The 112122-nt window shown below is 64.1% G+C and carries 100 protein-coding genes and 1 pseudogene (1 of these 101 only partly in view); 45 read left to right on the top strand and 56 right to left on the bottom strand.

The window, feature by feature from the left end; translation table 11 throughout:
* Positions 1–10 precede the first annotated feature (10 nt).
* The 4 genes from DBR47_RS06955 to DBR47_RS06940 form a co-directional block, all read right to left on the bottom strand.
* The gene (locus DBR47_RS06955; protein WP_124448315.1) at positions 11–1534 is read right to left on the bottom strand and encodes a M48 family metalloprotease; all 1524 of its coding nucleotides are present in this window, start codon (positions 1532–1534) and stop codon (positions 11–13) included.
* Positions 1531–2178 (bottom strand): UPF0149 family protein, encoded by a 648-nt coding sequence (locus DBR47_RS06950; protein ID WP_124448313.1) that lies wholly within the window; start codon positions 2176–2178, stop codon positions 1531–1533. The genes DBR47_RS06955 and DBR47_RS06950 overlap by 4 nt, the downstream gene beginning before the upstream one ends.
* 24 nt (positions 2179–2202) lie before the next feature.
* Positions 2203–2430, bottom strand: coding sequence for a hypothetical protein (locus DBR47_RS06945; RefSeq protein WP_124448311.1), 228 nt, complete (start codon positions 2428–2430; stop codon positions 2203–2205).
* Positions 2431–2491: 61 nt separating this feature from the next.
* Positions 2492–3418, bottom strand: a complete 927-nt coding sequence (locus DBR47_RS06940; RefSeq protein WP_124448309.1) for a DUF808 domain-containing protein — start codon at positions 3416–3418, stop codon at positions 2492–2494.
* A gap of 100 nt (positions 3419–3518) precedes the next feature.
* On the opposite strand from DBR47_RS06940, the gene DBR47_RS06935 reads away from it, so the two are divergent.
* Positions 3519–4049: a co-chaperone YbbN gene (locus tag DBR47_RS06935; protein WP_124448307.1), complete on the top strand. Its 531-nt coding sequence runs from the start codon at positions 3519–3521 to the stop codon at positions 4047–4049.
* A gap of 88 nt (positions 4050–4137) precedes the next feature.
* Complete coding sequence (locus DBR47_RS06930; RefSeq protein WP_124448305.1) at positions 4138–5010, top strand: transposase; 873 nt, start codon at positions 4138–4140, stop codon at positions 5008–5010.
* A gap of 317 nt (positions 5011–5327) precedes the next feature.
* Here DBR47_RS06930 and DBR47_RS06925 read toward each other — a convergent pair whose 3' ends face one another.
* From DBR47_RS06925 to DBR47_RS24925, 6 genes and pseudogenes are all read right to left on the bottom strand, one after another.
* Positions 5328–5798, bottom strand: coding sequence for a hypothetical protein (locus tag DBR47_RS06925; protein WP_124448303.1), 471 nt, complete (start codon positions 5796–5798; stop codon positions 5328–5330).
* A gap of 157 nt (positions 5799–5955) precedes the next feature.
* The gene (gene glmU, locus DBR47_RS06920; protein ID WP_124448301.1) at positions 5956–7344 is read right to left on the bottom strand and encodes a bifunctional UDP-N-acetylglucosamine diphosphorylase/glucosamine-1-phosphate N-acetyltransferase GlmU; all 1389 of its coding nucleotides are present in this window, start codon (positions 7342–7344) and stop codon (positions 5956–5958) included.
* Positions 7345–7443: 99 nt separating this feature from the next.
* Complete coding sequence (locus tag DBR47_RS06915) at positions 7444–8079, bottom strand: DUF4136 domain-containing protein (RefSeq protein WP_124448299.1); 636 nt, start codon at positions 8077–8079, stop codon at positions 7444–7446.
* 102 nt (positions 8080–8181) lie between these two features.
* Positions 8182–9147, bottom strand: coding sequence for a tRNA 2-thiocytidine(32) synthetase TtcA (gene ttcA / locus DBR47_RS06910; RefSeq protein WP_370454880.1), 966 nt, complete (start codon positions 9145–9147; stop codon positions 8182–8184).
* A gap of 112 nt (positions 9148–9259) precedes the next feature.
* Positions 9260–9628: a dihydroneopterin aldolase gene (locus DBR47_RS24930; protein ID WP_231512179.1), complete on the bottom strand. Its 369-nt coding sequence runs from the start codon at positions 9626–9628 to the stop codon at positions 9260–9262.
* A gap of 417 nt (positions 9629–10045) precedes the next feature.
* Positions 10046–10618, bottom strand: a pseudogene (locus tag DBR47_RS24925) (FAD-dependent oxidoreductase); the annotation flags it as partial.
* A 140-nt stretch (positions 10619–10758) separates the two neighbouring features.
* Between DBR47_RS24925 and DBR47_RS06900 the strand changes: the two are divergent.
* Positions 10759–12828 (top strand): prolyl oligopeptidase family serine peptidase, encoded by a 2070-nt coding sequence (locus DBR47_RS06900; RefSeq protein WP_197046909.1) that lies wholly within the window; start codon positions 10759–10761, stop codon positions 12826–12828.
* On the opposite strand, the gene DBR47_RS06895 is transcribed toward DBR47_RS06900, so the two are convergent.
* The 5 genes from DBR47_RS06895 to DBR47_RS06875 all read right to left on the bottom strand — a co-directional run bounded on the left by DBR47_RS06895 (position 12775) and on the right by DBR47_RS06875 (position 18808).
* Entirely contained in the window at positions 12775–13395 is a 621-nt protein-coding gene (locus DBR47_RS06895) for a sulfite oxidase heme-binding subunit YedZ (protein WP_124448293.1), read from the bottom strand. The two genes, DBR47_RS06900 and DBR47_RS06895, sit on opposite strands and share 54 nt — an antisense overlap.
* Positions 13396–13403: 8 nt before the next feature.
* A complete protein-coding gene (msrP, locus tag DBR47_RS06890) occupies positions 13404–14381 on the bottom strand; it encodes a protein-methionine-sulfoxide reductase catalytic subunit MsrP (protein ID WP_124448291.1) in 978 nt (325 codons plus the stop codon).
* Positions 14382–14489: 108 nt separating this feature from the next.
* The gene (gene ccsB / locus DBR47_RS06885; RefSeq protein WP_197046908.1) at positions 14490–15881 is read right to left on the bottom strand and encodes a c-type cytochrome biogenesis protein CcsB; all 1392 of its coding nucleotides are present in this window, start codon (positions 15879–15881) and stop codon (positions 14490–14492) included.
* Positions 15878–18031 carry a cytochrome c biogenesis protein ResB gene (locus DBR47_RS06880; RefSeq protein ID WP_124448289.1) on the bottom strand — a complete coding sequence of 718 codons (2154 nt, stop codon included), beginning with the start codon at positions 18029–18031 and terminating at the stop codon, positions 15878–15880. Before DBR47_RS06880 ends, ccsB begins: the two co-directional genes overlap by 4 nt.
* A 147-nt stretch (positions 18032–18178) precedes the next feature.
* Complete coding sequence (locus tag DBR47_RS06875; protein WP_124448287.1) at positions 18179–18808, bottom strand: cytochrome c; 630 nt, start codon at positions 18806–18808, stop codon at positions 18179–18181.
* 205 nt (positions 18809–19013) lie between these two features.
* Here DBR47_RS06875 and yihA point away from each other — a divergent pair, with 205 nt between their 5' ends.
* Positions 19014–19712 carry a ribosome biogenesis GTP-binding protein YihA/YsxC gene (gene yihA, locus DBR47_RS06870; RefSeq protein ID WP_124448483.1) on the top strand — a complete coding sequence of 233 codons (699 nt, stop codon included), beginning with the start codon at positions 19014–19016 and terminating at the stop codon, positions 19710–19712.
* Positions 19713–19722: 10 nt separating this feature from the next.
* Here the strand turns inward: yihA and DBR47_RS06865 are convergent, their stop codons facing one another.
* Both DBR47_RS06865 and DBR47_RS06860 read right to left on the bottom strand, forming a co-directional pair.
* Positions 19723–22017, bottom strand: coding sequence for a patatin-like phospholipase family protein (locus DBR47_RS06865; protein WP_124448285.1), 2295 nt, complete (start codon positions 22015–22017; stop codon positions 19723–19725).
* Positions 22007–24016, bottom strand: coding sequence for a DUF1631 family protein (locus tag DBR47_RS06860; RefSeq protein ID WP_124448283.1), 2010 nt, complete (start codon positions 24014–24016; stop codon positions 22007–22009). The genes DBR47_RS06865 and DBR47_RS06860 overlap by 11 nt, the downstream gene beginning before the upstream one ends.
* 361 nt (positions 24017–24377) lie before the next feature.
* Between DBR47_RS06860 and DBR47_RS06855 the strand changes: the two genes are divergently transcribed.
* On the top strand, positions 24378–24938 hold the full coding sequence (locus tag DBR47_RS06855) for a PEP-CTERM sorting domain-containing protein (RefSeq protein WP_124448281.1): 561 nt from the start codon (positions 24378–24380) through the stop codon (positions 24936–24938).
* 97 nt (positions 24939–25035) lie between these two features.
* Here the strand turns inward: DBR47_RS06855 and groL are convergent, their stop codons facing one another.
* Positions 25036–26685 (bottom strand): chaperonin GroEL, encoded by a 1650-nt coding sequence (gene groL / locus DBR47_RS06850; protein WP_124448279.1) that lies wholly within the window; start codon positions 26683–26685, stop codon positions 25036–25038.
* A gap of 58 nt (positions 26686–26743) precedes the next feature.
* On the bottom strand, positions 26744–27034 hold the full coding sequence (groES, locus tag DBR47_RS06845; RefSeq protein WP_102768033.1) for a co-chaperone GroES: 291 nt from the start codon (positions 27032–27034) through the stop codon (positions 26744–26746).
* A gap of 551 nt (positions 27035–27585) precedes the next feature.
* On the opposite strand from groES, the gene DBR47_RS06840 reads away from it, so the two are divergent.
* Both DBR47_RS06840 and DBR47_RS06835 read left to right on the top strand, forming a co-directional pair.
* On the top strand, positions 27586–29007 hold the full coding sequence (locus DBR47_RS06840; RefSeq protein WP_124448277.1) for a metabolite/H+ symporter: 1422 nt from the start codon (positions 27586–27588) through the stop codon (positions 29005–29007).
* A 99-nt stretch (positions 29008–29106) separates the two neighbouring features.
* Positions 29107–30282 carry a GGDEF domain-containing protein gene (locus tag DBR47_RS06835; RefSeq protein WP_124448275.1) on the top strand — a complete coding sequence of 392 codons (1176 nt, stop codon included), beginning with the start codon at positions 29107–29109 and terminating at the stop codon, positions 30280–30282.
* Here DBR47_RS06835 and DBR47_RS06830 read toward each other — a convergent pair.
* Complete coding sequence (locus tag DBR47_RS06830; RefSeq protein WP_124448273.1) at positions 30279–31310, bottom strand: LacI family DNA-binding transcriptional regulator; 1032 nt, start codon at positions 31308–31310, stop codon at positions 30279–30281. The two genes, DBR47_RS06835 and DBR47_RS06830, sit on opposite strands and share 4 nt — an antisense overlap.
* 52 nt (positions 31311–31362) lie before the next feature.
* Positions 31363–33375, bottom strand: coding sequence for a glycoside hydrolase family 3 protein (locus DBR47_RS06825; RefSeq protein WP_231512168.1), 2013 nt, complete (start codon positions 33373–33375; stop codon positions 31363–31365).
* 326 nt (positions 33376–33701) lie between these two features.
* Between DBR47_RS06825 and DBR47_RS06820 the strand changes: the two genes are divergently transcribed.
* The 9 genes from DBR47_RS06820 (at position 33702) to DBR47_RS24920 (ending at position 47070) form a co-directional block, all read left to right on the top strand.
* The gene (locus tag DBR47_RS06820) at positions 33702–36533 is read left to right on the top strand and encodes a TonB-dependent receptor (protein ID WP_124448271.1); all 2832 of its coding nucleotides are present in this window, start codon (positions 33702–33704) and stop codon (positions 36531–36533) included.
* A 110-nt stretch (positions 36534–36643) separates the two neighbouring features.
* On the top strand, positions 36644–38005 hold the full coding sequence (locus DBR47_RS06815) for a GH1 family beta-glucosidase (RefSeq protein WP_124448269.1): 1362 nt from the start codon (positions 36644–36646) through the stop codon (positions 38003–38005).
* A gap of 36 nt (positions 38006–38041) precedes the next feature.
* Positions 38042–39334 (top strand): ABC transporter substrate-binding protein, encoded by a 1293-nt coding sequence (locus tag DBR47_RS06810; RefSeq protein WP_370454879.1) that lies wholly within the window; start codon positions 38042–38044, stop codon positions 39332–39334.
* Positions 39335–39433: 99 nt separating this feature from the next.
* A complete protein-coding gene (locus DBR47_RS06805) occupies positions 39434–40273 on the top strand; it encodes a carbohydrate ABC transporter permease (protein ID WP_231512177.1) in 840 nt (279 codons plus the stop codon).
* A complete protein-coding gene (locus DBR47_RS06800) occupies positions 40273–41160 on the top strand; it encodes a carbohydrate ABC transporter permease (protein WP_124448265.1) in 888 nt (295 codons plus the stop codon). The genes DBR47_RS06805 and DBR47_RS06800 overlap by 1 nt, the downstream gene beginning before the upstream one ends.
* Positions 41161–41168: 8 nt before the next feature.
* The gene (locus DBR47_RS06795) at positions 41169–42242 is read left to right on the top strand and encodes an ABC transporter ATP-binding protein (RefSeq protein WP_124448264.1); all 1074 of its coding nucleotides are present in this window, start codon (positions 41169–41171) and stop codon (positions 42240–42242) included.
* A gap of 17 nt (positions 42243–42259) precedes the next feature.
* On the top strand, positions 42260–43801 hold the full coding sequence (locus tag DBR47_RS06790; RefSeq protein ID WP_124448263.1) for a tryptophan halogenase family protein: 1542 nt from the start codon (positions 42260–42262) through the stop codon (positions 43799–43801).
* A 93-nt stretch (positions 43802–43894) separates the two neighbouring features.
* Positions 43895–45343, top strand: coding sequence for a glycoside hydrolase family 30 beta sandwich domain-containing protein (locus DBR47_RS06785; RefSeq protein ID WP_231512167.1), 1449 nt, complete (start codon positions 43895–43897; stop codon positions 45341–45343).
* A complete protein-coding gene (locus DBR47_RS24920) occupies positions 45340–47070 on the top strand; it encodes a family 16 glycosylhydrolase (RefSeq protein ID WP_231512166.1) in 1731 nt (576 codons plus the stop codon). The genes DBR47_RS06785 and DBR47_RS24920 overlap by 4 nt, the downstream gene beginning before the upstream one ends.
* Positions 47071–47203: 133 nt before the next feature.
* On the opposite strand, the gene DBR47_RS06770 is transcribed toward DBR47_RS24920, so the two are convergent.
* The gene (locus tag DBR47_RS06770) at positions 47204–47497 is read right to left on the bottom strand and encodes a hypothetical protein (protein WP_124448261.1); all 294 of its coding nucleotides are present in this window, start codon (positions 47495–47497) and stop codon (positions 47204–47206) included.
* 127 nt (positions 47498–47624) lie between these two features.
* Between DBR47_RS06770 and DBR47_RS06765 the strand changes: the two genes are divergently transcribed.
* Complete coding sequence (locus tag DBR47_RS06765) at positions 47625–48431, top strand: helix-turn-helix transcriptional regulator (RefSeq protein ID WP_124448260.1); 807 nt, start codon at positions 47625–47627, stop codon at positions 48429–48431.
* A gap of 67 nt (positions 48432–48498) precedes the next feature.
* Here DBR47_RS06765 and DBR47_RS06760 read toward each other — a convergent pair whose 3' ends face one another.
* Positions 48499–48945, bottom strand: coding sequence for a hypothetical protein (locus DBR47_RS06760; RefSeq protein ID WP_124448259.1), 447 nt, complete (start codon positions 48943–48945; stop codon positions 48499–48501).
* A gap of 331 nt (positions 48946–49276) precedes the next feature.
* Here DBR47_RS06760 and DBR47_RS06755 point away from each other — a divergent pair, with 331 nt between their 5' ends.
* From DBR47_RS06755 to DBR47_RS06735, 5 genes are read left to right on the top strand one after another with little or no spacing between them, the layout of a single operon-like run.
* Positions 49277–50968: an ExeA family protein gene (locus DBR47_RS06755; RefSeq protein ID WP_124448258.1), complete on the top strand. Its 1692-nt coding sequence runs from the start codon at positions 49277–49279 to the stop codon at positions 50966–50968.
* 13 nt (positions 50969–50981) lie between these two features.
* Entirely contained in the window at positions 50982–51680 is a 699-nt protein-coding gene (locus DBR47_RS06750) for a general secretion pathway protein GspB (protein WP_124448256.1), read from the top strand.
* Positions 51681–51716: 36 nt separating this feature from the next.
* Positions 51717–52343, top strand: coding sequence for a LysE family translocator (locus DBR47_RS06745; protein WP_124448254.1), 627 nt, complete (start codon positions 51717–51719; stop codon positions 52341–52343).
* A 15-nt stretch (positions 52344–52358) separates the two neighbouring features.
* Positions 52359–53105, top strand: coding sequence for a GDSL-type esterase/lipase family protein (locus DBR47_RS06740; protein ID WP_124448252.1), 747 nt, complete (start codon positions 52359–52361; stop codon positions 53103–53105).
* A complete protein-coding gene (locus DBR47_RS06735) occupies positions 53102–54190 on the top strand; it encodes an acyltransferase (protein ID WP_197046907.1) in 1089 nt (362 codons plus the stop codon). The genes DBR47_RS06740 and DBR47_RS06735 overlap by 4 nt, the downstream gene beginning before the upstream one ends.
* Here DBR47_RS06735 and asd read toward each other — a convergent pair.
* Positions 54163–55053 carry an archaetidylserine decarboxylase gene (gene asd, locus DBR47_RS06730; protein WP_124448248.1) on the bottom strand — a complete coding sequence of 297 codons (891 nt, stop codon included), beginning with the start codon at positions 55051–55053 and terminating at the stop codon, positions 54163–54165. The two genes, DBR47_RS06735 and asd, sit on opposite strands and share 28 nt — an antisense overlap.
* A 118-nt stretch (positions 55054–55171) precedes the next feature.
* On the opposite strand from asd, the gene DBR47_RS06725 reads away from it, so the two are divergent.
* Positions 55172–56848, top strand: a complete 1677-nt coding sequence (locus DBR47_RS06725; RefSeq protein ID WP_124448246.1) for an aminotransferase class III-fold pyridoxal phosphate-dependent enzyme — start codon at positions 55172–55174, stop codon at positions 56846–56848.
* Positions 56849–57064: 216 nt separating this feature from the next.
* Here DBR47_RS06725 and DBR47_RS06720 read toward each other — a convergent pair whose 3' ends face one another.
* On the bottom strand, positions 57065–57676 hold the full coding sequence (locus DBR47_RS06720) for a hypothetical protein (RefSeq protein ID WP_124448244.1): 612 nt from the start codon (positions 57674–57676) through the stop codon (positions 57065–57067).
* Positions 57677–57819: 143 nt separating this feature from the next.
* On the opposite strand from DBR47_RS06720, the gene DBR47_RS06715 reads away from it, so the two are divergent.
* Positions 57820–59085: a glycosyltransferase family 1 protein gene (locus tag DBR47_RS06715; protein ID WP_124448242.1), complete on the top strand. Its 1266-nt coding sequence runs from the start codon at positions 57820–57822 to the stop codon at positions 59083–59085.
* Here the strand turns inward: DBR47_RS06715 and lplT are convergent.
* The 7 genes from lplT to DBR47_RS06680 all read right to left on the bottom strand — a co-directional run bounded on the left by lplT (position 59021) and on the right by DBR47_RS06680 (position 67201).
* Complete coding sequence (gene lplT, locus DBR47_RS06710; protein WP_124448240.1) at positions 59021–60307, bottom strand: lysophospholipid transporter LplT; 1287 nt, start codon at positions 60305–60307, stop codon at positions 59021–59023. The two genes, DBR47_RS06715 and lplT, sit on opposite strands and share 65 nt — an antisense overlap.
* 184 nt (positions 60308–60491) lie before the next feature.
* Complete coding sequence (locus tag DBR47_RS06705) at positions 60492–61094, bottom strand: CBS domain-containing protein (protein ID WP_197046906.1); 603 nt, start codon at positions 61092–61094, stop codon at positions 60492–60494.
* 158 nt (positions 61095–61252) lie between these two features.
* Positions 61253–61825 (bottom strand): DUF1415 domain-containing protein, encoded by a 573-nt coding sequence (locus tag DBR47_RS06700; protein ID WP_124448237.1) that lies wholly within the window; start codon positions 61823–61825, stop codon positions 61253–61255.
* Positions 61812–62939 (bottom strand): M14 family metallopeptidase, encoded by a 1128-nt coding sequence (locus tag DBR47_RS06695; RefSeq protein WP_124448235.1) that lies wholly within the window; start codon positions 62937–62939, stop codon positions 61812–61814. The genes DBR47_RS06700 and DBR47_RS06695 overlap by 14 nt, the downstream gene beginning before the upstream one ends.
* Positions 62936–64132: a M20 aminoacylase family protein gene (locus tag DBR47_RS06690; RefSeq protein WP_124448233.1), complete on the bottom strand. Its 1197-nt coding sequence runs from the start codon at positions 64130–64132 to the stop codon at positions 62936–62938. Before DBR47_RS06690 ends, DBR47_RS06695 begins: the two co-directional genes overlap by 4 nt.
* A gap of 179 nt (positions 64133–64311) precedes the next feature.
* Entirely contained in the window at positions 64312–65463 is a 1152-nt protein-coding gene (locus DBR47_RS06685) for an ABC transporter substrate-binding protein (RefSeq protein WP_370454878.1), read from the bottom strand.
* Between the two features lie 196 nt (positions 65464–65659).
* The gene (locus DBR47_RS06680; protein WP_197046905.1) at positions 65660–67201 is read right to left on the bottom strand and encodes a methyl-accepting chemotaxis protein; all 1542 of its coding nucleotides are present in this window, start codon (positions 67199–67201) and stop codon (positions 65660–65662) included.
* Positions 67202–67380: 179 nt separating this feature from the next.
* On the opposite strand from DBR47_RS06680, the gene DBR47_RS06675 reads away from it, so the two are divergent.
* The 3 genes from DBR47_RS06675 to DBR47_RS06665 are packed head-to-tail and all read left to right on the top strand — an operon-like array spanning position 67381 to position 70849.
* The gene (locus DBR47_RS06675) at positions 67381–69453 is read left to right on the top strand and encodes a molybdopterin-dependent oxidoreductase (RefSeq protein ID WP_124448229.1); all 2073 of its coding nucleotides are present in this window, start codon (positions 67381–67383) and stop codon (positions 69451–69453) included.
* Positions 69450–70511, top strand: coding sequence for an aminopeptidase (locus DBR47_RS06670; RefSeq protein ID WP_231512165.1), 1062 nt, complete (start codon positions 69450–69452; stop codon positions 70509–70511). Before DBR47_RS06675 ends, DBR47_RS06670 begins: the two co-directional genes overlap by 4 nt.
* 5 nt (positions 70512–70516) lie before the next feature.
* The gene (locus DBR47_RS06665) at positions 70517–70849 is read left to right on the top strand and encodes a polyhydroxyalkanoic acid system family protein (protein WP_124448227.1); all 333 of its coding nucleotides are present in this window, start codon (positions 70517–70519) and stop codon (positions 70847–70849) included.
* 231 nt (positions 70850–71080) lie between these two features.
* Here DBR47_RS06665 and DBR47_RS06660 read toward each other — a convergent pair whose 3' ends face one another.
* A complete protein-coding gene (locus tag DBR47_RS06660) occupies positions 71081–71332 on the bottom strand; it encodes an acyl-CoA-binding protein (RefSeq protein WP_124448225.1) in 252 nt (83 codons plus the stop codon).
* 174 nt (positions 71333–71506) lie between these two features.
* On the opposite strand from DBR47_RS06660, the gene DBR47_RS06655 reads away from it, so the two are divergent.
* Positions 71507–72937: a wax ester/triacylglycerol synthase family O-acyltransferase gene (locus tag DBR47_RS06655; protein WP_370454877.1), complete on the top strand. Its 1431-nt coding sequence runs from the start codon at positions 71507–71509 to the stop codon at positions 72935–72937.
* On the opposite strand, the gene DBR47_RS06650 is transcribed toward DBR47_RS06655, so the two are convergent.
* The 13 genes from DBR47_RS06650 to DBR47_RS06590 all read right to left on the bottom strand — a co-directional run bounded on the left by DBR47_RS06650 (position 72934) and on the right by DBR47_RS06590 (position 87914).
* Positions 72934–73689: an ABC transporter ATP-binding protein gene (locus DBR47_RS06650; RefSeq protein ID WP_124448223.1), complete on the bottom strand. Its 756-nt coding sequence runs from the start codon at positions 73687–73689 to the stop codon at positions 72934–72936. The genes DBR47_RS06655 and DBR47_RS06650 overlap by 4 nt on opposite strands.
* The gene (locus tag DBR47_RS06645) at positions 73683–74771 is read right to left on the bottom strand and encodes an iron ABC transporter permease (protein ID WP_124448221.1); all 1089 of its coding nucleotides are present in this window, start codon (positions 74769–74771) and stop codon (positions 73683–73685) included. Before DBR47_RS06645 ends, DBR47_RS06650 begins: the two co-directional genes overlap by 7 nt.
* Positions 74768–75958 carry an ABC transporter substrate-binding protein gene (locus tag DBR47_RS06640; RefSeq protein ID WP_124448219.1) on the bottom strand — a complete coding sequence of 397 codons (1191 nt, stop codon included), beginning with the start codon at positions 75956–75958 and terminating at the stop codon, positions 74768–74770. The genes DBR47_RS06645 and DBR47_RS06640 overlap by 4 nt, the downstream gene beginning before the upstream one ends.
* Before the next feature lie 11 nt (positions 75959–75969).
* Positions 75970–77199 (bottom strand): MFS transporter, encoded by a 1230-nt coding sequence (locus DBR47_RS06635; RefSeq protein ID WP_124448217.1) that lies wholly within the window; start codon positions 77197–77199, stop codon positions 75970–75972.
* On the bottom strand, positions 77196–79088 hold the full coding sequence (locus DBR47_RS06630; protein ID WP_124448215.1) for an IucA/IucC family siderophore biosynthesis protein: 1893 nt from the start codon (positions 79086–79088) through the stop codon (positions 77196–77198). The genes DBR47_RS06635 and DBR47_RS06630 overlap by 4 nt, the downstream gene beginning before the upstream one ends.
* Positions 79088–80242, bottom strand: coding sequence for an NAD/NADP octopine/nopaline dehydrogenase family protein (locus DBR47_RS06625; protein WP_124448212.1), 1155 nt, complete (start codon positions 80240–80242; stop codon positions 79088–79090). Before DBR47_RS06625 ends, DBR47_RS06630 begins: the two co-directional genes overlap by 1 nt.
* 8 nt (positions 80243–80250) lie before the next feature.
* Positions 80251–81243, bottom strand: a complete 993-nt coding sequence (locus tag DBR47_RS06620) for a PLP-dependent cysteine synthase family protein (protein WP_124448210.1) — start codon at positions 81241–81243, stop codon at positions 80251–80253.
* 17 nt (positions 81244–81260) lie between these two features.
* Positions 81261–82667, bottom strand: coding sequence for a Y4yA family PLP-dependent enzyme (locus DBR47_RS06615; RefSeq protein WP_231512164.1), 1407 nt, complete (start codon positions 82665–82667; stop codon positions 81261–81263).
* A gap of 77 nt (positions 82668–82744) precedes the next feature.
* Entirely contained in the window at positions 82745–84994 is a 2250-nt protein-coding gene (locus DBR47_RS06610) for a TonB-dependent siderophore receptor (protein ID WP_197046903.1), read from the bottom strand.
* A 60-nt stretch (positions 84995–85054) separates the two neighbouring features.
* The gene (locus DBR47_RS06605) at positions 85055–85528 is read right to left on the bottom strand and encodes a ParB N-terminal domain-containing protein (RefSeq protein ID WP_231512163.1); all 474 of its coding nucleotides are present in this window, start codon (positions 85526–85528) and stop codon (positions 85055–85057) included.
* A 379-nt stretch (positions 85529–85907) separates the two neighbouring features.
* Positions 85908–86258 carry a hypothetical protein gene (locus tag DBR47_RS06600; RefSeq protein WP_124448208.1) on the bottom strand — a complete coding sequence of 117 codons (351 nt, stop codon included), beginning with the start codon at positions 86256–86258 and terminating at the stop codon, positions 85908–85910.
* Between the two features lie 205 nt (positions 86259–86463).
* The gene (locus DBR47_RS06595) at positions 86464–87237 is read right to left on the bottom strand and encodes a hypothetical protein (RefSeq protein ID WP_124448206.1); all 774 of its coding nucleotides are present in this window, start codon (positions 87235–87237) and stop codon (positions 86464–86466) included.
* Between the two features lie 14 nt (positions 87238–87251).
* Entirely contained in the window at positions 87252–87914 is a 663-nt protein-coding gene (locus tag DBR47_RS06590; RefSeq protein ID WP_124448204.1) for a TetR/AcrR family transcriptional regulator, read from the bottom strand.
* Between the two features lie 238 nt (positions 87915–88152).
* Between DBR47_RS06590 and DBR47_RS06585 the strand changes: the two genes are divergently transcribed.
* Together DBR47_RS06585 and DBR47_RS06580 are read left to right on the top strand one after the other, a co-directional pair.
* Complete coding sequence (locus DBR47_RS06585; protein ID WP_124448462.1) at positions 88153–89085, top strand: ABC transporter ATP-binding protein; 933 nt, start codon at positions 88153–88155, stop codon at positions 89083–89085.
* Positions 89082–89852, top strand: a complete 771-nt coding sequence (locus DBR47_RS06580) for an ABC transporter permease (protein WP_124448202.1) — start codon at positions 89082–89084, stop codon at positions 89850–89852. Before DBR47_RS06585 ends, DBR47_RS06580 begins: the two co-directional genes overlap by 4 nt.
* 20 nt (positions 89853–89872) lie before the next feature.
* On the opposite strand, the gene DBR47_RS06575 is transcribed toward DBR47_RS06580, so the two are convergent.
* The 6 genes from DBR47_RS06575 to DBR47_RS25230 form a co-directional block, all read right to left on the bottom strand.
* A complete protein-coding gene (locus DBR47_RS06575; RefSeq protein WP_124448200.1) occupies positions 89873–91564 on the bottom strand; it encodes a flotillin family protein in 1692 nt (563 codons plus the stop codon).
* 41 nt (positions 91565–91605) lie between these two features.
* A complete protein-coding gene (locus DBR47_RS06570; RefSeq protein WP_124448198.1) occupies positions 91606–92238 on the bottom strand; it encodes a YqiJ family protein in 633 nt (210 codons plus the stop codon).
* Entirely contained in the window at positions 92235–92930 is a 696-nt protein-coding gene (locus DBR47_RS06565; protein WP_124448196.1) for a PspA/IM30 family protein, read from the bottom strand. The genes DBR47_RS06570 and DBR47_RS06565 overlap by 4 nt, the downstream gene beginning before the upstream one ends.
* Position 92931: 1 nt before the next feature.
* The gene (locus DBR47_RS06560) at positions 92932–93453 is read right to left on the bottom strand and encodes a hypothetical protein (protein ID WP_124448194.1); all 522 of its coding nucleotides are present in this window, start codon (positions 93451–93453) and stop codon (positions 92932–92934) included.
* Positions 93454–93517: 64 nt separating this feature from the next.
* Positions 93518–93895 carry a GNAT family N-acetyltransferase gene (locus DBR47_RS06555; protein WP_370454883.1) on the bottom strand — a complete coding sequence of 126 codons (378 nt, stop codon included), beginning with the start codon at positions 93893–93895 and terminating at the stop codon, positions 93518–93520.
* A 301-nt stretch (positions 93896–94196) separates the two neighbouring features.
* Positions 94197–94328, bottom strand: coding sequence for a hypothetical protein (locus DBR47_RS25230; protein ID WP_255420698.1), 132 nt, complete (start codon positions 94326–94328; stop codon positions 94197–94199).
* 119 nt (positions 94329–94447) lie between these two features.
* On the opposite strand from DBR47_RS25230, the gene DBR47_RS06550 reads away from it, so the two are divergent.
* From DBR47_RS06550 to hisD, 5 genes are all read left to right on the top strand, one after another.
* A complete protein-coding gene (locus DBR47_RS06550; protein WP_124448190.1) occupies positions 94448–96535 on the top strand; it encodes a prolyl oligopeptidase family serine peptidase in 2088 nt (695 codons plus the stop codon).
* Positions 96536–96798: 263 nt separating this feature from the next.
* Positions 96799–98364, top strand: coding sequence for a methyl-accepting chemotaxis protein (locus tag DBR47_RS06545; protein WP_148090415.1), 1566 nt, complete (start codon positions 96799–96801; stop codon positions 98362–98364).
* Positions 98365–98423: 59 nt separating this feature from the next.
* Positions 98424–98708 (top strand): BolA family protein, encoded by a 285-nt coding sequence (locus tag DBR47_RS06540; protein WP_124448188.1) that lies wholly within the window; start codon positions 98424–98426, stop codon positions 98706–98708.
* A 72-nt stretch (positions 98709–98780) separates the two neighbouring features.
* Positions 98781–99419, top strand: a complete 639-nt coding sequence (hisG, locus tag DBR47_RS06535; protein WP_124448458.1) for an ATP phosphoribosyltransferase — start codon at positions 98781–98783, stop codon at positions 99417–99419.
* 37 nt (positions 99420–99456) lie between these two features.
* Complete coding sequence (gene hisD, locus DBR47_RS06530) at positions 99457–100770, top strand: histidinol dehydrogenase (protein WP_124448186.1); 1314 nt, start codon at positions 99457–99459, stop codon at positions 100768–100770.
* Here the strand turns inward: hisD and DBR47_RS24680 are convergent.
* The 3 genes from DBR47_RS24680 to DBR47_RS06515 all read right to left on the bottom strand — a co-directional run bounded on the left by DBR47_RS24680 (position 100760) and on the right by DBR47_RS06515 (position 103466).
* Entirely contained in the window at positions 100760–101566 is an 807-nt protein-coding gene (locus DBR47_RS24680) for a PEP-CTERM sorting domain-containing protein (protein WP_197046902.1), read from the bottom strand. The genes hisD and DBR47_RS24680 overlap by 11 nt on opposite strands.
* A gap of 166 nt (positions 101567–101732) precedes the next feature.
* Positions 101733–102806 carry an ABC transporter ATP-binding protein gene (locus DBR47_RS06520; protein WP_124448184.1) on the bottom strand — a complete coding sequence of 358 codons (1074 nt, stop codon included), beginning with the start codon at positions 102804–102806 and terminating at the stop codon, positions 101733–101735.
* 99 nt (positions 102807–102905) lie between these two features.
* Complete coding sequence (locus DBR47_RS06515) at positions 102906–103466, bottom strand: helix-turn-helix domain-containing protein (RefSeq protein WP_124448182.1); 561 nt, start codon at positions 103464–103466, stop codon at positions 102906–102908.
* A 192-nt stretch (positions 103467–103658) separates the two neighbouring features.
* Between DBR47_RS06515 and DBR47_RS24675 the strand changes: the two genes are divergently transcribed.
* The 10 genes from DBR47_RS24675 (at position 103659) to DBR47_RS06470 (ending at position 109826) form a co-directional block, all read left to right on the top strand.
* A complete protein-coding gene (locus DBR47_RS24675; RefSeq protein ID WP_197046901.1) occupies positions 103659–103880 on the top strand; it encodes a CopG family transcriptional regulator in 222 nt (73 codons plus the stop codon).
* On the top strand, positions 103877–104332 hold the full coding sequence (locus DBR47_RS06510) for a PIN domain-containing protein (protein ID WP_197046900.1): 456 nt from the start codon (positions 103877–103879) through the stop codon (positions 104330–104332). Before DBR47_RS24675 ends, DBR47_RS06510 begins: the two co-directional genes overlap by 4 nt.
* Positions 104329–105411 (top strand): histidinol-phosphate transaminase, encoded by a 1083-nt coding sequence (hisC, locus tag DBR47_RS06505; protein ID WP_124448180.1) that lies wholly within the window; start codon positions 104329–104331, stop codon positions 105409–105411. The genes DBR47_RS06510 and hisC overlap by 4 nt, the downstream gene beginning before the upstream one ends.
* A 5-nt stretch (positions 105412–105416) precedes the next feature.
* Positions 105417–106046 (top strand): imidazoleglycerol-phosphate dehydratase HisB, encoded by a 630-nt coding sequence (gene hisB / locus DBR47_RS06500; protein WP_124448456.1) that lies wholly within the window; start codon positions 105417–105419, stop codon positions 106044–106046.
* Positions 106047–106048: 2 nt separating this feature from the next.
* Complete coding sequence (gene hisH / locus DBR47_RS06495) at positions 106049–106696, top strand: imidazole glycerol phosphate synthase subunit HisH (RefSeq protein ID WP_124448178.1); 648 nt, start codon at positions 106049–106051, stop codon at positions 106694–106696.
* Positions 106697–106793: 97 nt separating this feature from the next.
* On the top strand, positions 106794–107537 hold the full coding sequence (hisA, locus tag DBR47_RS06490; protein ID WP_124448176.1) for a 1-(5-phosphoribosyl)-5-[(5-phosphoribosylamino)methylideneamino]imidazole-4-carboxamide isomerase: 744 nt from the start codon (positions 106794–106796) through the stop codon (positions 107535–107537).
* A 78-nt stretch (positions 107538–107615) separates the two neighbouring features.
* Positions 107616–108398 carry an imidazole glycerol phosphate synthase subunit HisF gene (gene hisF, locus DBR47_RS06485; protein WP_124448174.1) on the top strand — a complete coding sequence of 261 codons (783 nt, stop codon included), beginning with the start codon at positions 107616–107618 and terminating at the stop codon, positions 108396–108398.
* Positions 108395–109033 carry a 16S rRNA (guanine(966)-N(2))-methyltransferase RsmD gene (gene rsmD, locus DBR47_RS06480; RefSeq protein ID WP_370454876.1) on the top strand — a complete coding sequence of 213 codons (639 nt, stop codon included), beginning with the start codon at positions 108395–108397 and terminating at the stop codon, positions 109031–109033. Before hisF ends, rsmD begins: the two co-directional genes overlap by 4 nt.
* Positions 109034–109064: 31 nt before the next feature.
* Positions 109065–109562 (top strand): pantetheine-phosphate adenylyltransferase, encoded by a 498-nt coding sequence (gene coaD / locus DBR47_RS06475; protein ID WP_124448172.1) that lies wholly within the window; start codon positions 109065–109067, stop codon positions 109560–109562.
* A 9-nt stretch (positions 109563–109571) separates the two neighbouring features.
* The gene (locus DBR47_RS06470; RefSeq protein ID WP_124448170.1) at positions 109572–109826 is read left to right on the top strand and encodes a YfhL family 4Fe-4S dicluster ferredoxin; all 255 of its coding nucleotides are present in this window, start codon (positions 109572–109574) and stop codon (positions 109824–109826) included.
* Positions 109827–109844: 18 nt separating this feature from the next.
* Here the strand turns inward: DBR47_RS06470 and DBR47_RS06465 are convergent, their stop codons facing one another.
* A protein-coding gene (locus tag DBR47_RS06465) for a response regulator (RefSeq protein WP_124448168.1) crosses the window boundary here: on the bottom strand, positions 109845–112122 show its 3' portion. Its footprint extends 761 nt past the window's final position; 2278 of the gene's 3039 nt are visible here — the last part of the coding sequence; the start codon falls outside the window, past its right edge; the stop codon is at positions 109845–109847.

The following is a 112122-nucleotide window of genomic DNA, read 5'->3' as shown; positions in this document are numbered from 1 at the left end:
AATCGCCAACTTAAGGCTTAGTCACCACCACCTTCACCTTGGTCCCCACCTTGGGCTCGCCATCCAAGGCCCCGTTGAGCAAACGCAGCTGCGCCTCGGCGCGCTCGCCCAGCGGTGAGGCCTTGGCCAGCTGTGCGAAGCCGCCAGCCGGGAAGGCTTGCGTGCGCAGCATCCAGGGTTGGGCGGCTTTGCGGTCGGCGGAGGTGAGGGCGCGGAACGTTGCCTCGGCTTCGCGCATCTGCGGCTTGGCGCGGTAGAGGGCGCCTGCGTCGCGGCCCAGGTATTGCAAGGCGTATTGCTGCTGCTTGGGGCCGTCGACCAAGGTCAGCTCCACCGGCTGCCGCTGGCCTTGGGCATTACGCACGACGCCGGTAAAGCGGCTGGCGGGCAGGCCGTTGAGGTTGAGTTTGTCGACCTGGCCTTGCTCGGGCTTGAGCAGGCGGCGCAGGATGTCCTCATGCGCGCCACCGGCCTTGGTCGGAATAGGGCGCAGCACCAGGGCGGCGTCGCCTTGGGGGCTGACCAGGCTCAGGGCCTCGGCGCTGTTGCTGATCTTCCAGCCCATGGGCGCGCTGATCGCGATGCCCAAACCGGTGTGATAGAAATTTTGGCCGCGGCTTAGGCCTTGTTCGGCGCTCTCACCAAAGGGCATGCCTTCGATGGCCTTGAGGTAACGCTCGGCTCCATCGTCCTGGTAGTTGGCGTCGTCGGCCTTGTACTGGCTGGCGATCTCGCGGATCTGCGCCAGGCGTTGATCATTGCTGGGGTGTGAGGCCAACCAGCTGTTCTGGCTTGGCGCTTGTTTGCCCTCGGCCTTGGCTTGTTCGGCGGCAAAGCGCTCTTGCTGCTTGAGCACGCCGATTACGTCCACCATGTTTTGCGGCCGGTAATGGCTGCGCACCAGGTACTCGGCGCCCAGACCGTCGGCCTGCAATTCTTGTTCGCGGCCATAACTGGCAATATAGCCGGCGGCCGCGTTCTGCGAGGCCTGGCCCAGCAACTCGGTGGCGCCACCCACGCCTTGCGACTCCAGCACCACACCCAACACGCTGGCGGCTAGCACGCCGATGCCAGCGGTCTGCTGGCGGGTGGCGCGCTGTGCGCCGTGGCGAGCGGTGACGTGGCCGATCTCATGGCCGATGACGCCGGCCAGATCGGCCTCGCTGTCCAGATAAGCCATGATGCCGCGCGTCACGTAGACATAACCGCCGGGCAGGGCGAAGGCGTTCACCTCAGGGCTGTCCAGCACGGTGAAATGCCATTCCAGATGCGCGCGATGCGACTGCTTGGCCAAGCGCTGACCAATCTCGTTGACGTAGGCCTGCAGCTTGGGGTCGGCCAGGGCTTGGTATTCCTGCAAGACCTGGGCGTGGGCTTTTTTGCCCTCGGCGATCTCGCTGGCTTCGTCCATGACCGAGCGTTCGGTCTGGCCCGTCACCGGGTTGACCACCATGCTGCCGCAGCCGCTCAAACAAAGAAAAAGGGCGGCAGCCGCAGCTGCCCGCCCTTTGTGCTTCAGGCCTTGCAAGTTCATGCGGCTTTGCGCAGCGCCCAGAGTTGCAGCACATTGTCCAGTACGGCGCGGCTCAGGGTGTCGCGTTGCTTGGGGTCGGCCAACAAGGCGCGATCGGCTTCGCTTTGCTGGCTTTCATCGCCGCCCAGCAGGGCCACGGGGGCCAGCAAGGGGCCGGTGACGGCGTCGTCGAACAAGGGCGTCCAGGCCTCGGGGGCTAAGTCCACGGCGGTCAAGAAACCGACGGCCCATTCCTCGGCGTCGATCAAGTCGTCTTCGCCCTCGTCTTGTTCGGCCACGCTGAAGATGGGTTCCCACAGCTCAGGCTTGGCCGTCCACTGCCAGGCGATGGAGCGCAGATGGCGCAGCACCAGCAGTTGCACGCGCTTGCGCTGCTTGCCGCTGACAAAGGGGTAGTTCTCGGGTTTGCTGGCGGCGTCGAGATCGTCGCCGTCACCGCCCCAAACCACGGGCAGCCAAGCCGCGCCGGGCAGCTCAGGCAGGGCCTGCGGGCTCAAGAGCAGGCCGGCCAGATAGCCGTCCAGCGCCTCGATATTCATCGCCGCATCGCTGGGCAGCCGAGTCAGCATGTCATCCAGGGTGGATAACTCCTCGTCGGAGAGGGGCTGGTGGTCGGAGTTGGGGTCGTACTGAGGATATTCCATGAGCCGATTGTCGCCGACAGTGGCTTAGAAGCGGCTGCGCGCTTTTTTGCCGTCAAATTCCAGCAGCTGGGCCTTGAGCAAGGCCATCAACACGCGGGCATTGGCTTCGGTCAAGGTGATCAGGGTGCTGGGCTCAATGCCTTCCACCGGGGTCTTGGGTGTGACGATGGCGTCGACCTTGAAGATCATCTGGCCGTGCACATTGTTGTTGGCGGCCTTGAACTTCTGGATTTCGATATTGTGAATTTTCATGGCGCAATCCTACCTTTTGTCGCTTGCCCTGGCCCCCTTGCCGGGGCCCAGGAATTAGCGACTATGCCGCTTTGCTGCCGCCAAAGCTACGGCGCAAGCGCTGCACCAGGCTGACGCCGGCCAGCACCAGGCCACCGGCGACGACGCCGATCAAGCCTTCGCTGAGCAAGCCGCCCACCCAGGCCAGCGAGCCCAAGCTGCGCTCCAGCAGGGCGGGCAGATCATGCAAAAACGGCAGGCCATGGGCCAGGATGCCGCCGCCGACCAGGAACATGGCGGCCGTGCCGACGACGGCCAGGCCCTTCATCAGCCAGGGCGCAGCGGCCAGCAGCATGCGGCCAATCGCCTGCGCAGCCTGGCTGGGGCGGCGGCTCAGGTAGAGACCGGCATCGTCCAGCTTGACGATGCCGGCGACCAGACCGTACACCCCCACCGTCATCACGATGGCCACGCCGCTGAGCACCAGGACCTGGGTGGCAAAGGGCGAGTTGGCCACCGTGCCCAGGGTGATGGCGATGATTTCGGCCGAGAGGATGAAGTCGGTGCGCACGGCGCCTTTCACCTTGTCGGCCTCAAAGGCCAAGAGGTCTTGCTGTGGGTCCAGGGCGGCGGCCTTCAGGGCCTCATGCTCCTGGCTCAGCTCCTCTTCGCTGTGCAGGTATTTATGGGCGATCTTCTCAAAACCTTCAAAGCAGAGAAACGCCCCACCCACCATCAAGAGCGGTGTGACGGCCCAGGGCGCCCAGGCGCTGATGGCCAGGGCGGCCGGCACCAGAATGGCCTTGTTCTTGAACGAGCCCTTGGCCACGGCCCAGACCACCGGCAACTCGCGGTCGGCCACCACGCCGCTGACCTGTTGCGCATTCAGGGCCAAATCGTCGCCCAGCACGCCGGCGGTCTTTTTGGCCGCCACCTTGGACAGCAGGGCGACGTCGTCCATGATGGTGGCGATGTCGTCGATCAGAAGCAGAAGGCTGGAGGCCGCCATGGGAATGGGTCTTTCAAGAAAACGGCGATAAAAGATGGCGTCGCCTGACTGCTGGCGCGCGTGGCAAACTGCCGCGCATTCTCACCGAGGAAGAGTCCGCATGAAAAAAACGCTGAACCCTGTTTCGAGCTTGGGCGCGCTGGCCCTGTTTGCCCTGAATTTTGCACCTCTGGCTGCGCTGGCCCAAACGACTGCACCAGCGCTGTCCGCACCGGCCGCTTCGGCCCCGGCGCTCAAGCCGGTCTACAACGAGCAGGCGGATGCGCGTGCCGATCTCAACCTGGCCTTGAACGCTGCCAATGCCCAGCACAAGAATGTGCTGGTGGTGTTCGGCGCTAACTGGTGCGGCGACTGCCGCGCCCTGGACCGCAAGATGGGCGAAGGCCAGCTGGCCGCTCATGTGGCCAAGCGCCTGGTGGTACTCAAGGTCGATGTGGGTCGCTTCAATCGCAACACCGATCTGGCCGCGCAGATGGGCGTGTCGCTGAAGAAGGGCATTCCCGCCGTGGCCGTGCTGAAGAACGATGGCGAGGTGTTGCGCGCCACCAATGGCGGCGAGCTGGCCGATGCCCGCAATATGGGCGACGAAGCGGTCTTGCGCGTGCTTGAAGGCCTGCATAGCAAGCCCTGACCCTCAAAGTCGACGGTAAAACACAGGCAAGCGCTGGCTTTGGGGTCAGATCTTGCCTTTTGACGCGGTGTGGACTACCTTTCGCCTCATGGCACGTCCTCCACGCATTGAATTCCCTGGCGCCGTCTATCACGTCAGCTCCCGGTGCGAACCAGGCACGCTGGCGTTTGCCGACGATCAGGACCGAGCCGCTCTGATTGAGCTGATGGCGCAAAGCATGCAGCGCTTCGACGCGCAGCTGCTGGCCTACAGCATCTTGGGCGATCAATACGAGATCCTCGTCTTCACGCGTCGCGCGAATCTCTCACGCCTGATGCGTCATTTGGGCGGGGTCTATACCCAACATCACAACCGCCGCCATGGCAGCCAGGGCGCTCTGTTTCAAGGGCGCTTCAAGGCCGTGCTGGTGGATAGGGAGCGGCATCTGCTGGATGCATGTCGCTATGTGGACCTGGCCGCTGGCCGCCTGGGCCTAAGCAAATCCCCGGCGCAATGGCCCTGGTCCAGCGGCCCTGCCCACACTGGCCTGGTCGCCACGCCAGCTTGGCTTGAATCCGATGGTTTATGGCGTTATGTGTTGGGCCGCGAACTGCAGGGGGCGGTCGACCGCCGCCGTGCCATGGCCCGCTATGCCCAGCTGCTGGCCGAGGAGCCGGGTTTTGATCTGTGGGCTGGCCGTTTGCGTCAGCAAATTTTCCTGGGCGACGAGGCCTTTGCCCGCGCCGCCTTGGCGCAGGCGGCCCAGGCCCAGCGCGCAGCCAAACCTGCGCGCGCCGGCAAGGCGCAGCGTGCTCCGTCCATGCAGAGCTGGCTGCTCGAGAGCGAATCGCGCGAGCAAGCCCTGTACCGCGCCCATACCGAAGGCGGGCTGGCCATGAGCGCCATGGCTCGCGCCCTGGATCTGTCGGTTTCCCGCGTTAGCCGCATCGTGGCGGCCTATGAGCGCAAACTGAGCGCTTGAGGCTTGGATGCAGGCCTGCCCTGCATAAGCTGTGGACAAGTTTGCTGCCTGTGGACTTGTTTTCGGCTATCCCCGCCCTCTGTGGACAAGTGCGTGGGTAAGCTGGATACAGCGCCAATAAGTCATTGATATGACAGGCACTTCAACGCATTGCCGCAAATTTGGGCAGTGTGGAAGACCCGCAAAAATAGCCGTTGCCAATCGCCCGGAGGGGGCTTTTTTAATGATTTTTGGCTTGGCGAGGGCGCCTCAGTTCATGCGCTTTTCGCGCCTTGGCGGCGCCAGATCCAAATTCCGGCGGGAATTTGACTTGGAACTCAGTGAGTGAGTGCGTGCTTGGGGGCAGCGAGTTCGGCGTCCACCCAGGCTTCTTCGCTCAGCTCGCGCGCGGCGGCGAGTTGTTCACAGAGTTCAAAAACGCCCAGATTGTCTGCACCGACTTGCTCGGGCATGGGGGCGCTGCTGATTTCGGCCGGCAGATCGGCCAGGGCGCCCAGCAGTTGGAAGAGTAATTCCAGCGTGGGTTCGCCGTCGGCTTCCATCTGGCGCGCCTGACCCAGGCTGCGGCAGAGATACCAACAGGCCTGGGCGGCGTTATCGCATTGGGCGTGATAGAGCGCCTGGGTTTCCAGGGCAATGCTGCGGGCGCGTTGTTCTTGTTGAGCGGCTTGCGCGTCCAGATCGGCGAAGGCGGAGGGCAAGGCGCAGACGTCGGCAAAAGCGTCGCCAATGCTGGGCTCTGCTGCCAGAAATGACCCGGAGGTCGCTGTCGTCGGTTTGCTCGCCATGGTTCGCCCCTACTGCTTGCTACTGTCGGCTGATGCCTTGCTAGGTCCTGAAACTGGATGCTAACAAGCCGGGTCTGCGGGGCGCGCCCCTTAGGCGAGGGGGCGCCAGCGTGCTCAGACCAAGCTGCCGTGCAATTATCACGCGGCAGCGCGCTTTTCAGCGCTTCTTCACCGGGCGGGTCCAGCCGGCAATGCCGACTTGTTTGCCGCGCGCCACACTCAATTCGCCAGCAGCAACCGGCTTGGTGATGGTGGAGCCGCCGCCGATCGTGGCGCCAGCGCCTATGCTGATGGGGGCCACCAACACGCAGTTGGAGCCCACATGCACGTCGGCGCCGATCTCGGTGCGGTGCTTGTTGGCACCGTCGTAATTGGCGGTAATGGAGCCGGCACCGTAGTTGACGCGCTCGCCCACCGTGGCGTCGCCCAGATAGGCCAGGTGATTGGCCTTGGCGCCCCTGGCCAGGCTGGAGTTCTTGACCTCGACGAAATTGCCGATGTGCACCTCATCGCCCAAATCAGCGCCGGGACGCAGGCGGGCGAAGGGGCCGATCAGGGCGCCGGCACCGACCTTGACGCCGCCGGCCTTCTCGCCGTCGATATGGCTGAACTCATGGATGCGCGCGCCGGCCGCGATGCTGGCATTGCGGATCACGCAGTTGGCGCCGATGCGCACGCCATCACCCAGGCTGACCTGGCCTTCGAACACGCAGTTGACGTCGATCTCCACATCTTGGCCGCATTGCAGCTGGCCGCGCAGATCAAAACGGGCCGGGTCGGCCAGGCGCACGCCGGCTTCCATCAGTTCATGGGCTTGCTCGCGCTGGAAGCGACGCTCCAGATCGGCCAGCTGCACGGGGCTGTTGACGCCCAGCACCTCGGTCTCGTTCGGCGCGGCAATGCCCAGCACCGGCACGCCTTCGGCCACGGCCATGGCGACGATATCGGTGAGGTAGTACTCGCCCTGCACATTGTTGTTGTTCAGCTGGCCAACCCAGCGCTTGAGCGCGCCGGTGGGGGCGGCCATCATGCCGGTATAGCCTTCGCGTATGGCGCGCTCCTCGGGCGTCGCGTCCTTGTGTTCCTTGATGCCCAGCACATTGCCTTCCGCCTTGCCGTCTTGGCGAATGATGCGGCCGTAGCCGCTGGGGTCACTCAGGTGGATGGTCAGCAGCACCAGGGCACGGCCATCGCAGGCCTCGATCAGGCGCTGGGCGGTGGCTTGCTTGATCAGGGGTACATCGCCGTTGAGGATCAGCGTCGTGCCCTCGCCCTCCAGGGCGGGCACGGCTTGTTGGATGGCGTGGCCGGTGCCCAGCTGGGGCATCTGGCGCACAAAGCTCAGATGGGGCGCGGCGACGGCGGCTTCGACCTCATCGGCCCCATGACCGGTGATCACCACACTGCGCTGGGCCGCCAGGCCTTCAGTCATGTTCAGCACATGCTGTAGCAAGGAACGCCCGGCCAGCTTGTGCAAAACCTTGGGCAGAGCGGACTTCATGCGGGTGCCTTTGCCCGCGGCCATGATGACAATATTCAGCGCCATAAGAAAAATCGCGACTTCTAGGATGAAGTCGCGATTATGGCTGGCTCGCTTGACGGGCTTGTTGCGGCCCCTCAAGAGGGGGAATCCGCGCAGCCCCCCTCAGCGCATGGCTTGCACCGACACGCGGCGCGGCTTGGGATCCACCTTGGGGAAGTCGCTGAGGGCGGCGCTGAACATGGCGCTGACCAGGCTGGCGTCGCCCTGGGTCGCCCCCTCATTGCTGGCACGGGCCTCGTACAGCGGTTCGGCGCTTTGGCGATCGCGGATCAGCACCGCGACCGAGCGGTCAAAGCGGCGGTCCATATAGTCGCCGGGAAAGCCAAAGCCGGCGCGATAGGGCCAGGCGCCGGGCCCATAGCCAAAGCGCCAGGAGTTGTAGCTGCCATGCCAGCGCCACCACAACGGGTCGTCCCAGGGCGAGCGATCCTGGGGCTGGATGCGTGCGCCCAGCGAGATGAGGTAGTCGGCGGATTTGGTGTCGGCGGCTTCGGTGAAGCCGGCCTTTTGAAGGGCGGCGCGGGCGCTGTCCTCCATCTTGGCTTGCAGCTCCGAAGCGCTGCCGTCTTTTTGCTGCGAGGGCAGGCGGTCAAAAGCGAAGCTGCCGGGCTTGCGCGACGCATCCCAGCTGCCGTAGGTGGCCACTTCGCTGCTGACCGTGTAGGGCCCGCTACAAGCGGCCAGGGCTGCGGCGGCGACCAGGCCCAGACCTATGGAAAACAAACGGCGACGGTTCATGGCGATCTCCTCTTGATCTTCTTCACAAGAGGATTGTCAGGCGATTTTGTTGCCTGTTTGTATCTCTTTGCTTAAGCCGACTCTCGTCTGAGCGAACTGTGTTTATTCCAGGTCGCGCTTCAGGGGAATCACGGCGCTAACCGTGCTGCTGCTCGGTGTTCCGCAGGCCTCGTCTTCGTCGAAGGCGATATCGCCTTGCGGGTCGGGCACGCCGGTGGCCTTGAGGGTTTGGAAGGGGAAGAGCTCGCGGTCCATCATGTGCGAGGGCACAACCTTGCTCATCGCCGTGAACATGTTTTCAACCCGGCCGGGGTATTTCTTTTCCCACTCATTGATCATGGCCTTGACCTGCACGCGTTGCAGGTTCTCCTGGCTGCCACAGAGATTGCAGGGAATGATGGGGAATTCACGATGCGCGGCCCACTTCACCAGATCGGGCTCGGCCACATAGGCCAGGGGGCGGATCACCACATGCGAGCCGGTGTCGCTGACCAGCTTGGGCGGCATGCCCTTCATGCGGGCGCCGAAGAACATATTCAGCAGCAGGGTCACGACGATGTCATCGCGGTGATGGCCCAGGGCGATCTTGGTGGCGCCCAACTCGCTGGCCACGCGGTAGAGATTGCCGCGGCGCAGACGCGAGCACAGGCTGCAGGTGGTCTTGCCCTCGGGCACCAGGCGCTTGACGATGGAGTAGGTATCTTGCTCCTCGATGTGGAAGGGCACGCCGCGGGCCTTCAGATACTCGGGCAGCACATGCTCGGGGAAGCCGGGCTGCTTCTGGTCCAGATTGACGGCCACGATCTCGAAATTGATGGGCGCGCGCTGCTGCATATTCAGCAGAATGTCCAGCATGGAATAACTGTCCTTGCCACCGGACAGGCAGACCATGACCTTGTCGCCCTCCTCGATCATGTTGTAGTCGGTGATGGCCTGGCCGACCTGGCGATGCAGGCGCTTGGAGAGCTTGTTGATCTCCACGGAGGTCTTTTTCTCGGCGCTGGCCCCAGCCTTGTTGTCGGTGTGAAGAGTTTCGGTCGTCGTCATGGCGTTGTCTTTGGTGTTCATGAGCGCCCTGGCACAGGGCTGCGATTCATCGAGTGGAGCCCATGGATCCGGCTTTGCCGGTCCATCGGGCTCTGCCCCTTGAGGGGAGCGCGAAGCGCTACGGGGTGGTCCATTACCACTGGCCGCATTCGGCACTGATTGCGACTTGGCAGTCGGGGAAAATTTCGAGCTTGGTCACCTTGATGCGCACGCCCACCACGCCAGCCAACTTCATCAAGCGGGTGCAGAGTTTGCCGAGCAGGGCTTCGAGCAGGTCGGTGTGTTCGGCCGTGCATTCGTCGATGATGATTTGGCGCACGCGGCGGTAGTCCAGCACATGGCCGATGTCGGCATCGCGCGAGACGATTTGCTGTGCGCCGAGATTGACCTCCGCGTCGACCTGGATGGGCTGCGGGCCCTCGCGTTCAAAGTCCAGCACACCCAGCTTGGCGCCAAAGCGCAGGCCGCTGATGTGGATGATCTGGCGGTTGTTGCGGCGCATGGCCAGGCTGGGTTGGCCTTCTTGCAAGGGGCGTAAAAAGGCTTCGACGGCCTTGGCCGCCACCACGCCATCCCCCAGCGCCGTTTGCACGCAGGGGTGTTGGCGTCCGCTGGCATCGCCGGCTACGAAGAGGCCCAGGGGCGCAAAGCGCGGCTCGTCGCGGAAAGGGTGGGAGGGCGCGGTGATGCCGGCGCGCTGCAAGGCGTCGCCCACCAGCAACCAGGCTGAGGGTTCGGCCTCGTAGCCCAAGAGCACGGCCACATGGTCAAAAGTCTCCAGACCATGCTCGCGAGACTCCACCTGCACAAAATCTTCAGCGGCATCGAGGCGGAAGGGCAGGGGGGTGCGGGGGCGCAGGGTGATGTGCTGGCTCAGCGGCGCTAAGCGATCCAGCAAGGCTTGCTGAGCCCGCCAGTCGCTGCGCGACCACAGCGTCACCTGATGGCCTTTGGCCTGCAGAAACAGCGCGTTCTCCACCGCGTTGTCGCCGCCGCCCAGCAGCAGGCAGCGGCCGGGGGCCAAGGTTTCGCGCTGGGCGGTCAGAGCGATGGCATCCATCACGCGCGGATGTGCGGTCTGCGGCGCAAAGAACAGCTCTGGCCGCAGCGGCCGCAGACCCGTGGCAAGCAGCAGGGCGCGGGTCTGCAGCATGCGACCATCGTCCAGGCGCAGGCGCCAGCCTTGACCCATTTGCCAGTCCACATGGCTGAGGCTGCGCTGCAAAAACAGCTGCAATCCATCCAGGCCCTGGGTTTGCGCCGCATAGCGCTGGCCCTGGGCGGCCAAGGTCTCGCCAGGCGCACCCAGCAGCCAATCTTGCGGGAACTGCAGGCCTTGCAAGGACGCGCAGAGCACGCTTTCGCGCTCGATCAAGGCGACCTTGAGCCCCAGCTGGCTGAGCCAGGAAGCGGCACTGCAGCCGGCAGGGCCGCCGCCGATGATGGCAAGGTCGGCTTGGGCTGGGGCTTGGTTTGGGACGTGCTGAGGCATGGTGAGGCTTGAGAAGAATCCATAATTATCCCAGCCATGCAGGGCAGAGGGTTCAGACTGATTGGAGGCCCTGCGGGCTGCCTCATTTTTGAACATAAATTGGGTCCCCATGGGGCCGAGGGTGGGATATGAAAATAACAATGAATTCGGGCGGACTGCGTGCCAGTGCCCTGTCGCTTGGCTTGCTTTTGAGTGGCCTACCGGCCTTGGGCGCAAGCCCCGATGCAGCGGGCAAGGCGAACGAGTTGCTGCCGGTGGCGTCTTATGTTGCCGTGCCCCGCTTTTCACAACCCAGCTTGTCGCCCGATGGCCAGCGCCTGGCGGTGCTGGCGCCCTTGAAGGGCAAGCGCAATCTGATGGTGATCGACCTCAAGACCCGGGCCGGCACGGCGTTGACCGGCATGAGTGACTTTGATGTGGTGAGCTTCCAATGGGTGGGCTCGGAGCGCCTGGTCTTCAGCCTCGGGCGTTTGAACGCACCCACGGGCCCAGAGTCAGGTGACGGCGGTGGGCTGTTCACCGTCAAGCGCGATGGCACGGGTTTCCGCAAGCTGCACCCGACCTTTCGTGAACAGTATGGGCGGGGGAATTTTCAATTCCGCTACATGAACTTTTTGGCTACGGCGCCGGGCAGCGAGGACGAGGTCTTGGTGGCCAGCAATTTCCGCACGAGCAAGGCCAATGACATCTACCGCGTCAATCTGGAAAGCGGGCAGAAAAAGCTGCTGACCTTTGATCAGCCAGGCATCGTTGAGCAATGGATATTGGATCAGCAAGGCCTGCCGCGGGTGGCTGTGCTGGCCGACAAAGAGGATGACCCGCAGCAATTCCCAGGGGCCCGCGTGATGATCCGCGCCGGCATGGATGCGCCTTGGAAGCAGGTGGCGCGCTTCGAGCCGGGCAGCCCGGAGCGTTGGTCGGTGCTGGCCTTTGCCGAGAACAATGAAGACTTGATCGTCTCGACGAGGCGCGGCCGTGACACTGTCGGCATGTATCGTTACTTGGTGGCTGAAGGCAGGTTTGGCGAGACCATCGCCGAGCACCCGCGATATGACCTCAAAAGCGGTCTTCGCTATGACCCCAAGACGCGCAAGGTGGTGGGCCTGTCCTTTGCTGACGAGCAGCATCAGGTGGCCTACTTCGATGAGAACTATGCCCGCCTGCAAGCCGGCTTCGAGGCCTTGTTCCCCGGCAAGGCGGTGTCGTTCCAGACCACGGAAGGTACGCGCAATCTGGTGACGGTGTGGAGTGATCGCGCTGTGCCCACCTTCTATATCCACGACGCGGAGAAGAAGACTTTGGAGGAGGCGCTGCGCTCGCGCGAAGACGTGGAGGAGAAGCATCTGGTGCAGATGCGGCCTTTTTTGCTGAAGACGCGGGATGGCTTGGAGATCCCGTCCTACTACTTCCTGCCCGCCAATTACCAGCCGGGTCAGCGCCTGCCGACGGTGCTGCATGTGCATGGCGGCCCCATGATGAGAGCTGACAAATGGGGTGCCTTGAACAGTTTTGGTGTCACCGAGGCACAGTTGCTTGCCTCGCGCGGCTATGCCGTGATCCTGCCTAACTTCCGCGTCACGCCGGAGCTGGGTGAAAAGATCTACAAGGCGGGTTATGGTGAGCTGGGCCGCAAGATGTCGGACGACCACGAGGACGCCGTGCGCTGGGCCGTGGCTCAGGGCTTTGCGGACCAGCAGCGGGTGTGCATCAGTGGCGCCAGTTATGGCGGTTATGCCAGCTTGTGGGCGACGATTCGCTCGGCAGATTTGTTCAAGTGTGCGGTCGCAGGAGCCGTGGTGAGTGATTTGAAGTTGCAGCTGACCTCGAACGCCACAGACTTCTCGGGCAGCAAGTCCGGTGTGGCCTATTGGAAGCGCCTGATTGGCGTGAAGGATGACAACTGGCAGGTCGCGCAAGAGGTTTCACCGGCCTTGCACGCCGCCCGCTCCAAAGTGCCTCTGATGATCTACGCCGGTGCTGACGACAGGCGCACCCCGCTGGAGCAGACCAAGGCCATGGTCAATGCCCTGACCGAGGCCGGCCGCCCACCCGAGATCGTGATGATCAAGCCCGAGGAAGGCCACGGTTACGGCAAGCAGGAGAACTGGGTGGACCTCTATACCACCATGCTCAAATTCCTGGACAAGCACATCGGCTCAGGCCCCACGGCTGCCGCTGCGCCAGCGCCGCAGCAAGCGCCAGCCCAGTAAGACCGCCAACACGGCGCCATAGATCGCGGGTTCGGCGAAATTGTTTTTGCCGGCCCGCATCCAGATGAAGTGCACCAGGCCCAGCAGGCTGATGGGGTAGACCAGCTTGTGCAGTAGCTGCCAGCGCTTGGCCCCCAGGGCCTTGATGGCGCGGTTGAAGGAGGTGGCGGCCAGGGGCAGCAGCAAGACCCAGGCGGTAAAACCCATCAGGATGAAGGGGCGCTTGGCGATGTCGTGAGCGATGTCGCCCAAGTCCAGCCCCATATCCAGCCAGCCGTAGGCCAGCAGGTGCAGGCTGACGTAGAAGAATGCGAACAAACCCAGCATGCGCCTGAAGCGCGCCAGCGCGGGCACGTTCGCCACTGTGCGCAAAGGCGTGATGGCCAGGGTCAGGCAGAGGGCGCGCAAGCTCCAGTCGCCCAGCGAGCGGATCAAGGCCTCGGCCGGATTGGCGCCCAGCTGATCCATGGCCGCAGCCCAGACCAGCCAGGCCAGGGGCAGGCAGCAGATCAGGAAAAGCAAGGGCTTGGCTGCAGGGTGCAGCCAGAGGGAACGCTTCTTTTGCATGGTCTGTTTTAGAAGTTTTTCTTCAGATCCATGCCAGCGTAGAGCTGGCCCACCTGGGCCTCATAGCCGTTGAACATCAGGGTTGGGCGTTTTTTGGCGAACAGCCCGCCCTCACCGATGCGGCGCTCGGTCGCTTGGCTCCAGCGTGGGTGGTCGACCTGCGGATTGACGTTGGAGTAGAAGCCGTACTCTTGCTGGGCCGCCTTGGTCCAGCTGCTGACCGGCTGCTTTTCAACAAAGCGGATCTTGACGATGGACTTGGCCGATTTGAAGCCGTACTTCCAGGGCACGACCAGGCGCAGCGGGGCGCCATTCTGATTCGGCAAGACCTCGCCATACATGCCAAAGCTCAGCAAGGTCAGGGGGTGCATGGCCTCGTCGATGCGCAAGCCCTCGACATAGGGCCAGTCCAGCACGCCGGAGCGCACGCCGGGCATCTGCGTTTTGTCGGCCAGGCTGGTGAACTCGACGAACTTGGCCTTGGACGTGGGCTCGACCTTTTTGATCAACTCGGCCAAGGAATAGCCCACCCAGGGGATCACCATGGACCAGCCTTCCACACAGCGCAGGCGGTAGATGCGCTCCTCCATGGGGCTGAGCTTGAGCAGGCTGTCCAGATCGAATGTGCCAGGCTTGCCGACCTCGCCTTCCACCGTCACCGTCCAGGGCCGGGACCGCAGGGTGCCGGCGTTGCGGGCGGGGTCGGCTTTGTCGGTGCCGAACTCGTAGAAATTGTTGTAAGTGCTGGCGTCCTGGTAGGTCGTTAGCTTGTCCAGCGTCATGGCGCCCGGCACGGTACTGCGCGCGCCGGGCAGCTTGGCCAGTTTGCCGGGGCTTTGTGCAAGGGCCTCACGTCCCGCCCAGCCGGCCATGGCCACGCCCGCGGCGCCGCTGGCCATCAGGCGCAGCCAATCGCGGCGGGCTTCAAACACGGCTTGGGGGGTGATTTCCGAGGCGGGAATCAGATCGAGAGAGGGGTGCTTCATGACAGCCTTTGCGGAGGGTGATTGGCATCTGTCGTGCCAGGCCGCAAAAGCTTACGTCATGAAGGAAATTCTTGCCGCAGGGGCGTTTGATGCCCCTGGGTTTTCAGCTCAAAGCGTGCCGTAGGAGTGCAGGCCCGAGAGGAACATATTCACGCCCAGGAAGGCGAAGGTGGTGACCAGCAAGCCGCCCAAGGACCACCAGGCCGAGACGACACCGCGCAAGCCCTTCATCAAGCGCATATGCAGCCAGGCCGCATAGTTGAGCCAGACGATCAGCGCCCAGGTCTCTTTCGGGTCCCAGCTCCAATAGCCGCCCCAGGCCTCGGCCGCCCAGAAAGCGCCCAGAATGGTGGCGATGGTGAAGAAGGCAAAGCCCAACGCGATGGCCTTGTACATCAGGTCGTCCAGGGTCACCAGCTCGGGCAGGCGGGCCGTCAGCGGCTTGCGCAGGGCGATGCACAGGCCAAAGAAGAGCAGCAGGCCGCCCAGTTTCTTCGTCCAGCTGTCCAGGCCCTCGATCACATCGGGTGTGAGGCCGGCGCCAAGTCGGGCGGCCAGAATCGCCAGGATGATGGCGGCGGGCAGGCCGATCAGGCCGATCAGCAAGGAGCGTTGGGTGGCTGTCTTGAGCAGATAGGCCAGGCCCACCATGGCGGCCAGGGCGAAGGTGCCGTAACCGACGAAGTTGGCGGGCACATGGATCTTCATCCACCAGCTTTGCAGGGCCGGCACCAGGGGTTGGATTTCGTGCGCGTCACGCGCCACCGTGTACCAGAGCAAGAAGGACACGGCCGCGCTGATCACCAGCAAGACGTAGGCGCCCAGGGCGCGGGTCTTGAAGCGGGCTTCGTAGTAGAGGTAGAACAGCGCCGTCATCCAGCAGAACAGCACAAACACTTCGTAGAGGTTGCTGACCGGGATATGGCCGATGTCCGGCGCGATCTGATGGCTTTCAAACCAGCGCACCATGGTGCCGAGCAGGGCCATGAAGACAGCGCCCCAGGTCAGGCGGGAGCCAATCGCTTCGGCCGCGCTGTCAGAGCCTTTTTTGGTGAAGAAGCCGCCCCAGTAGAACAAGGTGCTCATATAGAACAGCACGCTCATCCACAGAATGGCGCTTTGGCTGGACAGCATGTACTTGAGCCAGAACACCTGGTCGGCGGCGGCCAGATCGGCGCCAAAGCTGTCGGTGTGTTGGCCGTACAAATGGATGGCCAGCAAGCTGGTAGCGCCCACGGCCAAGATCAGCAGGCGCAGCGGCCGCCAAAACCAGCCCAGGGCGATCACGCTGGGCAGGGTGAAGAGCAGGATGCCCTCTTCATAGCCGTCCATCGAGCCGCCGTAGCGCGAGAAGGCGAACAGCCCACCCAGCAGCACCAGGGCGGCAAAGCCCCAGTCCAGCAGATTGCGGCCGCTGAAGTAGCCGCGCTTGGCCATCATCGCGCTCTGGGCCAGGCCGACCGTCATGCCCGATTCCAGGGTGGTGTTGGGAGTATTCATACGCCTTCCTTCAACAGATCCAGCTTGAGCTGATCGAATTCAATTGCGGTGTCGGGGGACTCGCGGGTGCAGGACAGGGCCATGCGCACACGGGTCAGCTCCGGTTGGCCGGGGGCTGACTCCAGCCAGACCCACAGCCTGCGCTCCTTGATATAGAGCATGGCGAAGACGCCGATGATGAGCAGCACAGCGCCCAAGTAGACCAGCTTCTGGCCCGGCGCGCGGGTGACCTGGAATACGCTGGCCTGCACCTGCTTGAAATCATCCAGCTGCAGCAGCACAGGGGCGGGGTAGAACATGCTGTCCGACAAGGCCAGCACGGCCTGGGTCAAAAAACCCTGGGTCTGTGCGTCGGCCTTGGGGTCGCCCAGGCCGGCTTGGTCGCGACTCAGCTTGTAGAGCTCGAACAAGCTGCCGTTGAGAATGCGCAGCAGCACCTCGCTGACCTTTTGTCGCTCACCCTCGGGCACCTCGGTCTCGATGAAATTGGACAGGGCGGGCAGGCCGCCCAGCGGCATGGCTTTCTTTGCCTCGCTCTTGCCCGGTTCGGCGCCTGCAAACAAGCTCAGGGCGCGTTTGGCCGTGGCCTGCAACTGCGGCAGCATCTGGGGCTTGTCGCTGGGGGTGGCGGCTTCGGCATATCGGCGCGCGGCGCGGTCGCGCAGCTGGGGGTTGAGCAGGGCGGTGCGCAGGCGCAGCCACTCCGTCATGCTGCCTTGCTCGTCGACGGGGATGCGCAGATAGCGGAAGCTCTCGTTCAGGTTCTCGCGCACACCGGCCAGAAAGACGCGCTGACCGTCCAGCTCGACCGGCACCATATAGTTGTTGAACTCACGCCGCTGGCCGGCGGCGTCCACCAGCTTGTAGCTGAAGGAGGGGCCGATATTGCGCAGGTCCTTCTCGGTCTTGGTACGAGCGCCGCTACCCAGATGCTTGTTCAGCGAGCCCACCAGGTCCACCCGGCGCACATCCGTCCCCTCACCACCGGCGGGTGCATTGCTCATATTCTCGACATTGATGACCCGCAGACCGGTGAATTCCAGGGTTAGTTTTTCTGCTTCCCCCTTCTCGTCAGTGCCGCCCTTGAGCGTGGTGTTGCCGCCGACCCGGCCTTCCAGCGTAAAAGGCTTGCCGCCCTGCATGGCCTGGGCCGTCAGCTTCAGCTCCGAGCCGCCGTCCTCAAAACTGCTTTGATAGAGGGCGATGCCGCGGTGGATCAGGGGCTCGTTGACCTTGATCTTGGCCTCGCTGGTCTTGCCGGTGTCGTGGTCGCGGATCACGACTTCGCTGGCGAACAGCTTGGGCATGCCGGTTTCGTAGTATTCGACGATGAACTTTTTCAGCTCCACATCGAAGGGCAGGTCCTGCAGCACCACGCCATTCGGCATGGACAGTACGGCGGTGGCGGCGCGTGCGCCCTCAGGCACCATCAGATTGCCACGGAAGCTGGGGTTGCCCGGTGGCAGGCGGTGCTCGGGAGCGACGGCGCTGATCAGGCCGCCGCCCTCGTACACCGTCTTGCCCTGGGCCCACATCAGGCCGCGCACCAGCAGGTCGCCGTCCAGCAAGCCGCCCAGGCAGACCAGCACGATGGCCGAGTGGGCGGCGATATAGCCGATCTTGTTGGCCGAACCCTTGCGGGCGGCCACCATCACGCCACGGTCGCGCACCTGGATCTTGGCCTTCCAGCCGGATTGGCCCAGATAGTTGGAGACGCGGGCCAGCACCGCCTCAGGCCCGCCCTGCATATGACCCAGGGCCTTGTGGTGGAAGGCCTGCAGCGACTGCTCGCGCACATTCTCTTTGTAGTTGCGCAGGTCTTGCAGGATCTTGGGCGTGTTGCGGGCGATGCACAGGCTGGTGGAGAGCACCAGAAAGGCCAGGATCAGCAAGAACCACCAAGCGCCGTAGACGGTGTAGAGGTCCAGCTTGCCAAACACCTCGGCCCAGAAGGGCCCGAATTGGTTGACGTAGTTGTTCAGCGGCTCGCGCTGCTTGACCACGGTGCCGATGATGGAGGCGATGCAGATCACCGTCAGCAAGGACACCGCAAACCGCATGGAGGCCAGCAGGTCCAGCAACTCACGGCCGGGGCTGTGGCGACGCGAGGGCGCAAGCGCCATCGGCTGGGTCTCAAAAGAATCACTCATGGGCGGATTGTCGCGGGACGTCGGGCCAGGCGAGGGCGAGATAGGTCAAGAAAAAAGGCCGGTGAAACTCACCGGCCTTTGAAGCTTTGCTCGGACCTTGCCGGCCATTTCTGGCCCAGGCAAAGCCCGAAGATTGCGGGTGAGCGCTTAGCGCAGACCGGCAATGTAGTCAGACACGGCCTTGATCTCGCGATCATTCATTTTGGCCGCAACGCCCGTCATCTGGGCGTTGTTGGTGCGAGTACCGGCGCGGAAGGCATTCAGCTGGGCTTCGGTGTAGTCCGCATGCTGACCGGCCAGACGCGGGTACTGCACCGGCAGGCCGGAGCCACTTGGGCCGTGGCAGCTGGCGCAAGCGGGGATGGAACGGTCGGCAATGCCGCCGCGGTAGATCTTTTCGCCCAGATGGACGGTGTCCTTGTTCTTGGCGAAACCGGGCTTGGCGTGCTTGGAGGCGTAGAAGGCGGCGACGTTCTTGATGTCCTCGTCGGACAGCGTGGCGGCCATGCCCTTCATGATGGCGTTGTTGCGCACACCCGATTTGAATTCGGTCAATTGCTTGGCCAGGTACTCGGCATGCTGACCCTGGATGATGGGGTTGGCCGGAGTGCCGCGCGAACCGTCTGCCGTGTGGCAGGCCGCGCAGACTTGGGTGGAGATGGCTTGGCCCTTGAGCAAGTCAGGCTTCGCAGGGGCTTTGGCCTCGTTCGCCACTGCGTTCAACGCGGCAGAAGTCAACAAAAAGCCCGACAACAGGAAAGCAGCAGTCTTCTTCATGAATTTATTGATTCGGTAGGCGCAACCCAGGGATTTTACAATGGCAAACCACAAGGCTTAATAAATCATGACCAACACCTCATCTGCGCCGCAACACACACCGGCTGAAACGCCCGCTTCTACGCGGGGTTACACCCGTCTTGTCTCTCGCCGTGCAGGGAAAACCACGGTCAGCCGTGGTGTTGAGGACTCGGCGGAAGACAAAATGGTGTTGGGTTGGACCCACACTGCGCGTTTCCTGACCACCGCCAGCGAGCTGGTCCACCTGCCCGCCAGCGAATTGCCCGAGATTGCCTTCGTCGGCCGCTCCAATGCGGGCAAGTCCACCGCCATCAATACCCTGGCGCAGCAAAAGCGTCTGGCTTTTGCCTCCAAGACCCCTGGCCGCACCCAGCACATCAATTTGTTTGAGGTGGGCCCCAAGGACGCGGCGAACGCCTGGTTCGCCGATTTGCCGGGTTATGGCTATGCCGCGGTGGCGCGCACCGCCAAGCTGCGTTGGCAAAAGGTGATGGCCGACTATCTGGGCATTCGCCGCAGCCTCTCCGGCGTGGTGCTGATGGTGGATTCGCGCCTGGGCCTGACCGATCTGGACAAGCAGCTGCTGGAGTTCGTCACCCCACGGGTGCGTAACGGCGAGATCAAGCTGCTGGTGCTGCTGACCAAGTCGGACAAGCTCAACCGCAAGGAGGCCGACGCTGCCCTCTATTCCACCCTGGCCCATCTGAACACCATCGCCACTGCCGAGTCGGATGTCTGGGTGACCCTGTTCTCGGCATTGAAGAAGCAAGGCGTGGCCGATGTGGCCGCCATCCTGCACGAGTGGGTGCATACGGTGCCGGCGGCCGCGGCGGAAGCGAGCCCGTCCGCGCCCGCTGCTGATCCCGCGACCCCGGCGGCCTGAGCCGCTGGGCTCAGGGTCGACCGATAAAGAGATAGAGCAGGGTGCCGCCCTTGGGCGCATAGCCCAGGCCCAGGTAGAGTGGCCCTAAGCCGGTGTCGGCGCCGATGAAGGCGCTGGCGGCGGTGCGCAGATCGGCAACCGAGAGCTTGTCGGTGCGCATCCAGGCATTGCCCAACTCCAGCGAGCCGCCGACGAAGAAGCCGCGGGTCAGCACCGGGTTGTCGCGCAGGCGCAGGTAGTAGGTGGCGCGGCCAAAAACCAGGGTGTCACCGATCAACTGGCCGGACTGATAGCCCGAGAGTTGCTGAAAGCCACCCAGGGTGTAAGGCCCTTGGGCCGACTCCTCGGGCTGGCGCGCGATCAGGCCGCGGAAGTTCAGATTGAGGGTGTGTGCCCCCCAGCTCTTGGCCATGGTGGCTTGCAATTCGGCACGCTGGAAGTCGGCGCTTTGCACCGGGCCACCGGATTGCTTGCCGCCGATGGCGTCGAACTGCACGCGGTAGCCGCGCTGCGGGAAGTTGGCAAAGTCCAGCTGATCGACGACGGCCCGCAGGCGCAGTCCAGTCTCCTGCCAGGTCGTGTCCAGACGCGGGTCGACCAGATCGACCGTCAGCAGCTTGGCCACATTGCGCCAGGTCTGGTGCACCACGCCCAGGCGGACCTCGCCCAAGCTGCTCCAGGGCTGGCCGATGTCAAAACCCACGGTGCCGGACTGGCGCTGCAGGCGTGCGGCCGCGATGTCGGAGTTGTTGTTGTAGAGCGTGAAGTTGCGGCGCTCGGCCTCGGCCCAGGCGGACAGGAACCAGTCGTTGGAGTGGCCGATCTTGAAGCTCAGGGGTTGGTAGATCTCGCTGAACACGCGGGGCGTCTGCCCGATGGAGACCTGGTTGCGCCACTCGGTGCCGGTGGGGGTGAGCCAATGGCGGTTGTGGGAGATGCGCAGATTGAAGGCGCTCTCGCCGTCGAAGTCGGTGCTCAGGTCCAGGCCGACGCGGAAGTAGTTGGGCCCCCAGTATTTATCGTCCATGGTGAACAGCAGGGCGTCGCCGCCTGGCCGTTCTTCCACGTGATAGTCCACCCGCTCGTAGTCGCCCGAGGAGGCCAGGAAGCGCGCATCGCGCTCGGCTCTTTCGGTGTCGAACTGCTGGCCCGGTGCCGATTCCAATTGGGCCTGGAAGCGGGCCGGGTGGGTCAGCGTGGTGCCGGCGAACTCGATGCTCTGGATCTTGGGGCTGGGCAGCTTGGCCTGCACCCGGGCCAGATGCCAGGCGGCGTAGTCCTCGGCATTCAGGGCCAGGGCGCGCAGCTGGGGAATCAAGGCCTCGGCCGCGGCCTCGCCGGCGGCGATGAATTCCTTGGTGCGTTCAAAGTCGCCCGAGCCGAGGTTTTGCAGCTGCGGGGTGATCAGCACATCCTCATTCCACAGCGTGGCCAGGCTGCGCTGCACATTCTGCTCGGTCAGGATATTGATCATCTGCCCGGTCAGGCCGACCAGGGAGCTCAGCGAGGCACGGTTGGAAAGCGGCGTGCCCACATTGACGGCGATCAGGCGCTGTGCCCCCATGCTGCGGGCCACGTCCACCGGCAGATTGTTGACCAGGCCGCCATCGCCCAGCAGGCGCTCGTGCACCTCGGTGGGTGAGAACACGGCCGGTACGCTCATGCTGGAGCGCATGGCCAGCGCCAGATCGCCATCGGCCAGCACCACCTGGGCGCCGCTCTCCATATCGGTGGCGACGGCGCGGAAGGGCGTGGGCAGCTGATCGAATTTCTGGATATGCCGCACCGGCATGGTGAAGCGGCGCAAGAGGATCTCCAAGCCGCGGCTGGACAAGGTGCTTTGCGGCAGGCGGATTTCGCCGTCCCGCATGCCCAGTTCGACCGCCGCAGAGAATTCGAAGTCTTCTTCCTTGCGCCTTTGTGACAAGAGCTGGCGGTCCACCCGGCCGGCGAACACATGGCTCCAGACCACCCGGAGCAGCTCGCGCTCCAGGTCCTGGGCCGTCATGCCGCTGGCGTAGAGGCCGCCGATGATGGAGCCCATGGAGGTGCCGGCGATCACATCGACCGGGATGCGCTCCCGCTCCAGCACCTTCAGCACGCCCACATGGGCCAGGCCGCGCGCGCCTCCACCCGAAAGCACCAGGCCGATCTTGGCGCGGCCAGCTGCCGTCGTGGCGCTGACCGGCGGCGCGATCGCGTCGGTCTGGGCCAGGGCGGCGCCGCCCATCAAGCTCAGCGCGCAGCAGGCCAGACAACCCAGCTGGACAAGGCTTTGGCGCAAGCCCCGGCTCTCACGCGCCATGGTTCAAATCCTGCATCAAGGTGTCCACGGCGCGTTGCACCACATTGGTCTCGTCCAGGGCGGTGATCAGGCCATTGGCCAGCAGCTTTTCGATCGCACCCCGCGTCATGGAGTGGCGCTCGTCCGGGTCTTGACCGACGAAGAGGAAGAACTGCCGGCTCTCGCTGACCCAGGCCACCTGGGCCGTCAGCCATTCGCTCTGCACAAACAGGTGGTACCAATTGCCCACCTGCAGGCCCATCATCCATTGATTGATGGCGGCTTGCGACTCCAGCGAAGTCATCTGGTCATAGAGCTGCACCGGCACCGTGGGCAGTTGGCCGCGGTCGATCTTGGTATTGCTCCAGTGGTCCGGCTGACGAGACTCGCGCTCCTCCAGCAAGCGGCTGAGCTGGGCCTCGGGCGAGGGCATGGGCTGCGGCGGTGTGGCCGCGGCAGCGGCCTGCATCTGGGCCTGCAAGGCTTCGGGCAGGGCGCTGAGGCCGCGCAGCAAGCGGCCGTGTTGCTCCATCAGCTCGCGCAACACCGGTTCTCGCTTGGCCTCGGGCAGCTTGATAGCGTCGCAACCGGCGTTGAAGGTGGCGAGCAGCGGCGGCAGTTTTTTGCGCAAGCCCTGGCGAGCGGCTTCGTCGGGCAGCTCGTGCAGGCTATCGATCAGCAGGTCCACCCAGTCGGCGAGTTGGGCGACCTCGGGCGCGTCGCGGCCGTGCCAGACCATGGCTTGCACGATGATCTGCGTCCAGGTGTTGTGCAGGAACTGGCTCATCTTGGGTGCCAGCGGGGCTCCGGCGGTTTGGGCCTTGATTTGCTCGCGCAGCAGCTCCAGCCATTGCGGTCGCAACTCCTTGCGCTCCAAGGTGGCGAGGGCTTGGGCGCTGCCCTGGCTGCGTTCCTGCGCCTGGGCGCTCAAGTGCGCCTCGACCCGGCTGAGCACGTTCTGGAACAGGACGGCGCTGGGCGTGGCGCTGTCGATCAGCAGCGGCAGCTCCCCCTCCATAAAGCGCAGAAACTCTTTCAGGCGCTCGTCCTCGGTGCTGTCGAAGGCCATGCCGTGCGCGGCCACGCGGTTGAGCAAGCGCCAGGTCGGGTGATCTTGGCGATGCAGCAAGCTGGTGTCGTTGCGGGCCAGGCGCAGCACGGCCACCTGCAGCCGACCCAGCAAGCCCTTGATGGGCGGCAGCAGGCGCGGATCCGAGAGGATTTGCTCATACAGACGGTTGAGCATATCGGGGCCGGTGGCCTTGATGAAGACGGGCTCCTGGCCCGCCGCCCCTGCATTCGCGAGGCCTTGCAGGCGCGAATTTCTCTCCTCCACCCGACGGCTCAGGCCATCCAGGGTGGCGGGCTCGTTCAGGCTGCGGCCTTCAAACAGACGCAGATCGGCGCTCTTGTCCTGCAGCTTGGAGGCGTGGCTGGCGACCAAACCGCTCAGTTCGGCGGCACGCAACTCCCCGCACAGGGCCGAGTAGAGACGCAACAGGCCTTGCGACAGCGGCGTGGCCGCCACATGCATCAGGCCGTAGCGGCGCTCGGGCTCGATTTGGACGCCGGAGAAGGCGGTCAGCAAGGCCTGGGCGAACAGGCCTGGCCGCAGCGGGTTTTCGTTCTTGCGTGCGCGCGCCGTGCCGCGCAGCGCGGCGAAAAAGTTGCCCAGCTGGTGCAGCTCTGGCTTGCATTGCTCTTCCACCACATGGATCACATGCGCGATGGCTACGTCTTGCAAGGCCTGGCGCTCGTCGACCAGGCTGAGCGTTTCCAGGCTGCCGCTGCGCTTCTGGATCGGATCCTCGCCGCGTGCGGCCGCTTCGATCAAGGGCAGTACCGCGCACTCGAAGTCGAAGGCGAAGCTGCCGCGCAGGCGGCGCCAGGCGTCTTGCAGCGGGAAATGCTGGGCTTTGGCCTCGAGTTCGTCCTGGATGGCATTCAGCAGGGCGCGGCTCAGGATGGGCAGCTGCTTGCGTGCTTCATCCAACAAGGAGTTCTGGGTCGGAGCGGGCATGAAGTGGATGGATCCAAGGATCGCGCATTATGTAGGCGCACTGGCCTAGATTTTGCTCTCAGACGCCGCCTTCCCCTGGATCGGGTGGGGCCTAGCCCCACGCTTGTGCAGCATCAAGCCCACAGTCCCGCCAAGTCCAGAAAAAAAGGGTGAGAAATCGGCCCGGCGGTGACAGGTCTTGCCCCTCGCAAAACTTCGGCAAATTTTCGCTTTTTTGTCCCCTCGAACACGGGGTGTGGCCCCGGCAGTGGGCAGAGAAAATCGCGGCTCGTGAAACAGATGCCGTGCATGTTCGGCGTTTGGTTTGCGCCCAGCTCGCCCGGTGCGGGCTGACTCGGTTTGTAGACAAGGGAGAAAACTGATGAGAAACACGATGGGCAAGACCATGCTGGGTGCGGCCCTGGCATTGCTGCTGGCTGGGGCCCAGGCGGCGCCGGTGAGTTTGAGCTATAGCGGTGTAGGCGAGCCGGGTTGGTGGGGGACGCCTTCGACGGCGACGGGCACGGGTTTCTTCAGCACCAAGTCGGGCAGCTATAGCGGCACCATAGGCTTGGAGGATTTGGAGAGCTTCAGCTTCACCCTGACCTTCAAGTACAAGACCTATACGGATGTGCTGAACTTCGACCTGGATACGCTGAAAACCTTCAACGCCAGCTTCGGCGCCAATGGCGTGGACGGGCTGGCGCTGGACACCGAAAACGTGCGCTCCAACGTGCTTTGGGGTCAGGCCTTCCATGTGCGCGGCCAGGGGCAGAACCAGGCCTGGAGCGAGAACTTCGATCTGCCGGGTTATTTGTCCCGCGGCCAGATCACGGCCACCATGGACAACAACTCGCAAGTGCCCGAGCCGGCCTCGCTGGCGCTGGTGTTGGCGGCCTTGGGGGGCGCCGGTCTGGCGGCACGCAAGCGTCGCAGCGCCTGAGTTTTGCAGGGGCTTTGAAATGAAAAAAGGGCCGCTGTGAAGCGGCCCTTTTGATCTGGCTGAGCAGGGAAGCGCGAGGCTTCCCGGCGGGCAGCAATTACATGCCCATATCGCCCATGCCGCCCATGCCGCCCATGCCACCAGGCATGCCGCCGCCGGCTGCTTCTTCCTTCGGCGATTCAGCGACCATGCACTCGGTCGTCAGCATCAGCGAAGCGACGGAAGCTGCGTTTTGCAGGGCCGTACGTGTCACCTTGGTCGGGTCCAGAATGCCCATCTCGATCATGTCGCCGTAGCTGTCGTTGGCAGCGTTGAAGCCGTAGTTGCCCGAACCACCCAAGACAGCGTTGATCACCACGCTGGGCTCGCCGCCTGCGTTGTAAACGATTTCGCGCAGGGGGGCTTCGATGGCCTTCAACACCAGCTTGATGCCGGCGTCTTGGTCGGCATTGGCGCCGACGATGGTGCCAGCAGCTTGCTTGGCGCGCAGCAGAGCCACGCCACCACCGGCCACGATGCCTTCTTCCACAGCAGCGCGGGTAGCGTGCAGGGCGTCTTCAACGCGGGCCTTCTTTTCCTTCATCTCGACTTCGGTCGCAGCGCCGACCTTGATCAGTGCAACACCGCCAGCCAGCTTGGCCACGCGCTCTTGCAGCTTTTCACGGTCGTAGTCGCTGGTGGCTTCCTCGATCTGGATGCGCACTTGCTTGACGCGGGCTTCGATGTCGGCGGCAGCACCCAGGCCATCGATGATGGTGGTGTTTTCCTTGCCGATTTCGGCGCGCTTGGCTTGGCCCAGATCGGCCAGGGTGACCTTCTCCAGGGTCAGGCCGACTTCTTCGGCGATGACCTTGCCGCCGGTCAGGATGGCGATGTCTTCCAGCATGGCCTTGCGGCGGTCGCCGAAGCCAGGCGCCTTGACGGCCACAACCTTCAGGATGCCGCGGATGGTGTTGACCACCAGAGTCGCCAGGGCTTCGCCTTCAACGTCTTCAGCAATGATCAGCAGGGGACGGCCCGACTTGGCCACTTGCTCCAGCGTGGGCAGCAGGTCGCGGATGTTGCTGATCTTCTTGTCGTACAGCAGCACGAAGGGGTTGTCCAACAGCGCGGCTTGCTTTTCCGGGTTGTTGATGAAGTAGGGCGACAGGTAGCCGCGGTCGAATTGCATGCCTTCGACGACGTCCAGCTCATTGTCCAGCGACTTGCCGTCTTCGACGGTGATGACGCCTTCCTTGCCGACCTTGTCCATGGCGTCGGCAATGATCTTGCCGATGGACTCATCGCTATTGGCCGAGATCGAGCCAACTTGAGCGATTTCCTTGGAGGTGGTGGTGGCCTTGGAGGCCTTCTTCAGCTCGGCGACCAGGGCAGCAACCGCCTTGTCGATGCCGCGCTTCAGGTCCATGGGGTTCATGCCGGCGGCCACGTACTTCATGCCTTCGCGCACGATGGCTTGAGCCAGCACGGTCGCGGTGGTGGTGCCGTCGCCAGCGTTGTCGCTAGTCTTGGAAGCAACTTCCTTGACCATCTGGGCGCCCATATTCTGCAGCTTGTCCTTCAGCTCGATTTCCTTGGCCACGGACACACCGTCCTTGGTCACGGTGGGAGCGCCGTAGGAGCGCTCGAGCACCACGTTACGGCCCTTGGGGCCCAGGGTCACCTTGACCGCATTGGCCAGGATGTTCACGCCTTCAACCATGCGAGCACGAGCTTCGCCGCCAAAGATCACGTCTTTTGCTGCCATATGTATTTCTCCGAATTCTTAGAAAAGGGTCAGAACTTGTTGCGAGTCGGACGAAGATTTACTTCTCGACGACTGCAAACAGGTCTTCTTCGCGCATCACCAGCAGCTCGTCGCCGTCGACCTTGACGGTCTGGCCCGAGTACTTGCCGAACAGAACGCGGTCACCGACCTTGACGTTCAGAGCAATCAGGTCGCCCTTGTCATTGCGCTTGCCGGCGCCGACGGCCAGCACTTCGCCTTGATCCGGCTTTTCAGCAGCGGCGTCAGGAATGACGATGCCCGAAGCGGTCTTGGTTTCTTGTTCGAGGCGCTTAACGATCACGCGATCGTGCAGAGGACGCAGTTTCATCACATCTCCTAGATATAGGTCGGGACTTGTGAGCGAAGCAGGCAGGTCTTGTCAGAACAAGGCCCGTCGACTCCGCCATGGGGAACGATGGGTGATCCGTAACTCTTGCTAACTGCTTGTTTGGCAAAGGTTTTTGGATCGTTAGCACTCGCGAGGCTTGAGTGCTAGCAAACGAATTATAGGGGTGAGTCGTGACAGTTCAAGACCCCCCGCCCGCAAAAGCCCTGGCTGGCGGCAGCGCATGGCTGCGGCGGCTGGGGCCCAATCAGCGCCGACTGGGGTTGGAGTCGGGCTTGTTTTCATGCCGGACAATGGTGGCCGACGCGAGCTCGCAGCATCACCCCGTTGCGCGCTTGAGCGGCCAGCCTGGGTCACCCCATCTGGCCGTCACTTGTCTTGGATCAAGAGCGAGGCGCTCCCAGCCCGATCGGCGCGCGCCTTGATTGCCTGCTTCTTGCTTGCTCTGCAAGCGTTCATCTCGCGTTCACCTCGCCGGGGTCTTGTCCTGCCTGCGCAAACACAGGCCAGGCCCCGCGCTCCGAAAGGATTCCATGTCTTCTTCTGCGACAACCGTGCCCGGCGCGGCTGCCGATGCGGCCCTTTCTGCTGTTTCTGCTGTTTCTGCGGTTTCTGCCCCTTCCGCGGCCCCAGCCGTCGGTGCGCCGCGCAACTCACCGCGCAAGGTTGCTTTTGCCTCTCTGATTGGCACCGCCATCGAGTTTTACGATTACTACATCTATGCGGCGGCGGCCGTGCTGGTGTTCAGCACCCAGTTCTTTCCCAAGGGCGATAGCTCGGCGGCAACCCTGCTCTCGCTCTCGACCCTGGCCCTGGCCTTTTTGGCTCGGCCCATCGGTTCGGCCCTGTTCGGCCATTTCGGCGACAAGATTGGGCGCAAGCGCACCCTGGTCGCGTCCTTGCTGACCATGGGCGTGTCCACCGTGGCCATCGGTCTGCTGCCCACTTATGAGCAGATCGGCCTGTGGGCTCCCGTCCTGCTGTGCATCTTCCGCATCGGGCAAGGCATAGGCCTGGGCGGCGAATGGGGCGGTGCCGCCCTGGTGGCGACCGAGAACGCGCCCAAGGGCAAGCGTGGCCTGTTCGGCAGCTTCCCGCAGCTGGGCGCGCCCATCGGCTTGTTTGCCGCCAATGGCGTGTTCTTCCTGGTCAGCTACTTCCTGGGCGCCGAGGCCTTGGTGGAATGGGCTTGGCGTATCCCCTTCCTGCTGTCGGTGGTGCTGGTGGGTGTGGGCCTGTATGTGCGGCTCAATCTGCACGAGAGCCAGGTCTTCCAGGACGTGGAGAAGCAGGGCAAGAAGCTGCATGCGCCGGTGTCCGAGGTCTTCCGCAAGCATGGCGGTGCCTTGCTGCGCGGTGTGCTCATCATGACCACCACCTATGTGCTGTTCTATCTGATGACGGCCTTTGTGCAGGTTTACTCCAAGAGCCCGGTGGCGGTGTCGGCGGCGGGCCATCCCACGGGTCTGGGCATTCCCGCCAACACCTTCACCGGCATCTTGCTGATCGGCGCGGTGGTGTTCGGCATCTGCACCAGCATCGGTGGCATCCTGGCCGACCGTTTTGGGCGCCGACGTTGGTTGATAGGCGTGACCCTGGCCATCATGGTGTTCGGTCTGAGCATCTCCAGCTTTTTGCAGGCCGCCACGCCGCTGACCGTGCTGGCTTTCATCATCGTCGGCCTGGCCTTGATGGGCTTCACCTTTGGCCCCATGGCCGCCTTGCTGCCGGAGTTGTTCCCCACCGAGGTGCGTTATTCCGGCGCCTCGCTGGCCTACAACCTGGCCTCCATCGTCGGCGCTTCGGTGCCTACCCTGGTGGCCTTGGAACTCAACAAGGCCTATGGCCTCTGGGGCGTGGGCCTGTATCTGGCGGCCAATGGGCTGCTGACGCTGGGCGCGCTGCTGGCCTCGGGTGAAACGCGCGATGTGGATCTGGCCTCCATCAAGGGCTGATTGGCGCGAAATCTTGTAAGGGCTTGCAAGAGCCTGCGCTCGGGCCATGAGTTAGGCGGGGCCCCGCTTCGCCGATACTCGGGGCCCGGAGGAATTGGAATGAGCGAATCGCCCGAGATCGGCGACCCTGAAGCCCTGATCGACCCCGACGCCCGGCTTTTGCAGTTTCGCGAGGCCTTTGTGGACGATGTCATGCGTGGCATCGTCCTGCTCTCGCTGTGCATTCTGGGGCTCTCTTTTTGGCGCAATTTCATGGGCCCTCAGGCGCTGCGCCTGCCGCTGGCGTTTGCGATGCTCGCGCTGGCCACCAGCCTGCTGACCTACACCTTTGTGCGCCGCAAGCATTTGTCCTTGCGCTTCAAGTCGCGGGTCCTGCTGTTTGTGCTGTTCTTCACCGGCACCGGTGGCTTGATCTCATTTGGGCAGTCGGCGCCGACGGGCAACTATTTCTCGATGGGCTTGTTCATCGCGGCCATGTTGTACCCGCGCTCCCAGGTCTACGCCATGATTGGCGGGGTGGTGGCCTTGATCGCCCTGGTGGCGCTGGCCGTGCTCAGCGGCCGACATGCGATCGGCGTCAATCTCAATGAAGTGTCGCAGCAGCCGGCGGTGTGGATCAATCTGATGATGACCCTGGCCCTGACCTCCGGCGCCATCGCCACGGCGGTGGGCTCCTTCACCCGCGCCGTGCACGGTTTGCTGGGGGACTTGCATCGGCAGCAGATCGAGATCCGGCGTCAGCGGGATCAGATTGCACACCTGGCCATGCATGACAACCTCACCGGCCTGCCCCTGCTGCGCCTGGCCAATGACCGCAGCAGCGTGGCCATGGCCCATGCCAGCCGCACGGGGCACAAGGTGGCTTTTCTTTTCGTTGACCTGGATGGCTTCAAGGCCATCAACGACAACTTTGGCCATGACGCTGGCGATCAGGTGCTCAAGCAGGTGGCCTTGCGTCTGCGAGCCAGCGTGCGCTCCACCGACACCGCGGCCCGCATCGGTGGCGATGAGTTCCTGATCATCCTGAGCGATCTGAACCGCCAGGCCTGCGCCGCCGACATCGCCGACAAGATCTTGCTGGCCCTGGCCGAGCCCATCGCCTACGGTCAGCAGCAGATTGCGGTAAGCGCCAGCATAGGCATCGCGCTTTACCCCGACCATGCGGACGAGCTGCTGGCCTTGAAGAAGGCGGCCGACCTGGCCATGTACGCCGTCAAGGCCACGGGCAAGAACAAATACGTGTTCGCCCAGCCCTTGTCTGCCCTGCCGGCCTAGCGTGGGCCGAGTTTGGTAGCCCGGGGCGCCGGGCCTACCGAGGCGCGCCAAGTCATGCGGATGGGGAAGTCCCGGCTGACCGGCAGATCGGAGTCGTAGCAGCGATTCATCAGCCAGTTCAGGCCGTTGAGCGTGACCTCGCGCATGGGGATGTGGACCGAGCTCAAACGCGGCGCGGTGTACTCGGCGCTTTGGGTGTCGTCGTAGCCCAGCACCGAAATCTCGCCCGGCACCGAGATGCCTTCTTGCTGAAAGTGCGAGAGCACGCCCATGGCGGTCTCGTCATTGGCGCAAAAGATGGCGCTGAACTTCTTCTGGCTGGCCAACAAGGTCTGGGCCGCGGCCCAGCCGCCCTCGGGCGAGAAATCGCTGGCCACGGTGAAAACCTCATGCTGGGGAATGCCGTTGCGGGCCAGCTCCTCCATGAAGCCGCGGATACGCGCAGCGTTATCGGGTGAGTTGGCCGGGCCGGAAATGACGGCGATGCGCTTGTGCTTGTGGGCCAGCAAGGCCTGTGCTGCCACCACCCCGCCTTGCACATGGTCGGCGCTAAAGCATTGCTCCTTGCCACGCTTGAACACGCGGTTGAGCACGACGATATTGCGCTGGGTGTTGCGCAAGGTCTTGACGTCTTCCTCTTCCAGCGCATTGCTCATCACCACCAGGCCGTCGCAGTCGCGCTCGATCAGGAACTGCAGACCTTCCATGGCCTGGCTGCGCTCATCGCCTTCGCCCTGGCCAAAGGCCACCACCATATGCCGGCCCTTGTTGCGCAACTCGGTGTCAATGACCTGCAGGATGGGCGTGTAGTACGTGCCTTTGAGCGCTGGGATGTAGACCCCAATCATCTGGGACGAGCCCGAGAGCAGGGAGCGCGCGGCATGCGAGGGGCGGAAGTTCAGCTCCGCGATCACCTCGCGCACCCGCTGGGCGGTGGCCGGCGCCACCGAGCCCTTGCCGCTGATGACGCGGGAGGCCGTGCCCACACCCACACCCGCGAGACGTGCAACATCTTTGATGGTTGCCATGAATTTCAGCGCTGCTCCAAGAGATGGGCTGGATTATTGCAGCGCTGCGGATCTATTCGAGCGGGCAGTGCTGGATCTCTGGCCATTCGGGCAGTTGCGCCAGGGTCAGGTCTTGCCCTCTTTGGGCCGCCAGTTGCAGGCCATGACCACGCGGCCAGGCCTGGCCTTTGCCGCAGGGCTCTAGCGGCCATTCAAAGGAAAGGCGGGCGCTGAAGTCCTGGGCCGGCTTGGCCCGGCGGGCTTGGACCAGCAGATCCGTCAGCCCGCGCGCTTCGGTGCCCGGCAGCCAGGCAGCGACGAAGGCGTCGGAGAGATTGAGCAGATCATTGACGAATAGCGGCCGGCCCGAGATCAGCAGGCTCAGTACCGGGCGGCCCCGACCACTGACGGCGCGCAAGGCGGCCAGGTCTTCCGGGTGGCGGCTGCTGTGGCGCAGGGTGTCGCCGGGCGGGATGTCGCCCTTGCCCTCGGCATACGGCGTTTCGCCCAGCACGGCGATGACGGCGTCAAAGCGCCGTGGGTCTTGCTGCGTCCCGGCTTCGTCGAAGACCACGGCCCGGGCTCCCAGGGCCTTGCGCAGGGCGGCCAGCACGGTGTCGGCGTGGGGGAAGTCGGCGTTGCTTGTCAGGTCGCCCTGCCAGCTCAGCGACCAGCCGCCGCTTTGATTGGCCAGGCTGTTGGCGCTCTTGCCTACCACCAGCACGCGGCTGCCCGGGCGCAGCGGCAGCAGCTTGCCATTGTTCTTCAGCAGCACGGCGGAGGCTCGCACCGCGCGCCGGGCGAGATCGCGGGCCAGCAAGGCCTGCTGGCTGCCGGCCTCGGCGGCATCGCCCGGCGCATGCGCGAACAGACCGGCGCGCAGCTTGACGCGCAGGATGCGGCTGACCGCATCGTCGATGCGGGCCATGGGGATGCGCCCGTCCTCCACCGCCGCGACGGTGTTGGCGATGAATTCGCGCCAGAGCGTGGGCACCATCACCAGGTCTACCCCGGCGTTGATGGCTTGCGGGCAGTCGGCGTCGCTGCAGCCCGGCACTTGGCCGATGCCGTTCCAGTCCGACACCACCAGGCCGTCAAAGCCCAGGCGCTCCTTCAGCAAGCCGCTGAGCAAGGCCTGGCTGCCATGCATCTTGCCGTAGCGGATGCCGCTGAGCGGGTCGGTCCAGCTGTTGAAAGAGGCCATCACGGTTTGCACGCCGGCTTCCAGCGCGCCGTAATAGCCCTGGCTGTGCAGGGCGATCAGCTTGGAAGCCTCGGTCTGAGTCAGGCCTTGATCGACCCCGTTTTCTGTGCCGCCGTCGCCGATGAAATGCTTGGCCGTGGCCAGCGTTCGGGTGCCGCGCGGGGTCCAGGCTTGCAAGCCCTCGACATAGGCCTTGGCATAGGCGCGCACCCAGGCGGGGTCGGAGGAAAAGCTCTCGTAGCTGCGGCCCCAGCGCAGGTTTTGCGCCACGGCCACGGTGGGCGCAAACACCCAGTCGATGCCGGTGGCGCGCACGGCCTTGGCCGTGGCTTGGGCGATCTCGCGCACCAGATCGGGGTCGTGGGCGGCGCCTAGGCCGATATTGTGTGGAAAGAGGGTGGCACCCATCACATTGCTGTGGCCGTGGATGGCGTCGGTACCCCAGATCAAGGGGATGGGCTGGGCCAGGCCGGTCTGCAGCGAGGCCTGACGGTAGCGCTGGGCCAGCGCGAGCCAGTCGGCGGCGCGGGCGGCCTTGTTCTTGTCGGGCCAGGAGCCGCCGCCGTTCAGCACCGAGCCAATCGCGTAGCGGCGGATCTCATCCGCGGAGATGGACTGAATCTCCGGCTGCGTCATCTGCCCGACTTTCTGCGCCAGGGTCATGGATTGGAGCAGGGTGGCGATGCGCGCTTCCAGCGCCGGGTCGGGCGTGCGTGCCTGCTCGGGTCGGGGCCAGGCCTGCGCCTTGATCGCCATCAATTGCTGGCGCTGCTCGACGCTTGGCAGCGGGGGCTCGGCATCGCTTTGTGTTGCGTGCGCAACGCCGATCAGGCCCCAGATCAGGGGGGTGAGGAACAGGGCGTTCAGAGCTGTGTTCGGCATGGGGCGAGGTCTTTCTTGTGGAGGGCGTCGCGGCCTCGCGGCCGCCATTTCTAGGGGCTTGCGGCGGGTCCTAAGGCAAACGTGGTTGACAAGCCAAGAAGCCAAGCAGTAAATTTCATTCCGAATTGGAAACGATTCCACTTTGACGGGGAATCAGGGTTCTCAGCAAGTCCGGCAAGCACAGGGGGGAGCCAAGCTCCTGCAAACGTCGACCGGATTGAGAGCGCATGAGGCCGTGTTGACTTGGCCAGCGGCGTGGCCGGCTGCTGGTCGAGCATCGGATTCCAATGCCCTCACTCAACAACAAGGCCAACGGAGACAAGCTGATGTACCCATTCAAGAAGCTCCCCCCTGCGTCCCGGTCCGGCAGCCGCCCCCGATTCGACCTTAGGCCCGTGGCGGCGGTGTGTGCCGCCTTGCTGGCCGGGTCTTTGAGCCAGGCACAAGCCCAAACCGAGAAGCCCACCCCCGCGCCAGCCGCCAGCAATAGCAAGAACGTGAGCCAGTTGGACACCGTGGTGGTGACCGGCATCCGTGGCGCCATCGAGAGCGCCATCGCGCTCAAACGCAACTCCGATTCCATCACCGAGGCGCTCAGCGCCGAAGACATCGGCAAGCTGCCCGATATCAGCATCGCCGAGTCCTTGTCCCGCCTGCCCGGTCTGGCTGCGCAGCGGGTCGATGGACGTGCGCAGGTGATCGCCATTCGCGGCATGTCGCCCGACTTTGCCGGCACCTTGCTCAACGGCCGCGAGCAAACCTCCACCGGCACCAATCGAGGGGTGGAGTTCGATCAGTACCCGGCCGAGCTGATGTCCGGCGCGGTGGTCTACAAAACACCGGACGGCACCCTGGTCGGCCAAGGCATCTCGGGCACGGTGGATCTGCACACCATCCGTCCGCTTGCCGAGGGCGGCCGCACCGTGTCGCTGAACCTGCGTGGCGAGCGCAATTCCAATGGCGATCTGAACCATGGCTATGGCGGCAGCTCGGCCAATGGCAGCCGCGTCAGTGCGGCCTACATCGACCAGTTTGCCGACCGCACCATCGGCGTGGCCCTGGGCTTTGCTCATCTGGACGCGCCCGGCCAGGAGCTGCATTACAAGGCCTGGGGCTTTCAAACCGACGCCAACTGCGTGGCTCACCCGGAGTGGGGCTGCAACCCCGTCACCGGCAGCACGCCCGGTGCGGCCACTTATTTGAGCGGCTTCGAGGCCACCACGGTTTCGCGTGCCGACAAACGCGACGGCCTGATGGGCGTGTTCGAGTTCAAGCCGAACAAGAACCTGCACAGCACGGTCGATCTCTACTACTCCAAGTTCAAGCAGACCGAGGTCATGCGCGGCCTGATGGGCAGCATCGGCGATGGCTGGGGTGTGCCCGGCAGCGTGTTCAGCAATATCAAGACCACGCCGGTGGGCGACCAGACTCTGGTCACCTCGGGAAGCACCACGTTCGCGCCGAATCTGGTGGTGCGCAATGACTACAACACCCGCGACGACACCTTGCGCGCCCTGGGCTGGAACACCGAGGCAGTGCTGGGCAAGTGGACGGCGATTGCCGACCTCAGCTACTCCAGCGCCAAGCGGATCGAGAACCTGTTCGAGACCTATGCCGGCACGGCCAGTTCACCCACCATCAGCTTCAATCTGCCCACCACGCCGGGCTTCCCGACCTTTGGGACGACAACCAATTTGGCCGACCCCTCCTTGGTGGCGCTGAGCGATCCGGCCAACTGGGGCCATGCGGGCCGCTTGGCGCGCAACACCCAGTTTGACGAGATGAAGAACATCCGCCTGCATGCCAAGCGCGATCTGGAGGGTTTCTTCAGCCAGATCGATGTCGGCATCAATTTCAACCAGCGCGACAAAACCCGCGAGTACGCGGTGGAGTTCGCCACGCTCAAGAATGGCAGCAAGACCCAGTTGCTGAGTGCCGCCGACGTTTTGCCCAGCAGCTCCCTGGGCTTTGTGGGCCTGCCCGGCGGCCTGGCTTATGACGTGAATGCCGTGGCGTCCAAGTACTACACCATGACGCCAAATCTGAGCGGTGGCCCCACCGGTGATCTGGCCAAGACTTTTGGTGTGCACGAACACATCACCACGGCCTATGCCAAGGCCGATATCGAGAGCCAATGGGGCAATGTGCCCATCCACGGCAATCTGGGCTTGCAGGTGATTCACACCCGGCAGGACTCAAACGCCAATGCCTTTGACAGCAGTGGCAAGGTGATCGGCCAGATTGACCCCGGCACCAGCTACACCGATGTGCTGCCCAGCCTGAATCTGGTGGGCGATATCGGCAGCAACCGCAAGCTGCGTCTGGGTTTGGCGAAGACCTTGGCAAGGCCCCGCATCGACGATATGAATGCCTCGTCTTCGGCCTCGGTCGCGACCACCGGCGCGCCGGTCTGGTCGGGCGAGGGCGGCAATCCCAAGCTCAATCCCTGGCGCGCCTGGTCGGCCGATCTTTCGCTGGAGCAGTACTTCGGCAAGAGCAGCTATGTGGCGGCCGCGTTGTTCTACAAGTATCTGGATAGCTATATCTACAAGCAAAGCATTCCCTTCGACTTCACCGGCTATATCAACGCCTCAGGCACCGCGGCGGCCTCGCCCATCGGCACCTACAACACCCAGGCCAATGGCGAGGGCGGCAATATGCGTGGCCTGGAACTGAGCGCCTCGCTGGACGGCAGCCTGCTGTCCAAGAGCCTGGACGGCTTCGGCCTGGTGGCCACGGCCTCCTTCACCAGCAGCTCCATCAAGGTCAAGGGCCTGGATGGCACGGCCAGCTGGGAGACGCTGCCGGGCTTGTCCAGCACCGTCGCCGGCCTGCAGGTCTTCTACGAGAAGAATGGCTTTGCCCTGCGCGTCAGCGACCGCTATCGCTCGGACTTCCGCGGCGAGTACGCCAGCCTGTTCGGTGCCACTTCCCTGACCCGGACGCTGGCGCAGAACACGGTGGATGTGCAAACCAGCTACGAGTTCCAGAGCGGGCCTGCCAAGGGCTTGCAACTGCTGCTGCAAGTCGTCAACTTGACCGATGCGCCCGACCGCAGCGTGCAGGACGGCGCAGGCTTTGGCGGCGTGACGGCACCCTTGGAATACAACAAGTACGGGCGCCAGTACCTGCTGGGCTTTAACTACAAGTTCCACTAAGCGCGCAGAGGCAGAGCCAGGCGCCCGAGCCGCGCCTGGCTCTGTGTTCGCGCTGCCATCCCGTTTTCCCCTGGTCATTGAACCTTTGAGCTTCCCACGCTTCTTTGCCTATGAATCCAATCCTCCAAGCCTCCTTGCCTGCGCTGCGCCGGGATGAGTTCGCCTCCGACTTTCGTTGGGGCTGCTCCACCTCGTCCTATCAAATCGAAGGCGCAACGGGGGAGGATGGGCGCGGCGAGTCCATCTGGGACCGCTTCTGCGCCCAGCCCGGCCGCATCCGCGATTGCAGCAGCGGCGCGGTGGCCTGCGACCACTACCATCGCTGGCCGCAAGACCTGGATCTGGCTCAAAGCCTGGGCGTCAATGCCTACCGTTTCTCCATCGCCTGGCCGCGTGTGCTGCCCCAGGGGCGGGGTGCCGTCAATGCAGCGGGTTTGGATTTTTACGAGCGCCTGGTCGACGGCATGCTGACCCGCGGTCTGCAGCCCTGGGCCACGCTGTATCACTGGGATCTGCCCCAGGTCTTGCAGGAGCAAGGGGGCTGGAAGTCGCGCGAGACGGTGGCGGCTTTTCTTGAGTTCACCGAGGCCGTCACCCGCCGCCTGGGCGACCGGGTCAAGCACTGGATCACCCATAACGAACCCTGGTGCTCCTGCTTCATGGGTTATTGGGAGGGCGTGCATGCGCCGGGCGAGACCAGTCTGCAGTCGGCCCTGCAGGCCTGCCACCATGTCTTGCTTTCGCACGGCCAGGCCTTGCCCATCATTCGGGCCAACTCGGCTGGGGCCCAGGTCGGCATCACGCTCAGCCTGCACCCCATACTCCCGGCCAGCGATAGCGCGGCCGATGCCGCTGCGGTTCAGCGTCACGACGGTTCTCGCAACCGTTGGTTTTTGGACCCACTCTATGGCCGCGGCTACCCGGCGGATATGCTGGAGATGCTGGGCGAATTGGCGCCTCGCACACAGGCGGGTGATCTGGCGCAGATCGCCAGCCCCATGGATTTTCTCGGTGTGAACTACTACTTCCCCGAAATCGTGGCCGATGCGCCGGGCCTGGGGCCCGTGCAGACCCGTGTGGTGGAACGCCAGGGGGTGGAGCGCACCGCCTTTGGCTGGGAGGTCTCGCCCGAAGGCCTGCGGGATTTGCTGAGCCGTTTGCAGCGCGACTACGCGCCCGAGCAAATCTTCATCACCGAAAACGGCTCGACCTACGAAGACATCTTGCTGCCCGATGGCAGGGTCAATGACGCTCAGCGCCTGAGCTATCTGGCGCGCCATCTGGCCGCCATGCGCGAGGCCATAGCTCTGGGTGTGCCGGTGCGTGGCTACTTTGCCTGGAGTTTGCTGGACAACTTTGAATGGGCCGAAGGCTATGCGCGCCGCTTTGGCCTGGCCTATGTGGACTATGCGACCCAGGCCCGCATCCTCAAGGCCAGCGGCCATTGGTACCGCGAGTTTCTGCAGCGCTGAATGCCTGTTCATCGCTAGCCTACTGGAGACAAAAAAATGAATAAAAACAAATCGACCCCTGAGCGCCGAGGCACGGTCGCCATGGCCGCACTGCTGGCGCTGATGCTGCCTGCGATGGCCTGGGCGCAGGCCAAGCCCGCAGCAGCTGCAACGGCAGGCCCGGCCCCGCGCGCCGAGGTCATCCACTGGTGGACGGCCGGGGGCGAATCCGCCGCCGTCAAGACCCTGGCGGATGCCTACCGCGCCCAGGGCGGCGTGTGGGTGGACACCGCCGTGGCCCTGGGCGAGCAGGCGCGTGCGGTGGCCATCAACCGCATCGTCGGCGGCAACCCGCCGACGGCCGCGCAGTTCAACACCTCCAAGCAGTTCCTCGATGTGGTGGAGCAGGGCTTGCTGAACAATCTGGACGAAGTCGCGGCCCGCGATCACTGGGACCAGTTCCTGCCCGAGACCGTGCTCAACGTCATACGCGTCAAGGGCCATTACTACGCCGCGCCGGTCGACATCCACATGCCCTTGTGGCTTTGGTACTCCAAGGCCGCGTTCAAAAAAGCCGGCATCGCGGCCGAGCCCAAGAACTTTGATGAGCTGTTTGCGGCCCTGGACAAGCTCAAGGCCGCTGGCCTCGTGCCCTTGGCCCATGGGGGCCAATCCTGGCAAGACAATATCGTCTTCACCGCCGTGCTCAGCAATCTGGGTGGGCGCGACTTGTATCTCAAGGTCTTGCGCGACCGCGACCCCAAGGCCATCCAGTCCGAGGCTTTCAAGAACGTCTTGCTGACCTTCAAGCGCCTGCAAGGCTATGTGGACAAGGGCTCGCCCGGCCGCAACTGGAACGACGCCACCGCCCTGCTCATCACCGGCAAGGCGGGCCTGCAGTTCATGGGCGACTGGGCCAAGGGCGAGTTCTCCCTGGCCAAGCAGGAGCCGGGGCGCGAGTACGGCTGCATCGCGGGCTTCGGGCCCAACTCGCCCTATGTGATCCAGGGCGACGTCTTCGTCTTCCCCAAGACCAACAAGCCCGAGGCCCTCAAGGCCCAGCAGCTCCTGGCCAGCGTGATCACCGCGCCCGCCACCCAAGTGGCCTTCAGCATGCGCAAGGGCTCCATCCCCATACGCACCGATGTCGACGCCTCCAAGATGGATGCCTGCGCCCAGCAAGGCCTGGCCATCATGAAAGACAAGTCCCGCCAGCTGGGCAATGGTGAGGTCTATCTGACGCCGGACCAGAACGGCGCCATGTCCGATGTGTTGACGAATTACTGGAACCGCAATGTGCCGGTGGAAAAGGTGCAGAAAGACCTGATCGCCGCCCTGCGCAGCAATTGAGGGCTGGCCATGGCTTCCAGCGCTTCTTCATCCTCTAAGTTCGCCGCGCGCCTGCGGCACTTCACTCGCCGAGTTTCGCCCTGGTCGGCCCTGCTGCCCATGGCCATCACCGTGCTGCTGGGTTATCTGGGTGCGGCCCTGTGGTCGCTGCGCATCTCCTTCACCAGCTCGCGCACCTTTCCGGCGGACGACTATGTTGGTTTGCTGCAGTACGAGCGCTTGTTTGAGAACGAGCGTTGGCTGCTCTCGCTGCAAAACCTTTGCATCTACGGTGTTCTCTTCATCGTGGCCAGCATGGTGATCGGCTTTTTGCTGGCGGTGTTCATCGACCAGAAGGTCAAGGGCGAGGGCTTGCTGCGCACCGCCTTTCTCTACCCCTATGCCATGTCTTTTGTGGCCACCGGCCTGGTCTGGCAATGGGTGCTCAACCCCGAGAGTGGCTTGCAGCACAGCATGCGTCAGCTGGGATGGGCGGGCTTCACTTTTGACTGGATCATCGATCAGGACCTGGTGATCTACACCGTGGTCATCGCCAGCGTCTGGCAGGCCTCGGGCCTGGTGATGGCCTTGCTGCTGGCGGGGCTGCGCGGCATTGATGAAGACATCTGGAAGGCCTCGCGCATCGACGGCGTGCCTGCTTGGCGGGTTTACCTCTCGGTCGTGCTGCCCATGTTGGCGCCGACCTTGGCGACGGTGTTTGTGCTGCTGGCCACCGGCGTGGTCAAGGTCTTCGACGCGGTGGTTTCCATGACCCAGGGCGGCCCCGGCACGGCCAGCGATGTGCCGGCCAAATTCATCATGGACCATCTCTTTGGCCGCGCCAATATCGCCTTGGCCTCGGCCGGCGCCATGGTCTTGCTGCTGACGGTGCTGATCCTGGTCGCCCCGTTCTTGTACGCCCGCAGCCGCAGCCATGCGGCCGGGCAGGGAGGCCATTGATGGCTGCCGCTCTTGCAATATCAGCCCGCCCCCGGCGCGGCATGACGCCCGCGCGCTGGGGCATCTACGGCTTTTTGCTGATCGCGGCGCTGTTCTTCCTGGCCCCGCTCTACATCATGCTCAGCACCTCGCTCAAAAGCATGGACGAGATCCGCCTGGGCAATCTCTTCGCCCTGCCGCTGGCGCCCACGCTGGACGCCTGGCGCGCCGCCTGGAGCGAGGCTTGCACGGGCGTTTCTTGCGAGGGGGTGCGCACCGGTTTTTGGAACTCGGTCGCCATCGTCGTGCCCAGCACCGTCTTGCCGATTCTGATCGGTGCGCTCAATGGCTATTGCCTGAGTTTTTGGCGGCCGCGCGGCGCTAACGTCTTGTTTGGCGTCTTGATGCTGGGTGCCTTCATCCCCGTGCAGGTGATGATTTACCCCTTGGTCAAGCTCCTGGCCGCAGTGGGGCTGTTTAGCAGCCTGCCCGGCATCGTGCTGGTCCACATCGTCTTCAGCATGCCGGTGATGACCCTGCTGTTCCGCAACTACTACCTCGGTATTCCGCAGGAGTTGTTCAAAGCGGCGCGCATCGATGGCGGCGGCTTTTGGCGCATCTTTGTGCAGCTGATGCTGCCCATGTCCACCCCCATGCTCATCGTCGCGGCCATCATGCAGGTGACGGGGGTGTGGAACGACTACATCCTGGGCCTGGTCTTCGCGGGGCGCGAGAACCTGCCCATAACGGTGCAGCTCAATAACGTCATCAACACCACCACCGGCGAGCGGCTCTACAACCTGAATATGGCCGCCACCATCCTGACCTCCATGGTGCCTTTGCTGGTCTATCTGGTCTCGGGTCGTTGGTTTGTGCGCGGCATCGCGGCCGGCGCAGTCAAAGGATAAGAACAAGCATGAGCGGCGTAACTATTCAAAACCTCGGCATCCGCTTCGGCAGCAACGAGGTCATCAAGCAGCTGAATCTGAGGGTCCAGGAGGGTGAGTTCCTGGTGCTGCTAGGCCCCTCGGGCTGCGGCAAGTCCACCTTGCTGCACAGCATCGCCGGGCTGATCGATGTGAGCGAAGGCAGCATAGAGATTGGCGGTAAGGACATGACCTGGGCCGAGCCCAGCGAGCGCGGCATCGGCATGGTGTTCCAGTCCTACGCCCTCTACCCGACCATGAGCGTGGAGGGCAATATGTCTTTCGGCCTGCGGGTCAGCGGTCTGCCCAAGAGCGAGATTGCGGCGCGAGTGACGAAGGCGGCGGAGATGCTGCAGCTCACGCCCTTGCTGCAGCGCAAGCCCGCACAGCTCTCCGGTGGCCAACGCCAGCGCGTGGCGATTGGCCGGGCCCTGGTGCGGGAGGCCGAGGTCTTTTTGTTTGACGAGCCCCTGTCCAATCTGGACGCCAAGCTGCGCGGTGAGCTGCGTCGTGAGCTCAAGCTGCTGCACAAGAATCTGGGCTCCACCATGATTTATGTGACCCACGATCAGGTGGAGGCCATGACTCTGGCCAGCCGCATCGTGGTGATGCGCGGCGGCCTGATCCAGCAGATCGGCACGCCGGCCGAGGTCTATGAGCGACCGCAGAATCTTTTCGTCGCCGGCTTTCTGGGCGCGCCCGGCATGAACTTCTTGCCCGCGCAGCTGAATGTGGAGAGCAGCGGCCGGGTGACTTTGCGCAGTCCCTTCGAGTTGGCGCTGGACGCCTATGAGTTCAAGCAAAAGCCCAGCCAGCATCAGGCCCTGACCCTGGGTCTGCGGCCCGAGCATGTGTTGATCACGCCCCAAGGCGAGTGGGAGGCCCAGGTGCAGCTGGTGGAGCCCATGGGCAATCATCAGGTGCTGTGGCTGCGTTTTGGCGAGCAGCTGATCTCGGCCGTGGTGCATGAGGCCACGCTTTTTGAGCAGGACCAAAGCGTGCGCTTCACGCTGGATGTGGCGCGCATCTCGCTGTTCGACCCCAGCACCGAACAAAGACTCTAGCAAGTAGGAGCACAGCGATGACGCTCAAAGCATTGCGCCGCATCGTGATCGTGGGTGGCGGCACGGCCGGTTGGATGTGTGCGGCCGCCTTGTCCAAGCTGATGCAACCCGAGCAGGGCAATCAGCCCCTGTGGCAGATCCGCGTGCTGGAGTCGGACGAGATCGGCATCATCGGCGTGGGCGAGGCCACCATCCCCGCCATCAAGAGCTTCAACGCGGTGCTGGGCATTGCGGAAGACGACTTCCTGCGCGCCACCCAGGGCACCTTCAAACTGGGCATCGAGTTTGTCAACTGGGGCGGCCTGGGCCAGCGCTATGTGCATGGCTTCGGTGCCATCGGTCAGGCGCTGGATGGCATCGCTTTTCAGCATCACTGGCTGCGCTTGCAAGCCCATGGGCGTGCCGGTGATTTGTTTGATTACTCCATCAACACCGTGGCGCCGCTGCAGGGCAAGTTCATGCGGCCGCGCGCCGATATGGCCGGCTCACCCCTGGCGGAGATCGCCCACGCCTTTCATTTCGACGCCAACCTCTACGCCCGCTTCCTGCGCCAACATGCCGAGCAGCGCCAGGTGCAGCGAACCGAAGGCCGCATCGTCGAGGTCTTGCAGCACGCGGAACAAGGTCAGAGCAGCGGCCTGATCAGCGGCCTGCGCCTGGCCTCGGGTGAGGTGGTGGAGGGCGACTTCTTTATTGACTGCTCCGGCCTGCGTGCCTTGCTGATCGAGCAGACCTTGCACGCGGGTTTTGAGGACTGGTCGCATTGGCTGCCGGCCGACCGAGCCTGGGCCGTGCCCTGCGCGAGCCGCCAGCCTCTGCTGCCTTTCACCCGCTCCACCGCCCACAGCGCGGGCTGGCAATGGCGCATCCCCTTGCAGCATCGCACCGGCAACGGCCATGTCTTCAGCAGCGCCTTTATGGAGGAGGGCGCCGCCGCCGATTTGTTGCTGTCCAAACTGGATGGCGAGGCCCTGGCCGAACCGCGCCTGGTCAAGTTCCGCACCGGCCGGCGCAAGCAGTTCTGGGTGGGCAACTGCGTGGCCTTGGGCCTGGCCAGCGGATTCATGGAGCCGCTGGAGTCCACCAGCATCCATCTGATCCAGACGGCCATCACCCGGCTGATGGACCTCTTTCCCCGCCAGGGCCTGGACGCCGCCGACATCGCCAGCTACAACCGCCAGACCCAGTTTGAGTACGAGCGCATCCGCGACTTCATCATCCTGCACTACAAAGCCACCCGGCGCGATGATTCGCCCTTCTGGAACTACTGCCGCGAGATGGCCGTGCCCGACAGCTTGCTGGAAAAGATGGAGCTGTACCGCAGCAATGGCCGCATCTACCGCGAAGCGAATGAGCTGTTCTGGGAGCCCAGCTGGCTGCAGGTGATGCACGGCCAAGGGCTGCGGCCGCGCGCCTACCACCCCTTGGCCGATGTGCGCCCCCTGGCCCAGGTACAGGACTGGGCCGACAACATCCGCGAGGTGGTGCAGCGCTGCGTGGGCGTGATGCCCATGCAGGGCGACTTCATCGCCGCGAACTGCGCCGCGCCGCCGCTGTAGGACCGGGCCCAAACGCCCTCTCATGACTCATTCCAAACCGACCATTCAATGAGATTCCAGGACAAGAGAACTGCCCGCTCCCCCGTTCTTGCTTTGGCGCTTTGTGCAAGCCTGCTCGCCGCCGCGCCCTGCCAGACCGCTCAGGCGGCGCCCCTGGCCCAAGCCTGGCTGAGCACCGCCGATCAAAAGCATCTGTTGGCGGAGCAAAAGGACAAGGGCTTGCAATTCAAGCGCGAGCAGGTGGCCTTGCCCCTGCATATCGAGGTCGATGCCCGCCAGCGTTTCCAAACCATGGCCGGCTTTGGTGCCGGCCTGACCGATGCCAGCGCCTGGTTGATTCAGCATCAAATGAGCGAGGCGCAAGGCCAGGCCTTGTTGCAGGAGTTGTTTGGGCGTGGGCCTACCGGTGTCGGTTTTGATTTCATCCGGCTGACCATCGGCGCCTCCGATTTCTCGCGTCAGCACTACAGCTACGACGACCAGCCCGCCGGCAAGACCGACCCCCGCCTGAATGACTTCTCGATTGCGCCCCTGCAGGCCGAGGTCTTGCCCGTTCTCAAACAAGCCCTGGCCATCAATCCGCAGCTGCAGGTGATGGCCTCGCCCTGGAGCGCGCCGGCCTGGATGAAGAGCAATGACAGCCTGATCCAGGGCCGGCTCAAGCCCGAGATGTATGGCGTGTTTGCCGAGTACATGCTGCGTTATGTCGAGGCCATGCGGGCCGAGGGTGTGCCCATCTTCGCCCTGACCCTGCAGAACGAGCCCCATTTCGAGCCGCCCGACTACCCCGGCATGCGCCTGGACCCGGCCGCACGTGCGGCGGTGATCGGCGATCACCTCGGCCCTTTGCTGCGCGCCAAGGCGCCGGGCACGGCCATCTTGGAATGGGATCACAACTGGAAGGAGCCCGAGTCACCGCTGGCGGTATTGAACGATGCCAAGGCCCGGCCCTTCATTCAAGGCGTGGCCTGGCATTGCTACGAGGGCGAAGTCAGTGCCCAGGCCCAGGTGCAGGCCGCTTACCCCGACAAAGACGTTTGGCTGACCGAATGCTCCGGCGGCAAATGGAAGCCGCATTGGCCCGAGACCCTGCCCTGGATGATGCATAACCTGATCATCGGTGGCACCCGCAACGGCGCGCGCGGCGTGCTGATGTGGAACCTGGCCCTGGACGAGAACGACGGCCCCCATCTGGGCGGCTGCAAAGACTGCCGCGGCATGGTCACCATCAATTCAAAAACCGGCGCCGTCACCCGCAATATGGAGTACTACGCCTTTGCTCATGCCAGCCGTTTTGTGCGCCAAGGCGCGCAGCGCATCGCCTCCAGCAGCGATCTGGACGGCCTGGACTCGGTGGCCTTTCAAAACCCCGACCAGTCCATCGTGCTCATCGTCAGCAATGGCGCCAAGGCCAAGCGGCGCTTCAGCGTGGGCTTTGGCGGCCAGCGTTTTGCTTATGCTTTGCCACCCAGCGCGGTCGTGACCTTGCGCTGGGCCCCTCCCGCAGCCCCAGCAGCCAAGGCAGTCAAAGGCAAGCCATGAAGAAGAACCTGTGGATAACTTCCAAATTACTCGCCGCGACCGCGCTGGGCTTGCTGCTCGCCGCGCAAGCGCAGGCCGAGCGGATTCTCTTCATCGGCAATAGCTTTACCTATGGCCAAGGCTCGGTCCTGAAGAGCTACCGGCCGGACACGGTGATCGACCTCAACAAGACCGGGGTGGCCGGCGTGCCGGCCCTGTTCAAGGCCTTCAGCGCACAGGCCGGTTTGGCCTATGAGGTCTCGGTCGAGACCCAAGGCGGTGTGGGCCTGGACTGGCATCTGGCCCAGCGCAGCGACTTGCTGGCCTCGCAGTCCTGGGACCGGGTCGTGATGCAGGGGTACAGCACGCTGGACAAAGCCCACCCGGGTCGCCCCGATCTGCTGGTGAAAACCAGCCAAGACATGGCCGCGCTTTTGCGCCGCCGCAATCCCGAGATCGCCATCCATTTGATGGCCACCTGGGCGCGGGCCGACCAGCTTTATCAGCCCGGTGGGGCCTGGTGGGAGCGCGGCGTGGAGGCGATGACGCGAGACCTGCGCAGTGGCTACGAGCAGGCCCAGACCGCCTTGAAGAAGCTGCCAGGCGCCGAGTTTGTTCAGCCCGTCGTGCCGGTTGGACAAGCCTGGCAGCGCGCCATCCAGCAAGGCCTGGCCGCCCGCGACCCTTACCGGCCCCTGGCCGAGGGCCAGCTTGATCTTTGGGCCGCCGACCGCTATCACGCCAGCGTGTACGGCTCTTATCTGGAGAGCTTGGTGCTCTTCGGTGCCATCACCCATCTTGACCCGCGCAGCCTGGGCGCGAGTGAATGCGCGGCCTACGACTTGGGCCTCAGCCGCGATCAGGCGCGGGCCCTGCAGCGAGTGGCGTTTGAGCAGCTGGCCGCCGAACCGGGATCAAAGATCCAGCCCATGCCCACAGCTGAAACGGGCGTCGCCAGGTCCTGCGCCGAGCTGCTGCCCGCTCGCTGGCAAGACGAGCGCCTGACTGTGCCGCCAGGCTACAAGCTGGTCTGGGCCGATGAATTCGAGCGGCCCGGCCTGCCCGACACGCGCAAATGGAATTACGACACCGGCCGCAATGCCACGGGCTGGGACAACCACGAGTTGCAGTACTACGCTCGCGCCCGCCGTGCCAACTCGGAGGTGAAGGGCGGCCAGCTCCTCATCACCGCCCGCAAAGAAGATATGAGCCGCGCCAAAGACAGCATGGGCCAGCGATACAGCTCGGCTCGCCTGCTCACCCTGGGCAAGGCCGAGTGGACCTATGGCTTCTTCGAGATCCGCGCCCAGCTGCCCTGCGGCCAAGGCACTTGGCCGGCGATCTGGATGTTGAACAGCGCCGTGGTCTGGCCAGCCGGGGGCGAGCTGGACATCATGGAACAGGTCGGCAGCCGCCCACAGCGCCTCTTCAGCACGGTACACAGCGCCGCAGGCTCAGGCAGCGAGGGCGTGGGTGCCGCCACCCAGATCGAAGACGCCTGCCTGGCCATGCACAACTATCAGATGCTGTGGACGGCGGATGAGGTGAGCTTCGCCATCGACGGCCGGGTGCATCACCGCTATCGCAAGCAAGATCATGCCGGTGCCGGTTGGCCCTTTGATAAACCCCAGTTTTTGATCCTCAACATCGCCATTGGCGGAGACCTGGGCGGGACTGTGGATGACAGCATCTTCCCGGTGCAGATGCGGGTGGCGCATGTGAGGGTGTATCAGGCGAGCAGGCCCTAGCTTTCGGGCGCAGTCGCCCGTTTTGGCATGCAGGCTCAGGGCGCTCTTGCCGGTCAGCCAGCTGGCGTGCAAGGCCTAGGCGGCCTCCTTGTCTGCGGGGCTGAGCTTTGCCTCCAACTTGGCCAGGCGCTCATCAAGCCTGGCGCACTTGCTTCGCCGTGATGAAGTAGAGCAGCGGGCCAAACGAGCCCAGGGACAGGCAGACCACCGCCCAGGGAAAAAATGGCCGGCCATTGGCTTGCGCGTCGCGTCGGACGAAGACCAGCAGCAAGCCCATGGTGATCAGCAAGTCGGCAAAGATTTGCCAGCTGGCCGGGTCTCTTGTGTAAAAGGCCAGCCAAGCGAACAGGCCGCCGTAGTGCAGCAGGGTGTAGCCGGTGAGGGCGGTAAAAGCGATGAGGACGACGCTGAGCAGGGTTTTGTTCATGGGGCTTCCTTTTCATGAGCTTGACTTCGCCGCGAAGGCGGCTCCGCGCAGTGTGCGCAAGCCTCTGAATGAGCGCAATTACCTGTGAGGTAGTTGCGCGCTTGCAGCGCTGTGATTGAATCGCCCCATGCAAAACGGCAGCAACAACAATCTTCAAGAGACCCTGCAAAGCGCGCGCAAGAGCCTGCGCATCAGCCAGCTGGAGCTGGCCTCGCGCATGGGGGTGAGTCAAAGACATGTGAGCTTTGTGGAAAGCGGGCGCTCCCAGCCCAGCCGTGAGCTGCTGCTGGCCTGGCTGCATGAACTACAAGCACCGCTGGCCTTGCGCAATGTGGCCTTGCAACAGGCTGGATTTGCGCCCGTGTACCGCGGCAGTGAGTTGTCCGATGCGGTGCTGGCCCCTGTGCGTGAGGCACTCGCCCGCCTGCTGCAAGCGCAGGACCCCATGCCCGCCATGGTGCTGGACGCGGGGTGGAATGTCTTGCAAATGAACCGGGGCGCCCGGTGGCTGGCCACCACCCTGATGCCCTGGGTGGCCGAGCTGCCGGAGGGGCAGCCCATCAATATGCTCGATGCCATGCTGCACCCCGAGGGCATGACCCGCCACATCAGCAATCTTGCCGAGGTTGCCCCCGCCTTGCTCGCCCATTTGCGTGACGACGCCAGCGTCGTGCCCGAGATGTTGCCCCGGGTGGAGCAACTGGCTCAGCAATTGCAGCAGCGGCTTGGCTCAAGCGCCATGAAACTCTGGCCACGCCAAATGGCGCCGGTACTCACCACCCGCTTCAACACGGTGCATGGCGAGCTGGCCTTCTTCAGCATGTTCTCCACCTTCGGCACGCCCCAAGACATCACCTTGGCCTCGCTGCGGGTGGAGCATGTGTTTGCGGCGGATGAAGCGACGCGGGCGGTGATTGCGGCGCAGCTTGCATGAAGCGAATGCTGGTGGCTAAGGACGCGTGCGCATGGATGTAGGGAGTTAGTGCCCCCTGGCTATTCAATCAGGGCCGAGTTTCCTCAGGATTGAAGTCCTCACCGAGAGCGAAGTCACCGCGATGGAATGCGGCCACAAGGTCTTTTGCTTCAGCCAGCTGCGTGCTGGGCACTCTGACACTGGCGCCACCTACTGCGAGAGTAAGCAGAGAGTGAGCTTGAACAATGTTTGTGTCACCCGCGTCTGCATGGATGCCGGCCGAGCGAAGGCAGGAAGAAAGCATGTGCGCCTCGGTCGGCGTGAGGCCACGCTCCAGCATGACCATGTCCCCAAGATATGCCTCTTCTTGCTGCTCGATCTGTGACGTGATCGGAGGAAGGGGAGCGCCGCGCCGCCTAAGTTCGGCCGCGGCCAAGGCTTGAGCATCTTGGGTGAGGCCGCCCGAAGAAACTCGTTCTGTGAGCTCCTCGTCTGTGAGTTGCGAGAAGAGTTCGGCGAGGTCTGCGTTGCTCATTTTGCGGCCTGAGGTTGAGGTGGAGGAGTGGTAACCAGCCGACCGGGAGAGGCAAGGATTGGCTGCCGAATGCAGCACGGCTGTTGATACTTGGAAGGCCAAGAGTTGGTCCAAACCATATCGAAAAAATTGGCCCAGCAGAGCCCGGTTGCCCTCGCGGCCAATGATCACCCGCGCGGGGACTGGACCTCCCCATTCGTCTAGTCGTTTAAGTGGTTTTGCGTGGGTATCCCTGAGGCCCGCCCACCCCTGCACCCAGCCCGCCGCCGCACCCAGGTTAGGATGCGCAGCCACATCCCCTGTCCAGTTGCTGGCGTTGCCGCGCCCACCCATGTACGCGAAATTCTTTGGTCTCAAGCAAGAGCCGTTTTCGATAGCGCCCGATCCGCATTACCTCTTCATGAGCGAGCGGCATCGCGAGGCCTTGGCGCATCTGCTCTATGGCTTGCGCGGTGGCGGCGGTTTTGTCTTGCTGACGGGCGAGATCGGGGCGGGCAAGACCACGGTGTGCCGCTGCTTTTTGCAGCAGATTCCCAAGCACTGCAATGTGGCCTACATCTTCAATCCCAAGCTGAGCGTTCCTGAGCTCTTGCAGACGGTGTGTGAGGAGTTCCATATCCCCGTGCCGGCCAACGCTGCCGCCGCGGCTGGCAGCTCGGGCACGCCGTCACTCAAGCCTTTTGTCGACGCCATCAATGAGTTTTTGCTGCGCACCCATGCGGTGGGGCAGAACAATGTTTTGATCATCGACGAGGCGCAGAACCTGTCTGCGGAAGTGCTGGAGCAGCTGCGCCTGCTGACGAATCTGGAAACCTCGGAGCGCAAGCTCTTGCAGATCGTGTTGATCGGCCAGCCCGAGCTGCGCCAGATCCTGGCAGCGCCCGAGCTGGAGCAACTGGCGCAGCGGGTGATCGCACGCTTCCATCTGCAGGCCTTGTCCGAGGCCGAGACTGAGCAATACATCAGCCATCGCCTGGGCGTGGCCGGGCTGGAGCGGGCCCTGCCTTTCGAGCGCGGCGTGCTGCGGCGCATCCATCAAATTTCACGCGGCGTGCCGCGCCGTATCAATCTGCTGTGCGACCGGGCCTTGCTGGGGGCCTATGCCCAGGGCAAAGCTCGGGTGGATCGCAAGACCTTGCAGCTTGCGGCTGCCGAGGTGTTTGAGGGCAGCAATCGTGTGGGCGGCGGCCTGCCGGTCTGGTGGCCTTGGGCCCTGCTTGGCGCTGCTGTCGCTGGCTTGGCCCTTGCCGGCGCGCTGGCCTGGAACGTGGCCAAGAAACCTCTGGCCAGCAAGCCGGTTGCGGCAGCATCAGCAGCAGCCTCGGCGGCCAGCTCGGCGTCGGCCGTGCTGGCATCCAAGCCCGCGAGCAGCCCGGCGCTTCCCGCCGCAGTGCTGCCTGCTTCGGCCCCGAGCCCAAGCCTGATTCAAGCCGGCCTGCGTGAAGAAGCGCAGGCTTGGCGTGAGCTGGCCGCGCTGTGGCAGATGCAGGCCGTGGCCGCGGTGGCCGACCCTTGCCAGGCTCTGGCGCAAACCGCGCAAGTGCTGTGTTACCAAGGCAGCGGCGGCAGCCTGGCGCTTTTGCGTCTGCTGGACCGCCCCACGCTTCTGAGCTTGCAGGACGAGGCCGGCCAGCCCTATCAACTCCTGTTGCTCGGCCTGGGCGCGCAGACCGCGCTGGTGCGCAGCAGCGCTGGCGGGCCGGCGCAAACGGTGAGCCTGCTGGAGCTGGGCCAGCAATGGCGGGGCGACTACGCCACCTTGTGGCGCCAGCCGCCGGGCTACACCGGGCGCATCACCCCGGGGCCCACGCTGGACTGGTTGCGCGCCCAGCTGGCCAAGGCTCGTGGCGAGCCCAAGCCAGCGGCCACGCAAAAATACCTCGATGCCGCGACCCGCGCCAAGGTGGCCGCTTTCCAGCGCAGCCAGGGCCTGGACCGCGACGGTCTGGCCGGCCCCGTCACCCTGATGCAGCTCAACCGGGTGGCCGGTGTGGCCGAGCCGCGTTTGCAATCCTTGCCCTGAAGAGCGAAGGCCTATGTCCTACATTCTTGATGCCTTGCGGCGCGCCGAGTCCGAGCGGGAGCGTGGCAGCCTGCCCACCTTGCATGGCCAGGCGACGGCTGCGCCCCGGCCGGTAGTGGCCGGGGAAGAGGGCGGTGCCCACCCATCCCGCCTGACGCTGTGGTTGGCTTTGTTGGCCCTGTGCTTGGGCCTGCTGGCCCTGGGCCTGTATTTCTGGCCGCGTGGGGGCGAGAAGCCCTTGCCCGCCCCAGCGCTGCTGCCGCCAATGCAGACACAGACACCGATGCCCACAGCGCAGCCCACCGCTCAAGCCCAAGTGCCGACCCTGGCTCCGGCCGCCGTCGTATTGCCTTCAGCGCCGGCCCCAAGACCGGACGAGGCTCTGCCTCCGCCTGCGCTGCCCACACGGGCTCAGCCTCAGGTGATCAGCAAAGCCCCAACAGCTCCGGCTCCAGCCCCAGCTCCAGCGCCCGTGGCCGAGCGCCCCCTGCCCAGCAAGGACGGCCTGCCGGAGGACTTGCGCCGTGAACTGCCGCCCTTGGTGACCGGGGGCGCCATGTACTCCGACACGCCCGCCAACCGCATGCTCATCATCAACTCCCAGGTCTGGCATGAGGGCGACAAGATCGCGCCGAATCTGACGCTGGAGCAGATCCGCCTGCGCAGTGCCGTGCTGGTCTTCAAAGGCCAGCGCTTCACACTCGCCTATTGATTCCCTATCCACCCTCGCTCTCTCTCATTCCCCGCCATGCTGACTCTGCAAACCGCCATCACCTTCTTCGGCCTGGCCTTGCTGCTGGGCTTCACGCCCGGGCCGGACAACGTCTTCGTGCTGATGCAGTCCGCCACTCAAGGCAGGCGCGCGGGCTTTTTCGTTGTGCTGGGCCTGTGTACCGGCCTGCTGGGGCACACGGCGGCGATTGCTCTGGGCCTGGCGGCGGTGTTTGCGGCCTCGGCCCTGGCCTTCACCGTCCTGAAATTTGTGGGCGCGGCCTACCTGGCCTATCTGGCCTGGCAGGTCTTGCGTGCGCCGGTGGGCCCGCTGGCCTTTGAGGCCCAAGGCCGCAGCAGCATGAAGGCCATGGTTGGCCGCGGCGTGGTGATGAACCTCACCAACCCCAAGGTGGTGTTTTTCTTCCTGGCCTTGCTGCCCCAGTTTGTGGACGCCACGCGCGGCCCGGTGGCCTGGCAGATCGTGCAGCTGGGCCTGATCTTCATCCTGAGCACCTTGATCGCCTTCGGCACCATCACCTACTTTGCCGGCGCCGTCAGCGGCATGCTGAAGCGCTCGACGCGCGCGCAGCGAGCCCTCAACTGGCTGGCGGGGACGGTCTTTCTGGGTCTGGCCTTGCGCTTGGGCCTTTCCGAGCGCTGAGCCTTTACCCGTCGCATGAGCCGCTGGCTACGCGCTTTCAGTTTGCTGGCCCTGGGCGCGGCGGCCATGCTGGCTTGGGGCCTGTTGCAGCCCGTCGAATTTCAGGGTTTGCAAGACCGCTTGCGCTGGCGCTTGAACGCCGTTTGGCCGCAGCCCGATCCCGGCCAATTGCGTTACGAGGCGATGTTAACTTCGCTGCAGTTGCGCGGCGAAGCCTCATTACCCGCGGGCTCGGTGCTGCTCTTCGGCGACTCGCATCTGCAATCCTTGCCGGCTCTGCCTTGCCGGGGTGCGGCCTGGGCCAATTTCGCCATCGCGGGTGAACCGGCTCAGCGTCTCGTGCCGCGCCTGGCTCACTACGCCTCCCTCAAGCAAGCGGGGCTCGTGATTCTGCTCAGCGGCACGAACGACCTGGCCCAGGGCGCCTCACCAGAGCAAGCGGCTGCGAGCATGGCTCAGGTGCTGAGCCAGTTTCCTGCCGCCCGCCCGTTACTGCTGTTGGCCTTGCCGCCGCCCGCCCAAGCCAATGCCTTGGCCCAGCGTCAATCGACCTTGAATCAAGGGCTGGCCGAGCTTTGCGCGCAGCGGGCGGCTTGCCAGTTCTTGCCCCTGAGCGAACTGGCCGATGGCCAGGGCCTGCTGCGGCCGCAGTTCACGGCCGGCGATGGTGTGCATTTGTCGGCGGCGGGTTACCAACGCCTAAGCCAGATCATCGCGGCAGCCATGCCGCTGGCCGCACAATGCCAAGCTGCGAGCCCATGAGCACCAAATCCACCCAACGCTTTCACGAGATCGACCTGCTGCGCGGCCTGGCTTGCCTGTCCGTGCTGGGCTTTCACTACCTCTCGCGCTCGCCTCGCGTGGGCTGGATGCCTGAGGCTCTGGTGCCGGCCATCGACGCTGTGATGCGCTTTGGTTACCTTGGCGTGCATCTGTTTTTCGTCATCAGCGGCTTTGTGATCCTGATGTCGGCGCAAGGCGCCACGCCGCGCAATTTTGCGGCCTCGCGAGTGGCGCGGCTTTACCCGGCGCTGTGGGTGGCCGCCAGCATCACGGCGCTCACCGCCTGGGGCCTGGGCGATGCGCGCTTCATGAGCACTTGGCCGCAATACCTGGTCAATCTGAGCATGGTGCCGCAGTGGTTTGGCGTGCCTTACATCGACGCGGCCTATTGGTCGCTGGCGGTGGAGTTGCACTTTTATATCTACATCTGGATCGTTCTGCGCTTCAAGCTCCTGGGCCATATCGAGACCTTGATGCTGGGCTGGCTGGCGATCAGCCTCGCCAACCTGATCCGCCCGGCCTGGCCCTTGCAGTTCTGGCTGGACGCTAAATGGGCGCCGCTGTTTGTGGCGGGGGGCATCTTTTTTCTGGTGCGCACACAGGGCGGTTTCAACCGGCGCCGAGTGCTGACTTTGCTGGCCAGCTTGGCCCTGGCCCTGGTCTATGCCTGGCAGGACGCGGTGGCCGATCTGCACTGGGCCACGCTCTGGCGTGAGTTGGATGCCTGGGTGGTGGCCGGCCTGATCACGGCGGTCTACGCCGTCTTCACTCTGATCGCGCTGGACCGCTGGCGTCTGCCGCCCATGCGCTGGGTTGCAGTGGCGGGCGCGCTGACCTATCCGGTCTACATCCTGCACCAGTACTTCGGTGCCATGGTCTATCAGCAGTTGCTGAAGCTCAGCCACAGCATGCCGCTGTCTCTGCTGCTGACCACGCTACTCGTCGGCACCATGGGCTGGCAGATCCATATTCGTGTCGAGAAAACCCTGGGCCCGCGCCTGCGCCGCTGGATTGAAGGCCCGCCACTTGCCGCCCCTCAGCCCACGGCCCGCAGCAAGGCCTGACCCATACGAATCCGGGCGCCGGATTCAATCCCATCGCATAACTCAAAAACTGCAGGCACAAAGACGAGGATGGTGGAGCCGTGCTGGAACCAGCCCATCTCCTCGCCTTTTTTGAACGAGGCATCGCAGGGCAACTCGTTCGCACCGCGATAGCCCAGGTGCAGGAGCAGATCCAAAAAGTGCAGGCGTAGGCTGGCCACCAGAATCGCCGCCACCGGCACGATGGCGATGGGCTGGCCCATCGCCGGGCCGCTTTGGATGCGGGCCCGCAGCACCGCCCGCTCATTACGACAAAACAGGCGCTCGACCCGCTTGAGTGCAATCGGGTTGACGTTCCAGGTGTCACCGGCGATATGGGTCACATGTTCGACCCGGCAATCCGCCGGGGCGTGGAAGCGGTGGTACATGGCCGAGGTGAGGCGCAGGGTGATGAACGTGCCATTCTGAAACGCGCTGCAATCCTGGCTGGCGCCGAACAGATCTTGCATGGAATAAGGGAAGCCTTTGGCCTGAAACAGCTGCCGCCCTTGGACGCGGCCGCAGGCGCCGACGATGGCGTCGCAAGGGCTGCTGAGGATGTCGGGCGCGTGGTCAATGCGGCGGGCACCCGGCAGCAACTCGCGGGTGAAGCAGTCGTGCAGGCTCTCGAATCGCTGCTTCTTGGCGTCGGACAGATCGAGGTCGGTGAACAGCTTCCACACGGCGATGGAGGCGCGGCAGACCAGCGGGTTGCGGATCTGGCTGAAGCGGCCCATCAACTTTGTCAGCGCGATGCGGGGAATGCGGTTGGTGAGCAAAAAGTTCAGGTCTTCTTGCTGCAGCAGGCGGCGCAGAGGGGAGAGGGAGCTTTCGGATGGTTTCATCACTTTGTCAATTCAGATGGATAGGGTGGCAAGGAAGAAACCTTGCCGGCGCGCACGCTGGCTCGACAAGATTGCTTCTGTTTTTCATGCGACTCTTTGGACAAGGACGCCGGCCTTTATGGATGAAACCTTCGCCCTCTCTGCCCTGGCCCTGGCCGCTGTGCTCTTGGCCTTGCCCAAGGCGCGGCGGCGGCTGCAGCTCTCGCGCGCCAAGCACCGCTCCCTGGCCGGCCACTCGCGCATGGCCAAGCGCTTGGCTGGCCTGATCCCCGGCTATGCCTATGACGAGGCTCAGTTCTTCGCCTCGGACGCCGCGCCCGCAGCCGTGGCAGCGCAGCGCAGCCAAGGCTTTTATCGCCTTTGCGCCGTGCTGGGCGAGCGCCATGCCAAGAGCATTGCCGCGTCGAACGAAGCGCGCGAGGGCATCTCGGACCTGCAGTTCACCGGCAGTTACCGCGTGCCCTTTCAGTACAGCCCGTTTTTGCGCCAGCACCTCAAGACCGGCAGCTTTTTGCAGGCCTCGGACGGGGTGATGGTGGAAGACCTGGACGGCCAACGCTTCTACGACCTGACCGGCTCCTACGGCGTCAATGTGTTTGGCTACGACTTCTACCGCAGCTGTGTGGACGAGGGCATTGCCCTGACCCATCGCCTGGGCCCGGTGCTGGGGGCTTATCACCCCTGCGTGCTGGAGAACGTGGCCAGGCTCAAGCGCATCTCGGGTCAGGACGAGGTGTCCTTCCATATGTCGGGCACCGAGGCCGTCATGCAGGCCGTGCGTTTGGCGCGTTATCACACGCGGCGCCGCCATCTGGTGCGCTTTTGCGGTGCCTATCACGGCTGGTGGGAGGATGTGCAGCCCGGCCCCGGCAACCCCTTGCCGCCGCGCGAGACCTATACCTTGCAAGACATGGCCGAGGGCAGTTTGCGGGTCTTGGCGACGCGGCGCGACATCGCCTGTGTGCTGATCAACCCCCTGCAAGCCCTGCACCCAAACAAGGGCGCGCCGGGCGACTCGTCCTTGCTGGACAGCGGCCGCAGCGCCGGCTTCGACCGCGCGGCCTACACCGCTTGGCTGCAGCGCCTGCGCGAGGTTTGCACCGCGCGCGGCATCGTCTTGATCTTCGACGAGGTCTTCATGGGCTTTCGCCTGGCAGCGGGCGGCGCGCAAGAATACTTTGGCGTGCGCGCCGATATGGTGGTTTACGGCAAGACCTTGGGCGGTGGCCTGCCGGTGGGCGTGGTGTGCGGGCGGGCTGATTTGATGAAGCGCTTTCGCGAGGATAGACCCGCTGATATTTGCTTCGCCCGTGGCACCTTCAATGCCCATCCCTATGTGATGGGCGCGATGAAGGTCTTTCTGGACCGGCTGGAGAGCCCACAGCTGCAGGCCGTGTATGCCGATCTCGACGCGGTCTGGAACGCCCGCGCCCAGCGTCTCAACGCGGCGCTGCAGGCGGCCGGCCTGCCGCTGCGGGTGGCTAACTTGCAATCCATCTGGACGGTGATGTACACGCAGCCCTCGCGCTACAACTGGATGCTGCAGTTCTATTTGCGTGAACAAGGTCTGGCTCTGAGTTGGGTGGGCACGGGGCGTTTCATCTTCAGCCTCAACTACAGCGAGGCCGATTTCGAGGCGGTCTTGCAGCGCTTTGTGGCCGCGGCCCTTGCCATGCAGCGCGAGGGCTGGTGGTGGCAGGACGCGGGCTTGAGCAACAAGAGCATTCGGCGCGGCATCCTGCGTGAGACCCTGGGTGCTAAGTGGCGGGAGCTGCTTGGAGGTAGCGTTAGCTAGGTTTGGCGTTAGCCCAGGGCATGGGCCAATCGCCTCCGCTCATGCCAGGGCCACAGGCCCTGGCCTTTGCTAGGCACAAACAGTCCTCAGGACTGTTTGTGTCCGAGCGCAGTCCCCCCGTCTTGGGCTTCGCCCAAGCCTCCTCCTTTACTTCGCTGCGCCGATTGGCCCATACCCTGGGCAATCGACGTTTTGCTTTTTGGAGGAGGGCTGATTTCAGCCCTGCGTCTTCACATGCTCCATCGGATCAATCAGCTCGCCGCGCAGCAGGTAGAGCGGGGCCTTGTGATACAGATAGATGTCGTGGAAGGGGTCGGTGATGATCTTGGTGGCCCAGGCCAAGCCGGTCATGAAGCTCTGTTGAACCCATAGCTGCAGGACGCGGAACAGCAGGCCCGCCACACCCAGGGCCAGCCAGGCGATGCCTACATCGTGCAAAAAGCCTTGGAAGTCTGCGGCCGGTGCAATCAAGCCGAATAGCGAGGGCTGGAACCACAGCACAGCAGGCAGGGCCACCCAGACGGCCAGCAGCACGATCTTGCGCTGGATGTTGTAGCCGATCTTGATCTCTTCCTTGTGCTCGTCGCTGGCCTGGTTGACGTGGTCATAGCCGCGCGGCTCGAAGAAGAAGTGCCCCGCCTGGCGGCTGGTCATGGACACGCACCAGGCCAGCAGGGCGGCGCGGGCGGGGTCAATGAAAAGCAGGGCGTAGGAGACGAGAAAGCAGATGGCGCTGAGCAGGTGCAGGCTTTGGTTGATGCGGCTGTGGTGGTAGTAGCGGTGATCGTCCCAGCGCTGCACGGCGAGTGTGTTCAGGAGTTCCTTCACGTGGCGGCCTCTTGTTGGATTGAAAGATTGAGCAAGGCGCGGCCCCCGTGGGGCGGCGTGACGCGATGGTGACGGCCCCGCGTGAAATCTGCGTGACAGTGTCTTGTCATCGAACTGTTATGCATTCCCGGCACGATGGGTCTATGAATACCGCACTCATTAGCAGCACCGTCGAGCACTCCGGTGCAGGCATCCTGGTCGACCAACTGCCGGCGGCCCAGCGCTCGCTGCGCATTGCCTTCGTCACCGAGACCTATCCGCCCGAGGTCAATGGTGTGGCCATGACGATTGCGCGCATCGTGGACGGCCTGCACAAGCGCAACCACGATGTGCAGCTGATTCGCCCGCGGCAAGAGCCCGGTGATGCTGCCGAGCGCAGCCCGCGCTTCCACGAAGTCTTGATGCGCGGCCTGCCCATCCCGCGCTACCCCAATCTGCGCATGGGCGTGCCCTCCAAGCGCGCCCTGGTGCAGCTGTGGTCGGTGCAAAGGCCCGATGTAGTTCACATCGCCACCGAGGGCGCGCTGGGTTGGTCGGCCTTGCAGGCGGCACAACATCTGAAGCTGCCGGTGTGCTCGGACTTCCGCACCAACTTCCACGCCTACAGCCGCCACTACGGCATCGGTTGGCTCTACAAGCCCATCATGGCCTATCTGCGCAAATTCCATAACCGCTGCCAATGCACCATGGTGCCCACCGAGGCCTTGCGGCGCGATCTGGAGGCCAGCGGCTTCAAGCAGCTGAGCGTGGTCTCACGCGGGGTGGACATTGCGCAGTTCACACCGCTGCGCCGCAGTGCTGCGCTGCGCGAGCAATGGGGAGCGTTGGAGGACGATCTGGTCTGCATTTATGTGGGCCGCATCGCCCCTGAAAAAAACCTGGCCACGCTGACGAGCGCCTTCGCCGCCGTGCAAGCCAAGAACCCACGCGCCAAGCTGGTGGTGGTGGGCAGTGGCCCGCAGCAGGCGGAGCTGCAGCAGCAACTGCCGCAAGCGATTTTTGTGGGTCAGCGCAAGGGCGAGGATCTGGCAGCGCATTACGCATCAAGCGATCTCTTTCTCTTCCCCAGCCTGACCGAGACCTTTGGCAACGTCACCACCGAGGCCATGGCCAGCGGCCTGGCGGTTGTGGCCTTTGACTATGCGGCCGCGGCCCAGCTGATCCGCACGGGTGATAACGGGGTGCTGGTGGCCATGGACGATAACGCCGCCTTCGCGCGTGCTGCCGCCCTGGCCGCCAGCGATCTGGCGGGTGTGCGTCAGATGGGGGCAAAGGCCTGCGCGACCGCTCGTGAGCTGGACTGGGCCAGCATCGTCGCCCGCTTCGAAGGCGTGTTGGACGCCGTCATGCTGCGCGCTCAGGCGCCTCAGGGCCTGCCCCTGGTGACGACGCGGCGCTCGGTGGTCTGACCCTCTTTCTGCTTCTCTCGCGCGCCATCAATCCCAGCATGGCCGCCGCGATCGCCAGGCCCCAGCCCCACATCATGGCGGTGATGGGCACGTCCATCGCCAGCAAGGCCGCGTAGACGGCCAGCATGGCCAGCACGCTGGCGTTCTCGTTAAAGCCCTGCACGGCGATGGAGCGGCCGGCGCTGAGCAGGCAAAAGCCCCGGTGCTGCAGCAGGGCGTTGAGCGGCACGACCAGCAGGCCGCCCACCACGCCCACCAGCACGAGCAAGGGCAGGGTGAATAACAGCTGTCGGCTCATGCCCACCACAGGGATCAACAAGCCCAGCAGCACGCCGAAGACCAGCATCTGCTTGGCTCGGGCCAAGGGCACCCAGCGCCCCGCGATGCCTGCACCCACGACGACGCCGACGGCGACGGCCGCTTGCAGCAGGGCCGCCCGGTCCAGGGTCAGGCCCAGCACATCGGCGGCCCAGCGCAGCACGGCGAACTGCAAGGTGGCTCCCACACCCCAGAAGATGGTCGTGACGGCCAAGGACAGGCCGCCTTCCCGGTCCCGCCACAGCAGGCGGTTGGTCTGCCAGAAGTCCCGCAGCAGGGCGCGTGGCCGCAAGCTCGCGCAAGCAGGATAGCGAGCGCCGCTGTCCGGGATGCCCAGATTGAGCATGCTGGCCAGCGCGTAAACAAGGCTGAGCGCAAGCAGGGAGCCGCTCAGCTGACTGCCCTGGCTCATGGCCTGAGCCAGCTTGATCCATAGATCAGTTTGCAGCAGCCAGGGGCTGACCAAAACGCCACCCAGCACTACGCCTAACAACGCGGCACCGACCACCGAAACCTCCAGCCAGCTATTGGCACGCACCAGGTCCTTGGCCGCCACCATCTCGGTTACCAGACCGTATTTGGCCGGGGCGTAGGCGGCCGCGCCGAAGCCGATCAAAGTGAAGGCCAGCATGGGGGCCACACCCAAAGCCAAGGCCGCGAGGCCCAGCAGCTTGACCCCATTCATCCAGGCCATCAGCCTTGCCTTGGGGACCGCATCGGCCAGGGGCCCGACGAAGGGCGCCAGCAGCACATAGGCGATGGTGAAGCCAAACTTCAGCAAGGGCGCCCACCAGGCGGGTGAGCCCTGTTCCTGCAAGAGGGCAATGCTGACGATCAACAAGGCGTTGTCCGCCAGCGCCGAGGCGAACTGAGCCGCGATCAGCAGGTGGAAACCAGGGGGCATGGGGGCTCTTCGCGTCTTCTTGGTGAGGCCATGGGTGGCGCTGAAGACGGGAGCCTGACAGGGGGGTGTGAAAAGCTGGTGACAAAGGGCTGAACCCGGCCTGGGTGCGCGAGCGCTCAGGCATGTGTTTGGGTTCAGGCTTGCATGCGGTGAGGGCTTTTGAGTGCCTGAGACGGCAACTCCGTTAGCCTCGCAGCGCCGCCTCTAGCTCCGCAAAATTCTGCGAATGGATGCCCTGCGGGATGCGCAGCCCCAGGGCGGCTTCAAGACGGCGAGCCGAGAACAGGCCGTGCAGGCGAGGGCCTTCGGCATGGGGGTCGATGACGACCAGATAGGGGTGGCTTAGCTTCATCAGCGTTTGCACCACATTGCCCACGCTGGCGCGTTCAACCGTGGCGCGTTCCAGCACCTGCCAGTCGCCGACCGGTGTCATCAAATGCTCGAGGCGCAGATCATCGTGATGCACATGGTCGGCCAGAGCTCGTTGCACCGGCTTCTCGCTGGCCAGGTCGTCACGGGTGACCAGGCCAACGACGGCGCCGTCCACGCCGGTGACAAAGCTCATGTGTACCCGGGCGCGCAACATCATGTGCAGGGTCTGGTCCACCCCGTCGCCTTGATCGGCCATCACGCAGGGCGCGAAGCGAAACGAGGTCATCAGGCTTAGCGCTGGGTCGCTCAGGTGCGCGTTGGCCTCGGGCATGGGCAGGCGCGGCGAGCCCTGGCTGCGGGCCAGGGGCAGGGCGTGGAACTGATACTCGGCAGTGGCGGGAGGGTTGTTGGACATGGACGGGCGCTCCGGTGAGGGGGGTGGAGAAAGGAGGGCCGAGGGGGATGCCCAAGGCATCTTGTTCTTTTACTCCGATAGCCCCGACCCTTGCCAGCGCATGTCCCTGAAGTTGGGGAGCTTTTCCCTTCTTTACTCTCCGCGCCGTCTTCAGGCCTTCAGGCCTTCAAGCCCAGCGCCTTCCAACCTTCCAGGCCCAGCTTCTCCAGCGTGGCCATATTGGCCTCGTAAATCGCATCGGTGTCGGCCATGGTTTCGGTGGCGCGGGCTATGCTGCTCTCGCGCAGCAGATGCAAGGTGGGGTAGGGCGAGCGGTTGCTGTAATTGCTGATGTCGTCCAGCTCGGTGCCGGCGAACTGGTACTGGGGGTGGAAGCTGGCGATTTGCAACTCGCCATCCAGCTCCAGGTCTTCCACCAAGGCATCGGCCGCGCCCAGGAAGTCATTGAAGTCCAGGAAGTCGGTCAAGACTTTGGGGTGGATCAGCAAGCTGGTTTCGATCTCATCCGGGTCGGCGCGGTTCAAGGCCAGCAGCTCGCGGGCCAGCTCCTTCAGCAAGTCCTCAGGCGTGCTGGCCGTGCTGACCACATAGCGCAGCCTTTTGTTGACATGCACGCTCTTGGCGAAAGGGCAGAGGTTGAGGCCGATGACGGCCTTCTCCAGCCAGAGCTGGGTTTCTTGCTGAACCTGTTCGGCGTCGAGGGGGGCGGTGTTGTCGTTACTGCTGTTCATGACTCTTCTCTAAACCATTCAATGCCTGCTGCGCCGCCTCAAAGGCTTGGCGCAACAGGGCTTGTTTCCATTCGGGGGTGTCAATGTAGAAGGCATCGCGAATTTGCTGCTTGATGCGTCGCAGCTGATCCTCCGATGCCTCCGGGTGGGCCTCTAGCCAATGGTCGGCGCGCAAGGCGTCGATCATGGCCTTCAGCGGCACGGTGCCGTATTCCAGGGCGATGCCGGTGTAGCGAGCTTGCGGGCAGCAGCGCTCGATCACGCTCCACATCAGACCCACCAGGGGCGCGGAGCTGGAGCTGCCGTCGCTCAGCGAAGTGACCTCAGGCCCCCACCAGGCACGGGCGCGTGCGAGCTGGTTGGGGTCTTGGGCCGAACCGGCAAAGATGCGCTCGCCGTGGCCGCTAGGGCCCAGGCCTGTGTGCAGATCGATCCAGGCGATGTCGTTGGCACCCGCGCCATGCTCTTGCAAAACATGGCGCAGGGTTTGGTGGCTCCAGGTCGGCGCGCGGCCGCCGTAGAACAGGCCCAACTCATGCTTGTACTGGCCGCCGCTGATGGCTTGCTGCAAAGCGGCCTCACCATGGCGGGCGGCGTAGTCGCTCAGCAGCGCTTCGTCGGCAGCGCTGGGCGGCCAGTGCGCTGGCAGCAAGGCATTGGCGATCTCCTCGTAGCCCGGGTTGGCGGGCAGCTCGGCGTGCTGGGCAAAGTCGTGGAAATTGCGATTCAGATCCACCCCTTCCTGCGTGACCCGGCGCAGCCAGGAGAAGCCGTAGGGGTTGAGGGCGTGGATATAGAGCACGGCCAGATCGGCTTGCGCTCGCACGGCGGCCAGCCAGCCCGCATCGCTGAGCAAGGCGGTCTGAATGCCCGAGCCGCAAAAGCCCTCCACCCCGTGGCAGGCGCTGCTGATGATCAGGAGCTTGCGTGCCTTGGCCGGGCCTTGGCGCACCAGGTCCATGGCCAGGCGCTCACCTTCGCGGCCCAGCAAGGGATGCCAGTGCGGCTCGGCATCCAAGCCCGCTGCCTCGGCGGCGGCCAGGAACTTGGCGCGCGCCTCGGCATAACTTTGTGAGAAAAATTGTGAGGCCTCGGCGGCCTTTGCCGTGTTCATGGCTGGGGCCGATTCAGCCAGGCCTCGGCCAGGCGCACCCACATCGAGCCGCCCAGGGGGATCAGCTCGTCGTTGAAGTCATAGCTGGGGTTGTGCAGCATGCAAGGCCCCAGGCCGTGGCCGCCCTCGCGGTGGCTGCCATCGCCATTGCCGATCAGGAAGTAGCAGCCCGGCGTCTTTTGCAGGAAGAAGCTGAAGTCCTCGGCGCCCATGGTGGGCTCGAACTCTTGCACCTTGTCGGACCCGGCCATCGCGCTGAGCTGCTGGCGCACAAACTCGGTCTCGGCCTCGTGGTTGATGGTAGGCGGGTAGTTGCGCTTGAAGCGGAACTCGCAATCCACCTCAAAGGCCTCGGCAATGCTTTGGGCGATGGCCTGCATGCGGCGCTCGATCAGGTCCAGGGTCTCCAGGGTGAAGGTACGCACCGTGCCCTCGATATGGCAGGAGTCCGGGATCACATTGGTGGCCTCGCCCGCATGGATGGTGGTGACCGAGATCACACCCGCATCGATGGGTCGCTTGTTGCGGGTGATGATGGTCTGGAAGGCCTGCACCATTTGGCAAGCCGCCGGTACCGGGTCAATGCCCAGATGCGGCATGGCCGCATGCGCGCCCTTGCCGCGCAAGGTGATGAAGAACTCATTGCTGGAGGCGAACACCGGCCCGCTCTTGACCGCAAACTCGCCCGCCGCCATGCCCGGCCAGTTGTGCGCGCCGAAGATGGCCTCCATGGGGAATTGCTCGAACAAGCCGTCCTTGATCATCTCGCGCGCGCCGCCGCCGCCTTCTTCGGCGGGCTGGAAGACCAGATACACGGTGCCGTCGAAATTGCGGTGCTGGGACAGATGCTTGGCCGCCGCCAGCAGCATGGCCGTGTGGCCATCATGCCCGCAGGCGTGCATCTTGCCGGGGTAGTTGCTGGCATGCGCGAACTGGTTGTGCTCGGTCATGGGCAGGGCGTCGATATCGGCGCGCAGGCCCACGGCGCGCTTCGATGTGCCGTTCTTGACGATGCCCACCACGCCGGTCTTGCCCAGACCACGGTGTACGGGAATGCCCCAGTCGCTGAGCGCACGCGCGATCAAATCGGCCGTGCGCTCTTCCTGAAAACAGAGCTCGGGATGGGCGTGGATGTCACGTCGCAAGGCTTTGATGCTGGGGGCATCGGCCAGGATGGGGGCGATCAGTTGCATGGCGCTTTTCCTTGACTCATAGGACTTACGCAAAACCGCCACAGCGTCGTTCAAACACCTTGCCGTACCCGGGCACTGTTTACGGCGCTTTGCCTAGCTGCGACGATTTTGCGTAAGTCCTCATTCAAAAGAGTGCGCGCCTGCGAGCCGGAGCTGGCAGGCGCGCCTGGGCCATCAGTTTAATGCTTGACCTTGCCGTCCCCGGTCAGCAGGGACAACTCCACAAAGCCCGAACCCTGGTGGTCTTGCGGGCCGAAGTTGACGCGGAAACCACCGGCGTTGTACTCGCGCATGGATTCGAGGGCGCCCACCAAGGCTTCCCGGCTGGGCCTGGGGCCCATGCGGCGCAAGCCCTCGGTGAAGACCTTGGCGGCCAAGAAACCTTCCATGGCCGTGTAATTGGGGCGGGCATCGCCACCGGCCTTGTGCAGGGCGGCCTGGTACTCGGCCACTACGCCGGTGCCCGTGCCGTAGGGGTAGGGCATGACCTGGCTGACCGCCACGCCGGCGGCGTCACGGCCCAGCTCGTCCGACAAGGCCTGGGTGCCGACGAAGGAGACGTTATAGATCAGGCCGCCGTAGCCGGCCTTGCGGGCCTCGCGGATGAAGGCGGCGCAGCTCTTGTAGGCGCTGACCAGGATGATGGCTTCGGGGTGGCGACCCTGCACCAGGGCCTTGACGGCCTTGGCCACATCGACGGAATTGCGTTCCACCGTGGCCACGCCCGTGGGCGCCAGGCCCAGGGACTTGAGCGCCAGCTGGGCGCCGTTCAGGCCGGCCTGGCCATAGCTGTCGTTCTGGTGGAAGACGGCGATGCGGTTCAGGCCCAGCTGGGTCAGCTGCTTGACGATCAGTGCGGTCTCGTCGTTATACGAAGCACGCAGATGAAACACCCAGCGGCTGAAAGGCTCGCGCAGGGCCTGCGCGCCGGTGAGCGGTGCAAAGAAGGGGATCTTGGCCGCGTTCACCAAGGGCAGGGCGGCCAGCGAGGTGGGTGTGCCCACATAGCCGAACAGGGCGAAGACCTCATCGGCAATCAGCTTCTCGGTATTGCTTTTGCAGCGTTCGGGCTCGTAGCCATCGTCCAGGCTTTTCAAGATGACGGGCATGCCGTTCACGCCGCCGGCCGTGTTCAGGGCGTCGAAGAAGAGCTTGGCGCCGGCCTGCATCTGCAGGCCTAACTGGGCGGCGGGGCCGCTCAAGGCGCAGGACTGGCCCAGCACGATGGCGCGTTTCTCATCGGCCTGCAGCAGGCCGCTTGCACTCAGGGCGGCCAAACCGCCAAGGCCTTGCAGGCCTTGCCTGAGGATTTGTCTTCTTCTTCTTTGCAAGTGGGGCTCCCTCAACGCGATAGATGTGATGTGAGATCGCGCCTCGGGCTCAGAAGAGACCGGGCGCGATTTATGACCGACCCTGCATTTTGATCGCAGGCTTGGCTTCTTTGAGCGGGTGGGCTGGGGCCTGATGCCAGGGCGCGACGCTTGCCTTGCGCTTGCGTCCGCGCCCAGCCACTCGGGCCCGCCGCGATCAGCTCAGGCGGAACTGCGAGACGGTAGCGGCCAGGCGGCCGGCCTGCTCGCGCAGGCTCTCGGCGGCGGCGGCGCTTTGCTCCACCAGGGCGGCGTTTTGCTGGGTCATTTGGTCCAGATGCTGGACGGCCTGGCCGATCTCGCCCAAGGTGCTGGCCTGGCTGCCGGACTGGGCGGCGATGCTGGACACCACCGTGGTCACGTGGCCGACGCTGCTGACCACGTCCTTGATCTTGTGCCCCGCCTCGGTGACCAGGCTGCTGCCGCGCTCCACCTGCTCGACGGTGGCGGAAATCAAGGTCTTGATCTCCTTGGCCGCCTCGGCGCTGCGGCCGGCCAGGCTGCGCACCTCGGAGGCCACGACCGCGAAGCCGCGGCCTTGCTCGCCGGCACGGGCCGCTTCCACGGCGGCATTGAGGGCCAGGATATTGGTTTGGAAGGCGATGCCATCGATCACGCCGATGATGTCACCGATCTTTCCCGAGGCACGCTGGATGTCGGCCATGGTATCCACCACCCGCTGCACCATTTCACCACCGTCCTGAGCCACCGAGGAGGCCTTGAGTGCCAACTGGTCCGCCTGGCGGGAGGACTCGGCATTGTGATTGACCGTCTGGGCCAGGGTCTGCAGGGCGGCGCCGGTCTGCTCCAGGCTGCTGGCCGCCTGCTCGGTGCGGTTGGACAGGTCCAGGCTGCCGGAGGCGATTTCGGAGGAGCTGGTCTGCACCTGCTCGGCCGCGTCACGCACCTCGCCAATGGTGTCGCGCAGCTGGTTTTGCATCGCGTCCAGGGCTTGCTTGAGTTGGGCCAGCTCGTCCTCGCCGACGACCGAGATGCGGCCGGAGAGGTCGCCAGCGGCGATGCGCTGGGCCATCTCGCGCGCCTCATGCACCGGCGCGGTGACCGAACTGGTGATGATCAAGGCGATCACCGTGCCCGAGGCAATCGCCGCCAGCAGCAGGCCCAGGGTCAGGTTGCGAGCCTGGCGGGCCTGGCCGGTGGCCACATCGACCGCCAGCTCCAACTCATCATGCATATTGTCGGCATAGGCGCTCAAGGCGGCCAGATAGGCCTCCATGGCGGGGATCAACTCCTGGCTGATCCGGCTGCGTGTGTCCACGCCTTCCTTTTTCTGCTTGAGCAAGTCCTCGCGCAGATCTTGATAGCGCTTGCGGGTCTCGCCGATCTTGGCATGCAACTCGTCGCTGCGGGCCGATTGGCTGAGCTTGTCCACATCTTCTTGCAGCTTGTTGATGATGGGCGAAACCTCCTTCATCTTGCGGGTGAAGGCCTCGACAAACTCCTTGTCATCGCTGGTCATCTGCACGACCCGGCGTTGGATGTTCGCCTCGGCCAAGCCGGCCCAGCGGCGGGCCAGGTCCAGGGCCTGGACCTCGTTTTGCACCAAGGATTCAATCCGCTCGCTCAGGAGTGAGACGCGCATTAATCCGATGGCAGCGGCCACCAGCATGACGGCCATGATCAGGCCGAAGCCCGCGAGTACACGAGCTTTAAGGCTCAGAGTTGAAAGGAACTTCATTTTTTGGTCTCCCCGAAGATCCTGCGTTTTTAGCAATAAAGCGCCCCTGGCCATGCGGCAAAAAAGACCTTAAACACGCGGCTGAATTGTTGAGCGATAGGCGCCCACTTCGTTTGACCCTGTTGCGGCCCCGCCAGCCTCGTGCCCGGGTGGCCGCGGGCTTGTGCAATAGTAGGAAGATGAGCGCCACAGCCACCCCCATTCACAGCAGCAAGAGCCCCGCCAGCCAGACCCGCATCGTCAAGGGCGCCTGCCCGCACGACTGCCCCGACACCTGCGCATTGAGGATCACCGTCGAGAACGAACGGGTGATCAAGGTGCAGGGCGCGGCCGAACACCGCAGCACCCACGGCGCCCTGTGCACCAAGGTCTCGCGTTACGCGGAGCGCACCTATCACCCCGAGCGTGTGCTGCAGCCCCTCAAGCGCGTCAGCGCCAAGCATGAGGCGCCGCGCTTTGTGCCGGTGAGCTGGGCGGACGCCTTGGCTGATATCGCCGCCCGCCTGAAGGCGATTGCCGCCCGCGAGCCGCAAGCCATCCTGCCGTACAGCTATGCCGGCACCATGGGCTTGGTTCAAGGCGAGGGCATGTCGGCCCGCTTTTTCAATCGCCTGGGCGCCTCGCGCCTGGATCGCACCATCTGCGCCTCTGCCGGGGGCGCGGCCATGACGGCCACCTACGGCCACAAGGTGGGCATGCACCTGCCCTTTTTCGCCGAGAGCCAACTCATCCTGATCTGGGGCAGCAACTCGATTGCCTCCAACTTGCATTTCTGGACCTTCGCCAACCAGGCCAAGCGCGCCGGCGCCAAGCTGATCTGCATAGACCCGCGCAAGACCGAGACGGCCGACAAATGCCACCAGCACATCGCCCTCTTGCCCGGCACCGATGGCGCCCTGGCCCTGGGGCTGATGCATGAGCTGATCCAAAACGATTGGCTGGACCACGACTATCTGAATGCCCATGTCGATGGCTGGGAGGAGCTGAAGGCCAAGGCCTTGCAATGGCCGCCCGAGCGGGTGGCCGAGGTCTGCGGCATCACGGCCGCCGAGCTCAGCCAGCTGGCGCGCGACTACGGCACGACCCAGCCGGCGGCGATACGCCTGAACTACGGCATGCAGCGGGTGCGCGGCGGCGGCAATGCGGTGCGCCTGGTGGCCTTGCTGCCCTGCCTGACCGGCGCCTGGCGCAGCCGCGCCGGTGGCCTGCTCCTGTCCAGCTCGGGCTGGTTCGCGCCCTACAAGAACACGGCCGCGCTGGAGCGGCCCGAGCTGCTGCAAGGCCCCGCACCCCGCAGCATCAATATGAGCACGATTGGTGACGACTTGCTGCGTGAGGCCAGCGCCGATTTCGGCCCCAAGATCGAAGCCTTGATCGTTTACAACAGCAACCCGGTGGCGGTGGCGCCGGAGTCGCCCAAGGTGGTGCGCGGTTTTCAGCGCAGCGATCTCTTCACCGTGGTGCTGGAGCATTTCATGACGGACACCGCCGATCTGGCCGATTACGTCCTGCCCGCCACTACCCAGCTGGAGCATCTGGATGTGCACACCAGCTATGGCCATACCGATGTCCTGATCAACGAGCAGGCCGTAGACCCCATCGGCGAGGCCAAGCCCAATACCCAGATCTTCCGCGAGCTGGCCGCCGCCATGGGCTTCACCGAGCCCTGCTTTGCCGAGACGGACGAGCAGCTGGCGCGCCAGGCCTTCACCGCGGCCATCGATTTCGAAGCCTTGCGCGCCCAGGGCTGGTTCAGCCTGCCTGTGCCCGAGGCGCCTTTCGCGCAAGGCGGCTTCCCCACGGCCAATGGTCGGGTCCATGCGGCAGGGGCGGATTACGTCGCCAATTACGAAAGCCAAGCCTCTAGCCCCGACCTCGCACGGCGCTATCCGCTGGCCATGATCTCGCCGCCGGCGCGCAATTTCCTCAACTCCAGCTTCGTCAATGTGAAGAGCTTGCGCGATATCGAGGGCGAGCCCTTGGTCGAGGTGCATGCTGAGGACGCCGCCGCACGCGGCCTGGTGGACGGCACCATGGTGCGGGTCTTCAACGACCGCGGCAGCTATGTCTGCCGCCTGGCCATTAACGCAAGGGCCCGGCCCGGCGTGGTCAACGGCCTGGGCGTGTGGTGGCGCAAGCTGGGTGCGGCGGGCACCAATGTCAATGAAGTGACTCACCAGGGCCTGACCGATATGGGCCAGGCGCCTAGCTTCTACGATTGTTTGGTGGAACTGGAAGCGCTGGCCGCGTGATCGTGCTGCGCAAGCTGGCGATCGGTTTGACGGCCGGCTTGCTGCTGGCCGCGGTGGCGGGCTGCGCCCAGCTGGGCTATCTGAGCCAATCCGTGGGCGGGCATTTGCGCCTGATGGCCTCGGCCCAGCCGGTGGCGCAGCTTGTGCAAGACCCGCAAACAAGCCCCGAGCTGCGCGAGCGCCTGGTTTTGAGCCAGCGCATGCGGGATTTTTCCGTCCAGCAGCTGCATCTGCCCGACAACGACAGCTACCGCCGCTATGCCGATTTGCAGCGCGAGGCCGTGGTCTGGAATGTGGTGGCCACGCCCGAGCTGAGTTTGATGCTCAAGACCTGGTGTTTCCCGGTGATGGGCTGCGTGGGCTATCGCGGTTACTTCGACAAGGCCGAGGCGCAGGCCTATGCCCAGTCTTTGCAGGCCGAGGACTCTGAGCTGGAGGTCCTGGTCTACCCGGTGCCGGCCTATTCGACCTTAGGCTGGAGCAATTGGATGGGCGGCGACCCCTTGCTCAGCAGCTTCATCCGCTACCCGGAGGGGGAGTTGGCCGGGCTGATTTTTCACGAGCTGGCCCACCAGGTCGCCTATGCCGCAGACGACACGGCCTTCAACGAAGCCTTTGCCACGGCCGTGGAGCGGCGCGGCGCGCAAGCTTGGTTGGCGCAGGCGGGCAGCCCGCAAGCGCGCGAGGCCTATCAAGCCAGGCAGTTGCGGCGCGAGCAGTTTCGTGCGCTCACCGGCCGCTACCGCGCCCAGCTGCAAGCCATTTACAGCGGCCCGCAGACCCCGACCGAGAAGCGCCGCGCCAAGGCCGAGCTGATGCAGGCCTTGCGTGCCGAGCCGGGCTTGGAGGCTTGGGGCGCGCGTGCCAACAATGCCAGCTTTGCCCTGCTCTCGGCCTATACCGAGCTCAGCCCCGCTTTTGAGGCCTTGCTCGACGCCCATGGGTGCGACTGGCCCCGGTTTTATGCCGAGGTGCAGCGCCTGGCGGCACTGCCAAAATCACAGCGCCAGCAGCAATTGCTGCTGCTGGCCACCCCCAAACACCAGCCTGGAGACTAAGCATCATGGCCGACATCCGCATTCACCGAGACCATGATTTGGGCCTCAAGCGCGCCCGCGAAATCGCCTGGGCCTGGGCCGAGCAGGTCGAGGCCAAATTCGATATGGAATGCACCGTGCTCGAAGGCAAGACCAGCGACACGGTGGAGTTCAGCCGCTCCGGCGTCAAGGGCGAACTGGTGGTGGCCGCCAAGCACTTCGACCTGCATGCCAAGCTGGGCCTGCTGCTGGGCGCCTTCAAGTCCACCATCGAGGGCGAGATCCAGAAGGAGTTGGATGCTTTGTTGGCGGCCGATGCAGCCACGGCAAAGAAGGCGGCCAAGAAAAAGCCGACCTGAGTGAACTCAAGGTCGGCTGACGGGCCGAGCGCCGGGCCGCCATGGGCCGGAGGCCAATGGCCCTCCGTAGGCACAAGCAGTCCGCAGGGACTGCTTGTGTCCGACTCCAGCCCGCCAAGCCGGCCCGCGTTGGTGATGCTTGGCGGTCAATCCGCCACGCATCACCGTCCCCTCGGGGGACCGACCAGACTCGCCCGCGTTCAGCGAGGCGAGACTGGGCGAGGGGTAGGTTTACTTCAGAGAATCGATCAGGTCGATGTACTGTTGTTGGGCTTCGTCCTGGCTGGTGCCCTTGAGGCCGGCCCAGGCGTCGAACTTGGCGCGGCCCACCATATCGGTGAAGCCGGGGCGCGAGCCTTCCACATCGCCAGCGCTGCCTTGCTTGTACAGGGCATAGAGCTTGAGCAGGGTCATATTGTCCGGGCGCTCGGGCAGTTGCTTGGATGCTGCAACGGCGGCTTCGAATTGTTCTTTGAGGCTCATTGGAGGATCTCCTTTTGGGGTGTGACGCAGGGTCACTTGGTGACAATCGGTATGGACGGCAGCGATGTTAACCATCATTGTTCGCCGTAATTAGAGAGATAGATTCAAGATCCCCGCAAACCGAACACCCGCGCGGCCGGTTTGCAGGGGGCTGTAGAACAACAGGAGACGACTTTGGCTTCTTTGCATGAACGCATGTCCAAGGTGGACACGGCCTGGCTGCGCATGGACACCGAGTCCAATCTGATGATGATTGTGGGCGTGTGGCGCATCCGCCCCGGCATCACGCTCGCCGCCATGCGCGAGCGCATCGAGGCGCGCCTGCTGCAATACCCCCGCTTCCAGCAAAAAGTGGTCGAAGATCATCTGGGCGCCCAATGGGTGGAGGATGAGGACTTCGACATCCAACGCCACGTCCTGGCCGAGATCTTGCTGCCCTTGCGCGGGCAAACGGCGGAGGCCGCGCTGAAGGAGCGGGTGGGCGAGCTGGCCATGCAGCCCCTGGACCCGGCGCATCCGCTCTGGCAATTCCAGCTGGTCGAGGATATGGGGGACGGCTCCAGCGCCTTGATCGCCCGCATCCATCACTGCATCGGCGACGGCATCGCCTTGATCGCCGTGATGCTGTCCATCACCGATGGCGGCCGCGCGCCCCCCAAGCGCCAGCAGCAGGCCAGGGATGATCAGGACTGGCTCACCGACACCTTGCTGCGCCCCATCTCCGACATGACCATCAAGGCCATACGCCTGGCCGGCAAAGGCATGTCCAAGTCGGTCGATCAGATGATGCATACGCCGCACCCCATCGACAACAGCCTGGAGATGGCGCGCCTGGGCTATCAGGCGGTCAGTGATGTGGCGGCCTTTGCCTTGATGGCGGACGACTCCCACACCCGGCTCAAGGGCAAGCCCGGCACGGCCAAGCGGGTGGCCTGGGGCGAGCCCCTGCCCCTGGATGCCGTCAAGGCGGTGGGCAAGGCCATGAACGCTTCGATCAACGATGTCTTGCTGAGTTGCGTGGCCGGGGCCATCGGCCGCTACCTGCAGGAAAAGGGCGACGATGTCAGCGGCCAGGAGATCCGCGCCATGGTGCCGGTCAATCTGCGCCCGCTGGAGAAGGCCTATCAGCTGGGCAATCGTTTCGGCCTGGTGCCCCTGGTCCTGCCCATTGGCATAGAAAACCCGGTGGAGCGGCTCTACGCGGTGAAAGCGCGGATGCAGGAGCTCAAGGGCAGCTTTCAGCCGGTGCTGGCCTTTGGCCTGCTGTCGGTGGCGGGGCTCTTGATCAAGCCGGTGCAGCAGGCCATGCTGAATCTGTTTGCCAAGAAGGCCACGGCGGTGATGACCAATGTGCCCGGCCCGGCCGAGGCCTTGAAGTTCTGCGGTGCGACGGTGGAGCGGGTGATGTTCTGGGTGCCGCAGTCCGGCGATATCGGCGTGGGCGTCAGCATCCTGACCTATGCCGGCCATGTGCAGTTCGGCCTGATCACCGACAGCGGCCTGTGCCCCGACCCCGAGGGGGTGATCGAGCAATTCACCCCCGAGTTCAACAAGCTGCTGGTGCTGGCGCTGATGCTGCCCTGGGGCGGGGAAGGGAATGATTAAGCCATGCCGTCCACAATTACTTGTAGCGAGCCCTGCGAGCAAGGCTCGACCCTGGCACTGAGTTGATAAATTTCGCGCAGCATGGAGGCGCAGATCACCGCCTTGCTGGGCCCGCAGGCGCAGTGCCGGCCCTGGGCCAAGACCAGGGTCTGGTCGGCAAAGCGCAGGGCCTGATTGAGATCATGAATGGCGATGAAGATCAGCAGGCCACGCTGGCGCGCCAGCTCGCGCAGCAGGGCCAGCACCTGCAACTGCCGGTGCAGGTCCAGGGCGCTGGTGGGCTCGTCCAGCAGCAGCACCTCGGGCTTGCGCACCAAGGTCTGCGCGATGGAGGCCAGTTGCCGCTGGCCGCCGCTGAGTTCGCCCAGTTGACGAAATGCGAGCTCGGCAATGCCTAGCGAGGCCAGCGTCTCATCGATCAAGGCCAGCTCCTCGGCGCTCACCTGCCAGCGCCCACTGCCTTGTTTGCAGGCCAGCAAGATTGATTCATAGACCGTCAACGCCGGGCTGGCCGAGTTGTCCTGCGGCAAGTAGACGATGGCCTGCTGCCCTCGGCGCGAGCCCTCCAGACGTAGCTGACCAGGGCCGGGAAGCAGCCCGGCCATGCGTTTGAAAAGAGTGGATTTGCCGGCGGCATTGGGGCCGATGACGGCCACCAGCTCGCCGCCCTTGAGCGGTGGGCTGCACACGCCGCTCAGGGCTTGTTTCGCGCCGTAGCTGGCGCCCAGATCTTGCATTTGAAGGCTCAGCATGGGCGTTTTCCGCTGCGCACAATCAGGAAGATGAAAAAGGGCAGGCCTATCAAGGAGGTGACGATGCCTATGGGCACGATGGCACCCGGCAGCAGCAGCTTGCTGAGCACCGAGCTGAGCGACAAGATCAGCGCCCCACAGAGCAAAGACGCGGGAATGAAGAAGCGCTGGTCCTCGCCGATCAGCATGCGGGCGATGTGTGGGCCCACCAGACCCACAAAACCTATGGTGCCGACAAAGGCCACCGGAAAGGCCGCCAGCAGGCTGACCAGCAAGAGCACTTGCAGGCGCAGGCGCTGGACCGCGACGCCAAAGCTGGCCGCCTTGTCGTCGCCCAGGCGCAGGGCGGTGAGCGCCCAAGCCTGGCGGGCAAACAGGGGCAGGGCCAGCAGCAGGGCGGCAGATGTGATGGCCAGCTTGGGCCAGCTGGCCTTGTTCAAGCTGCCCATGGTCCAGAACACCACGGCGGCCACGGCTTGCTCGCTGGCGAAAAACTGCACCAGGGCCAGCAAGGCATTGAAGGTGAACACCAGGGCGATGCCGAGCAAGACCAGGGTTTCCGGCCGTGCACCCGGTTGACGGCTCAAACCATAGATCAGGCCCGAGCAGAGCAAGGCCATCACAAAGGCGTTGAGCGGCACGAGATAGTCGCTCAGAAGACCCCAAGCCTGGGGCAGCAGCTGCACACCGAAGGCCAGGCCCAGGGCGGCACCAAAGCTGGCGGCCGCCGACACGCCCAAGGTGAAGGGGCTGGCCAAGGGGTTGTTGAGCACCGTCTGCATCTGGGCGCCGGCCAGCGATAGCGCGGCGCCCACGACCAAGGCCATCAAGGCCACGGGCAGGCGGATCTCCCACATCACGATGCGCGCCTGCGGGCTGGCTTCGTCCGGATGCAACAGGGCTTGCAAGACCTCGCCCAGCTCGTAGCGAATCGGTCCGGAGCCGAGATCCAGCAAGAAGCTGGCGAGCAAAAGCAGGCCAAGCCCAATGAGCAGCAGCTGGCGGCGGCGGATCAAGGCCCGGTAGCTGCCGGCATTGGCTTGGGGCTTGGCGCGGGGCAGTTGCAGGGTCTGTGTGTTCATGGACGGGTCTCCCTCAGGCTGAGGAAGTAGCCGGGCTGGTAGTCGATGGGCAGGAAACGTTGGTGCAGCTCGCGGAAGCTGGCCTCCGGGTCCAGGTCGGCAAACAGCTGGGGATGGAACCACTTGGCCATTTGTTGAACCGCGATGAACTGATAGGGGCTGTTGTAGAACTGGTGCCAGACGGCGTGCAGCTGCCGCTCGCGCAGCGCCTCGCTGCCGGCATAGGCGGGGCGGGCCAGATAGCCCGTCAGCTTGCGCCTGGCCTCGAACGGATCGGCCCCAGGCCCCACGGCCACCCAGCGGCCGCCGGGCGCATAGGCCTGCCAGTTGGCGCTGGTCACCACCACATGGGCCGGGTTGGCGGCCAGTACCTGCTCCGGATTGATCTGGCCAAAGGTGCCGGGCAGCAGATTCTTGGCAATGTTCTCGCCACCGGCCAGCTGGACATAACGGCCAAAATTCTCGTCACCGAAGCTCAGGCAACATTCCTCGCTGAGGCCGCCGGTGCGTTCGATAAAGACCTTGGGGCGCACAGGATTGCTTGCGGCCAGGCGTTCGCTGACCTTGGCAAGCTCTTGTTGCCTGAACGCTATCAAGGCCTGGGCCCTGGCCTCTTGGCCCAGCAATTGGCCGATCAGGCGGATGGTGGCGTCCGTGTTCTGCATAGGCTGGTGACGGAAGTCGATGTAAAGCACCGGGATGCCGGCCGCCGCCAGCTTCTCCACCATGCCGGTATCGCTGCTCGCGCGTTGGGCATCGATATTGAGCAGGACCACATCGGGTTTGAGGCCGATCAGCTGTTCTGCATCCAGCGCAGCGAAGCTGGGGATGTGGCCGATCTCGGGAAAGCGCTGTTGGTACTGGGCATAGGTGTCGGGGTCGGCCTGCATCAGGTCCGAGCGCCAGGCGGCGATGCGCGCCAGCGGCTGCTTCGCATCCAGGGCGGCCCACAGGTAGAGCTGGCGGCCCTCGCCCAGCACCACTTTTTGTACTGGCAGATTGAGCTCGACCTCGCGGCCCAGCAGGTCCTTCACCCGCGTGCCTTGGGCCTGGCTTGGGCGAGGCGCGGTGTCGGCCTGCTTCCAGGGCAAGAGACTGAGGGCCCAGACGATGGCGGCCAGGCCTGCGAGCAGCAGCGCCCGTCTGCGCCAGATCTGGTGTTGTGTGGTTCGATTCGGCTCGTGCATGGTGAATGGGTTCAGCTCAAGGATGATGAGATGCGCCCGCGCAGCAGCAAGATGCTGAGCGCGGCGATGGCGTAGAAAGAAGCGATGAAGGCGAACAGGTGTTGTAGCCCCAGCCATTGGCAAAAGCCCATGCCCAGGGCAATGCCGCCGATGGAAGCGAACTGATTGCAGCTCTGCGCCAGCCCCAGCACCCGGCCTTGACGCTTGGGCCCGGCGGCGCGGGAGATCAGGCTGCTCAAAATCGGTGTGGTGGCGCCCAGCGCGATGCCCCAGGCGAAATGCAGGGCGATGAAGAGGCCGATGTGCTGGGTCATGCCGGCCAAGCCGGTCAGCAGCGCACAGGCCGTGGCCACCAGGGCGATCTGCGGCAGCACCTGGGGCGCTGATTTGCCCTCGAAGTGCGCCGCCCAGCGCGTGGCCGAGCTGACAAAGCCCAGGGCCATCAGCCCGTAGCACAGGCCGGTGAGCCAGTTGCCCACCGCAAACTCGGTCTGCACATACAGGGCGAAAGAGCTTTGGCCCAGCATGCGGGCCAGCAGCAAGAGGGCGCTGATCAGCAGCAGTGCCGCAATCGGCCCCCGCAGCCAAGGCGTCGGAGCCTCGGCCATCGCCCGCGGCAAGGGCGGCGGCGACGGCGGCTTGATGGGCGACCGGGGCAGGCAAAGCCAGGTGGCCAGGAGGCAGAGCGCGCACAGACAGGCGGCCAAGGCATTGACCCAGACAAAGCTGCTTTGATCCAGGATCAAGCCCCCTAGCAAGGCGCCGCCCAGCGAGCCCAGATTGGTGGCGATCTGCAAAAAAGCGAACAGCCGCGCGCGGCCCTGCGCCGGGGCGATGGACACGCCATAGGCCTGGGCCGGCGCGATAAAGCCCGCGCAAGTGCCTTGTAAGAAGCGCAGGGCCAAGATGCTCCAGACCTCGGTGCAAAAGCACAGGGCGAACTGGGTCAGGCCCAGGCCCAGCAGGGCGCGCATCATCATCAGCTTGTGCCCGTGACGGTCGCCGATGCGGCCCCAGAAGGCGCTGCTGAGCATCAGCCCCAGCATGGGCGCGACGTAGACGCCCACGGCGGCCAGACTGAACAGCTGCTCGTTGCTAGTGAGGCTGCGCAGATGGACGGGCCAGAAGGGGCCGCTCATCTCCATCGCCCCCATGGCGATCAGCTGGATGGCAAACAGCAGGCGCAGGGCCGGCAGGCTGCTGGGGCGGGCGGCTTGGAGGGGCGGGCTGGGCGTGCTCATGGCGTCGCCAGCGCCAAGGGGTTGGCGAGCAGGTGTTGCAGGCGGTAGTCGCGATAGCGCTGCAGATGCATGCTCAGCAGCGAACGGCAGGGCCAGGGCTGCTGCAAAAAGTGCTCGCGCTCGTCCTGCCAAAAAGCAGGGTCTGTGACTCTGGCTCGGACGGCGTCAAAGGCGGCGGCGGTCTCCTCGCGCAAGATGTTCCACAGCACCTTGTCGCCGAGGTGGTACTCCTCGCTCAGCAGCAAGGCCAGCTCGTGCAGATGGCAGACAAAGCCAGCATGGATCAGCAGGTTTCGTACCGGCGCGATGGAGTCGCGGAACACGGTGGGCAGAATGCCTTTGTGCACATAAGGTGCCAGGCTCAGGCCGCGCGCCTCCAGCAGGGGGGCAAAGCTGCGGCCATCGCCAAAGTCGCGCATCAGCAGGCGGCAGGGCTGGCCCTCGGCGTCAAACAACACGGTGCTGTTTTGCTGATGTGCTTCCAGGCCGAGGCCGTACAGCAGATAGAGGGCGATGCAGGGCCGGGTGATGACGCGCGCATAGCGGCGGAAGAAAGCCTGCACCGCCGCCGCCGAGGCGCGCGGCCCGCGGCCTTCGATCAGCTCGGTGACGAGGGGGCGCGGGCTCAAGGGGCTCTGGCTGAACAGGGCCGCCACCGGCACGGGCAGCAGGCCGTCCTGTCGGTCCAGGGCTGGGCGGCTTTGGCGGAAGGCCACCGAGAGAAAACGCCCCGGCGCGTCCTCCTGGCTGTGGGCATTGCGGTAATGGAAGGCCACTTCTTCGGCAAAGATTTCCAGCCCGCCGTCGAAGCCGTTCTCGAGTTTCAAGATCCGCTGCAGCAGCTCGCTGATGCGTGGGCCCATATGGATGGACTTGGCCTGCAAGCTGCGTTGCTCACCGGTGAGCCACAGGGCCATGGGCAGTTTGATCATGGGGGCGCCGTCTGGGGCCATGGGCATGAGAGTGCGGAAGGACATGGTGGGCGCGCACAGCAGCTCCGGCCCCTCGGTGATCAGCAGGCCGGCCTCGATTTCTTGCGCAAAGCCCTGGCGTACAAAATTCTCAAGATGCCAGCCGTGGATGGGCAAGGGCAGCCATTGCGAGGGGTCCAGGCCACGGCGGCGCAGGCCTTCGCACCAGGGCTGCCAGAGCGCGGGGAACTCGGTCGCAAAATATTCGGGCAGGCTGCGGACATGCGACATGCGCTCGATATAGGCGTTATCGGCCTGCAGGGCCGCGATGCGTACTTGCACCCGAGCGCCAAATTCCGGCGACAGGGCCGCCACCTGAGCGGGGCTTAGCGCGGGCTTGGACTTCCAGGTCGGGTAGAAGGGATGACCTTCCAGGGCGCCCCACTGATCCAGCAGCAGGGCGGCCCGCAAGGTGGAGCCCTGGCGCAGATAGCCCGGCAGGCTTTCGCAAGCGGCTTGGCTGATCTGGCTCGCCAGCGCCGTCTTCCAGGCCTGGCGATGCAGGCGTGCCTGGGCATCGTTGGTCACGCTATTGGCGACGTCGGTGCGCAGGGCGGCCAGGCCTTCGGCGCTGCTGGCGCTGGGGTCCAGCAAATCAATCAGCTGCTGGGACGAGCGCAAGTCTTGCGGGGCCTGGCCAGGCATGCACCATTGAATGCTTGCTTGGTTGAGATAGGTCCCGGCCGGCGCAGCCCAAAGCCGCTCAAAGCGCAGGTGCTCGCCCCTGGTCCCCAGAGGCAGGGTGGCGCTTTGGGTGTTGGCGTCGAACTTCAACTGAGCGGCGTCCCATAGGCCTTCGGCGAACAGGCAGCGCAGCAGGCGCCGCAGCGCATTGAGTTCGGCCTGCGCCAGGGCGGCGGCCTGCTCGCCGGGCTCGGGTTTGAGCTGCTCGGGGTCGGGGATGGCTTCGAAATTCATCATGGCTTGTTGCGCTTGGGCCAGTCGCTGGGGATGTAGTGGCAGGAGGATTGACGCAGGCCGCCCATATGAGCCGAGGTCCAGGCGAACAGCTCTTCGATATGGGGCAGGGGCAGGGCCAGGCGGCGGCCCATCTCGACCAGGGTGGCGAGGCCGAAAGCCACGTCTTCTTCAAAAGCGCGGCTCTGCGTGTCCACCCAGTAGCCGCCTTGCGCGTCGGCAAGCAGGGGGGCGTAGATATCGGCATAGGCCTGGTTGCTGCGCAGTACCGACAGCATGCTGTGGGTCTCGCGGATCTGCTCGCCATAGGCCTCGATGATTTCCTGGCGCAGCGGTTTGACCGAGCTCAGGTCTATGCCCAGGGCTTGCTCCACCGCCCGGCAAAGGCGCTGGTTTTCCTCGTCGCAGCGTTCCAGAAAATAGGCGCCCAACTCCGGGCATTCGCTCCACCAGCACAGCGGGCCGGGCAAGGCCCTTTGGTGGTATTGCCCGTAAGGCCCGATGAGGCCGTAGATCACCGAGCTGTGCATGATGGGGTTGCCAGGGGTCAGCGTGATTTCGAGGTAGTTCTCCAGCAGCTGGACGGGGGCCTCATAAAGCCTTTGCAGGCAGGCCAGCACTTGCTGGCGCTGGCTTGCTGACTCGCGGGCATGACAGGCCATATGCAGCAGGCTTTTGGCGCCACCCATGCGCACAGAGTGGCCGGCTTGCAGATCAAAGGCGGTGTGGGGCACGTCCTTCATGCCCCAGATCACCGCGTTGGGGCAGTCGGCCAAGGCCTTCTCGGCCAGCCAGTCGAAGCCGCAAAAGCCCGGAATGGCGCCGACAAACACCGGCTTGTGGCGCGGCAATTGGGGGGCGATACGGCGCAGCAGCTCCCAGCGCAGCTGGGCCGGCACGGTGATGATCACCACATCCACATCGTGCAGGGTCAGCGCCGGGTCGTCGCTGACGATGTCGGGGCGAGCGTGCAGAGCGCTGCCATCGGGTAGCCAGACGCGCAGGCCTTGTTCGGCATCGTCCGCATGCGCCGCCAGCAGCCGGGCGTTCTGGCTGAGCAGGGCAACCTGCACCCCCGGCTTTTGCTTGAAGAGCACGGCGTTCAAATGGCCGGTGCGGCCGCCACCGCAGAGGGAGACCTTGAGTGTGGGCATCGCAGGACTCAACTCAGCCACCTGCTCAGATTGGCGGCGATGCGTGGGTCCAGCAGCTCGCGCTCGCGCAACCAATCCTCGTTGTAGACGGTGTGCAGGTACTTCTCGCCACCGTCGGCCACCGGTGTCAAGACCTGACCCCGGAGCCTGCCGCTGTGGATCAGCTCCAGGGCCTTGTAAATCGCCCCGCCGCTCGATCCGCCGACCAGGATGCCTTTGCGCCTGGCCAGGTAGCGGGCGGTCTCGAAGGCCTGGGCATCGCTGACCTGCACGCCCAGGTCTATGCTTGCGTAGTCCACCACCAAGCCCACGGTATCGCCCTTGGGGGTGCCGGTGCCCGACTGGTAGTAGGGGTGGCCGGCCTGGCCGAAGACGATGGAGCCGCAGGGCTCGACCCCGATGGTGGTGATCTCGGCCCGGTGCTGTTTGAGGCCGCGCGCAATCCCGGCCATGGAGCCGCCGGTGCCTACGCAGCCCACAAAGGCGTCGAGCCGGCCCTGGGTCTGCGCCAGGGCTTCGCGCACAAAGCCGGCGTAACCGGCCGGGTTGGCCGGGTTGTCGGACTGATTCATGAACAGGGCGCCAGGGATTTGCTCGGCCAGTTCGGCGGCCAGGCGTTGGCGTTCCACCACCGCGACCTCGTTCTCGGCGTACTCGCCTTGGACATAGCGAATCTCGGCGCCTAGCGCCCGCATCACCGCAATCTTGTCGGGTGCGGCATGGTGGTCGACCACGGCGATGAAGCGCAGGCCGCGGTCAATGGCGGCGATGGCCAGGCCGATGCCGGTATTGCCCGAGGAGGACTCGACCACCACGCCACCCGGTTTGAGCCGGCCGGACTGCAAGGCCGCCTCCACCATGCTGCGGGCCATGCGGTCCTTCATGCTGCCGCCGGGGTTGTTCTTCTCCATCTTCAGCAAGAGCATGGAGTTGTAGCTGGGCAAGGGCAGACCCAGGATGGGGGTGCCGCCGATCAAATCACTGACGTTCTCAAAAATCATGCAATGGCTCCGAGGTGTTAGTTGTCGAGTGCGACGCTGATGCCGCCCTGCGCGGATCGGCCGATGGCGATCCGCTTGGGGTTGGGGTGACGATGGAATTCGTTCTCCAGCAAGTCCATCTGATAGCCCGCCGTATTGGCGTAGACCAGCAGGTCCTGGCCTTGCGGCGGGCGTGCGAATCGCACCAGGCGGTTGCAGAGCACGTCGTCGTCCAGGCAGCTATGGCCTGCGATATAGGCCAAGGTGGGAGGCGAGTCCGGCACCGCTGCGGCGCCGATCAAGATCGGGTCCACCAGGTATTCAGATGCGAACCAGGTTTCGCAGGCGCTGAAGCTGCTCCCTTCGACGAAGACGACCTGCTGCCCCTGGGCCAAGGGCTTGAGGCGGTTGACGCGAAAGACCGAGATCGCGGCCTGATCGACCAGGCTGCGCCCTGGCTCAATGGCCAGGCGCAAGCCCCTTGAGCTGAGCGCTTGGGCCAGCGTGTGCTTGGCGTCCAGCGTCGAGACCAGCAATTGCTCCAGCCAGTCGGCGGCGGCTAGGCCACCTCCGTAGGGGTAGAAATCCTTGGGCCGTCGGCCATGGCGATAGTCGGCGCCGCTATGCGTCTTCAAGTAAGTGGCAAAACGCTGAGAATCGATGTACTCGATCGGCATACCTCCGCCGATGTCGATCAGCTGTGGCCGCAGACCTAGGGCGCGTGCCCGTTCTATCCAGGGCATCAGCTCCTTGATGGCCTGCTGGCGGGTGCCCGCCTCGTAGCCACTGAGGTGGAAGTGAAAGCCCTCAAAGCCTAGGTTGCGGGGCGCCCGGGCCAGCAAATCGAGGCAGCGGGCGAGGTCTTCCTCACCCATGCCGAAGCGGCTCATGCGCGCGGCCTGCGGCCGGTAGCGCAGCAGGCAGCGGGCGGTGGCCTCCGGGCGGGCATGGGCCAGCAGGGCTTGCAAACTCTCCAACTCCCCGACGGAGTCCAGCGAGATCAAGGCGCCTTGGGCCAGCAACTGACGATGGAAGTCTGCGGTCTTGGCCGGTCCGGTGGCGACCAGGCGCCGGGGGTCCAGGCCTGCGCGCAGGGCATCGGCCAATTCATAGGGGCTGGAGACATCGACGCCGATACCGGCCTCGACGGCGGCGCGCACCAGGGCTTGAGACTTGTTGACCTTGGCGCCGTAGAAGATGTCGAGCTCCACCTTCTGGCGGCGAGCGACGGCTTGAAAAGCTTGTGCATTGCGCTTGAGGCGCTCCGGCCAGAGGATGTGCAGCGGGGAGCCAAACTCCTGCACCCATTGCCGCAGCAAGTTCGGATTGCCCCGCAGGATTTGCTCGAACTCATCGTCCAGCAGCGGCGGCAGCTCGGTGGGCATGAAGACGCCCTCGGCCGCGCCCGCATCGAGGGCGGCCGGATGCTCTGTTCTAGAAGTCATGATTGACGGCCTCCCCGCCGTCGCTTGCAGGATCTTGTTGTCCCGCTTTGTCTGTCTTCGTCCGTCTGGATCCGTGCTTAGAAGTCAGCGCTCGCCGAGACTTGCAGACTGCGTGCCGAGGCCTGTGCCATGCCGCCAAAACTGGACACCCCAGCCCAGTAGGAGCGGTTGAACAGATTGCGGACATTGGCGCGCAGGGTCAGCGGTGTGCGCGCCAGGCTGCCTTGCCAGCGGGCGCCGATGTCGGCGCGCCACCAGGCGGGAATCTGGCGCAGATTGCCCGCATCCACATACTGCGTGCCGGCATAAGCCAGTCCACCGTTGAGCGTGAAGCCCTGGGCCTGGGGCAGGCTCCATTCAGCGCTCAGATTGGCCTGTAGCTTGGGGACGCCCAGGGCTTGCTTGCCCGTGTAGGCGGCCACACTGCTGCGCGTTACCTTGGCCTGCAAGAGCGCCAGGCTGCCCATCAGGCGCAGGCCGGGGCTGAGCTCGCCATAGCTCTCCAACTCCAGCCCGCGATTGCGTTGTTCGCCGTCGGCGCTGTAGACCAGGGCCTCGTTGAGCAGGCCGCTGGGCTTGCTGATCTGGAACAGCGCCAAGGTGCTGCTCATGCCCCCAGACTCGTACTTCAAGCCGGCCTCCAACTGCTTGCTGCGGTAAGGCGGCAGGACTTCGCCCGCATTGCTGGCATTGCTGGGCGCGACATCGCCCTTGCTCAGGCCCTCCATCAAATTGGTGTAGACGGAGATCTGCTCACCCCAGGGCTTGAGCACCAAGCCGACAAAAGGCGTGGTCGCCGATTGCTCGTAGCGCTGCAGCAGTTTGCCGGCGGGGTTGAAATTGTCGGAATGGATTTGCTGAACTCGGGCACCCAGGCTTAGCATCAGGCGGCGCTCAAGCAAGGACAGGGTGTCGGCCATGGCCAGACCCGATAAGCGGCTCTCGGACGTCTTGCTCTGCGGCGGCGTCAGCGGGCTTTGCTTGGGGTTCTCGACGGGGGCATAAAGATTGTTGCTGAGCGCGGTGCCGGCTAACTGGCCTCGGCTGAGACGGTCCTCGTAGCGGCTGAATTGCAGTGACAGGGCATGCTCCACGGGCCCGCTGCGCAGCTTGATCCGGGCGCCCAGATTGGCCGTGCCGCGTTCGATGTCCTGGCTGAAACGAGTCGGTGTCCAAGCCACTTTTCCTGCGGCATCGCTCAGCATGGGATTGCCAAAAAAGCGCTCCACCCCGGTGCGTGAGCTGCCGAGATTGGCAAACAGGCTCAGGCCCGAAGCGAATTCATAGTCGGCGCGCAGCAAGGCCGAGCGGTCGGCGACAGAGGACCATTCCCAGCGATTGCTCAGATTGCTATTGCCGCTGGGTGCCGCCGGTACTTGCGGCAATTTGTTTGCTGGCGCGAGGAACACGGGGCGGTTGGGCGCATCGAAGTGTTCGTCTTGCGACAAGAGGTCCAGGCTCGCGCTGAGTCGACTGCCTTGATAGTCCAAGGCCAGGGCGAGGACCTTGGCATGGCGGTCTTGTTTTTCGCTGGCGGTTTGGCCCTTGCGCAGGCTGGTGTTCAGCCGCGCGCCCCATTCTTTCTGCGGGCCGAAACGCCGCGACACATCGAGACGAGCGCCGAGCTGGGCCTGCTCGCTGTACTCCAGGCCGAGCTGGGTGAGGTCGCTGGAGCCCGCGCGTTTAGGCTGCAAGTTCACCGTGCCGCCGATGGCGCCGTTGGGCGCCATGCCATTGAGCAAGGCGGTCGGTCCTTTGACCAGCTCAATCCTTTCCAGATAGTCGGCGAAGACCCGGTAACTCGGCGCCACGCCAAACACGCCGTCGAACGCGAACTCACCTTGATTGCCCTCGTTGACTGGGAAGCCGCGGATGTAGAAGGCGTCCAGCATGCCGCCCGGTGACACCGAGAAGCGCACGGCGGCGTTGTTGCCAATCACCTCGGCTGCGCTGGTCGCTTGCTGATCGGCCACCGTCTGGGCGGTGTAACTCATCACGCTGAAGGGCGTGTCCATGACGTCTACCTCGCCCAAGAGCCCCAGATTGCCGCTGCGAGCCAGCTGTCCTCCGGCATGCTTGCCCTTGCTATTGCGGCCCGTGATCTCAATGGTCGGCAGCTGATTGGCGGCGGCTGACTTCGGTGTGCCTAGGGCCGGCTTGGCGTCTTCCAGGGTTTGCGCATGAAGCGGCAGGCTTGCGCCGCCGGCGGTGAGCGCGAGCAGAGCCAGCAGTCGCTGCGGCAGACGGTGGCTTGCGGGTAAGGCGCTGTTCAAGGCCTTGGGGCCTTTGGTCGGGGTGGTGGCGGGATTCAGATGAAATCGAGTCATGAAGTTGAGTAGCGCGCGGCGGCGCCCTGTTTGGTTTGGGCCTTGAAATCGGGGCTTGCCTCAGCAAAGCAGCTCAAGAGGAATCTCGCTCTGGGGCAAGCAAGGGCTGAAGGAGTGGCGGGTGGTTTTGAAGGGCAGCAGGAGCTCGCGCCGCGCCAGTTCCGACAAGCGTTGGCGTTCGAAGTCCTGGCCCGTCTTCCAGCAGCGCACCTGGACCCTGGGGTCCTCATAGCTCAGGGGAATGCAGGGCAGGCGCCGCAGCCCCAGCAAATGAGCCACCCGCAGGCGGTGATTGCCGTCCATCACAAGGCCGCTGTGGCCATCAATCGGGATGGGTTGCGTCCATTGACCCTCTGTCTGGATCTTTTTGGCCAGCTCCAAGACTTGGTCTTGGTCTACGCATTCGGAGGCCCGCAGCAAGGCGACCGAGCGCAGCGCGACGATGTAAGGCGGCTGCGGCATGGCCATGCCAGCTCTTGGAGGCGCTAAAGCTTGGCGGGCGATGGCGATCGCCCGATTGCGTTCTTCTCTCATGGTTCAAGCCAGGTCATTGCTTTGTTGATTGCAAATGATAATGATTCGCAATTAAAAATACAATAACTTTAACCTTGAGCGGTGTTGTGTGTTGAGTGTTGAGTGCAGAGTGCGCGTGCGGTGCATGGCCCGGCCCAAGGTGTGGGTCATGGTGCGGGCCATGGCCCAGGCCACAAGCGCCTGGCGGCGGTGGCCGATACTTTGCGAGCCTGTACTGGCCCGCGATGGGGCGGCAAGCCGACGCGGAATTCCCGCATTCAAGGCATTGCCTGCTTGGGCCTGCCGGCTTTGCCGGGGCCCCCAAATGAAAAACGGGAGCAGGCCCTGCGGCCAACTCCCGTTTTATCGCCTTGCCCCAACAAGGGGGCGATAGGGCGCTTTACTTCTGTGCCGCGCTCTCAGCCTTGGCGGCGGCCTTCAGGTCGGGCTTGATATTGACCATGGGGCGGCCGGCGGCCGTGGGGTAGGCCGACATCACACGCAGCGGGTCGGCGCTGGCCAGATAGGCGGTGTATTGCTTGTCATTGCAGCCGACGAATTTGCCGCCTTGGTTTTCGCCGCGGTACTCGCCCTTGCGGTAGACGAAGCTGTACTCGTTGGAGTCTTTGGCCGCCGCCGCGGGCATGTGCTTGGCCGCGCACTCAACCCGCAGGGCCGTGGCTTCCGGCGTTTGGGCGGAGGCGAGCAGGGCCATGGGGGCCAGGATCAGAGCAGCAAGAATAGACTTCATATCGTCAGCCTTTATTCGGATGAGAGCAGATTTGGCCTTGGGCCTGCCGCTCGGCAGCCGACCCGATGAGCTTGCAGCTTAGCGAAGTGGGCGCGCCTCTGACAACCGCCGAATGCGGGGGGAGGGTTAGCGCGAACCCGGGGTTAGGCGTGATTTTTGTCACGCCTTGTGGCTTGCGCTCTGCGCCCTTCGGCAAGAGGCCAGCTCAGTCTTCCATTTCCTCGCGGGCCATGGCGATGTCCAGGGCTTCCATCGCGTCCATGGGCTCGCAAGCGGCCGCGTCGGCGTAAAGCGCCTCGGCTTCCTTCATGCGCTTGTCGCCCTCCAGCATGATGAGTCCGTTGGCCCGCTCCACCATGGCGATGGCGCTGGTGGGGTTGAGCTGCAAGGCTTGCACAAACATCTTCAGGCCGGTGGCGGTGTCGGCGCCCTGGGTCTTGCCCAGCAGCTTGCCGACCTTGTCGATCACCTCGGCATGGAAGGCGCCCAGGGCGATATGGGCGTCGGCATGTTTGGGGGCCAGCTCAATCGTCGTTTCCAAGGCGGTCTTGACCTTGCTGCCCAGACCCTGGGCCAAGGCCTTGGCCACGCTGATGCCCTGGCCGTAGCGGCCGATGGCATAGGCCTGCCAGTAATAGGCGTTGGGGTTCTTGGGCTCTTCTTCCTGCTGGGCGGCGGCCCGCTCGGCCACCTCCAGGAACATCTCCAGCTTGACCTTTTCCTTCTTCTCCAGATAGTTGGCGTAGATGGCCTGCGCCTTGTTGGCCACCGTGATGCCGGCGCCGCCCACGGCCAAGCCTGCGTCATGGGCCAGCTGGAACTCGCCGGCGTGGAAATGAATCCAGGCCTGCACCACGGCCGCATCCTTGGGGAAGGGTTCGGCATCACCCGCATGCAGGCGTGCCCAGTTCTTCTTCAGCGTCGCCGGGCTGTACTGAAAGGCGCTGTTGTCATGCGGAAATGCGGTCCATTTGGCCATGGTTCTTGTCTCCTTCAGGATTGTTGGTACTGGTTGGCAAGCGCGAATAAATGGTCCTTGGAGGCGGGCTCCAGATAGGGCAGCAAGAGGCTCAGCACATGGAAGGCGCCGCGCATCAGGGCGGCGCCGGCCTGCTCTGGTTCCAGGGCGTGACGCGGGTCGCGCACATACTCAAAGCTAAGCCAGTAGCTGAGCAGCACCACCATGGCATTGGCGGTGGGCGGGGCTTCGCGGCTGTTGTCCATGCTCAGCACGCCGCCTTTTTGCAGGCCGGCCAGCACCTGGCGCATGGCCAGGCCTTTTTGACTCAGCACGGTCTGGAAATGGGTTTCCAGGCGGCGATTCTTGGACAGCAGATCGTTCAGGTCGCGGTAGAGAAAGCGGTGCTTCCAGATCAGCTCGTAAAGCATGTGGAAGAACAGCCAGGCGTCCTCCACATTGCGCACATTCTCGGCCGCGCCCAGCAAATTGCTGAGCTCTTGTTCGTAGCGGTTGAACAAGGCGTTGATCAGCTCGTCCTTGGCCGGGAAGTGGTAGTAGAGGTTGCCGGGGCTGATGCTCAGCTCGGCCGAGATCAAGGTGGTGGAGACGTTGGGCTCGCCAAAGCGATTGAACAAGTCCAGCGTCACTTCGAGGATTCGTTCGGCGGTGCGGCGAGGCGTCTTTTTTGTGGCCATGAATGGGGAGTCTCCTGCCTAGGATTCTTGCATCAAGCCGGAGCTTGTCTCTAGGGTTTTCGCTCCACTCGCAGAGTTCAGGCACGCTTCTTGTGTGCTGACCTTAGGGCAGCTGGGGAAAGTCCCGGGTCAAGCAGCTTTGGCGCCGCCTTTCTACAATGCCCGCATGCCCGAACAAAACACCCCCAGTTCCACGACGGCCGGCCCCACCTCGCCGGCCGTTTCATTTGCTGGCGCCGTGCCGGCCATCTCCTTCCAGAATGTCAGCAAGACCTACCGCGGCGGCCAGGTGCGAGCGCTGGACGGGGTGTCTTTTGACATCGCCCAAGGTGAGTTCTTTGGCTTGCTAGGCCCCAATGGCGCCGGCAAGACCAGCTTGATCAGCATTCTGGCGGGCTTGGCCCAGGCCAGCGCCGGGCGGGTCTCGGTGTTGGGGGCGGATGTGGTGAAGGATTACGCAGCTGCTCGCCGCAGCCTGGGCATCGTGCCGCAGGAACTGGTGTTCGACCCTTTCTTCAGCGTGCGTGAGTCGCTGAAGATCCAGAGCGGCTATTTCGGCGTGCGCAATAACGATGATTGGATCGACGAGTTGCTGCACAACCTCGGCTTGTCGGACAAGGCCAATGCCAATATGCGTCAGCTCTCGGGTGGCATGAAGCGCCGCGTGCTGGTGGCCCAGGCCCTGGTGCACCGCCCGCCGGTGATCGTGCTGGATGAGCCCACGGCCGGGGTGGATGTGGAGTTGCGCCAGACCCTGTGGCAGTTCATCGCGCGCCTGAACCGTGAGGGTCACACCGTCTTGCTAACGACCCATTATCTGGAAGAGGCCGAGGCCTTGTGCGGCCGCCTGGCCATGTTGAAACAAGGGCGCATCGTCGCCTTGGATAGAACCTCGGACCTGCTCAAGGGCCGCGCCGCCTCCATGCTGCGCTTCAAGACCGATGCGGCGCTGCCTGCAGCCTTGCTGCCCCAGGCCCGCATCACCGGCCGCATCGTGCAGATCAAGGCCCATGACGCGGCCGAGGTCGAGCAGGTGCTGGCCACGCTGCGCGCGGCGGCTTGTCCCGTGGAGGACCTGGAGATCGGCCGTGCCGATCTGGAGGACGTGTTCCTGGAAATCATGCAAGGCGATGCTGCGCCTCAACGACAAGAAGAAGGAGTGGCCGCATGAGCCTGCTAGTTCTGCAAGGGTCCCGCACCCTGTTCTACAAAGAGGTGCTGCGCTTTTGGAAGGTGGCTTTTCAGACCGTGGCCGCGCCGGTGCTGACCTCGGTGCTCTATCTGCTGATCTTTGGCCATGCGCTGGAGAATCATGTCAAGGTCTACGACAGCGTCGGCTACACCAGCTTTCTGATCCCCGGCCTGGTGATGATGAGCGTGCTGCAAAACGCTTTTGCCAATAGCAGCTCCAGCCTGATTCAGAGCAAGGTCACCGGCAATCTGGTGTTCTTGCTGGTGACGCCGCTCTCGCACTGGGCCTGGTTTGTGGCCTATGTGGGTGCGGCCGTGGTGCGCGGTCTGGTCGTGGGCCTGGGCGTGCTCCTGGTGACGGCCTGGTTTGCGCCGCTAGGCCTGGCGAATGCGGCCTGGATTCTGGTCTTCGCCCTGCTGGGCACGGCCATGATGGGCAGCCTGGGTCTGATCGCCGGCCTGTGGGCCGAGAAGTTTGACCAGCTGGCGGCGTTCCAGAACTTCATCATCATGCCCATGACTTTTTTGTCGGGCGTGTTCTATTCCATGCAGTCTCTGCCACCGCTGTGGCTGGCCGTTAGCCATCTGAACCCCTTCTTCTACATCATCGACGGCTTCCGCCACGGCTTCTTCGGCGTCAGCGATGTCTCGCCCTGGCTCAGTCTGGGTGTGGTGGGCGCCAGCTTCGCGGTGGTGGCGGGCATCGCCTTGGAGCTGCTGCGGCGGGGCTACAAGATTCGTAGCTGAGTGCCCGCCGCTGCAGTGATTTAGCCTTGCGCTGACGCCGGCGATTGCAAGATGCCGGCCAAGTTTTGCGCCATGCCGGTGATGCCCTCGTTGCTGAGGCCAGCGTCCTTCATCACCGCGTCGACGATGGGCTTGGCAATCTGGTATTGCAGGGCTGAGTTCATGACCTGCTCGGGGAAGGTGCCGGCGGCTTGTGCGCCCGTGCCTTCGCCGTTCGAGCCCGCCATACTGCCCGGCATGCCATTGACTTGGAAGATGCGAATGGAGTCGATTTTCTCCATGGGGCGCACGGCTTGTTCAATGATTTGCGGCAGCTGCTGCAGCAAGAGGGTGCGCACCTGCAGATCAATTTGCGCCGCTGACAAGGTGTTCAGCGCTTCGTTGATGGCTCGTTTGCCTTCGGCCTCGGCCAGGGCCGCCGCCTGCTTGGCGCGGGCTTCGATGGTGATGGCTTCGGCGCGATCCAGCGCCGCCTCCTTCTCGGCCGAGGCGGAGACCTTGACCGCGATGGCCTGTTGCTCTGCCTCTTTGCTGGCTTCGATCAGCTGAATGTTTTTCTCTCGCTCGGCCACCGCCACCTGACGGGCGGTGTTGACGCCTTCCTCGGCCTTGACCGCATCGGCGCGCGCTTGGTTGGCTTGGGCATCGGCGACCGATTGCTCCTTGCTCTTGTTGGCGATGGCAATCGCCATGTCCTGGCGGGCAATCTCCACCTGCTTGCGCTGTTCGGCGCGCTGCATCTCGGTCTTGCGCTCCAGCTCAATCTCGCGGGTCTGCACCACCAGGTTCTTCTCGATTTCGGCGGCCTTGATCTCGCGCTCGGCCTCGATCTTCTTCTGGCTGACTTGGCGCTCGGCCTCGATCTTGGCAGCCTCGGCCTCGCGGCTGCGCTCGGCTTGCTGGGTGGCGATTTGAGCCGACTGTTCGGCGCGGGCGGTTTCCACCTGGCGCTGCTGGGCCAGGGTCGCGAATTCCTGGTCTTGCTCGATGGTCAGCTTTTGGCGTTGTGCTTCCAGGTTCTTGGTGCGCACCTGCATCTCGGTTTCTTGCTCGACATCGTTGCGCTGTTTGCGACGCGCCTCGGTTTGTTCGGTCAAGCGAGTCAGACCCTCGGCGTCGAAGGCGTTGTTCGGGTTGAAGAACTGCTTGTCGGTCTGGTCCAGGCTGGTCAGCGAGACCGACTCCAGCTCCAGCCCGTTCTTCTCCAGATCTTCGGCCACGGCGTTCTGCACCGCTTGCACGAAGTCGCGGCGTTTGTCCTGCAGCTCCTGGATGGTCATGGTGGCGGCGGTGGCGCGCAGGGCGTCAACGAATTTGTCTTCCACCAGGGACTTCAAGGCCTCCGGCGCCAGGGTGCGCGTGCCCAAGGTCTGGGCTGCGGTGCTGACGGCTTCGGCGGTCTGTTGCACGCGCACGAAGAAGGCAGCCGTCACGTCCACCCGCATGCGGTCCTTGGTAATCAGGCTTTCACGCTCGCGCCGCATGACTTCGAGCTTGAGCGTGTTCATATTGACGAGCACGCGCTCATGGAAGACGGGTAGCACGATGGCGCCGCCGTCCATGATGACTTTTTGCCCTCCCAAGCCGGTGCGCACAAAGGCGGTCTCCTTGGTCGAGCGCTTGTACAAGCGGGCGAACACCAGGCCTATGGCCAGCAAGCCCAGCAGGGCGATGCCGGCAATGCTGGCGACTTCGATCAGATTGTTTTCCATGGCTCTTGTTTTCCTCTTCTCTGCTCAACGATTTTTAATTTTCAGCGCTCCACCAAGCCGGGGTGTGGGTTGCGAATGGCTCGGTAGATAGCCCCCGTCTTGCGCACCAGCAGCAGCTCGCTGCCTTCTTCAAAAACCTCGTCCGCCAAGTCTGGTTCGACCAGCAGATGGTGAACGCGGCCATATTCGTCGCGAACCCGTGCCTGGGCGGCCAAGCCTTGTCGGGCAGCGCCTGCGTAAACCGTGGCGACCCGGCCCAGCAAGGTCTGCGCACTGACGGCCGTGCTTTCGTCGCGCGGGATGATGTGGGCCACCAGCGCGCCGAGGCCACGCACCGTCGTCAGCCCGGCAGGCACGGCCACCAATCCAGCCAGCCAAGCGGGCAGGTAGTGGCCGATCAGGCCGCGGCTGACCATTTGCAAGCTGTAGCCAAACAAGGCATAGCCCATTAGAAACAGCAAGAGCAAGACCAGGGCGGGCACCCTGCCGAGGTGCAGCCAGCCCAGCACGCGGTCCAGGGCGCTGTCGTGGCCGGCCTCGGGCAGCCAGTCGTCCAGCCAGTTGCTGGGGCTGAGCGAGATCATCATGCCCAGGCCCTCCAGCAGGGCGATGCCGACGATCAATGCAAAGGCGATGCCAAAAGGCAGGTTCTCTGGGGTGGTGAACAGGCTCATGCTTTTCCGCTGTCATTGGCTTGCTTGAGCTGTGCCAGACGGGCCTCGATCTGGGTTTGCCTGACCAGCTCTTCCAAGGACTGGAGTTTGCTGCTTTCCTCCAAACGGCCGCTGCGGGCCACGCCGCCAAGACCGGTTTGACGCTCGTAGATGCGGTCAAAAGCGCCGGTCGCCCCCGCCATGCGTTGTTCAATCTGCTCCGCCGTTCTGCCCTGGGTGGCGGGGAAAGTGCCGGAGCTATTAGGCGTCGCTCGACTTTGGCGGAATTGAGTCAGGGCCGTTTCCATCTCGCGCCGCTTGGCCAGCAAGGCGTCCACATAGCCTCGATGCTCGGCCTCTTGCTGAGCCAACTCCGCCAAGCTGGACTCCAGCAATGGCAGTTGGGCCTCAATGTCCAACTGGCGTGCGACGGCGGCGCGCGCCAGATCCTCGCGGCCTTGGCTCAAGGCGGTTTCGATTTGCCCCTTGAGTGTGTCGTGTTGTCGATTCAACTCGGCATGCCTTTGCTGACTGAGGTGGCGGTTGGCGGTGACGGTGCCCAGCTCGTGGCGCACCTCGTCCACCACCTGATCGAGCTCGCGCAAGGCCTGTTCCATCATGGCCTCGGGCGCGCGCTCCTCGATGCGGTCCAGCAGGGCGTGCACACCACCGGCCATCGCACGGGTGACGCGGGATTTCAGGGTCTCGGCCATATCAGTCTCCTTGAAAGCTGGCTTGTTTCAGACGTTGGATGGCTTGCGCCAATTGCAGGGTGGCGCCCAGATGGCGTTGCACCACATCGGGATCGAAGGCGGCGGCCTGTGCCGTGGTGGCTTGGCGCAGCAGGGATTCGGTATGGGCAAAGCTGCGGCGCAGCAATTTGTCTTCCAGCTGGGCCGCTTGGGCCAGGTTGCCAACTTCAGCGCTCATCAAAAGCGCCATGGCGTGGCTGATATGTTCGAGCGCTTGGCTCAGCACCTCGGAGTGTTGGCCTGTGTCGGCCTCCAGCTGAGCCAAGGCGGCCCGCGGCTTGGCGGCCAGATCGCGGCACCAAGCCAGGGCGGTCACGAAGTCAAACGCACCGTCATGCTGGCGCTTGAGTTGACCCAGCAAGACGCGCAGTTTGTCGCTGTTGGTGCTGGCTCCCTCCACCTTCAGCTGCGCCAGCCAAAGATAGAGATCACTGGGGATGCGCGCCGACAGCGGCTCCATCGTTGTGCTCGTCACTTGCGTCATGGACCGACTCCCAGGGGTCAGAGGCGACCCTATGCAACGCAGTGTATTCAATTGAATTCAAATATCAACATTTGAAGTCAGGTGAATATTCAGCAGGCATTCGATGCATCAGCATCTCGTCGGCCGCCGCTTCAAACTGCGGCCAGGCCTCGGCCGAAGTAGGAGCGAAGCCCAGGCGCTCCAGCAAGCGGCGTGAGCGCGCGTTGGTTTGTTTAAGCTGGGCCAGGAAGTGCTCGACGCCGTAGTGCTGGGCGAGCTCGTTCAGCATCAACTCAACCGCAAGCCGGGCCAGGTCACGACCCCAGAACGCACTGTTCAGCTCGTAAGCGATCAGGGCCGCACCATTGGCCGCGAACACGCTGGCTTGCACATAGCCAATGGCCTCGCCGCTGTTCAGGCGTATCACCCAGTTCAGCCATTGCTCGCTTTGATCGGGTGAGATGCGCGCCTCCAGGCGCGCGTAGCGGGCTTGCAGCTAGGGCCTGCTAACGCTATGGCAATGGGCCGCGTTGGGGTCTGCCAAGGGTGCAGGCAAGGCGCAAACCGCAGCCGGGTTGGACACCCGGCGAGGATTTGCAACGCTGCATGCGCCTTGGCAGGCCCCAACCCTTCGGGAAGGCTCGCCCCAGCGGGCCACCCAGCGTTGCAGCACTTGCCCGCACGCGAGTGCGGGCGGCGCGCTGCGCCTTGCTTGGCCCGCTGGGGCGAGCCTTCGCGACCCATTGCCATAGTGTTAACAGGCCCTAGGCCAGGGAGCTGGGCGGGCTGTTCTCGAACTCATAAATCCTGGGGTCGCTCAGGACTGAGAACATCTCTTGGGCGTGGGCCGCAGTTTGAGGCTCCAGCTGTAGCAAGGTGTGGCTGAGGGTGCGCATGGGGCGAGTGTCGCCCGTGTTTCATGGCATTCAAACCGTCATCGGTCGAATCCCGCTACTTGCGGGTTGGAGGGCTGGGCCACAATTTGTGTCCTTCCTTATTCCAAGTGAAAAGCAGCATGTCAAAGCACATCAAAGCCAAGGATGGCTCGCCGGCTCGGCTGGCTTGCGTGAGCCTCGCCCTGGGTCTGTTCTTCTCCGGTACTTTGCTGGCACCCGCCCAGGCCGCCGAAGCCCCCGCCGCCCTGGTGCAGCCCAACACCAATTTATTGGTGCAAGGCATCCCGGCCATCCCGCAAAGCCTGGCCGACGATGTGGCGCGTTACACCGACTTCCGTGGTCACGGCTTTGTGGACTGGCACCCGCACAAGCGCGAGCTGCTGGTCTCGCATCGCAAGGCGGGCGCCAACACGGCCCAGCTGTTCAGCGTCGGTGCGCCCAAGAATGGCAAGCCGGCTGAGTTGCAGGCGCTGACCGATGCGCCCGATCCGGTCAGCCGCGCGGCCTATGAGCCCAAGACCGGCAAGTATCTGGTGTTCGAGCGCGCCAATGGCGGCGACGAGGTGGCGCAGCTCTACCGTCTGGACCTCGGCGCCAAGGCCGACAAGACACCGCAGCTGCTGACGCCGCCGCAAGAACGTCATGCCTTGCTGAGCTGGCTGAACGCCGGTGGCGAGCTGATTTACGCCTCTACCCCGCTGGACCGCACCGCCCAGGGCGGTAGCCGGGCCGAGGTGACGACCACCTTCTGGCAAGTCAATCCGCTGGCGAGCGAGCCTTTGAAGAGCCGCCGCAAGCTGGCCGAGCTGCCCGGTGGCGGCTGGTTCGGTGCCCAGCTGTCCTGGGACGACAAGCAACTGGCCCTGACCCGCTATCTCTCGGCCAATGAGAGCCAGATCTGGCTGCTGGATCTGAAGAGCGGAGCGGTCCGCCAGGTCTTGCCGGCCAAGACGCAAGAAGCCTCCGAAGGAAAAACCAGTTACTTCAGCGCCGGCTTCAGCAAGGATGGCCGGCATCTGTGGTTCACCGGCGATCGCTTTGGTGAGTTCCGCGAGTTGCAGCGCCTGAATCTGGCGAGCGGCGAAGTGCAGCGCGTCAGCGCGCATATTCCCTGGGATGCTGCGGGCGTCAATTTCAGCCCGGACGGTCGCCGCCTGGTGGCCCAGTTCAATGTGGAGGGGCGCAATGAGCTGCACCTCTTCGACACCCAGAGCGCCAAGGAATTGCCCTTGCCCAAGCTGCCCCAGGGCAATGTGCTGGGGGCGCACTTTGATGCGCGGCGTGGGGAGTTGGCGTTCAGCGTCAGCAATGCCCAGGGCCCGAGCCAGATTTACAGCCTGGACGGCCATGGCGCGACGGCCAAGCTGGCGGCTTGGACGCAGGCCTATGCACCGCCGGGTGTGGACACCCAGGCCTTCCCTGAGCAGCAAATCATTCGCTGGAAGAGCTTTGATGGCCAGGCGATTTCCGGCCTGATGACGCTGCCACCGGCGCAGAAGTTCACCGGCAAGCGCCCGGTGCTGATCTCTATCCACGGCGGCCCGGAGAGCCAGGCGAGCGTGGGCTTTCTGAATCGCAACAACTACTTTGTGATGGAGCAAGGCATTGCCTTGATCCAGCCCAATGTGCGCGGCTCCAGCGGCTTTGGCAAAAGCTTCCTGGCCATGGACAACGGCTTCAAGCGCGAGGACTCGGTCAAGGACATCGGTGCCTTGCTGGACTGGATTGCCACCCAGCCCAATTTGGATGCTTCGCGCGTGCTCATCATGGGCGGCAGCTACGGTGGCTATATGACCTTGGCAACGGCCACGCATTACGCCGACCGCATCGCCGGCTCCATCGATGTGGTGGGCATCTCGCACTTCGTCACCTTCTTGAAGAACACCGAGAGCTATCGCCGCGATCTGCGCCGGGTGGAGTATGGCGACGAGCGCGACCCGGCCATGCGCGAGCACCTGGAGAAGATCTCGCCGCTGACGAATGCGCAGCTGATCAAGAAGCCGCTGTTCGTGATTCAAGGCAAGAACGACCCGCGTGTGCCCTACACCGAGGCCGAGCAGATCGTCGCCAAGGTGCGTGAGAACGGCACGCCGGTCTGGTATCTGCGCGCCGACAACGAAGGCCACGGCTTCTCCCGCAAGGAGAACCAGGATTTCCAGTTCTACGCCACCATCCTCTTCTTGCGCGAGACCTTGCTGAAGCCTTGAACGCTCAGCGCTCACAAGCCCTGCTTGGGAAGGCAGGGCTTGTGAGCCCGTGTAAAAACTGCTCGACTGCCTTGCCGCTCGCCTCCTCGTCAGAAGGGCGCGGCTTCTGACAAATGTCTGCCCTGTCAGCGGGCCGGGCTCGGCCGGGCAGGGACATAGGACAGATTTGCGCCCGCCAGTGTTTTTGCGATGCTGGCCCGGCGCATGCCCCGGATCACATGGCCTGCGTTTGTTGTTCCCGCCCTTGCACAAGGAGGTCCACCATGCGTCTGTCCCATCTGACCGTCAGAGCCCGTCTGGCGCTGGCCTTTGGCTTTCTGGCCTTTGTCATGAGCTTGGTCAGCGGCCTATGTCTGTACTCGCTGCGCGAGGCGGACGAGCGCTTTGGCGACTTTGTGAACGGGGTCAATGCGCGTGCCAACACGGCGGCGGCCTTGAGCCTGGCCGTGGACAAGCGCGCCATCGCTGCCCGCAATCTGGTCTTGCTGAGCAAGCCCGAGGACCTCAAGGCCGAGCATGCGGAAGTGAGCCAGGCCCATGCCCAGGTGCAAGCCCATCTGAAGAAGCTGCGCGAGATGGTGGCCGAGGCTCAGCTCAGCGGCAAGACGCGCGATCTGGTGCAGGTCTTGGAGCAGATCGAGCGCGACTACGGCCCGGTCGCCCTGAGCATTGTGGATCTGGCCTTGAGCCAGCAAAACGAGGCCGCCATCGCCAAGATGAATCAGCAATGCCGACCATTGCTGGCCAAGCTGTCGAAAGCGGTGGAGGACTACATCCGCTACACCGAAACCCATGCCCAGGAGCTGGCGGCCGAGTCCACCGCGCATTACAAGCAGCAGCGCTCGGCACTGATCTTGGCCTGCCTGGCGGCATTTCTGGCGGCCGGCCTGCTGGGTTACTTCATCTCGCGTGGTCTGCGCCTATCCCTTGGCGCGGAGCCCGCGGCGCTGGGGGCGGCCGCTCAAAGAGTGGCCTCGGGCGATCTGAGCCGCCTGACGCTGGCCGGCGAGGTGCCGGCCGACAGCGTCCTGGCCTCTTTGCGCAGCATGCAGTCCAGCCTGGCCGAGATGGTGGGCCAGGTGCGCACGGTGTCCGACTCTATCGCCACCGGCTCGGTGGAGATTGCCACGGGCAGCGTGGATCTGAGCCAGCGCACCGAGCAGCAGGCCGGCAGCCTGCAGCAAACGGCGGGCTCGATGGAGCAGATCACCCGCTCGATGCAAAGCTCGGCCGACGCCGCCGCTCAGGCCAGCCGCCTGGCGGCCTCGGCCTCGGACGTGGCCTCGCGCGGCGGCGCCATGGTGGCCCAGGTGGTGCGGACCATGGACGAGATCCACAGCAGCTCGCAGAAAATCTCCGACATCATCGGCACCATCGACGGTATCGCCTTTCAGACCAATATCCTGGCACTGAATGCGGCGGTGGAAGCGGCGCGTGCCGGCGAGCAGGGGCGCGGCTTTGCCGTCGTGGCGGCCGAGGTGCGCAGCCTGGCCCAGCGTAGTGCGGCGGCGGCCAAAGAGATCAAGGGCTTGATCGGCGAGTCGGTCAGCTGCGTGGCGGTGGGCAATAAGCTGGTGGGCGACGCGGGCGCCACGATGAGCGAGATCGTCCGCAGCGTCAGCGTGGTGGCCGGCATCATCGGCGAGATCAGCCTGGCCTCCAGCGAGCAAAGCCAGGGCATTGTGCAGGTCAACCGCGCCGTGGCCGAGTTGGACCGGATGACGCAGGCCAATGCGGCGGTGGCCGAACAGTCCAGCGCCTCGGCCGAGAGCTTGAAGATCCAGGCCAATCAGCTGGCGCAGTTGGTGGGCTCGTTCAGGCTCTCATAGCCAGGGGTCTTGCGGGTGGCGGCGGGTGGTGGCGCGCGAGCCGCCCTACAATTCCGCCCATGGCCGACCCTACACCCGCTGAAGTTCAGCAATACATCGCTGCAGGCATGACCTGCGAGTACCTGCATGTCGAGGGCGATGGCAGGCATTTCTTTGCCACCATCGTGTCCTCCGAGTTCGAGGGCCTGAGCCGCGTGCGCCGCCACCAGCGCGTTTACGCGGTCTTGGGCGATCGCATGAAGGAAGAGATTCATGCCTTGTCCATGAGCAAGACGCTCACGCCCGCCGAATGGGCGCTCAGCCCCGAGGGGCAGGCCGCTGCTGCCTCTTCTGCATCACGTTAAACCTTTTGGAAAAGGGTCGCTTCGCAGCGACCCTTTTCGTTTCGTCCCCGCGCACCCCACTCTCCGCCCATGATGATCACGCTCGCCCTGTCCAAAGGTCGCATCTTCGAAGAAACCTTGCCTCTGCTGAAGGCTGCAGGCATCACGGTGCTGGAAGATCCCGAAACCTCGCGCAAGCTGATCCTCGCGACCAACAGCCCCGAGGTTCGCGTGGTGCTGGTGCGCGCCAGCGATGTGCCCACCTATGTGCAGTACGGCGGTGCCGATCTGGGCGTGGTGGGCCGTGATGTGCTGATCGAGCATGGTGTGGACGGCATGTACCAGCCCCTGGACCTGAACATCGCCCGCTGCCGCATGAGCGTGGCGGTGCGGGACGACTTCGACTACGCCGGGGCCGTCAAGCAGGGCTCGCGCCTGCGGGTGGCGACCAAGTACACCGAGATCGCCCGCCAGCATTTTGCCGACAAGGGCGTGCACGTGGACCTGATCAAGCTTTATGGCTCCATGGAGCTGGCCCCGCTGACCGGCTTGGCCGACGCCATTGTGGACCTGGTCTCCACCGGCAATACCTTGAGGGCCAATCATCTGGTCGAGGTGGAGAAGATCATGGAAATCTCCTCCCGCCTGGTGGTCAACCAGGCCGCGCTCAAGCTCAAGCGCGAGCCTCTGCGCCGCATGATCGAGGCCTTTGCCTCGGCCGTGCCCAAGTAAGTCAGTTTTTCTTTTCTTTCTTCTCTTGCCCAAGATCATGTTGAATCTGCGCCAACTCAGCACCGCTTCCGCCGACTTCGAATCCGAGTTCCAGCGCGTGCTGCATTGGTCGGCCGAGACGGATGCCGGCATCGAGACCCGGGTGGCCGAGATCATTGCCGATGTGAAAGCGCGCGGCAATGCGGCGGTGCTGGACTACACCGCCCGCTTCGATCATCTGGCGGTGGACAGCGTGGCGGCTCTGGAGCTGAGCCGCGAAGAACTCAAGGCCGCGTTTGAAGCCATCAGCCCGGCCCAGCGCAGCGCCTTGCAGGCGGCGGCCGAGCGGGTGCGGCTCTATCACGAGCGGCAAAAACAGCACTCCGGCCTGAGCTGGAGCTATCGCGATGAAGACGGCACGCTGCTGGGCCAAAAAGTCACGCCGCTGGACCGGGTGGGCATTTATGTGCCCGGCGGCAAGGCCGCCTATCCCAGCAGCGTGCTGATGAACGCCATCCCCGCCCACGTGGCTGGCGTGCCAGAAATCATCATGGTCGTGCCCACACCGCGCGGCGAGAAGAACCCCTTGGTGCTGGCTGCGGCCTATGTGGCAGGCGTCAGCCGTGCCTTCACCGTGGGCGGCGCCCAGGCGGTGGCGGCCCTGGCTTACGGCACGGCCACCATCCCCCGGGTGGACAAGATCACCGGGCCCGGCAATGCCTATGTGGCCAGCGCTAAAAAGCATGTGTTCGGCCAGGTCGGCATCGACATGATTGCCGGCCCCAGCGAGATCCTGGTGCTGGCCGACGGCACGACGCCGCCGGACTGGGTGGCCATGGATTTGTTCAGCCAGGCCGAGCATGACGAGCTGGCGCAAAGCATTCTGCTCAGCCCCGACGCGGCTTACATCGCCCGCGTGGCCGAGGCGATCGAACGCCTGTTGCCGACCATGCCGCGTGCGGCGGTGATCCGTGCCTCGCTGGAAGGGCGCGGGGCGCTGATCCACACCCGCTCCATGGACGAGGCTTGTGAGATCAGCAACCGCATCGCACCCGAACATCTGGAAGTGTCCAGCAGCGAACCGCATCGCTGGGAGCCCCAGCTGCGCCATGCCGGAGCCATCTTTCTGGGCGCCTTCACCAGCGAATCTTTGGGCGATTACTGCGCCGGCCCCAACCATGTCTTGCCCACCTCGGGCACGGCGCGCTTCTCCTCGCCGCTGGGTGTTTACGACTTCCAAAAGCGCAGCAGCCTGATCGAGGTTAGCGAGGCGGGTGCCCAGAAGCTGGGCCCCATCGCGGCGGAGTTGGCCTATGGCGAGGGCTTGCAAGCGCATGCCCGCGCGGCCGAGCTGCGCCTCCTCAAGCCTTGAGTCGGCGGCGGATGCCAAGCCCGGCCAGACCCAGCCCTAGCAAGAGATAGCTGGCCGGCTCCGGCACGGCCGTGGCCAGAAAGTCGTGGCCGCTCAAGCCCGTGGTATTGAGCCCAGCCACCGAGGGCGCCAGCTGGTAGTAGGCGGAGTGATAAAAGTCCGCCTCGGCATTGCGCCCTGTGCGGGCGTAGGAGCTCACATCGGCTCCCGCATAGAGCATGCCGTTGATCGTCAGCGTGTGCCCCACCTGGGTGTTCAGGATCAGGGAGTAGACGCCTGTCGCATTCTTTTTGGCGTCCCAACTCAGGGTGGCGATTTGGCCGCTGTCTTTGTCGCGCAATCTCATCTCGGCCAAGCCATCGGCGCTGAGGTAGCCACCGGACTCGAAGGAGGGCGATGAGAGCGTGCCATTGATGGAAAGATCCATGCGGTAACTCACCGGCGTGCCCTCGGCCAGCGTGCTGCTGGTGACCAGCAGGGTGTCAAAAAACGTGGCCTGAGCCGTGCCGTTGCCATAGCCGTACTGCACCTGATGGCCTTGGGCGTCGTATCCATAAGGGTAGTAGGCCGAGGCATAGGTCTTGAGCATGCCTACGCTGGCCAGCACCTTGGCGCTGGCATGGCCGCCACTGACGACCAGGGCGCTGGAATCCAGGCTGTTCAAGGCCAGGGCCTGGGGTTTGTCCAGCCAGTTGAAGTCCTGGTAGTCGGTCTTGTCGTCGTTGTGCATAAAGTCAGCCGCATGGCTGCGCACATAGGCGCTGAGCTGGTAGGACTGGGCTTGTGCCGAGTTCATGCAGGCCAGGAGGAGGACGGCCGAAGCCAGGACTCTGCCAAGGGGGAATCGTTGCTGGTGCTTCATAGGCTTGCTCTGCGGTGATTGGTTTGAAAAAGATCCAAAAAGGATCCATAAATCTATCCACAAACAGGCCAAAGCCTAGCCCCTAGTTGTTGGGGGGCGTTCAACCCCGGTTCTGGCCCCGGTCGGGTGCAGGCCAGAGGCCATGTGGGCGCCACAGCATGGTGATGATCATCGCCAGCGAGATCAGCAAGGGTCGCATGATGCCGGCGTCCAGTCGCCCGTCGGTCAGGGTCTGCAAGGGGCCAACCACATAGCGCAGCAGCTCCGGCAGGGCGCTCAGCAGCGCAGCCCCCAGGATCACGCCCCGAATATGGCCGATGCCGCCGAACACGACCATGGCCACGATGATCACCGACTCCTGCAGGCTGAAGGCCTCGGGCGAGATATGGCCTTGGATGGCGGCAAACATCGAGCCCGCCACGCCGGCGAAGCTGGCACCAATGCCGAAGGCGAGCAGCTTCATATTGCGGATGTCGATGCCCATGGCGGCAGCGGCCATCTCGTCATCGCGTATGGCCATCCAGGCGCGGCCAATGCGTGAGTCCTGCAGGCGGTGGCAGATCAGCAAAGTCAGCAGCAGCAGCGACAAGAGCACGTAGTAGTAAAGGGAGACGGGCTCTAACTCGATGCCGCCGATGGATAGCCGCTGGCCCAAGCTCAGGCCGAAAAAGCTGAAGGGCTCGATAGGGCCTATACCTTGGGCTCCATTGCTGAGATTGACCGGATACCCCAGGTTGTTGACCAAGAGCCGCACGATCTCCCCAAAGCCCAGGGTCACCATCGCCAGGTAATCACCCCGCAGCTTGAGCGTGGGCGCGCCCAAGAGCATGCCGAAGAAGGCGGCCAGCACTGCGGCCAAGGGCAGGGTGATCCACCAGGCGGTGTGCAAGCCCGCAGGGAAGGTGGCGGCGATCCAGGCAAAGTGCTCTGCCAGATGGGGGGAGGTGAGCAGGGCGGTGGAGTAGGCGCCTACGGCATAGAAGGCCACAAAACCCAGGTCCAAAAGACCGGCGCAGCCCACGACGATGTTTAGCCCCAAGGCCAGGATGATGTAGAGCAAGACCATATCGGCCATGCGAACCCAATGCGTGCCCAGGCCTTGCAGCGCGAAGGGCAGGCAGAGCAGGGCGATGAAGGTCAAGCGGCCTGGCCATGTCCGAGATTTCAAGTTCATCAAGCCACCTCTTTCCGAGATGAAAAACAGCGGGGCCGGCGCTCAATGAGTCCCGGAGATGGCGTGCTCCCCGATCGGGGCAGCGGGGGGGGTTCGGCCCTAGACCGAAGTGGCGCGAATGACGACGAGGTAGCGTGCAGCTTCGGGGCCTGGGTTGTAGACCTCATGCGCCCGATGAAGCGCCAGGCGTGCACAGTCGCCCGGCTTGAGCGACAGCGATTCGCTGCCGAAGGACAGCTGCAACTGCCCTTCCAGCAGCAATACCTGCCCTTCGATGCAATGCGCGCTGCTGTCCTCGAACTTGACCCGTGCAGCGGGCGGGAAGTTGATGTCAACAATCTCGGTATCGCCCTTGCGCAGCGCCGGGGAGACGAGGCGGCGGGTATAGCCCGAGGCGGGGTCGGTCCACTCATGCTGCTCAGCAAGCCTTGAGACGGACTGCTGAGTCGGATGGGCTTCGAACATCAGCGCCGATAGGCTGAGCCCCAAGGCGTCGGCCAAGCGCGCCAGCAGCACGGCGGTGGGGGTGCTGACCTGACGTTCGATCTTGGAGATCATTGCGCGGCTCACCTGCGAGCGTGCTGCCAACTCATCCAGGGACCAGCCCTTTTGCTTGCGCTCGGCCTTGATGCGCTGCGCGATTTGTTCTGCCATCTCCATGCAGAAATTCTACTTTAGTAGAAATCTACGCAAGAGCTCTGTAAACCCTTGAATGCCTTGAGTACTCAACCTGACTTTGATTAACTCAAAACAACACGAACTTCGTGTTGCACGAACTTCGTGTTAAATTCCATCCAACCCGCTCAATCAGTCGGTGCCCGAGCTCGCTTCGCTCGGTCCGGCACGCGAAATATGAAGAATGTGACCATCTCCATGGAAGACAGCGTCGCCGAATGGGCCCGTTTGGAGGCCGCGCGACGTAATACCAGCGTTTCTCGCCTGGTGGGCGAGATGCTGGCCGAGAAGATGCGGCATGACGACGCTTACGAGCGCGCCATGCAGGACTGGCTGCACCGCGAGCGTTCCTGGGTCTCGGATGGCCAGACTTATCCACAGCGGAGCGCCAAGCCATGACTGCGGCCAGCGCGGCTCCCCTGTTTGTGGATACCTCGGTGCTGATCTGCAGCGAGGACGGTGCCGATGTGGCGGCCCGCGAGCAGGTCATGGCCTGGCTGCGCCAGCTCTGGCTGCGCCGCCTGGGCCGCGTCTCCACCCAGGTGCTGAACGATTTTTATGCCCAGGTCACCACCCGCATCACGCCGACCATGCCCAATGGCGATGCCCGTGCCGAGGTGCGGCGTTATCAGCGCTGGCAGCCCTGGGCCATCGACCACGCGACGGTGGAAAGTGCCTGGTCCATCGAGAGCCGCTTCGGCCTGGCCTATGTGGACGCCCTCATCGTGGCCGCCGCCAAGGCCCAAGGTTGCACCCGCTTGCTGAGCCTGGAGCTGCCCCATGAGCTGCAGCTGGACAGCGTGCAAATCATCAACCCCTTGTTGTGCCCTGTGGAGAGCAGCCTTCCATGAGCCCGAATCAAGCGCTGAGCCAAGCCCTGGACCAGATTCGCGACGATGTGCGCGCCGCCCACGCCTACCCGGTGGCCAACAGCGCCGGCATGGTCAAGCTGGATGTGATGGAGAACCCCTTTCGCCTCCCGGCCGAGCTGCAAGCCCAGCTGGGCCAGCGCCTCGGTGCCGTGGCCATCAACCGTTATCCGGCCGAGGGCACGCAGCGCTTGGCCGCCGCCTTGGCCGCGCATGCCGGCATGCCCGCAGGCTGCGCCATCACCCTGGGCAATGGCTCGGACGAGCTGATCACCCTGCTCAGCATGGCTGTGAGCAAGCCAGGCGCTGTCGTGCTCTCGCCCGAGCCCAGCTTTGTGATGTACGAGATGTCGGCCCGTTACCAGGGGCTGAAGTATGTCGGCGTGCCGCTGCGTGCGGACTTTGAGTTAGATGTAGAGGCCATGCTGGCCGCGGTCAAGCAGCATCGGCCGGCCCTGATCTATCTGGCCTACCCGAACAACCCCACGGGCAATCTGTGGGATGCCGATGTGATCGAACAAATCATCCAGGCCGCCCCCGGCCTGGTGGTGATGGATGAGGCTTACCAGCCTTTTGCCGAGCGTGATTCCATGGCTTGGCTCTCGCGCTACCCGCAGCTGCTGGTGATGCGCACCATGAGCAAGTTTGGCCTGGCAGGCGTGCGCATCGGCTATCTGATCGGCCAGCAAGCCCTGGTGGCCGAGATCGACAAGCTGCGCCCGCCCTTCAATATCAGCGTGCTGAATGCCGAGGCCGGTCTCTTCGCCCTGGAGCATGCCGAGGTCTATGCCGCCCAGGCGGCCGAGTTGCGCGCCCAGCGCGAAATCTTGTTCGCCGCCCTACAGGCAATGCCCGGTGTCCAGCCTTTTCCCAGCCAGGGCAATATGATTTTGACCCGGGTACCCGATGCGCCAGCGACCTTTGCTGCGCTGAAGGCGCGCGGGGTGCTGGTGAAGAATTCCTCGGCCGCCCACCCCATGCTGCGCAACTGCCTGCGCATCACCGTGGGCACGGCACAAGAGAACCAGGCCTTGCTGGCCGCCATGAAAGAAAGCCTTTGATGAGCATGTCGAATCAAAACCTGCCCCAAGTGATCCAAGCCCCGGCGGAGCGCATTGCCGAAGTCACCCGCAACACCAAGGAAACGCAAATCAGCGTGCGCCTCAATCTGGACGGCACCGGCGAGGCACGTCTGAACACCGGCATCGGCTTCTTCGACCATATGCTGGACCAAATCGCCCGCCATGGCTTGATCGACCTCGACATCCAGGCCAAGGGTGATCTGCATATCGACGGCCACCACACGGTGGAAGACGTGGGCATCACCCTGGGCCTGGCCGTGGCCCAAGCCGTGGGCGATAAAAAAGGTCTGACTCGCTACGGCCACAGCTATGTGCCCCTGGACGAAGCGCTGTCGCGCGTGGTGGTTGATTTCTCCGGCCGCCCCGGCCTGGCCATGGATGTGAAGTTCACCGCCGGCAGCATCGGCGCCTTTGACACCCAGCTCGCCTTTGAGTTCTTCCAAGGCTTTGTCAACCATGCCGGGGTCAGCCTGCATGTGGATAACTTGAAGGGCCATAACGCCCATCACCAGTGTGAAACCATCTTCAAGGCTTTCGGCCGTGCCCTGCGCATGGCTCTGACCCTGGACCCGCGCTCGGCCGGGGTCATTCCTTCTACCAAGGGGACGCTCTGACCATGAGCCGCACTGTTGCAGTCGTCGACTACGGCATGGGCAATCTGCGCTCGGTCTCGCAGGCCGTGCTGCATGTGGCCCAGGACTCGGGCTTGCAGGTGCTGATCACCTCGAAGCCGGACGAGGTCTATGCCGCCGAGCGGGTGGTGCTGCCGGGCCAGGGCGCCATGCGTGACTGCATGCGCGAGCTGGCCGACTCCGGCCTCAAGGAAGCGGTGCTGGACGCCGCCGCCCGCAAGCCCTTGATGGGCGTGTGCGTGGGCATGCAGATGCTGCTGGACCACAGCGAGGAGCAAGACACCCCCGGCCTGGGCCTGATCCCCGGCGTGGTCAAGCGCTTCCAGCTGGAGGGGCGCTTGCAGCCCGATGGCAGCCGCTACAAGGTGCCGCAAATGGGTTGGAACCAGGTGATTCAGTCCGGCGCCCACCCCATCTGGGCCGGCGTGCCCGATGAATCCTGGTTTTATTTCGTTCACAGCTTCTATGCCGCGCCGTTAGATGCGCGCCACAGTGTGGGCGAATGCGATTACGGCGCCCGCTTTACCTGCGCGGTGGCCCGGGATAATATTTTTGCCACCCAATTCCATCCTGAGAAAAGTGCCGCCCTGGGTCTTGCCCTGTATCGCAACTTCCTGCATTGGACGCCCTAGCTCCGCGCCTGGCGCCTCTTGCGGCACCGCAGCTCTCACGATCTGAACCCATTCTTTTTTCTTTCCTCTTCTTCTTCCCACCACCGACCCCTCGGCCATGCTGCTGATTCCTGCCATTGACCTGAAAGACGGTCGCTGCGTTCGCCTGAAACAAGGCGATATGAATGACTCCACCACCTTTGGCGAGGACCCGGCCGCGATGGCCAGGCGCTGGGTGGACGCCGGTGCGAGGCGCTTGCATCTGGTGGACTTGAACGGTGCGTTTGCGGGCAAGCCCGTCAACGAGGCCGCCATCAAGGCCATCATCCGCGAGGTGGGGGACGAGATCCCCGTGCAGCTGGGTGGCGGCATCCGCGACCTGGACACCATCGAGCGCTATCTGGATGGTGGCCTGAGCTACATCATCATCGGCACGGCGGCGGTGAAGAGCCCCGGCTTTTTGAAGGACGCTTGCTCGGCCTTTGGCGGCCACATCATCGTGGGCCTGGATGCCAAGGACGGCAAGGTGGCCACCGACGGTTGGAGCAAGCTGACCGGCCACGAGGTGGTGGATCTGGCGCGCAAGTTTGAGGATTACGGCGTTGAAGGCGTGATCTATACCGATATCGGCCGCGACGGCATGCTCAGCGGAGTCAATATCGAGGCTACGGTCAAGCTGGCCCAGGCGCTCAGCATCCCCGTCATTGCCTCCGGCGGCCTGTCCAATCTGGCCGATATCCGCGCCCTCTGCGAGGTCGAGCATGAGGGTGTTGAGGGCGTGATCTGCGGCCGCGCCATCTATACCGGCGATCTGGACCTGGCCGAGGGCCAGAAGCTGGCCGACGAATGGGTTGAGAGCTGATCCCCGTCCCTTGAATCGCGTTGTCGGGCCGCAAACGCCAAATTTGCGGCCCGCGTTTTTTTGAATCGAGTGTTCCTCATGCTGGCCAAACGCATCATCCCCTGCCTCGACGTGACCGGTGGCCGGGTCGTCAAAGGCATCAACTTCACCGAGCTGCGCGACGCCGGTGACCCGGTGGAGATCGCCGCCCGTTACAACGAGCAGGGCGCGGACGAGCTGACCTTTCTGGACATCACCGCCACCTCGGACGGCCGTGACCTCATCCTGCACATGATCGAGGCCGTGGCCACCCAGGTCTTCATCCCCCTGACCGTGGGCGGCGGCGTGCGCGAGGTGGCTGATGTTCGGCGCCTGCTCAATGCCGGGGCCGACAAGGTCAGCTTCAATTCGGCGGCCGTGGCCAATCCGCAGGTGATACGCGATGCCTCCGAGAAGTACGGCGCCCAATGCATCGTCGTCGCCATCGACGCCAAGCGCCGCCAGGGTGAGGACCTGGCCGCGCGCGGCCCCGGCTGGGACATCTACACCCACGGTGGCCGCAAGAATGTGGGCCTGGACGCCGTGGCCTGGGCGCGCCAGATGGCCGAGTACGGCGCGGGCGAAATTTTGCTCACCAGCATGGACCGCGACGGCACCCGCAGCGGTTTTGACCTGGCCCTGACCCGCGCGGTCAGCGACGCCGTCTCGGTGCCGGTGATCGCTTCCGGCGGTGTCGGTTCGCTGCAAGACCTGGCCGATGGCATCACCCAGGGTGGCGCCGATGCGGTCTTGGCCGCCAGCATCTTTCACTACGGCCAACACACCGTCGGCGAGGCCAAGGCCTTGATGGCGGCGCAGGGCATTCCGGTGCGTCAGGCATGAGCGGCGGTCGTCCTCGTTCCAGCGTCGCGGCCAAGGCGGCAGCCCTCGGTGCCGCCGCGCAAAAGACCGGCGCGCCGCGCATGGCCCCGCGCGAGGTGCGCATCGTCGGCGGCGCGTGGAAGCGCAGCAAGCTGCCGGTCGCCGACAAACCCGGTCTGCGCCCCACGCCCGACCGCGTGCGCGAGACTTTGTTCAACTGGCTGGGCCAGGACCTGGCCGGCTGGCGGGTGCTGGACGCTTTTGCCGGCAGCGGCGCCCTGGGCTTTGAGGCGGCCTCGCGCGGCGCTGCCGAAGTGCTTTTGCTGGAGCGTGATGCCCAGCTGGCGCGCAGCTTGCAAGCCAGCGCGACGCGCTTGAAGGCCGAGAATCTGCGGGTGGAATGTGCCGATGCCCTGAGCTGGATGGGCCGCCATACCGGTGCGCCACGCTTCGAGCTGGCGCTGCTGGATCCGCCTTTCGATTTGGATCTGTTCTTGCCCGCGCTGCGCGCCGCAGCGCCCTTGGTCGTGGTAGGGGGATTTGTCTATCTGGAGGCCGACCAAGCCTTGGCTTTGCCGCCCGAGTGCGGTTTGGAGCCCTGGCGCGAGGGCAAGGCCGGGGCGGTGAAATTCCAACTGCTGCGCCGCATTGGATAATCGGGTTTCACCTAGCCCAGGAGCGCCCGCCTTGACCTCTGTCACCGTTCTCACCGCCGTCTATCCCGGCACCTTCGATCCCATGACCCTGGGCCATGAGGATTTGATGCGCCGTGCCAGCCGATTGTTCGAGCGTTTGATCATTGCCGTGGCGGCCGGTCATCACAAGCGCACCATGTTCACCATCGAGGAGCGCCTGGAGATTGCCACCGAGCTGGCGGCCAAGTACCCCAATGTCGAGGTGATCCCTTTCCGCGGCCTGCTGCGCAACTTCGTCGTCGAGCATGGCGGCAAGGTGGTGGTGCGCGGCCTGCGGGCGGTGAGCGACTTTGAGTACGAGTTCCAGATGGCCGGCATGAACCGCCAGCTGATGCCCGATGTGGAAACGGTGTTCCTGACGCCCTCGGACCAGTACCAGTTCATCTCCGGCACCTTTGTGCGCGAGATTGCCACCTTGGGCGGTGATGTTTCCAAGTTTGTGTCACCCTCGGTGCGCGAGCGCTTGGCTGAGCGCATCAAAGCAGTTTGAGGTTTTGACATGGCGCTGATGATTACCGACGAATGCATTAACTGCGACGTCTGCGAACCCGAATGTCCCAACGAGGCCATCTCCATGGGCGAGGAGTTCTACCAAATCGAGCACAGCAAATGCACAGAGTGCGTGGGCCATTTCGATGAGCCCCAGTGTGTGCAGCTCTGCCCCGTGGCCTGCATTCCGGTCAACCCGGCCCATGTGGAAAGCAAAGAAAGCTTGATGGCCAAGTATCTGCGCCTGACGGCCGTCAAGGCCTGAGGGATTCAGTGCAGGGGATCAAGCGCCCTCGGCGAGGAAGCGCTCCTTGATCAGGCGGGTGGCCAGTTCAAAGTCGTAGGACTCGAGCGCAGCAAGCATGTCTGCAAAGCCTTGTGCGTTCGCCGAGTAAAACAGATCGGCGTGCTGGTTCAGCAGGTCTAGCGCTTCGGAGTCTGCATTCTCGAACAAGCTCAGCAATTGCCGGCCGACAAGCCGCAGGCTTTGGGCGTCAACCGCGATGGCACGCCGGGGAGCGCTGATCGGCAGTGCGGCTCGCACGGCTTGCAGCAAGGCCTCAAGCTCTAGCCTCAGGGCGTCGATCAGCTGCGGCACCTGCTCCAGGTCTAGCCTGGATCGGAAGCGTTCTTCCAAACCGGCGGCCTGATCACACACGGCCTGAGCGCCCAGGCAACTGCTCACGCCTTTGCAACTGTGGGCCAATCGCTCGGCGCTGGCGTAGTCCTCTTGCAGCAAGGCCTCGTTCAAGTTCTGCATCAGATGTTCCTGATTGCGAACAAACAGTCGCAGCATTTCGATGAGTGCCTTGGGTTCCCCGCCTGCTTGCTGGAGGGCAAAGCTCACATCCATACCGGCTATCTCGCTGGGCAGGCCCGCGTTGATGGGGTGATCGGCGGGTGGACTTGCAGAGGGCGCCTGGGGGGCAGCCGCAGCACCGGGCTCGCGAACAGGTATCCATCGCAGCATCGTCGACCACAGGTCCGCGGGAACAATGGGTTTGGTGACCACGTCCAACATACCCGAGGCGAGGCAGGCCTCCTTGTCGTGCTGCATCGCGTTGGCGGTCATTGCGATGATGGGTAGCTGAGCGAACCTTGGCAGCGCGCGGATGGCACGCGTGGCCGCCAGGCCATCCATCACCGGCATCTGCATATCCATCAAGACGGCGTCGTAGTCCTGGGCCTGCACCTTGTCGACGGCCATCTGGCCGTCATTGGCCAGGTCGACCCGAAAGCCGGCCGACTTGAGCAACTCTGCGCCGACAAACTGGTTGAACTCGTTGTCGTCGACCAGCAGGATGCGAGCGCCATAGATTTGGGCCAGCAAACCTGCATTGGCGTCTTGAGTATTGGCGCCTGCCTGAAGGTCTGTGGCCTCTTCCATCAGGGCTTGCTGCAGGGCCGCGCAGAGGCTGGAGGTGTAGACCGGCTTGATCAGCACGGCATCGATCAGCTTGCTGCGCTGGTACTGCAACACCTCGTCGCGGCCAAACGCCGTGGCCATCAAAAGACGCGGGCGGGGCTTGAGTTGCAAGGCGTGAATGGCCTGGGCCGTCTCAATGCCGTTCATCTCCGGCATGCGCCAGTCCAGCACCAGCAGATCGAAAGGCTTTTTCTCCGACTGTGCTTCTTGCACGGCGCTCAGGGCGGCTCGCCCCGAATCGGCGCATGCCACCTCGGCGCCCATGCCCAAGAGTAGCTCGCGCATCAGACTGCGGGCATAGGGGTGGTCGTCCACCACCAGCACCCGGCAAGCTTGCATTCTTTGGCTCAAGAGCTGGAAGCTGGGGGCCTGCTTGAGGGGTTCCGCCGCTAAGACGCTTGCGTCTTGCACGCCCAACTCTGCGCTGAACCAGAAACTGCTGCCTCGGCCGACTTGGCTGCTCACGCCCACCGTGCCGCCCATCAACTCGGCCAGGCGCTTGGAGATGGACAGACCCAGGCCCGTGCCACCGTATCTGCGTGAGGTCGAGGCATCAGCCTGGTGGAAGCTTTGAAACAGGCTGTCGATCTGGGCCGGGCTCAAGCCGATGCCTGAGTCATTGACGGTGAAACGAAGCAGCACCCGCTCCTGGCCTTGCGCATCCGCGGCGCAGTGCTTCTCGACCCGGATGACCAGGGAGATCTCGCCCTTCTCGGTAAATTTGACGGCGTTGTTGGCGAAGTTGACCATCACCTGCGCCAGGCGCAGAGGGTCACCAATCAAATGCTGCGGCACTTCGGCGGCCAAGTCGAACAGCAGCTCCAACTCCTTCTCAATCGCCTTGCCGGCGACCAAGTTGGCGACATTGGCCAATAAGGCGTCCATCTCGAAGGGCACGTTCTCGAGGGAGAGCTTCTCGGCTTCGATCTTGGAGAAGTCAAGAATGTCGTTGATGATGCCCAGCAAATGCTCGCCCGAGAGCCGGACGCGGTCGATGTACTCCCGTGTCTGCGGCCTGAGCTCGGTTTTCAAAGCCAGCTGCGACAGGCCGATGATGGTGTTCATCGGCGTACGAATCTCGTGGCTCATATTGGCCAGAAAGGCGGACTTGGCCTTGGAGGCTTCTTCGGCCAGC

Source organism: Paucibacter sp. KBW04 (genome assembly GCF_003852425.1).
Taxonomy (GTDB): domain Bacteria; phylum Pseudomonadota; class Gammaproteobacteria; order Burkholderiales; family Burkholderiaceae_C; genus Paucibacter_A.
This window is presented reverse-complemented; position numbering and strand designations above follow the sequence as displayed.

What these genes read in the sequence shown, in the direction of transcription:
- DBR47_RS25230 (WP_255420698.1), bottom strand. Translation starts at nt 94,328, where the DNA reads ATGCGCACCCTCAGCCACACCTTGCTACAGCTGGAGCCTCAAACTGCG.
- DBR47_RS06570 (WP_124448198.1), bottom strand. Translation starts at nt 92,238, where the DNA reads ATGAGCCTGTTCACCACCCCAGAGAACCTGCCTTTTGGCATCGCCTTT.
- DBR47_RS06800 (WP_124448265.1), top strand. Translation starts at nt 40,273, where the DNA reads ATGGCTGCCGCTCTTGCAATATCAGCCCGCCCCCGGCGCGGCATGACG.
- DBR47_RS06855 (WP_124448281.1), top strand. Translation starts at nt 24,378, where the DNA reads ATGAGAAACACGATGGGCAAGACCATGCTGGGTGCGGCCCTGGCATTG.
- hisB (WP_124448456.1), top strand. Translation starts at nt 105,417, where the DNA reads ATGTCGAATCAAAACCTGCCCCAAGTGATCCAAGCCCCGGCGGAGCGC.
- hisD (WP_124448186.1), top strand. Translation starts at nt 99,457, where the DNA reads ATGTTGAATCTGCGCCAACTCAGCACCGCTTCCGCCGACTTCGAATCC.
- DBR47_RS06765 (WP_124448260.1), top strand. Translation starts at nt 47,625, where the DNA reads ATGCAAAACGGCAGCAACAACAATCTTCAAGAGACCCTGCAAAGCGCG.
- DBR47_RS06640 (WP_124448219.1), bottom strand. Translation starts at nt 75,958, where the DNA reads ATGCACGAGCCGAATCGAACCACACAACACCAGATCTGGCGCAGACGG.
- hisF (WP_124448174.1), top strand. Translation starts at nt 107,616, where the DNA reads ATGCTGGCCAAACGCATCATCCCCTGCCTCGACGTGACCGGTGGCCGG.
- DBR47_RS06715 (WP_124448242.1), top strand. Translation starts at nt 57,820, where the DNA reads ATGAATACCGCACTCATTAGCAGCACCGTCGAGCACTCCGGTGCAGGC.
- DBR47_RS06660 (WP_124448225.1), bottom strand. Translation starts at nt 71,332, where the DNA reads ATGAGCCTCAAAGAACAATTCGAAGCCGCCGTTGCAGCATCCAAGCAA.
- DBR47_RS06580 (WP_124448202.1), top strand. Translation starts at nt 89,082, where the DNA reads ATGAGCCTGCTAGTTCTGCAAGGGTCCCGCACCCTGTTCTACAAAGAG.
- DBR47_RS06805 (WP_231512177.1), top strand. Translation starts at nt 39,434, where the DNA reads ATGGCCATCACCGTGCTGCTGGGTTATCTGGGTGCGGCCCTGTGGTCG.
- DBR47_RS06760 (WP_124448259.1), bottom strand. Translation starts at nt 48,945, where the DNA reads ATGAGCAACGCAGACCTCGCCGAACTCTTCTCGCAACTCACAGACGAG.
- ttcA (WP_370454880.1), bottom strand. Translation starts at nt 9,147, where the DNA reads ATGAACACCAAAGACAACGCCATGACGACGACCGAAACTCTTCACACC.
- DBR47_RS06895 (WP_124448293.1), bottom strand. Translation starts at nt 13,395, where the DNA reads ATGCAAAAGAAGCGTTCCCTCTGGCTGCACCCTGCAGCCAAGCCCTTG.
- lplT (WP_124448240.1), bottom strand. Translation starts at nt 60,307, where the DNA reads ATGCCCCCTGGTTTCCACCTGCTGATCGCGGCTCAGTTCGCCTCGGCG.
- DBR47_RS06820 (WP_124448271.1), top strand. Translation starts at nt 33,702, where the DNA reads ATGTACCCATTCAAGAAGCTCCCCCCTGCGTCCCGGTCCGGCAGCCGC.
- DBR47_RS06695 (WP_124448235.1), bottom strand. Translation starts at nt 62,939, where the DNA reads ATGAACACGGCAAAGGCCGCCGAGGCCTCACAATTTTTCTCACAAAGT.
- DBR47_RS06600 (WP_124448208.1), bottom strand. Translation starts at nt 86,258, where the DNA reads ATGAAGTCTATTCTTGCTGCTCTGATCCTGGCCCCCATGGCCCTGCTC.
- asd (WP_124448248.1), bottom strand. Translation starts at nt 55,053, where the DNA reads ATGAAACCATCCGAAAGCTCCCTCTCCCCTCTGCGCCGCCTGCTGCAG.
- DBR47_RS06830 (WP_124448273.1), bottom strand. Translation starts at nt 31,310, where the DNA reads ATGGCAACCATCAAAGATGTTGCACGTCTCGCGGGTGTGGGTGTGGGC.
- ccsB (WP_197046908.1), bottom strand. Translation starts at nt 15,881, where the DNA reads ATGAATACTCCCAACACCACCCTGGAATCGGGCATGACGGTCGGCCTG.
- DBR47_RS06865 (WP_124448285.1), bottom strand. Translation starts at nt 22,017, where the DNA reads ATGGCGCGTGAGAGCCGGGGCTTGCGCCAAAGCCTTGTCCAGCTGGGT.
- DBR47_RS06650 (WP_124448223.1), bottom strand. Translation starts at nt 73,689, where the DNA reads ATGCTGAGCCTTCAAATGCAAGATCTGGGCGCCAGCTACGGCGCGAAA.
- DBR47_RS06940 (WP_124448309.1), bottom strand. Translation starts at nt 3,418, where the DNA reads ATGGCGGCCTCCAGCCTTCTGCTTCTGATCGACGACATCGCCACCATC.
- DBR47_RS06945 (WP_124448311.1), bottom strand. Translation starts at nt 2,430, where the DNA reads ATGAAAATTCACAATATCGAAATCCAGAAGTTCAAGGCCGCCAACAAC.
- DBR47_RS06545 (WP_148090415.1), top strand. Translation starts at nt 96,799, where the DNA reads ATGCGTCTGTCCCATCTGACCGTCAGAGCCCGTCTGGCGCTGGCCTTT.
- yihA (WP_124448483.1), top strand. Translation starts at nt 19,014, where the DNA reads ATGGTGTTGGGTTGGACCCACACTGCGCGTTTCCTGACCACCGCCAGC.
- DBR47_RS06470 (WP_124448170.1), top strand. Translation starts at nt 109,572, where the DNA reads ATGGCGCTGATGATTACCGACGAATGCATTAACTGCGACGTCTGCGAA.
- hisA (WP_124448176.1), top strand. Translation starts at nt 106,794, where the DNA reads ATGCTGCTGATTCCTGCCATTGACCTGAAAGACGGTCGCTGCGTTCGC.
- DBR47_RS06690 (WP_124448233.1), bottom strand. Translation starts at nt 64,132, where the DNA reads ATGCAACTGATCGCCCCCATCCTGGCCGATGCCCCCAGCATCAAAGCC.
- DBR47_RS06675 (WP_124448229.1), top strand. Translation starts at nt 67,381, where the DNA reads ATGAGCGCCACAGCCACCCCCATTCACAGCAGCAAGAGCCCCGCCAGC.
- DBR47_RS06755 (WP_124448258.1), top strand. Translation starts at nt 49,277, where the DNA reads ATGTACGCGAAATTCTTTGGTCTCAAGCAAGAGCCGTTTTCGATAGCG.
- glmU (WP_124448301.1), bottom strand. Translation starts at nt 7,344, where the DNA reads ATGGCGCTGAATATTGTCATCATGGCCGCGGGCAAAGGCACCCGCATG.
- DBR47_RS06770 (WP_124448261.1), bottom strand. Translation starts at nt 47,497, where the DNA reads ATGAACAAAACCCTGCTCAGCGTCGTCCTCATCGCTTTTACCGCCCTC.
- DBR47_RS06930 (WP_124448305.1), top strand. Translation starts at nt 4,138, where the DNA reads ATGGCACGTCCTCCACGCATTGAATTCCCTGGCGCCGTCTATCACGTC.
- DBR47_RS06900 (WP_197046909.1), top strand. Translation starts at nt 10,759, where the DNA reads ATGAATTCGGGCGGACTGCGTGCCAGTGCCCTGTCGCTTGGCTTGCTT.
- DBR47_RS06520 (WP_124448184.1), bottom strand. Translation starts at nt 102,806, where the DNA reads ATGAACTTGAAATCTCGGACATGGCCAGGCCGCTTGACCTTCATCGCC.
- groES (WP_102768033.1), bottom strand. Translation starts at nt 27,034, where the DNA reads ATGAAACTGCGTCCTCTGCACGATCGCGTGATCGTTAAGCGCCTCGAA.
- DBR47_RS06620 (WP_124448210.1), bottom strand. Translation starts at nt 81,243, where the DNA reads ATGATTTTTGAGAACGTCAGTGATTTGATCGGCGGCACCCCCATCCTG.
- DBR47_RS06680 (WP_197046905.1), bottom strand. Translation starts at nt 67,201, where the DNA reads ATGAAGTTCCTTTCAACTCTGAGCCTTAAAGCTCGTGTACTCGCGGGC.
- DBR47_RS06705 (WP_197046906.1), bottom strand. Translation starts at nt 61,094, where the DNA reads ATGTCCAACAACCCTCCCGCCACTGCCGAGTATCAGTTCCACGCCCTG.
- DBR47_RS06875 (WP_124448287.1), bottom strand. Translation starts at nt 18,808, where the DNA reads ATGAAGAAGACTGCTGCTTTCCTGTTGTCGGGCTTTTTGTTGACTTCT.
- rsmD (WP_370454876.1), top strand. Translation starts at nt 108,395, where the DNA reads ATGAGCGGCGGTCGTCCTCGTTCCAGCGTCGCGGCCAAGGCGGCAGCC.
- DBR47_RS06610 (WP_197046903.1), bottom strand. Translation starts at nt 84,994, where the DNA reads ATGACTCGATTTCATCTGAATCCCGCCACCACCCCGACCAAAGGCCCC.
- DBR47_RS06700 (WP_124448237.1), bottom strand. Translation starts at nt 61,825, where the DNA reads ATGAACAGCAGTAACGACAACACCGCCCCCCTCGACGCCGAACAGGTT.
- DBR47_RS06560 (WP_124448194.1), bottom strand. Translation starts at nt 93,453, where the DNA reads ATGACGCAAGTGACGAGCACAACGATGGAGCCGCTGTCGGCGCGCATC.
- DBR47_RS06810 (WP_370454879.1), top strand. Translation starts at nt 38,042, where the DNA reads ATGAATAAAAACAAATCGACCCCTGAGCGCCGAGGCACGGTCGCCATG.
- DBR47_RS06860 (WP_124448283.1), bottom strand. Translation starts at nt 24,016, where the DNA reads ATGCCCGCTCCGACCCAGAACTCCTTGTTGGATGAAGCACGCAAGCAG.
- DBR47_RS06750 (WP_124448256.1), top strand. Translation starts at nt 50,982, where the DNA reads ATGTCCTACATTCTTGATGCCTTGCGGCGCGCCGAGTCCGAGCGGGAG.
- DBR47_RS06645 (WP_124448221.1), bottom strand. Translation starts at nt 74,771, where the DNA reads ATGAACACACAGACCCTGCAACTGCCCCGCGCCAAGCCCCAAGCCAAT.
- DBR47_RS06880 (WP_124448289.1), bottom strand. Translation starts at nt 18,031, where the DNA reads ATGAGTGATTCTTTTGAGACCCAGCCGATGGCGCTTGCGCCCTCGCGT.
- DBR47_RS06725 (WP_124448246.1), top strand. Translation starts at nt 55,172, where the DNA reads ATGGATGAAACCTTCGCCCTCTCTGCCCTGGCCCTGGCCGCTGTGCTC.
- DBR47_RS06925 (WP_124448303.1), bottom strand. Translation starts at nt 5,798, where the DNA reads ATGGCGAGCAAACCGACGACAGCGACCTCCGGGTCATTTCTGGCAGCA.
- DBR47_RS06540 (WP_124448188.1), top strand. Translation starts at nt 98,424, where the DNA reads ATGGCCGACCCTACACCCGCTGAAGTTCAGCAATACATCGCTGCAGGC.
- DBR47_RS06815 (WP_124448269.1), top strand. Translation starts at nt 36,644, where the DNA reads ATGAATCCAATCCTCCAAGCCTCCTTGCCTGCGCTGCGCCGGGATGAG.
- DBR47_RS06935 (WP_124448307.1), top strand. Translation starts at nt 3,519, where the DNA reads ATGAAAAAAACGCTGAACCCTGTTTCGAGCTTGGGCGCGCTGGCCCTG.
- DBR47_RS06615 (WP_231512164.1), bottom strand. Translation starts at nt 82,667, where the DNA reads ATGACTTCTAGAACAGAGCATCCGGCCGCCCTCGATGCGGGCGCGGCC.
- DBR47_RS06635 (WP_124448217.1), bottom strand. Translation starts at nt 77,199, where the DNA reads ATGAGCACGCCCAGCCCGCCCCTCCAAGCCGCCCGCCCCAGCAGCCTG.
- DBR47_RS06955 (WP_124448315.1), bottom strand. Translation starts at nt 1,534, where the DNA reads ATGAACTTGCAAGGCCTGAAGCACAAAGGGCGGGCAGCTGCGGCTGCC.
- DBR47_RS06950 (WP_124448313.1), bottom strand. Translation starts at nt 2,178, where the DNA reads ATGGAATATCCTCAGTACGACCCCAACTCCGACCACCAGCCCCTCTCC.
- DBR47_RS06790 (WP_124448263.1), top strand. Translation starts at nt 42,260, where the DNA reads ATGACGCTCAAAGCATTGCGCCGCATCGTGATCGTGGGTGGCGGCACG.
- DBR47_RS06915 (WP_124448299.1), bottom strand. Translation starts at nt 8,079, where the DNA reads ATGAACCGTCGCCGTTTGTTTTCCATAGGTCTGGGCCTGGTCGCCGCC.
- DBR47_RS06590 (WP_124448204.1), bottom strand. Translation starts at nt 87,914, where the DNA reads ATGGCCACAAAAAAGACGCCTCGCCGCACCGCCGAACGAATCCTCGAA.
- hisG (WP_124448458.1), top strand. Translation starts at nt 98,781, where the DNA reads ATGATCACGCTCGCCCTGTCCAAAGGTCGCATCTTCGAAGAAACCTTG.
- DBR47_RS06550 (WP_124448190.1), top strand. Translation starts at nt 94,448, where the DNA reads ATGTCAAAGCACATCAAAGCCAAGGATGGCTCGCCGGCTCGGCTGGCT.
- DBR47_RS06625 (WP_124448212.1), bottom strand. Translation starts at nt 80,242, where the DNA reads ATGCCCACACTCAAGGTCTCCCTCTGCGGTGGCGGCCGCACCGGCCAT.
- DBR47_RS06840 (WP_124448277.1), top strand. Translation starts at nt 27,586, where the DNA reads ATGTCTTCTTCTGCGACAACCGTGCCCGGCGCGGCTGCCGATGCGGCC.
- msrP (WP_124448291.1), bottom strand. Translation starts at nt 14,381, where the DNA reads ATGAAGCACCCCTCTCTCGATCTGATTCCCGCCTCGGAAATCACCCCC.
- DBR47_RS06745 (WP_124448254.1), top strand. Translation starts at nt 51,717, where the DNA reads ATGCTGACTCTGCAAACCGCCATCACCTTCTTCGGCCTGGCCTTGCTG.
- hisC (WP_124448180.1), top strand. Translation starts at nt 104,329, where the DNA reads ATGAGCCCGAATCAAGCGCTGAGCCAAGCCCTGGACCAGATTCGCGAC.
- DBR47_RS24930 (WP_231512179.1), bottom strand. Translation starts at nt 9,628, where the DNA reads ATGCGCCGCAACAACCGCCAGATCATCCACATCAGCGGCCTGCGCTTT.
- DBR47_RS06510 (WP_197046900.1), top strand. Translation starts at nt 103,877, where the DNA reads ATGACTGCGGCCAGCGCGGCTCCCCTGTTTGTGGATACCTCGGTGCTG.
- DBR47_RS06740 (WP_124448252.1), top strand. Translation starts at nt 52,359, where the DNA reads ATGAGCCGCTGGCTACGCGCTTTCAGTTTGCTGGCCCTGGGCGCGGCG.
- hisH (WP_124448178.1), top strand. Translation starts at nt 106,049, where the DNA reads ATGAGCCGCACTGTTGCAGTCGTCGACTACGGCATGGGCAATCTGCGC.
- DBR47_RS06565 (WP_124448196.1), bottom strand. Translation starts at nt 92,930, where the DNA reads ATGGCCGAGACCCTGAAATCCCGCGTCACCCGTGCGATGGCCGGTGGT.
- DBR47_RS24680 (WP_197046902.1), bottom strand. Translation starts at nt 101,566, where the DNA reads ATGAACTCGGCACAAGCCCAGTCCTACCAGCTCAGCGCCTATGTGCGC.
- DBR47_RS06515 (WP_124448182.1), bottom strand. Translation starts at nt 103,466, where the DNA reads ATGGAGATGGCAGAACAAATCGCGCAGCGCATCAAGGCCGAGCGCAAG.
- groL (WP_124448279.1), bottom strand. Translation starts at nt 26,685, where the DNA reads ATGGCAGCAAAAGACGTGATCTTTGGCGGCGAAGCTCGTGCTCGCATG.
- DBR47_RS06825 (WP_231512168.1), bottom strand. Translation starts at nt 33,375, where the DNA reads ATGCCGAACACAGCTCTGAACGCCCTGTTCCTCACCCCCCTGATCTGG.
- DBR47_RS06605 (WP_231512163.1), bottom strand. Translation starts at nt 85,528, where the DNA reads ATGAGAGAAGAACGCAATCGGGCGATCGCCATCGCCCGCCAAGCTTTA.
- DBR47_RS24675 (WP_197046901.1), top strand. Translation starts at nt 103,659, where the DNA reads ATGAAGAATGTGACCATCTCCATGGAAGACAGCGTCGCCGAATGGGCC.
- DBR47_RS06665 (WP_124448227.1), top strand. Translation starts at nt 70,517, where the DNA reads ATGGCCGACATCCGCATTCACCGAGACCATGATTTGGGCCTCAAGCGC.
- DBR47_RS06630 (WP_124448215.1), bottom strand. Translation starts at nt 79,088, where the DNA reads ATGAATTTCGAAGCCATCCCCGACCCCGAGCAGCTCAAACCCGAGCCC.
- DBR47_RS06575 (WP_124448200.1), bottom strand. Translation starts at nt 91,564, where the DNA reads ATGGAAAACAATCTGATCGAAGTCGCCAGCATTGCCGGCATCGCCCTG.
- DBR47_RS06835 (WP_124448275.1), top strand. Translation starts at nt 29,107, where the DNA reads ATGAGCGAATCGCCCGAGATCGGCGACCCTGAAGCCCTGATCGACCCC.
- DBR47_RS06735 (WP_197046907.1), top strand. Translation starts at nt 53,102, where the DNA reads ATGAGCACCAAATCCACCCAACGCTTTCACGAGATCGACCTGCTGCGC.
- DBR47_RS24920 (WP_231512166.1), top strand. Translation starts at nt 45,340, where the DNA reads ATGAAGAAGAACCTGTGGATAACTTCCAAATTACTCGCCGCGACCGCG.
- DBR47_RS06595 (WP_124448206.1), bottom strand. Translation starts at nt 87,237, where the DNA reads ATGGCCAAATGGACCGCATTTCCGCATGACAACAGCGCCTTTCAGTAC.
- DBR47_RS06795 (WP_124448264.1), top strand. Translation starts at nt 41,169, where the DNA reads ATGAGCGGCGTAACTATTCAAAACCTCGGCATCCGCTTCGGCAGCAAC.